The organism is Mesorhizobium sp. LNHC252B00, assembly GCF_000502955.1.
Lineage (GTDB): Bacteria > Pseudomonadota > Alphaproteobacteria > Rhizobiales > Rhizobiaceae > Mesorhizobium.
In genome coordinates, this window is record NZ_AYWO01000007.1 from 113,348 (window position 1) to 225,315 (window position 111,968).

Sequence of the window (111,968 nt, forward strand, 5' to 3'; positions counted from 1 at the left end):
GATGACGCGGGCGCCAGAGCGGCCGGCGGCCAATGCCGCGGCCAGACCGGCCGGACCTGAGCCGGCGATCAGCACATCGCAGTGTGCCCAAGCCTTGTCGTAGTGGTCGGGATCGGCGACGCCGGCGGCGCGGCCAAGGCCGGCGGCACGGCGGATCGCCGGCTCATAGATCGCTTCCCAAAACTTCGCCGGCCACATGAAGGTCTTGTAGTAGAAGCCGGCGACGAAGATCGGCGCGAACAGCTGGTTCACAGACATTACATCGTGGCGCAGCGACGGCCAGCGGTTCTGGCTCGCGGCTTCCAGCCCGTCATAGAGTTCGGCCGTGGTCGCCTTGGTGTTCGGCTCGCGCCGAGCGCCTGTGCGCAGTTCGACCAGCGCGTTGGGCTCTTCCGAGCCGGTGGTGAGGATACCGCGCGGGCGATGGTATTTGAACGAGCGGCCGACCAGCTTGACGCCATTGGCGATCAGCGCCGAGGCCAGCGTGTCGCCCTGGAAGCCGGAGAAAGCCTTGCCGTCGAAGCGGAAGGTGAGCCGCGCCGAGCGGTCGATGAGACCGCCGGATGTGAGGCGATGGGATTGGGACGACGTCACGACTGCCGGCCTTCCGTGAGTTCGATGAAATGCGAGACGGTTGCGCCGCCTCTTACCCTCCCCCTTGTGGGGAGGGTCGCTGCGCAGCAGCGCGGTGGGGGTGCGGCACCGCCCCCCACCCGGACCTGCGGTCCGACCTCCCCACAAGGGGGAGGTGGAGCGCTGGCGCTTTTCGCGACGGCTATGGTCTCGACAGGAAAACTCATTTCGCGACCTGCCTCGCCCCAGCGCCGGTCGCCGGCTCTACCGCCGAAATTTCGTGCGTCAGCGTGTTGCGGGTGACATTCAGCCAGGCCCGGCAGCCGTCGCCATGGTACCAGTATTCGCTGGTTTGCCCGGCGACGTTGTCGCGCAGATAGACGTAGTCGAAGACCTCGTCTTGTGAGGCGCCGGCTTCGGGCCGCACCGGCTTGGCGTCGCCGAGATAGGTGAACTCGCCGAGTTCACGTTCGCCGCAGAAGGGACAGACAATGCGCATGCTGTTCTAGACCGCCTTCAATGCAGGTTCGGTTGGGCGCCCTGGCCCTTTTCGTCGATCATCGCACCAGTCCGGAACCGGTCGAGGCGGAACCTTGCAGCTTCTCCGTGCGATTCATCGCGGGCCAGAAGGTGGGCGAACACGAAGCCCGAGCCCGGCGTCGCCTTGAAGCCGCCATAGCACCAGCCGGCGTTGATGTAGAGCCCGTCCACCGGGCTCTTGTCGATGATCGGCGAGCCGTCCATCGACATGTCCATGATGCCGCCCCACTGGCGCAAAAGACGCACACGGCCGATCATCGGCATCAGCGCCATACCGCCCTCGCAGACGTCCTCCATCACAGGCATGTTGCCGCGCTGGGCGTAGGAATTGTAGCCGTCTATGTCGCCGCCGAAGACCAGGCCGCCCTTGTCGGATTGGCTGACATAGAAATGGCCGGCGCCGAAGGTCATGACGCCGGGGATAAGCGGCTTGATCGCCTCGGAGACGAAAGCTTGCAGCACATGGCTTTCGATCGGCAGGCGCAGGCCGGCCATCGCCGCGACGCGCGACGAACTGCCGGCGACGGCCATGCCGACCTTACCGGCACCGATTTTGCCACGCGATGTCTCGACGCCGGTCACCTTGCCGTTGGCATCACGGGTGAAGCCCGTCACTTCGCAATTCTGGATGACGTCGACGCCGAGCGCACTTGCCGCATGTGCATAACCCCAGACCACCGCATCGTGGCGCGCCGTGCCGCCGCGCCGCTGCAGGAGCCCGCCTTGCACGGGAAAGCGCGCATTATCGAAGTTCAGGAACGGTATCATCTTCCTGACCGCGGCGAGGTCGAGCAGTTCGGCATCGATGCCGTTGATGCGCATCGTGTTGCCGCGCCGTGCATAGGCGTCGCGCTGCGCGTCGGAGTGGTAGAGGTTAATGACGCCGCGCTGGCTGACCATCGTGTTGTAGTTGAGGTCCTGCTCCATCCGCTCCCACAGCTTCATCGACAGTTCGTAGAAGCCGGTGTTGCCGGGCAGGCCGTAATTGGAGCGGATGATGGTGGTGTTGCGGCCGGCATTGCCGGAGCCGATCCAGCCTTTCTCGAGCACGGCGACGTTTCTGATGCCGTACTCGCTGGCCAGGAACCAGGCGGTTGCCAGCCCGTGGCCACCGCCGCCGATGATCACCACGTCGTAGTGATCCTTCGGCGTGGCGTCGCGCCATGTGCGTTGCCAGTTCTTGTGGCCGGAAAGGGCGGCGCGGACGAGCGAGAAGATAGAATATTTCATCAATTCATTCCGAGGCCGCTCGCACCACGCAGGTTGTTAAATATCCAGCGTGTGGTCGCGCTCCCATTGCGTGAAGTGCGAAGCATAGGAATTCCATTCCTGGTGCTTCAGCTTTAGGTAGGCCGACGAAAATTCCTCACCCAGCGCCGCCTTGAGCGATTTGTCGTTGTCGAACTCGCGCAACGCATCGAGCAGGTTAAGCGGCAGCTTCGGCGCGCCCTCCACCGTATGGCCGTGCTGGTACATGTCGATGTCGTAGCGCCTGCCCGGATCGGCTTTCGAGCGGATGCCGTCGAGGCCGGCCGCGATGATGACCGCCTGCAGCAGATAAGGGTTGGCGGCACCATCCGGCAGGCGCAGTTCGAAGCGGCCGGGACCGGGCACGCGCACCATGTGGGTGCGGTTGTTGCCGGTCCAGGTCACCGTGTTCGGTGCCCAGGTGGCACCCGAAATGGTGCGCGGCGCGTTGATACGCTTGTAGGAATTGACTGTCGGGTTGGTGATGGCGGCCAGCGCGGAGGCATGCTTCATGATGCCGCCGAGGAAATTCCTGCCCTTCGCCGACAGGCCGAGTTCCATCGCATTGTCGGCGAAGACGTTGGTCTTGCCGGCCTTGTCCCACACCGAGATATGGGCATGGCAGCCATTGCCGGTCAGTCCCTGGAAGGGTTTGGGCATGAAGGTGGCGCGCAGGCCATGCTTTTCCGCGATCGACTTGACCATGAATTTGAAGAAGGAGTGCTTGTCGGCGGTCGCCAACGCATCGTCGAAGGCCCAGTTCATTTCGAACTGGCCGTTGGCGTCCTCGTGGTCGTTCTGGTAGGCGCCCCAGCCGAGCGCGAGCATGTGGTCGCAGATTTCCGCGATGACATCGTAGCGGCGCATCACCGCCTGCTGGTCGTAGCAAGGTTTCGACGCCGTATCGTATTCGTCGGAGATCGTCTTGCCGTCCGGGGAAATCAGGAAGAACTCGGCCTCGACGCCGGTCTTGACATGCATGCCATCACTGGCGGCTTCCGCGACCAGCCGCTTCAGCGTGTTGCGCGGCGCCTGGTCGACCTCCTTGTCGTCCATGATGCAGTTGGCTGCGACCCAGGCCACCTCAGGCTTCCACGGCAGCTGGATGACCGAAGTCGGGTCCGGCACCGCCAGCATGTCGGGATGCGCCGGCGTCAGATCGAGCCAAGTGGCGAAGCCGGCAAAGCCGGCGCCATCCTTCTGCATGTCGGCGATCGCCTGCGCCGGCACCAGCTTGGCACGCTGGCCACTGAACAGGTCGGTGTAGGAAATCATGAAGTATTTGACGTTTTTCGCCCTTGCGAATTCAGCAAGATCAAGTGTCACCGCAGTTCCCCATTTTTTGTCGATTGTTGGCTCCAGAGCATGTGGGCTTCGGCCCTTCGTTGATCAGAAGCCGTTCTTCCCCGGTATCCAGTTGGTGCCGGCCAGCGGCACGCCGGCCATGGCGGCTGCCTCGATCGTCAGCGCGACAAGGTCCTCGGGCTCGAGATTGTGCAGGCTGTTCTTGCCGCAGGCGCGCGCAATGGTCTGCGCCTCGAGCGTCATCACCTTGAGGTAATTCGCCAGCCTGCGTCCGGCGGCGATGGGATCGACCCGCTTCATCAGTTCCGGGTCCTGCGTGGTGATGCCGGCCGGGTCGCGCCCCTCGTGCCAATCGTCATAGGCGCCGGCCGTGGTGCCGAGTTCGTTATACTCCGCCTCCCAGTGGGGATCGTTGTCGCCGAGCGCGACAAGGGCAGCCGTGCCGATCGAGACCGCATCGACGCCGAGGGCCAGCGCCTTGGCGACATCGGCGCCGTTGCGGATGCCGCCGGAGACGATCAGCTGCACCTTGCGGTGCATGCCGAGATCCTGCAGCGCCTGCACGGCCGGCCTGATGCAGGCAAGTGTCGGCTGGCCGACATTTTCGATGAACACTTCCTGCGTCGCGGCGGTACCGCCCTGCATGCCGTCGACGACGACGACATCGGCGCCGGCCTTCACGGCAAGCGCAGTGTCGTAATAGGGCCGCGCGCCGCCGACCTTGACGTAGATCGGCTTCTCCCAGTCGGTGATTTCACGCAGTTCGAGAATCTTGATCTCGAGATCGTCGGGTCCGGTCCAGTCCGGGTGGCGCGAGGCGGAGCGCTGGTCGATGCCTTTCGGCAGCGTGCGCATTTCCGCGACGCGATCCGAGATCTTCTGGCCAAGCAGCATGCCGCCGCCGCCGGGCTTGGCGCCTTGGCCGACGACCACCTCGATGGCATCGGCCCGGCGCAAATCGCGCGGGTTCATGCCGTAGCGGGAGGGCAGATATTGATAGACCAACTGCTTGGAATGGCCGCGCTCCTCCTCGGTCATGCCGCCATCGCCCGTGGTGGTCGAGGTGCCGGCCAGCGTCGCGCCGCGCCCAAGTGCTTCCTTAGCAGGCCCCGACAGCGAACCAAAGCTCATGCCGGCGATGGTGATCGGGATCTTCAGCTCGATAGGCTTCGTGGCGTGGCGCGAACCCAGCACCACGCTGGTGTCGCAGCGTTCGCGATAGCCTTCGAGCGGGTAACGCGAGATCGAGGCGCCGAGGAACAGGAGGTCGTCGAAATGCGGCAGCTTGCGTTTGGCACCGCCACCACGGATGTCATAGATGCCGGTCGCCGCGGCACGGCGAATTTCGGAAAGCGTATAGTCGTCGAAGGTCGCGGATTTGCGCGGCGTCGTCGGCGGGTTCCTGTAGGTCATGCTGCCTCAATACGCGTCGGCGTTGTCGATATTGAAATTGTAGAGCGTGCGCGCCGAGCCGTAGCGCTTGAATTCCGAGGGATTGACGCCGGTGACACCGGCGCGGTCGAGCAGGCCCTGCAGCAATTCCAGATGCTCGGTCCGCATCTCCTTGGCAATGCAGTCGGCACCCAGGCTGTCGACCTTGCCGCGCACGAACAGCCGCGCCTCGTAGATGGAATCGCCCAGCGCGTCGCCGGCGTCGCCAAGCACCACCAGATTTCCGGACTGCGCCATGAACGCAGACATGTGGCCGATATTGCCGTGAACGACGATGTCGATCCCCTTCATCGAGATGCCGCAGCGCGACGAGGCGTTGCCCTCGATGACCAGCAGGCCGCCCCTGCCGGTGGCGCCGGCATACTGGCTGGCGTCACCCTTGATGGTGATCGACCCCGACATCATGTTCTCGCCGACGCCGGGACCCGCCGAGCCATGCACGGTAATCGTGCTGCCGGAATTCATGCCGCCGCAGTAATAGCCGACGCTGCCGCGCACATCGATGGCGACAGGCTGGTCGACGCCAACGGCGACCGAATGACTGCCTTTCGGATGGAGCACCTCCCAGGCTGTTTCATTCGAGCCGGGAGCCAGATTGTGAAGTGCCTGGTTGAGTTCGCGCAGCGACAGCTGATCGAGATCGAAGACCCGAGGGTCGTGCGCCGTCATCTTTGAAAGGTTGATTGCCGGCATGAACTCAGTGCTCCCAGAAATAGACGGTTGCGGGCTCGGGTTCCCAGACCCTCGCATTGTCTATGCCGGGCAGTTTGGTCAGCGCGCGATATTCCGAGCCGAAGGCGACATACTGGTCGGTCTCGGCCATCACGGCGGGCTTGCAGGCGATCGGGTCGCGCACCACGCCAAAGCCGTTCTTGGTGCCGACGACAAAGGTGAAGAAGCCGTCGAGATCGGAGAGCGTGCCTTCCAGCGCCTCGCCGAGATTCTTGCCATGCGCCATCTGCGACGAGAGATAGGCGGCGGCGACCTCGGTGTCATTCTCGGTCTCGAAAGTCATGCCTTCGCGGATCAGCTCGCGGCGGACATTGTTGTGGTTGGAAAGCGAACCATTGTGCACCAGGCACTGGTCGGCGCCGGTCGAGAACGGATGCGCGCCCATCGTCGTCACTGCCGATTCCGTCGCCATGCGGGTGTGGCCGATGCCATGCGTGCCGGTCATCTTGCGAACATCGAAGCGATCGACGACGGCCTCGGGCAGGCCGACTTCCTTGTAGATCTCGACAACGTCGCCGGCGCCCATGATGCGGATGTCGGGGCGTAGCGCCTGGATGGTTTCGCGCGCTTCGTCGATCTTGGCAGGCGTGGTCCTGACGACCGCATGGGTGGATTTCACCGCGATCGTCACCGGTGTGCCGATGGCCCTGGCGAGTTCCGCCTCGAGGCCGCGGAAATCGCGCTCCGGCTTGGCTGACTGGATGGTGATCTTGGCCTCGTTTTTGGAAGGCGCGCCATAGATGGCGATGCCGGCGCTGTCCGGGCCGCGATCGCTGAGCGAGATCAGCATCTGCGACAGCATCGCCCCAAGCTGGGGTTCCAGCGCCTTGTCTTTCAAAAACAGTCCGACAATCCCACACATGTCAGCCTCCCAACGTTTGTAACTATGAGATGATGTATCGAATGCGTTGGCAAAATTCAATGCTATGAAAAAAATTTTCCTCTGATTACGTGCGTGGCGTAATGCCGCCATGCGAATTATCGCTGCCCGTCCGCGCATTGTGAACCCATTTGGCGGTGCGGATGCGGGCGATCTTGTAGGCGTCGAGGATCGACAGGGCATAGATCAGGAAGCCGCCGGCATGGCGGCCGACGAAGCTGGCATCAGGCGGCGCGATCTTGGCCGTGACCCATGCCAGGATCACCATGAAGAAGAGGAACTGCAGGCCGCGCACCGGCACGCCGAGAATGACATGTCCGCTTGCCGGCAGCATGATTGCGGCGCCGAGGACCAGATAGGGATTGGTGGGTGCGGGGATGGAACTGGTCATGCGGCCTGCCGTTCGGTTTTGTTGATGGCGTCGCGCAGCGCCGACACCGATACCAGCAATCTTTCGATCAATGCTGGATCGAGTGTGGTGCCGCCAAATTCGGCTTGCCGGAAAACGCCGTAGCGTGCCCGTTCGGCCTCGGCCAGCAGCCAGACGATACGCACTCCGTTCGGGGTGATCAGCAGTTCCTTGGCGCGGCCCTCGGCAAAGATCTCGATATGGCTGGCGATGAGGCCCTGGGGAAAGCGCGCCGCCCTGCGGTCGGTGCGCAGCACCGCCTCGGCAGGAAATCCCGGGGCCTTCGGCAGCGTATGCTCAAGGTGATCGAAATTGGAGAAGGTCGTCGGCGAGCCCGGCCGCATCATCATGTCGAACGTAGCTGGCACCGCCACCGCTTCGGTGACCGAAACACTGAGCCAGCGCGCCGGCAGTTTCCGCGTCGCCAGCGTATCGACGATGGTGCGTACCTGCACGCGCCGGCCTCTCCATGATCCTTGCCAGGTGATGACGCCGGCGGTGCCGTCCGAAACATCGGCTGCGTCGGCGATGACTGTGCGGACACGGCCCTGCTCGACGGCGAGCGCAGCCGAGGCCCTTTTGCGGCCGATGCGCGCCAGCCAGGCAAGGTGGAGGACGAGAGCCAGGACAATGGCCCCGGCAAGCAGTGCTGGTGTCACCTCGGACATTTTCTCATGCCGGGCCCGCCCGGAGTCCGGACAGGCCTGCTCCCATCAATACCCCTGCGGCTTCGGCCACGGCATGGTGAACTGATCGCCGCGCCGCACGAATCTGTACCGGTAGAAATGGAACCACAGCGAGATCAAGAAGTAGAAGGCGACCATGGCGATCAGCTGCGAACCGAAGCCGAGGAAGATGGCGAAGAAGGTCACCACGCAAAGGCAAAACAGCACGACGGCCGGGATCGGATGGAACGGGTGCGTGTAGCCGCGGCGGATAGAGCCCAGCGGCCACTTCTTGCGGAACATGACGATGTTGATGCTCATGAACGTGTATTGCAGCACGCCTGACAGGATCGAGAAAGTGATCGCCTGGTTGAGGTCGGCGATGAAGGCGAAGGCCAGCGCGATCGGCAGCAGGAACAGGATCGAGCGGTAGGGCGTGCGATATTTCGGGTGCACGGCCGAGAACCAGGTCGGCAGATAGCGGTCACGGCCGAGCGAGAACCAGGCGCGCGCCGCATCGTTGATGCAGCCATTGGCCGAGGCCAGCGCGGCAAGCAGCGTGGCGACGAACAGCAGGTTCTCGAGCAGCGGACTGCCGGTCAGCTTGCCCGCGTCCCACAACGGGTAATAGGTGATGCCCAGATATTCCCACGGCATCATCGAGGCGCAGACATACCAGGTCATGGCGGCGGCGATCAAAAGCGTGATCATGCCGGCCATGGTGCCGTAAGGCAGCGAGCGGGCCGGCGAGCGCACTTCTTCGGCGGCCTGCGTGGTGCCCTCGATGCCGAGATAATACCAGATGCCGAACTGGAAGGCGGCGATGACACCGATCCAGCCATAGGGCAGGGCATTGCCGGGGGTGACCAGTTCGTTGAGCTTCAGCACGGCGCCCTGCGTCCACGGGCTGACCGAGAAGAACAGGATGACGATCGAGATATAGGCGATTGCGGTGATGACGAAGTTGACGTTGAGCGTCATCAGCACGCCACGATAGTTCAGCCACGCCAGCACGACGATGGTCGCGGCGATGAAGGAATTGTGGGTCAGCCCTTCGACCCCTGCCTTGGCGACGATGGTGTCGCCGAGCAGGATGGCGTCGGACACTTCGAGCATGGTGTAGGCAAAGACCAGGAACAGCGCGACATTGAACGCCATCAGCGGTCCGACAATGTGCTTGGCCTGCGCATATTGGCCGCCGGCGGCGGCGACGGTCGATGTCACCTCGGAATCGATCATCGCGACCGAGGTGTAGAGCAAACCGACAACCCAGCAGACGATCAGTGCTGCCAGCGCGCCGCCCTTGTCGGCGGCAAAGTTCCAGCCTGTGAATTCGCCGACGAGAACGATGCCGACGCCAAGCGCCCAGACATGGGCCGGGCCAAGCACGCGCAGCAGGGAAACCCTGTCTCCGTGGATTGCCGGTTCAAGTGTAACCGTCATTGTTCAATCCCCACTCAGATCCGGTGTTTTTCGGAAACGGCTTCCAGTTCACCTTCGCGCGACGAGGTCAGCACCTCTTCGGAGAAGGTCGTGTCGACCTTGAACCAGTCGTAGAGCATCCACAGGGCAAGCACGATCGAGATGCCCCAGCATGCGTAAGAGAGTACCGTCCACATGGTGCGTGCCCCAATTTTGTCGTCGAAGCTTTTACTTGTCGTCGAATTTTTCGTTGATGACGTCGCGATATTCGCGGTCGGATGCGCGAAACAGGAAGACGAAATAGCCGATCAGCACCGCGGCCATGATAATCAGCGTCGGCCAGTCGATGACATAGTGGAAGCGGTTCTGGATGATGTCATGCGCGGTCTCGGGCGTGTAGCCGAGCTTTTCCCAGATCGAGGCCATGGTCGGGTTCTGGCCAAGCGCTTCCCACGTCTTGGCGTCGAGCGCGTCGATCGATTTTGCCGCACCGGCAAGGCCCAGCTTGAGCGGCAGCCACAGTGCCACGAAAATGGCGACCACGACGACGGCGATGTCGAAAACCTGCCCGGCCTTGCTCTGCTCCGGTGGCGTGTAGCGCGGCATCTCTTCTACCCCTCAGGACTTGCGGTTGCGGAACGCGTCGGCGTTCTTGATATCGAGCCCGTAGATGAATTCCTTGTCTTCCTTGTAGTGCTTGACCATCGCCAGGATGGCGGCCGTGTTGAAGATCAGCACGGCAGCGGCGGCGGCGGCGACGACCGCCTTGATCCCCGTGTTCGGGACGTACGGCCACGTCATGAAGAGGACGAAGAGGATCGTCGCCCACAGGCACACGATCAGGAGCGCGGACCCGCGCACGTCGGAACGGTACAGCGCTTCGATGCGCCGGTGCATGTCTGACATCGGTTTTCCCCTTTTCCCAACGTTCGACCCCGAATTGGCCGCTCGCCGCCCTCTTTCAAGAGAGTGAAATTTTTTTCATAATTCCGTCCGAATCCCGCAATTGTCAAGCGCGATTTACGCCGGGTTAACCGTTTGCTTCGCGCAACGGATTTTGCCTCACAATGAAATTAATTGCTTATGGGTATTGCGGCGCCCTGACGTTTGCGGTCAATATTCGGCCAAAGCTCCCGCCGCTGCGCAGGGAGCGGGGAACGGCAAAAGATTTTTCGAAGCGGAGGACGTGCGGATGACGGCATCCTGGAGATTTTCGGCCCTGGCGGATCGCCATCGCGCGCTCGGCTCGAAGCTCGAAGACTGGAGCGGCATGGGAACCGCCTGGAGCTACGACAAGAATGCCGACGAGGAGTACATCGCCATCCGCACCAAGGCTGGCCTGATGGACGTCTCCGGCCTCAAGAAGGTCCACATCACCGGGCCGCATGCCTCGCACCTGATCGACCTGGCGACGACGCGCGATGTCGAAAAGATCTATCCCGGCAAGTCGGCCTATGCCTGCATGCTGAACGAAGCCGGAAAATTCACCGACGATTGCATCCTCTACCGCACCGGCCCCAATGCCTGGATGGTCGTGCACGGATCGGGCACCGGCCACGAGGAATTGCAGCGCGCTTCGGTAGGACGCGACGTCTCGCTGCGCTTCGACGACAATCTGCACGATCTGTCGCTGCAGGGCCCGACATCGGTCGACTATCTGGCCAAGCATGTGCCGGGCATCCGCGACCTCAACTATTTCCACCACATGCAGACGCAGCTGTTCGGCTTTCCGGTGATGATTTCGCGCACCGGTTACACCGGCGAGCGCGGCTACGAGATCTTCTGCCGCGGCCAGGATGCCGGCACGATCTGGGACAGGATCCTCGACGAAGGCAAGAGCGCCGGCATCATTCCGTGCCGCTTCACCACGCTCGACATGCTGCGCGTCGAAAGTTACCTGCTCTTTTATCCCTACGACAATTCCCAAAAGTATCCGTTCGACAATGAAGGCCCCGGCGACACGCTGTGGGAACTCGGCCTCGATTTCACCGTCAGCCCTGGCAAGACGGGCTTTCGCGGCGCCGAGGAGCACTACCGCCTGAAGGGCAAGGAGCGCTTCAAGATCTATGGCGTTCTGCTTGACGGCAAGGAGCCCGCCGATGAAGGCGCGCCGGTCTATCGCGACGGAAAGAAGGTCGGCTTGGTGACCTGCGCCATGTATTCGCCGCTGGTCGAGAAATCGATGGGCATCGCCCGGCTCGACGTCGATTGCGCGGTCAAGGACACCAGGCTCGAAATCCGCAACAAGAGCGGTGCCATCAAGGCGACTGCGCAGCCGCTCCCTTTCGATGATCCCAAGAAGACAAAGCGCACGGCGAAAGGTTGAGGCATAGTCAACGGCGAGGGGTTCGAGGCACGAAGACTTAAATGGCAGCCAAAAGCATCATCAGCCGGCCGGTTTACGGAACCTTGGGTCCGCAACCGGGCAAGCATCATCTATTTATCGCGGATGCGGAAGGGGCGCTGGCGATAAGGGACATGGCCGGCAGCGCGCCGGCCGGGTTCTTCGACGGGGCCGAAATCGTCTTTATTCCTGGCTCTGACGGTAAACACATCGCCGCGCTCGAAATGCTGAAACCGGCACAGTTTCATCAGGCCCCGTCCTTCGCCAGCCTGCTGCCACGGCTCAGGCAGACACTCGCCAACGCGCATATGGGGCTGCGCCTCTATCTCGCCGGCACAGAAGGCCTGATCGGCCAGGCGATGCAGGTGGCGCTTGAAGCCGGCATCGACCACACCTCGATCCAGACCGAGCACCGCGGCTCGCTGGCGCGGCGCATGCAGTGCGTTCACTGCAAGGGCATCACCGAGAATGTGACGACGCAGCCGGCGACCTGCGCGCATTGCGGGCTGCTGCTTCTGGTGCGCGATCACTATTCCCGGCGCATCGCCGCCTTCCAGGGCGTCTGCATCAATGCGGAAGATCGCTCGGAGATTCCTCCGATGGAGGAGGTCTTCCGATGAGCATCGGAACAACAAAACTCGACGTCGTCGTCAGCGATGTCGTCCCGGTCAACGACCTGGTCACCCGCTTCCATTTCCGTCGCCGCGACGGCGAGCTTTTGCCGATCTTTTCCGGTGGCGCCCATGTCGTGGTCGAGATGCGCGACGGCGAGCGCACCAGGCTCAATCCTTATTCGCTGATGGGCTCGCCGCTCGACACCCGCGAATATACGATCTCGGTGCGCCGCGACGATGTCGGCCGCGGCGGCTCGCTGTTCATGCACAGGCATGTTCGCCCCGGCATGGAGATGGTGGTCAGCTACCCCGTCAACCTATTCTCGCTTGACCTGCGCGCCAGGAAGCACCTGATGCTGGCCGGCGGCATCGGCATCACGCCGTTCATGGCGCAGACCGCGCAACTGGCGGCCGAAGGCGGCAATTTCGAGCTGCACTACACCTGCCGCACCGCATCGCTCGGCACCTATGCCGATGTGCTGCGCGAGCGCTACGGCCGTCGCATCAGGCTCTATCACGACGATCGCGAGGAACGCATCGAGCTCGACCGCTTGCTGTCGACGCAGCCGCTCGGCACGCATCTCTATGTCTGCGGCCCGGCCGGCATGATCAATTGGGTGCGTGACCGCGCGGCAAGCCTCGGCTGGCCGACGGAGACCGTGCATTTCGAGCATTTCGCGGCCCCCCAGCCCGGGCTGCCGTTCGACGTGACGCTTGCCGTCAGCGCCAAGACGATCCGTGTCGATGAGCAGCAGAGCCTTCTCGAGGCGATCGAGGCGGCCGGCGTCGATCCACCCTATCTCTGCCGCGGCGGCGTCTGTGGCCAGTGTGAAACCAACGTCATCTCTTCGGACGGCAGGTTCATCCACAACGACCACTGGCTGAGCGAGGAAGAGCACCGTTCGGGCAAGAAGATCATGCCGTGCGTGTCGCGCTTCGAGGGCCGGTCGCTGGTCCTGGAGCGCTAGGAGAAAATCATGGGCATCACCTTTCGCAAGGAAACGTTCCGCGACGACTTCACCTTCAGGAACAGCCCGGAGCACATCAGGCGGTTTCCGTTCCCGTTCCACGAAGATGCCTACATGTATGCCGTCAACATCGAGCCGCATGTCGTCGGGTCGAGGGGCAGCGTGCTGGAAAATCTGATCGACGTCGACGAGCACTATGTCGCCGAGATGCAGGACCGCGCGCTGGTGCTCGCCGAGGACCCGTTGCGGTGCCAGTCGCTGCCGCACATGACGTTGGCCGGCTGGGACCTGCTCGAGCTTTTGATGGAGCAGCAGGCACTTGGCTATCCCGAGCACTTCACGCTGACCCGTGACGGCGATCGTTGGCGCTGGATCAACCGGCCGCTCGGCATCGACGACACCTTCACCTTCGGCGACACCTCGACGCTGCCTTACGGGCCGATGGAGTACATCACCCGGCAGAGCCAGGGCGATTTCTGCATCCTCGACCAGCGCGACGGCAATCTGTGGATGGATGCCGGCATGGTCACCACCCAGGCCGACTGGTCGCTCGATTTCGACATCGGCATGAATTTCTTCGAATGGCACGCGCCGGTGCCGCTGGCGCATGAGAAGGGGATTTTCGTCAGGGCGCTGAAATTCCTCACCAACATCCAGCAAGGCAAGCCGGCGCGGCGCCTGAACTGGACGATGACCATCAATCCACGCCTCGATACGAGCCCGGAGAACTATCACAAATGGGGTCCGGACCGGGCGACGGTGACGCCCGAAAATGTCGGCGACAAGGTGCATCTGCGCGTCGAACTGCAGAGCTTCTGGCGCCTGCCGCGCTCGAACGGCATCGTCTTTCCAATTCGCTGCTACCTGATCAAGATGGATGAACTGGTGACGCAGCCGAAATGGGCACGGCGCCTGCACCGCGTCATCCGCGATCTTCCCGACGAACTCGCCAATTACAAGGGCCTGACGCGCTACCGTCCGGCGCTCGTCGAGTGGTTGTCGAAGCTCGATGATGGGAGTGCGACGAGCCCGGGGTTCGGGCCGGACTGAAGCTGCCGCCCGCAAATCTGCCGATCTCCCCCTCGAGGGGGGAGATCGGCTAACCTAACCCGCGCTCTGCGGATAGCAGATGATCGAGAGATAGCGCATCGGCAGTTTGGTCAGCTGCTCCGGCCCGTGCGGCGCATCCGCGTCGAAGAACAGGCTGTCGCCGGGCTTCATCGGGTAGAGGTTGCTGCCGTGCCGGTAAACGACCTCGCCCTCGAGCATGTAGAGGAACTCCATGCCTTCGTGCTGGAAGGTCGGGAACACATCCGAATCCTCCGTCAGCGTGATCAGATAGGGTTCGACGACGACGCCGCTGGTGTTGGAACCGATATGACCGAGCAGATTGTACTGGTGGCCGGCTCGCGTACCGCGGCGCTCGACATCGAGGCCTTCGCCCGCCTTGACGAAGACGGCACTGCGCTCTTCCTCGAAGCGGCGGAAGAAGGCGGTCACCGGAACGCCCAGCGCCCGCGACAGTGCCTGCAAAGTGGTCAGCGACGGCGAGGTGATGCCGTTCTCGATTTTCGACAGCATGCCCAGCGAAATGTCGGTGGCGACCGCGAGGTCTGCGACGGTGATGCCGAGCTTCTTGCGGAAGGCGCGCACCTCGCGGCCGATCGCGACCTCCAGCACTTTTTCACGGGTATCGCGAATGGCATGCGGGTTCTGCGTCAGCGGCGCGCGGATGGTTTTCCCGTCGGCCGAGACCTTTGGCAGCGGCTTGGCCTTCGCACCGGCGGAACCAGCCTTGGAATCGGAAACTGTCTTCGCCATGTCGCCCCGGCACTCCTGGGATTTATTTCACTCTAGGTGAACATGTCAGCTGCCGATACAGCAGCGCAACTGCGACGGCAAGTCGCCTGAAGGCGCATGCGCGTGATCCCGCGTTTGGCCGCACCAGTTTTTTTTCGGAAATCCATCACGGTGCAACCTTGTTTCAGCACCGGCCGGTTGACAGCACGAAAGGGCCAATTATTGTCCTGTGAGTGAAATTTGTTTCGTAAGAGCAATTCCATGAAAAACGTAAAGCGGTTTTCCCGGGAAAAGCCGGTTGCGCTTTCCCTTGGGGATTGCGTCAAGACAAAAGCCGAAATCGGATCGGGAGGCCTGCCATGAACAGTCGCGTTGCCGTCATCGGAGCCGGTCCATCCGGCCTGGCACAGCTCAGGGCTTTCAAGTCGGCGGCCGACAAGGGCGCCGACATCCCCGAGATCGTCTGCTTCGAAAAGCAGTCGGACTGGGGCGGCCTATGGAATTACACCTGGCGCACCGGCCTCGACGAGCACGGCGATCCTGTGCATGGCTCGATGTACCGCTACCTATGGTCCAACGGCCCGAAGGAATGCCTGGAATTCGCCGACTACACTTTCGAGGAGCATTTCGGCCGGCCGATCGGCTCCTATCCGCCGCGCGCCGTGCTGTGGGATTACATCAAGGGCCGTGTCGAGAAGTCGGGCGTGCGCAAATGGGTGCGCTTCAACAGCCCGGTGCGCATGGTCACCTTCTCGAACGAGACGAAGAAATTTACCGTCACCGCGCATGACCGCACCAATGACGTCACCTACTCGGAAGAGTTCGACAATGTCGTCGTCGCTTCGGGGCATTTCTCGGTGCCCAACGTGCCCTATTTCGAGGGTTTCTCCACCTTCAACGGCCGCATCTTGCACAGCCATGATTTCCGCGACGCGATGGAATTCAAGGGCAAGGATATCCTGATCATCGGCCGTTCCTATTCAGCCGAGGACATCGGTTCGCAATGTTACAAGTACGGCGCCAAATCGATCACCACCAGCTACCGCTCGAAGCCGATGGGCTTCAAATGGCCGGAGAATTGGAAAGAGGTGCCGCTGCTGCAGAAGGTTGTCGGCAAGACGGCGCATTTCAAGGATGGCACTACTAGGGATGTCGACGCTATCATCCTGTGCACCGGCTACCTGCATTCTTTCCCGTTCCTGACCGACGATTTGAAGCTCAAGACCGCCAACCGCATGTGGCCGCTCGATCTCTACGAAGGCGTCGTCTGGGAGAAGAACCCGCAGCTTTCCTATATCGGCATGCAGGACCAGTTCTACACCTTCAACATGTTCGACGCGCAGGCCTGGTTCGCGCGAGACGTGATCATGGGCCGCATCAAGCTGCCGTCGGCCGAGGCGATGGCCGCGCACGGCGCGAAATGGCGGGCGCGTGAGGAAACGCTCGAAGACGCCGAGCAGATGATCTGGTTCCAGGGCGACTACACCAAGGAATTGATGGATCAGACCGACTATCCCGGTTTCGATGTCGAGGCGGTCAACCAGACCTTCATGGAGTGGGAGCACCACAAAGGCGAAGACATCATGAGCTTCCGCGACCACGCCTATCGCTCGCTGATGACCGGCACCATGGCGCCGTTGCATCATACGCCCTGGCTGCAGGCGCTGGACGATTCGATGGAGAGCTATCTGGAGGTAAAGGGGGTAGCGGCTGAGTAGCTCCGGCCTCCGAACCGAAGGGTCGCATCAGCGAAAAGTGGATACCGGTTTTTGCTTCGCTGACCTCCGTTCGGAAAAGATCATGGTCAAATAAGAAAACGAAAATAGAGTCCGCGGCTTAGGGTCAAAATCCAATCATTCTGAACGATCGAGTCCCGGCCCTTCTCGGCCATTTGACGCCGAGAGCCTGGACGACGCAAGTTGACCCGATCACGACGCTCACTCCGGTCAGTGGTAACGTCCGGATTTGGCGCGCGATTCCGACCTCAGCGAACGAAGTTACGACACGCCATTCCAGTGTATGATTGCTTCGCCAAATTAGGTGTGCGCTGCAATAGCAGCCGGATTCAGTCGCGCTTGCCGAAGGGGCTGTCGGCTCTGGCGGGATTGGCGTAAGCTACAGCTAAGGGGGTGCACACATGCACCGCATCATCGCCATAGCGATCTTAGTTCTCGCGGCCGTGTTCAGCTCCGCGCGGGCGGAGGTGCTGATCGGCGTCTCGGCTGCGATGACGGGACGGCTCGCCTGGATCGGCGAGCAGGGACAGCGCGGCGCGGAGATGGCAGTGGCCGACGTCAACACGGCGGGCGGCGTGCTCGGCCAGAAGGTGAGGCTCATCTCGGTCGACGACTTCTGCGATCCCGAGCAAGCTGTGGCGGCCGCCAAGAAGCTGGTGGCTGACGGGGTCGTGCTCGTCGTCGGGCATTATTGCTCCGGGGCCTCGATCCCCGCATCAAAAGTGTACGAGGAGGCGGGCGTCGTTGAGATATCCCCAGGCTCGACCAATCCGCAGCTGACCGAACAGGGCCGTGCCAATGTCTTTCGCACCATTGGCCGCGACGACGCGCAAGGGTTCATCGCCGGCAACTACCTTGCCGATCGCTGGGGCAACAAGAAGATTGCGATCCTCCACGACAACTCGACCTATGGGAAGGGTCTCGCCGACGAGACCAGGAAGCAGCTGAACAAGCGGGGCGTGACTGAGGCCGTTTACGACGCATACATTCCCGGGAAGGACGACTATTCGGCCGAGGTCGCTGCGTTGCAGACCGCCGGCGTCTCGGCCTTGTATGTGGGTGGGTATCATGCCGAGGTTGCGCTGATTGCTCGCGCTGCACACGACAGTGGCTATACGCTTCAGCTCATATCCGGAGATGCTTTGGCGACCGAGGAATTTGCCCTGATCGCCGGCCCCGCGGCGGAGGGGACCCTCTTCACGTTCCCGGCGGACCCGAGGCGAAGCTCCGAAGCGGCCGCGGTCGTTGAGCAGTTCCGTGCGGAGAACTTCGAACCCGCGGGCTATACGCTGTTGAGCTACTGCGCGGTCCAGGTCTGGGCCCAGGCCGTCTCGAAGGCAGGTTCGCTGGAGCCGAAGGCCGTCATTGCGGCACTGCACGAACAGGAATTCGACACCGTCATCGGCCGGGTCGATTTCGACGACAAGGGCGACCTCACGAAGCAGAGCTGGGTTTGGTACGTCTGGCGCGGCGGAGAGTACGTGCCGGTTGAATAGGATTCGCTGATCGCCGGCGCGCCGGCTGAGACGTCTAGTCTGATGAAGACCAGTGTGGCCGGACTGTTCCGACTCGCCGAGATGCTTGAACGCCTCGGCATACGCGGCCGGCTGTTGCTCGCCTTTTTCGGGATCAGCGCCCTTGCGGTGCTAGCAACCGCTGCGGCGCTTTATGCCTTCCTCCAGGTTGGCGACGTCGTCGACCGAATTACCACGGATCGAGTGCCGTCGGCGCTCGCCTCCCTCCAGCTGTCGCGCCAGGCCGAACGGGTCGCTGCTGCCGCGCCATCGGTGCTGGCAGCGACAAGCAGGGCTCAGCACAGCGAGGTCTCGGCTGCCGTCGCGCTCGAGATGTCCCGCCTCGAGGCCCTGCGCACGGACCTCCGGGATGCCACGTCGGGCACAGTGCCTTTGGCCGAGATCGAGGAAGCCGCGATTGTTCTGAGGCGCAACCTGAAGGAGCTCGACTCTCTTGTTGTCGCCCGGCTCGACGTGGTAGCCCGTAAGGAGGAACTCCTGAACCGCCTCGCCGCGACGACGACCGGCAGCCAGCGCCTTGTCGCCACCGGCATCCTAGTGATGGATTCCAGGCTCCCGCAATGGCGGGCGGTCGCGGCCGACACGTCGCTGTCGGCTGATCGACGCGCAGCGGCGATGGCCGACCTGGTCCAGGCGATTGCGGCCTACATCCCCCAGCAGAAGGCGCAGCTGGAGATCTCGGCGGTCAACGACGCGCTGGTGAAGGTCGCGAACGCGCCGACGCCGGGCGACCTGGCGTTGATCCTTTTTCCGCTACGCCGTTCGCTCACTGCTCTTGAAAAGGTTGCCACGGAGATCGACGAAAAGCTGCGGATCCGCTTCCGGCAGCGTGTCGACGAATTCAAGGGTTTGACCGACGGCGAGGACAGCATCCCCAAGGCGCGGGAGGACGAGTTTGGTGTCCTGGCACAGGGCGAAAGGCTTCTGGCCGAGAACAATCGACTGTCGCGCAATCTCACCGCTGGCGTCGATCGCCTGGTCGCCACGGCAGACCAGGAGATCGCTGCGTCCGGTCGCGAAGCCGCGCTCGTCCAGCGCTACGGCACCGCGGTTGTGCTCGGCTCCGCCTTCCTCAGCCTCCTGAGTTCGGTTCTGGTTGTCTGGCTCTATGTCGACCGCAGCCTCCTTGCCCGACTGGGGGCCGTGAGCCAGGGCATGCTCGCGATTGCGGGGGGCAACCTTCGTGCGCCGCTGCCCGCAGCTGGCAGCGACGAAATCGGGCGCATGGCCGAAGCGCTGAGACTCTTCCGGGATACTGCTGTCGAGATCGAGGAAAAGAATCTGCGCGACGTTGCGGAAGCTCGTCAGCGGCTCATCGATGCCATCGAAAGCATCTCCGAAGGATTCGCCCTGTACGACTGGGAGGACCGGCTCGTCCTCAGCAACAGCCGCTACCGCGAATTGCTCTACACCGGTCTGGAGACCGAACTGACGCCCGGCACGACATTCGAGCAAATCATTCGCCGATCCGCTGAGCGCGGCTACATCAGGGACGCCGAGGGGCGGGTCGAGGAGTGGGTCGCCGAGCGCCTCTCGCGGCACCGCAACCCTGGCGAACCTTGGGTGCAGCGGCGAGGCGATGGGCGATGGGTCATGATCAGCGAGCGGCGGATCAGCGCCGGCGGCACGGTCGCCGTCTATTCGGACATCACTGAGCTGAAGCAAAGGGAGGAGAACCTCGCCGAGAAATCCGTGGTTCTGGAGGCGCTTTCCAGCAAGCTGGCGAAGTATCTGGCGCCCCAAGTGTATCGCTCGATATTCACCGGCCGCCAGGAGGTCAGGATCGCCAGCCAGCGGAAGAAACTGACAATATGCTTCTCCGATATCGCCGGCTTTACCGAGACCACTGACAAAATGGAATCCGAGGATCTCACCCAACTCCTCAATCACTATCTGACGGAAATGTCGAAAATTGCTTCGGATCACGGCGCGACAATCGACAAATATGTCGGCGACGCGATCCTGATGTTTTTCGGCGATCCCGAGACTCGCGGCGTCAAGGAGGACGCGCTGGCTTGCGCGCAGATGGCACTTGCAATGCAAAAGCGGATTATCGAGCTTGCCGAAGTCTGGCGGGACATGGGGATCGAAACACCGCTGCGCTGTCGCATCGGCATCCATACCGACTACTGCACCGTCGGTAACTTCGGCAGCGAGGACCGGATGGACTACACGATAATCGGCGGCGCCGTGAATCTCGCCTCGCGCCTGGAGCAGGAGGCGCCGCCGGGGGCCATCCTCATTTCCTACGAGACGTTTGCGCAAGTGAAGGACTCAATCGACTGTGAGGAGCTGGGGCACGTCCAGGTCAAGGGGATCGCCTATCCCGTCGCCACCTACCGCGTCATCGATCTGAAGGCCAATCTGGCGGCCGCTCGTTGTGCTGTTCGAACCGAGCTGCCGCACTTCAGGCTGGAACTTGAACCGGAGCTGATGTCCCCTGACGAGCGTGGCGATGCCGCCACTGCACTTCGAGACGCGCTGGATCGGCTTTGTCACAAGCCCGGGTAGTAGGGCTTGGTCCACAACGACCCCTCCCAATGGACGCAAGGAGTGGGATGTGAGACGCCACTCATTGGCAGAACGGTCGCTCTCAGTCTTCGAACTCGGGCGGAACGTCCGCATCGGAGCCGAGACTTAACATTCACGGCATCGCCGGCAAGGTCCGGATATGGCGCGAGGCAGACGCCTAGTACGGCGAATGTCGCATTGGATCGGATTCCGACCTTACCGGGTCATTCGGCCACGACCGGAAATGAAGCTCTGTGTTCGTTCGCTGACGAATCCTACCCCAGCCTCGCCCGTGCCTTCGCCGTCCAGGCGCTGAACAGCCGGTCGGCGACGATGCCGATGAAGGCTATTGCCAGGCCGGCGACGATGCCGCGGCCGGAATCGGCCTTGGACAACGCGATGAACACTTCCTGGCCGAGATCGCGCGTGCCGACCATGGCGCAGATGATGATCATTGCCAGCGCCATCAGGATCGTCTGGTTGACGCCGAGCATGATCTCCGGCAGCGCCAGCGGCAGTTGCACGCGAAAGAAGGTCTGGCGCGGCGTGCAGCCGGACACCTTGGCCGCCTCGATCAGCGCCGGCGGCACCTGCCTGATGCCGTGATTGGTGTAGCGGATCGCCGGCACCACCGCGAAGGCTATCGTTGCGATCATCGCGGTGACATCACCGACCCGAAACAGCATCACCACCGGGATTATGAAGCAGAAGGAAGGCAGCACCTGCAGCGTGTCGATGACCGGGGTGACGATCTTCTCGAAGCGGTCGCTGCGCGAGGCCATCAGCCCGATCGGGATGCCGATCAGACAAGCGACGAAGGCCGAGATGCCGCAGAGATAGACGGTCGCCATGGTTTTTTCCCACAGGCCTGTGATGGCACAGAAGGCGGTCAGAGCGGCAACCAATACGGCCAGGCGGAAACCGCTAAGCTGATAGCCGGCGAGGCCGAGCAGGAAGACGGCACCCAGCCAGGGAAAGCCTTCGCAAAAGGCGCGCAGCGGATTCAGCAAATTGAGGATCAGCGCCACGCGAAACGCCTCGATCGCATCGAAGAAATTGATCGTGACCCAGTTCACCGCCGCCTTCCACAGCGGCGCGGTGGTGAAGGTGATCGCCTTCGGCACCGCCGCGAAGGCCGGCACGAACAGGCCGAGCAGCGTTGTCACGGCAAGGATGGCGATGGCCAGCGTCAGATTGGGGTAGCGTCGCCAGAGGCTCGCGCCGATCGCCTTATGGACATGACCCTTGGCCTGCTTGTGCGCGATGGCCTGGCTCAGTCGGTCGAGCGCGATGGCGAGCGCCACGATGGCGAGACCGGCTTCCATCGCTTCGCCGACCTTCAGCGCGCGCAGTGCCAGGAGCACGTCGTAGCCGAGGCCACCGGCACCGATCATCGAGGCGATGATGACCATATTCAGCGCCAGCATGATCACCTGGTTGACGCCGACCATCAGTGTCGGCCGCGCCGAAGGCAGCAGCACCCGCCACAATTTCTGGCGGGCCGTGCAGCCGGCCATTTCGCTGAAATCGTCGATCTCGGAGGGCACCCGCGACAGCCCCAGCATCGTCGCCCGCACCATCGGCGGCGTGGCGAAAATGGCGGTCGCGATCATCGCCGAGACCGGGCTGTTGCCGAACAGCAGCAGCATCGGGATGAGGTAGGCAAAGGTCGGGATCGTCTGCATCAGGTCAAGGGCAGGGGAGACGATGAGCCTTTCGGCCCAAGGCTTGCGCCATGCCCATATGCCGGCGAACAGGCCGGTGACGATGCAGAACGGCACCGCGATCGAGATCAGCGCCAGCGTCAGCATGGCACTGGTCCATTGGCCGAACAGCGCGATATAGAGGAAGCAGCCGCCAACCAGCAGGCTGAGTTTCCGGCCGCCAACGGCATGTCCGGCGAGGAAGGCGGCAGCGCAGACGCCGACCCAGGACAGGCGCGGCAGGACATAGGCATCAATGCCATGACCGATCTTGAAATTCTTGGCCAGCAGGTTGAGCGCGAAATCGAGCGGCACGCCGAGCACAGCGGTGATCGAGCGGGTCAGCCACGACAGGTTCGACTTGATCCAGCGCATCAGCGCGCTGACCCAGTCGGCGACCGGCACGACGGCGCTTGCCGGATAGTTGACGGCCCAGGGCAGGCGGTCCTGCAGCAGGAAAACGACAAGCACGGCGGCAAGCGCGAACGCCCAGATCAGCAGCCAGATCTGAAGCGGTCGCGCCCTTGCTTCACTGGCACTTGCCGTCACCGTCATGCGCCGGCCCTCGAGCGATCGATACCGGCCAGCAGATCGATCACCGCTTGCGGCGTCACCTCGCCGATCGGCTTGCCGGTGCCGTTGACCACCGCGAACGGCTTGTCGGCGGCAACGATACCGGCCGAGAAGCTGGCGATCTTGGCATCGGGCGAAACCGTGCCGCCATGCTCCGAGCCGTCGCAGGCGCGCATCAGGCTGCGAGCCGAAATCACCTTGGCGCGGTCAACGTCGCGGGTGAATTCGGCGACATAGTCGGTCGCCGGATTGACCACCAACTCCTCCGGCGTGCCGATCTGGATGACCTCGCCGTCCTTCATGATGGCGATGCGGTCGGCCAGCCGGATCGCCTCGTCGAAATCATGGGTGATGAAGACGATGGTCTTGTGCAGCATGGTCTGCAGCCGCATCAGCTCATCCTGCATCTCGCGGCGGATCAGCGGATCGAGCGCGGAGAACGGTTCGTCGAGAAACCAGATTTCCGGTTTGGTCGCCAGGCTGCGGGCGATGCCGACACGTTGCTGCTGGCCGCCGGAAAGCTCGCGCGGATAGAAATGCTCCCGACCGCTTAAGCCGACGAGTTCGATAACCTCGCGGGACCGTGCCTCGCGCGTCGGCCGGTCCTGTCCCTGGATGCTGAGCGGAAAGGCGATGTTCTCCAGCACGTTGAGATGCGGCAGAAGCGCAAAATTCTGGAACACCATCCCCATGCGATGCCGCCGCAATTCGATCAGTGCTGCATCCGAGATTTTCAGGAGGTCCTTGCCCTCGAATTCGACCTTGCCGTGGGTCGGCTCGACCAGCCTCGACATGCAGCGCACCAGCGTCGATTTGCCGGAGCCCGACAGACCCATAATGATGAAGATCTCACCCTGGCGGATTTCAAGATCGACGGCGCGCACCGCGCCGACAAGTCCGGCAGCAGCGACTTCAGCCATGCTGGCCTTGCCGTCGCGTTCTCGGATGAAGTTGGCCGCATTCGATCCGAACAGCTTCCAGACATTGCGGCAGGCAAGTTTTATCGGGCGGGCATCCTTTGGCGTGCCCGCCACGTTTGGCTCCTGTTCAATCTTGTCCGTCATTCAAACGTCCTTCTGGAACATCAATAATTGAGACCCGGCCGATCAAGCAGCCGGGTCTCATTGTTCCAGTTGGAACGATCACTGCGCCCAGGCTTTCCAGTCGGCCTCGTGGGCGGCGATCCAGGCTGCGGCGACATCTTCCGGCGTCTTGCCGCCGAGATCGATCTCGCCGCTCATCTTGTTGAGTTCGTCGGTGTCGACCGTGTAGGCCTTCGTCACCTTGTAGGCGACCGGCCATTTGTCCTTCATGCCGGCCCAGGAGTATTTCCAGATCTCGCCATGCGGCTTGCCGCAATCATACTTGGCGTCGGGGTTCACGCCCCATTTCGGGTCGTTGTAGCACTCGGGCGTGTATTCGGGGAATTCAATCCACTCGCCCTTGTACTTGGCCGGCGCCCAGTGCGGCGAATAGATCCACAGCATGATCGGCGCCTTGCGCTGGTAGGCGGAATCGAGTTCCGCGAACATCGCCGCGTCGGTGCCGGCATGGATGACGGTGAAGGGCAGCTTCAGTGCCTCGACGCGCTCGTCATCAAAGCCTTCCCATGTCACCGGCCCGCCGAGATAACGCCCTTTCGGTGTGGTTTCCGCCGTCGAGAAGGCCTCGGCGCATTTCGGGTCTTTCAGCGCTTCCCAATTGGGCAGGCCGGGGCACTTCTCCTTCATGTATTCGGGAAACCACCACTCTTCCTTGGCCTTTGGTCCGAGCTTGCCTAGCCGTTCGGTCTGTCCGGTCGCGTCGGAGGCCTTCATGGCCTCGCCTGCGGTCGTGTCCCAGAATTCCAGGCCGACATCGAGATCGCCATTGGTGAGACCGGTGGTCAGGCTGGAGAGGTAGTCGGCGGTCGGATATTCGACGGTATAGCCGAGCTTTTCCAGGATGCCGCCGAGGATCTTGGCGTTCAGATTGACGCTGGTCCAGTCGAACAGCGCGATCTTGATCGGATCGTTGGATTCCGGTGCGGCGGCTTGGGCGGACGGCGTCAGCAGGCCTAAGGTCGCGAGCGCGACGGCGCCCATCGAGAGTTTCGAGATGTGACTGCGAAATGACATGCTTGTTCTCCTTCAAGCTGTGACAGTTTTATCGGTCGTTCCCTTCTTGCGGCTTTTCTTGATTGTGTTGGAAAGGCGGTTCGTTGCGCAAGGCCGTCGGCGCCAAATTGTTGCCCTGTCCTGGCCAACGCAGGCAAGATGGTGCTCAATTCTGGTGATGGTGGAAAATGCTGGGAGTCTCAGCGTCATAGCTGCCGACGGATCGCTGCGGGAGCGATCATCTGCGGATCAATTGCCAGTCCTGCGGCGCCCTGCAAGGTGTTCCCATGATCCAGAGCATTTCCGGCGAAACACGATCGCCTCCATGCTCTATCCGTTTGTTTTTTACGCAATTCCGGCCGCAAAACCGCTTCGCACTTTTGCTGCAATTGCTCTCGGCTATCGACCCGGCAAGCCCCGTCTCGCCAAGGTCGTTTCATAGGATGAAATTATATATACCAAGGTTCATGTCGCGCAACGACTAACGCTTCGCGAAACGCATAAATTCAGACTGCAGGCGAAGTCGAAGCCTACCAGCAGACGTAGCCGCCATCGACAATCAAGTCGAGGCCGGTCACGAAGCTTGAGGCGCGGCTGGCCAGGAACACTGTCGGCCCGACCATTTCCTCCGGCGCCGCCATGCGCCCCATCGGTGTGTCGCGCTTGAAGATCTTGACCTCTTCCGCCACCTCCGGCCGCTTGTTCATCGGCGTCAGCGTGTAGCCGGGGCTGACGACATTGACGCGCAGTCCGCGGTCGGCCCACTCCATGGCGAGACTCCTGGACATGTGGATGACGGCGGCTTTCGAGGAATTGTAGTGCGCCTGCGTCAGGCCCCGGTTGACGATGGTGCCGGACATCGAGGCGATGTTGATGATCGAGCCCTTGCGTCGCGCCAGCATCTTGCGGGCTTCGGCTTGGCAGGAAAGGAACACGCCGGCGACATTCACCTCGTGCACCTTCTGCCATGTCTCCAGCGACAGCGTCTCGGCGGGCTCGGAGCCGGCAATGCCGGCATTGTTGACGGCGACGGTCAGCGCACCGAGTTCGGCCTCGACGCGATCGATCGCCGCCGCGAGATCGCTCTCAGACGTCACCGTGCCGGTGAGCACAAGCGCCTTGCGGCCGAGTGCGGTGATCCGGTGCGCGGTTTCGTCCAGTCCACCTTTCGACGCATGGCCGAAACAGGCGACGTCGGCACCCGCCTCGGCCAGCCCGATCGCGATCGCCTGGCCGATGCCGCTGCCGGCGCCCGTGACCAGCGCGACATCGCCGTCAAGTTTGAAAAGATCCATCGATAGCCCTCCCTGCTTTCGGGAAGGTACGCGCTGCGCTACGTCCCGATCAAGCGCCCATCCTCGACCTCGACAATGGTCGGCGAAAACCCGTCGAGCTCGCCGAGCGCCCAGGCATAAGGCGCAAATTGATCGGCGCGGCTTTGATGCCGCGGATTTTCATCTCAGCGCCCGACCTCGAAGAAAGGCTTCCCGAGCAGGTCGGGAACGACGTCGATGCCAAGGCCCGGTCCGTCCGGGATGCCCATGCGGCTGCCGGCGACCGGCGGCATGTTCGACGCCGTGCGCACCGTCACCCATTCATGGAAAGCGATGGCGTGCAGCCGGCGCTCTTCAGGCGTCGACAGCGACAGATGCGCCATGGCAGCGGTGTCGATCTCGGCGCCGCCAGTATCCTCGACGGTGATCATGAAGCCGAGGTCGACGGCAAGGTCGCGGATCTGCCGTGTCCTGCTCACGCCGCCGAGCCGCGAAATCTTCAGCGTCAGCCCGTCGGCAGCACCCTTGCGGTGGATGTCGAGCATGTCGTCCAGCGAGGCGACGGACTCGTCGAGCACCATCGGCTTGTCGAGCGAGCGGCGCACCGACATGCATTCGTCGATCGTCGTGCAGGGCTGCTCGAATGTATAGTCGATGGCCCGTGTGGCGTCGGCAAACTGGCGCGCCTGGTAGGGCGTCCAGCCGGCATTGGCGTCGCAGAAGATAACCGTGCCTTTCGGCACCGAGGCGGCGACCGCTGTGACGCGCTCGATGTCGTCGTGGACATTGCCGCCGACCTTGACCTGCAGCCGGTGGAAGCCGTCCTTGACGATGCGCTTGGCCAGCGTGGCCATGGCCTCGACCCTGCCATGCGTGACGACCTTGTAGAGTTCGGCCGTCTCGCTCTCCTGGCCGCCGAGCAGCGTCACCAGCGGCACGTCGGCGGCGCGCGCCGCGAGATCCCAGCACGCCATGTCCAGCGCCGACTTGATGTAGGGATGACCCTTGAACACCGTGTCCATCAGCCGCCCGACGCTGGCAAGCCCGCGTGGATCGTGGCCGATCAGATGCGGGGCGATCTCCACCACGCCGGCGCGGACGCCGGCCGCGAAGGCAGGCGAATAGAAATTGCCGAGCGGCGCCATTTCGCCCCAGCCGGTGAGGCCGCTATCCGAGGTAATGGACACGATCACCGCGTCGAAGGCATCGGCAACGCGCCCCTTCGACATGCGGTAGGGCCCGTCCACGAAAGGCTGCACGACATGGTAGGCTTTGATGGTTTGGATCTGCACGTGTCTTTTCCGTTGGCTGCGATGGTGGGGACGGGTCAAACGCCTTTCGAAGGGCGCTGTTCGAGACCGCGCGCGTAGGAGAGACAGCAAGCCAATCAGGTTGTCGACAATCGAACAAGAGCCATTATGACTTCTTCGAAGGCGCCAGCCTGGCGATCATCTCGGCGAGACCGGGCCCCGCCGTTGGTCACCGCGTCACGGCGCCGGGCCGATCGCGCTGTCACCCGTGTCGGTGCGCCTCGGCCACCCCTGACTGGGGGACTGCTCACGAAAGCGGCGCCCGCGACCTGTGGGAAGGTCGGGGCGCCGCGCTGAAGCCGGTCCTGACGGGGGAGTTCAGGTGGCCGGCTTTTCCGGCGTTGGAGATACAGGCATTCCGGGTCCGATCTTCTGCAGATTGCCCGTGATGACCTGATCGCCCTCGGCGACGCCGCTTAAGATGGCGACCTGATCGCCGCTCGTCGGGCCGAGCGAAACCAGCCGCTGGTCGACCGTGTTGCCCTTGCCGACGACATAGAGATATTTGCCGAGCTGGCTCGAGCCCAGCGCCGTCTGCGGTACCATGAGCGCATCGGGCTGCTGCTTCACATGCAGCCGGACACGAACATATTGCCCCGGCAACAGGGTGAACTTGCCGTTGCCGATCGTCGCTCGCGCAGTGATGGTGCCGGTCGAACGGTCGACCGAATTGTCGATGAAGGTCAGTTCGCCCTTCTGGCTCGCCTCGGTCTGGCCGGGAAGCAGGACCTCGACCTCGATCGGGCCGTTGGCGCGAGCCTGCTCGATCTCGGCCAGATCCGTCTCGCTCGGATTGAAGGTGACGTAGATCGGATCGAGCTGCACCAGCGTGTTGAGCACCGTGCCGGCGACGCTGACCAGCGTTCCGACAGAGGCCTGGTTGCGGCCGAGGCGCCCACCGAACGGCGCACGGATTTCGGAATAGCTCAGATTGAGCTCGGCCGTGCGGACCGCCGCCTGGTTGAGCGCCAAAGACGCTTGCGCTTCGCGCAAGGTGCTGGTGCGCTGGTCGAAGCCGTCCTTGGCGAGGTACCCGCTCTTGGCAAGCTCGGTGCCGCGACCAAGATTGGAGCGGGCATAGTCGAGCGTCGCCATGTCGCGCTGCACCTGCGCCTTCGCCTGGTCAAGAGCGGCCTGGAAGTCGTCAGGCGAGATCTTGTAGAGAAGATCGCCTTGCCGGACGTCAACGCCGTCAGCAGCGTTCTGTTCCTGCAGATAGCCTGGAATCCTGGCTTGCAACGTTATGCTGCGGATCGGTTCCGTCCGCGCGGCGTAGTCGAGGTAGATCGGGATCGTCTTCCTGACGACGCTGACCACCGGCACCGGCATGACGAACGCCGCCGGGGCGGGCGCGGCACCGGCCGTGCCGGCATTGAGGCTGAGATTGCCCATGTCGAGCAGGTGGACGCTGGCCACCGAGATCGCACCCAGCGCGACAGCCGTTCCCAAAGCGATTTTCCATTTACGCATGATCAGTCTCCAATCTTATTCGGCCGCTTCCGCCAGGGGCGGGAAGGCGTGCTCAGTCGTTGGCTCATTGTCTTGAGTAGCGGGCTCGTCATTGCCGCGGCGCTCGCGCAGCTGTTCGATGACCGCGTAGAAAACCGGCACGAACACCAGCGACAGAATGGTCGCGGCGACCATGCCGCCGAACACGGTGGTGCCGATCGACTGACGGCTTGCTGCACCGGCACCGGTCGCAAACATCAGCGGTAGCACGCCGAGGATGAAGGCGAAGGCCGTCATCAGGATCGGCCGCAGCCTGAGCCGGGCGGCTTCCATCGCCGCCTCCACAATGCTCAAGCCTTCCTCGCGCCGTCGCCGGGCGAACTCGACGATCAGGATCGCGTTCTTCGCCGCCAGCCCGATCAGCATGACGAAGCCGATCTGCGAGTAGACGTCGATCTGCATGCCGCGCATCCACAGCGCCACGAACGCGCCGAACAGAGCGAGCGGCACCGCCAGCAGCACCATGAACGGCATCGCCCAACTCTCATACTGCGCCGCCAGGATCAGGAAGACGAAGACGATGGCGAGGCCGAAGACGACGGACGCGATCGATCCTGCCTTGAGCTCCTGGAAGGTGATGCCGGTCCATTCGAAACCGAAATCCCTGGGCAGCGCGGTGGCAGCGGCCCGTTCCATCGCGGCGACCGCCTGGCCCGAGGAGAAGCCGGGTGCGGCGCCGCCATTGATCGAGGCCGAGGCGTTGTTGTTGTAGTGCGGCACGGTTTCCGGGCCGACGAACGGCACGAGCTTGCCCAGCGTGCTGAGCGGCACCATGCCGCCGGAGGCATTGCGCACGTAGAGCCGCGAAATGTCGGCAGCACCCGCACGTGCATCCTTGTCGGCCTGGATGGTCACCCGGAAGGTTCGGCCGAACAGGTTGAAATCGTTCACGTAAAGCGAGCCGAGATAGATCTGCAGCGTGCTGAACACATCCGGCAGGTTGAGGCCGAGCAGTTTCGCCTTGCTGCGGTCGAGGTCGTAGTTGAACTGCGGCGTCGAGGTCGAGAACGGCGAGAACAGCTGCTGCGGATTGATCTCCGGCTGCTTGCGCGCCTCGGCGATCACGGCTTGCGTGGCGTCGTTGAGAGCTGAACTGCCGCGACCGGTGAGGTCCTCGACGACGAATTCGAAGCCGCCCGTCGTGCCTATGCCGGGGATCGACGGCGGATCGAAGCTCAGCGCAAAGGCTTCCGGAATCTGCATCAGCTTGCCGCGCACGTCGGCGACGAGCTTGGAGGCGCTCTGGTCGGGACCGCGTTCCTCCCATGGCTTCAGGATGGCGAACTCGACCGCCGAATTCGACTGCGCGGCACTGGTCAGGAAGTTCAGGCCGCTGATCGAGCCGACGATTTCGACGCCGGGCGTTGCCTGCAGGATGTCGCGCGCCTTCTTGGCCACTGCGTCGGTGCGTTCCAGCGAAGCGCCGTCGGGCAACTGGATGACGACGAAGAAATAGCCCTGGTCCTCGACCGGAAGGAAGGTCGAGGGCAGGCGTTGCCAGACGAAGTAGGTGGCGACCAGTCCGGCCGCGAACAAGCCGAGCATGATCCAGCGCAGGCGGATGAGAATGCGCACGCCGTGCGCATAAGCATGCGACAGCCTGTCGAAGCCTGTGTTGAACCAGCGGAACGGGGCGAACTGCGTCTCGCCGCGATGCCGCAGGAAGGCCGCGCTGAGCGCGGGACTGAGCGTCAGCGAGTTGAAGGCGGAGATGCCGACGGAAATCGCGACCGTCAGCGCGAACTGATTGTAAAGCCTGCCGGAGACACCCGGAATGAAGGCAACCGGGACGAACACGGCCATCAGCACCGCCGTCGTGGCGATGATAGGACCGGTGACTTCGGCCATCGCGGCCTTGGTGGCCGCCAGCGGTTTGAGCCCGGCCTCCAGCTGTCGTTCGACATTCTCGACCACGACGATGGCATCGTCGACGACGAGGCCGATCGCCAGCACCATGCCGAGCAGGGAGAGCATGTTGAGCGAGAAGCCGAGCATCTCCATGACGACCAGCGTCGCCACCAGCGAAACCGGTATGGCGATGGTCGGGATGATCGTCGTGCGCCAGCTTTGCAGGAAGATGAACACCACGGCGACGACCAGCACCAGCGCTTCGCCGAGCGTGATCAGCACGTCATGCATCGATGCCGAGACGAAGCGGGTCGTGTCGTAGTGCATCGCATAGGAGACGCCCTTCGGGAAACGGCCGGACAGCTCCTGCATCTTGTCCTTGACGCGCTGCTGCAGATCGAGCGCGTTGGAACCCGGCATCTGGTAGACGGCGAGCACGACGGTCGGATCCTTGCCGAAGAAGGCGGACGACGAATATTGCAGCGCTCCGAGTTCGATGCGGGCGACGTCGCGCAGCCGAACCAGCGAGCCGGTGCCGGTATTGGCGCGCACGACGATGTCCCCAAATTCCTTGGGATCGCTCAGGCGACCGACGGCATTGACCTGCATCTCGAAAGCGGTGCCAGCCGGGGCCGGGGACTGGCCGATCTTGCCGGCCGCCACCTGGACATTCTGTTCGGCGATGGCGTTTTGCACGTCGACCGCGGTGATGCCGAGATTGGCAAGCTTGTCGGGATCGAGCCAGACGCGCATCGAATAGCGGCGCTCGCCGAAGATCTGCACGTCGCCGACGCCGGGCAACCGCTTCAGCGGATCGACCACCTGCAGATAGGCAAGGTTACTCAGCGCCACCGGATCGACGGAACTGTCCGGCGAGGTCAGGTTGACGATGAGGACGAAGTTCGGGTTCTGCTTCTTGATCGTCACGCCGCCCTGGTTGACGATCGCCGGCAGCGACGAGGCCGCCTGCGAGACGCGGTTCTGGACGTCGACCGCGGCGGTGCTCAGCGAATAGCCGACATCGAAGGTGATGGTGATGGTCGAGGAGCCGTCATTGGAGCTCGTCGACGACATATAGGTCATGCCTTGCACGCCGTTGATCTGCTGCTCGAGCGGCGTCGTCACCGTGTCTGCCACCACTTGCGCGCTGGCGCCTGGATAATGGGCGCTGACCACGACCTGCGGCGGTGTGATGTCGGGGAACTGGGAGACGGGCAGCAGGAAATAACAAATCGTCCCGGCGAGCACCATTATGATGGCGATCGCCGAGGCGAAGATCGGACGATGGATGAAAAAGTTTACCACGACACACACGCCTCCCCGGCCGCCGTTGCCCTGCCGAAGGCACTGGCAACCCTGGACAACCTTTGAGCGCGCCCGACACCGAACTCATCCTGCGAACGGAATAACGGCACCTCGCGCTGCTGCGCATCGGCGAGTGAGCGCAGCATGTTTTCGAAGGCGCGCGGATCAACGCCATCGGCTTTCATGACCAGCCGGATCATCGGATCCCGGACGGCTTCCTCTATGGTAAGATCGCGGCGCTGTGGCATTGGCCGGCTCCTTGTCTGTCGGTTCGCAGCCCATGCTCGCGAACCGTTTTTCATCTCTTCACCGGCCGAGGCCGCATGATTGGCAGTTTTTCATCCGCCTTCGCCTGGCAGGGCCAGTTCACGGCCTTGTTATTGACGACGGACGATAGAGGTGTTACCAGTAAGTAACATTCTGGAAGTTACAGACCGGTAACACCCTAGTCAAGAGGTGGCCGAGGGTTTTTTGGAAACGAAAGGAGATCATGATGACAGAAGGCGTCGTGGAGCGCTCTCGTCCCCGGGAGCGGATCCTGGAGACGGCACGCGACATGTTCCACAAGCATGGCATCAAGGGCGTCGGCGTCGACGCCATCACCGAAGCTGCCGGCACGAACAAGATGACGCTCTATCGTCACTTCGAATCCAAGGACGAACTGATCGTCGAATGCCTGCGCGCCAATGCGGCCAAGGCCGGCGCTATGTGGGATGTATTTGAAGCCGAATTTCCTGGTGACAAGCTTGCCCAGCTGCATGCCTGGGTTCGCAAGGCGGCTGCCATGCTCAATGCTGACGGTCGTGGCTGCGACATGGCCAATGCCGCCGCTGAACTGACCGAGCCGGACCATCCGGCCAGGCTGGTGATCAAGGAGCTCAAGGAAGCCCAGCGTGAGCGCCTTGTAACGCTATGCAGGGATGCGGGTATCGGTCAGGCCGAACTGCTCGCCGATACGCTGTCGCTGCTGTTCGAGGGCGCGCGTGTCAGCGTGCAGACCGTGGGAAACGAAGGTCCTAGCATGCAGTTCGTGCGCATGGCCGAAGGGTTGATCGTTTCCTTCCGGGGCACCGCCGCCGGTTGATCTCCACCGCGACTGTTGGCGTCTTACCCGTCGTGTGACCGAGGTGATCATCGCCGCCCCAACGCAGGCTGCACCGGAAATTTCCAAGGACCAAACAAAAAAAGCCCGCTGCCGGGAGGAGGTGGCAGCGGGCTCGATTTCGAATGTGGTGCGGGAGGAGGTGCACCCCATTCAGCGTCGGCATCGCATCTGGGAGGAGTAGATGGCCGACAACCAGAAACTACGATTTGCCCAATGATTCGGCAATAATGAATCCTGCATAGCTCCTGTGCAGATTTGCCGTGTCAATTGTCGTACAAATCCGGATTGTGCCTTGCCAAGTCGCCCACCTCACTGCACCGGAATGTTTTCCCTGAAGATCAACCGCGGTTCGATGAACTTCCTGGTAAGGTAGGGCGCCGAGGAGGCAATCGAGCCGAGCAGGCGAATGACCGACTGTTCCGCGATCAGCCTGGCATTCTGGTCGATGACGACATCGAGCAGATCGTCGACCAGATGGCCGCGTGTGTCCTTGGTGAGGTCGTGACAGATGAACACCGGTTTGCGGTTCGGCCTCGCTTCCCGAATCGCCCTTGCAACGCCCGAATGTCCGGCTCCGACGCAATAGATGCCCAGCAGTTCCGGTTCGTTGCGCAGTGCCTTCATGGTTTCGGCATAGCTAATCTCAGGCTCGTCGTTGATCTCGACTGCGCTGCTCACCGTCAGGTTGGGAAACTCTTCATTGAGCACCGATCGGAAACCCATCTCGCGTTCCTCGTGGCCGCGATAAGAGCGGGAGCCGACGACCATCGCCAGATGGCCGGTGCGGCCGCCAAGGAAGCGTCCCATCAACAGCGCCGCCGTTCGTCCCGCCACCCGGTTGTCGATGCCGACATAGGCCGAGCGCGGTGCCGCCGGAACATCGGACACCAGCGTCACCAGGCGCATGCCGGCGTCGACGATGTCGCGCAGGATGTTGCGCGTACGCGGATGATCGACGGCGATGACACCGACGCCATTGGCCTTGAGCGAGAGATTTTCGACGGCACTCTGCAGCGCGTTCGGCGAGATGCCTGCGAGGTTGTGGATCCGGCACGAGGCGACGAGCGGCAGGCGCGCGGCGTAATCCTCGATATGGCCGGCAAGATCGCGCATGAAGGCATTGCTGCCGATCGGCAGCAGGAATTCGAGGTGCGCGGGCCGCGAGGGCAGCGTCACCTGATCCGCGACCGGCAGATAGCCGAGCTGCTTGGCCGCCTCCATGACGCGCTGCCGGTTGGCGGCGCTCGCACCCGGCCGGCTATTGAGCACCCTGTCGACCGTTGCGGTAGACAGCCCGCAATTGCGGGCGATATCCGAGACGGTGGCTTTCATGCCGCAACCCCCGGCCCGCAATTGCGGGCGTGATCCGAAACGGTGGCTTTCATGCCGCAACCCACGGCCCGCAATTGCGGGCGAAATACGAGACGGTGGCTTTCATGCCGCAACCTATGCGCCGATGCGAGGCCGCGCCAGATGAACGATGCGACCTGAGTGACGGATGATTGCCGTCCATCACAGATAGTCAGTGCGATGGCTTGCCATCGGCAATGGCATCACGGATTTCCTTGTCCGACATGCCGGTGATGATCCGCTCGACTTCCAACACGCTGGTCTTCTTGGGGTCGATGTCGTCGGCGACCACCTTGCCCCGGCGCATGACGACGATGCGGTCGACCACTTGGAAGACATGGTGGATGTTATGCGCGATGAAGATGCAGGAATGACCGGAATCGCGGGCGTTGCGAACGAAGCTGAGCACGCCCTGTGTTTCGGCGACGCCGAGATTATTGGTCGGCTCGTCGAGGATAATCAGGTCGCTGTCGAAATGCATGGCGCGAGCGATCGCCACCGCCTGGCGCTCGCCGCCCGACAGCGAGCCGATCGGCGTCGTCGGCGGTATGTTCTTGGAGATGCCGACCTGCTTGAGCAGATCGCGGGCGACCGTGTTCATGGCGTCCTGGTCCATCCGGTTGAGGAAGCGCGGTGGTTTTAGCGGCTCGCGCCCGAGGAACAGATTGCGGGCGATCGACAATTGCGTGACCAGTGCCGAGTCCTGGTAGATCGTTTCGATGCCCTGGGCGATGGCGTCGCTGGTGCTGCGCAGGCTCACCTTCTGGCCGCGGATGAAGATATCGCCACTGGTCAATGGAACGGCGCCCGAAAGCACCTTGATCAGCGTCGACTTGCCGGCGCCATTGTCGCCGAGCAGGCCGACGATCTCCCGTTCGTTGACATGGAAGTTGGCATCCTCCAATGCCTGGACGCGGCCATAGGACTTGCGGATGTTCTGCATGCGGATCAGTGGCTCGGCCATGATTCAAGTCCCTGCCTGATGCCGGCGTTCCAGCCATGAGTGGAGCGCCATCATGCCAAGGATGATCGCGCCGATGAAGATGTTGTAGGCAAGGCCTGGCACGCCGATCAGCACGATGCCGTTGCGCATCACGCGCAGGATCAGGATGCCGAGCACGGTGCCGATGATCGTGCCGCGCCCGCCGGTGAGTGCTGTACCGCCGATCACCACCATGGCGATGACTTCCAGCTCGTAGCCGGTGCCGCTGTTGGGGTTGGCAGCCGAGGTGCGCAGCGAGGAGATGACGCCGGCAAGCGAAGCCATGACCGACGACAGCACGAACAGGCCGATCTTGACGCCGCTGACATTGACGCCGCGGGCGCGCGCCGCATTGGGATTGCCGCCGGCCGCCTGGATCCAATTGCCGGTCCGGCTCTGCGTCAGCACATAGCCGAGCGCGATGGCCGCGGCGATGAACCAGAACAGCGACATGTAGATGCGGAACGGCCCGATGAAGAAATCGCCGACCAGCGCTTCCGCCAGCCAGCTGCCTTCCGCGCTCCAGGTGCGCTGCGGAAAGCCATCGGTGACGAAAAGGGCGGTGCCGCGTACCACCAAAAGCATGCCGAGTGTCACCAGGAAGGACGGGATCTTGAGCTGCGTCACGAACCAGCCGTTGACCAGCCCGATGAAGCCGGCAACCAGCAGCGCGGCGACAAAGCCGACCTCCAGCGATGTCAGGCCGCTGTTGAACAGCGTCCACATCAGCACCGGCGAGAAACCGAACAACGAACCGACCGAGAGGTCGAATTCGCCCGACGTCATCAACAGCGTCATCGCCAGCGCGATCAGGCCGAGCTCGACCGTGAAGGCAAGCGTGTTGGAGATGTTCTGCGGCGACAGGAAGTCGTGGTTGATGCCCCAGAAAACGGCGATCTCGACGACGAGCAGCACGAAGGGGCCGAATTCTGGCCGTGCGACGAAGTGTTGGATGAGCGAACGATTTTCCACGAGCAACCCGCGACATAGGTGGAAAGGCTGAGCCTTGCATATCCGTGCGTGAACGGCTCGGCGAAAATAGGAAGCCAGTCGCGATCACCGAGGCGATCGCGACTGTTTGGGCACGGGATGTTACTTGCCGGACAGGATGTTGTCGTAGACCTGCGCGGTGTCCTTCTCGTAGAGCGCGCCGGTGATGACGTTGAAGCCCGGAGGAATGCCACTCGCGGCCATATTGGCGAGCGAGAGTGCGACATAGCTGGTCGCCTGCGGATCCTGCCACTGGCCGGCATTGACGTAGCCGTTCAGCACTTCCTGGGTGGTGTCGAGCGAGTTGCCCCAGCCGACGACCGGGATTTCGCCCGGCTTGATGCCGACCTGGTCGAACACCCGCTTGATCGAGCCAGTGACGAGATCGCCGAGGCCGATGATCGCCTTGACCTTGGCTTTGTTGGCTGTGAGGTAGTCGACCATGCGGTTGATCACTTCAGCCTGGTCGAGCGTGGCTTCGGTGATTTCATAGGTGATGCCGAGCGGCCCGAATACGCTCTTGATGCCTTCTTCTTCCTGGACGCCATAGGTGGCGCCGGGGACCTCAACCGGCATCCAGACGAAGTCGCCCTTCTTCACCAGGCCCTTGTCGACCAGATATTGCGCCCAGTGCTTGCCGAAGGTGACGTTGTCGCCGCCGACATAAGCGTTGAAGTCCGCTTTCGGGTCCGGCGTATTGAAATTGATGATCGGCACTTTCGCCGCACGCGCTTCCTTGACGATCTCTACCAGGCTGCCCGGATCGGGGCTCGTGGTGACGATGCCATCGGCCTTGGCGGAGAGGGCGGCGCGAACCGCTTCCTGCTGCGAGGCGACATCGCCATTGTGGAACGAGGTGTTGACGGTGTTGCCGGTGTCCTTGGCCCATTGCTTGGCGCCGGCCAGGAAGTAGGTCCAGACCGGATCGGCCGGGCCGCCATGCGAAATCCAGTAGAATGTCTTGGCCTGTGCCGCTGCCGGAACAATCGTCAGCGCCACCAATAGGCCGTATAGGACGAGTCTTAGCCGTGTCAGCATTTGATTTCCTCCCGTTTGTCGATGGTCAGTTCTCAATCCGTCCCTTGTTCCGGCGACCGCCGGATTGCGTCTTTGCCAGCGCCGTCAGAGCATTCCCTTTTTCGGCGATTGGCAAGCCTCCGTCTGCAGATGTAGTTGGCGCCTGACGGGGCGCCATCAGCGCTCCCATCAGATCGCATCAGTTGATGTGATTTTTCAGACTGTCGGATAACTGGCGTCGAACTGAGCCGAACGGGTCGTCCTGTTTGCCCGACCTGCGATAGCGCAACCAGCACTGACGAGGATGACGCCGGCGGCCACTCCTCGGACCAGCGTCAACAACCGAACCCACGGCTGCGTGTCGAAAGGTGCTAGATCAGATCGGCCTTCGCCAGTTCCCGCATCAGACGGCTGGCGCCGTAGGTCCAGTGCGGGCAATCGGGCGATAGCCGCACCCTGTTGACCAGCGCGCCGAATTTTTCCGACGAGATGGTGACGATGTCGCCGACCTTGTGGGTAAAACCCTTGCCCTTTTCGCCGCGATCCTTCGACGGCACGAACATGGTGCCGAGATAGAGCGCCAGCCCGTCCGGATACTGGTGGTGCGGACCCATGGCGGCGGCAATCAGCTCTTCCGGCGAGCGGCTGATCTCGGCCATCGAGCTCGCGCCCTCCAGCGAAAACCCATCCTCGCCCTCGACCTTGAGGCGCACGACCGCGCGCTTGACGTCATCGATCGAGAAGGTGTCGTCGAACAGGCGGATGAAGGGACCGAGTGCGGCCGAGGCATTGTTGTCCTTGGCCTTGCCGAGCAGCAGCGCCGAACGCCCCTCGACGTCACGCAGATTGACGTCGTTGCCGATGGTGGCGCCGACGATCCTGCCGCTGCTGGCGGCGATCATGGCGATCTCGGGCTCCGGATTGTTCCAGGTCGACACGGGATGCAGGCCGACATCGGCCCCGAAGCCGACCGAGGCCATCGGCTGGCATTTGGTGAAGATCTCGGCATCGGGGCCGATGCCGACCTCCAGATATTGCGACCAGGCGCCACGCGCGATGAGCTTGGCCTTGATCTCCATCGCTTCGGGCGAACCGGGCTTCAGTTTCGACAGATCGTGGCCGATCAGTCCGGCGATGTCGGCGCGGATGGCGTCCGCCTTCTCCGCCGAGCCGCGCGCCTGTTCCTCGATCACCCGTTCCAGCAGGCTGACGACAAAGGTGACGCCCGAGGCTTTTACTGCCTGCAGGTCGACTGGGGAGAGCAAATACGGCTTTGCCGGATCGCGCCTGGTTTCAAAACTGTTGGCGGCGACGTCATCGAGCGACCCGATCGGTTTGCCCTTGGCCGAGCGGACGTGCCCTGCCGGATCGGCCATCTCGCAAAGGTCGCGCATGGTTGGCGCTGTGCGCGACGTGATGTCGAAGACCGTGCCGTCGCGCACCGTGACCACCAGCGGATGCGAGGCGCTGCTGGCGCGGCCGACAAAGAGCCCCTCAGTGGGCAGGTGCATCTGGTTCGTCATGGCGTTTGGTCCTCTGAAATGATCGACAAATGCGGCTGGCTGGATCGGCGCGGCACTTTCACCGGATTCCCTTGAAAGGTCTATCCCGTCGCTGGCGATCGAGATTCCGGCTTCTGATCATCTGTCGGGTTCACAGACGACAACTGAAGTGCTCTTTCAAAAATATGAAATCGTCACTACAATTTTCACTGATCCACAACGCATCCAGGTGACCCTTTGTCCGCACCATTCTCCGATCCCATCTGGCGCAAGCCGCAGTCAGATTCCAGGTTTCGATCGCTTTTTCCAAGCGGTGATCGTGTCGATATCGTGGTTGTCGGCGGTGGGATCATGGGGCTGTCGACTGCCTTGCATGCTGCCCGCCTTGGCCTGTCCGTGCAGGTGCTGGAGGCCGGCGAAATCGGCCAGGGTGCATCAGGACTGAATGGCGGCCAGGTCATTCCCGGCCTGAAATATGATCCGGAATGGCTACTGGCGCATTTTGGCCCGGAGCGCGGCGAAACTCTCGTCGATTTCGCCGCCTCGACCGCCGATGCCGTCTTCGAGTTGATCCGCGGCGAAAAATTGGCGGTGCCGTTCGTTCGCAATGGCTGGATCCAGGCGGCGCACACCGAGGTCGCGCTGAAGGCCGCGGCAAACCGTGACCGGCAGTGGCGGGCGCGCGGTGCCGATGTCAGGCTTTTGGGCGCGACGGAGATTACGGCGATGACCGGCGCGCAGGGCTATCTCGGCGGCTGGCTCGATCGCCGCGCAGGTGTCGTCGATCCGCTTGCTTACACATCGGAACTGGCACGAATTGCCGCGGCAGCGGGCGCGAAAATCGCCGAACACCAGAAGGTGGTCCGGTTGGAGAAGAGCGCCGGCGTTTGGCGGATCTCAACCGAGAACGGGGTGCAATTGCAGGCAAAAGCGGTCGTGCTGGCGACCAATGCCTATACGGATGGTCTGGTCCCCGGCCTCGCCGAGACGATCGTGCCGTTGCATTCGTTCCAGATCGCGACAGCGCCATTGCCGCCCGACTTTTCAGCCACGATCCTGCCTGAGGGGCAGGCGGTGTCGGACTCCAGGCGCATTCTCGTCTACTACCGCAAGAGCGCCGACGGACGGCTGGTGCTTGGCGGGCGTGGCCGCATGGCCTTGCCGACGAGCACCAGTGACTGGGCACATCTTGAGCGGGCGCTGCGGCGGCTCTACCCCATGCTGTCCGAAATCGCTATCGAGAAGCGCTGGTTCGGCCGGGTGGCGATGACGCCGGACCACCTGCCGCACATCCACGAGCCGGAGCAGGGCCTGCTTGCCGTGGTCGGCTGCCAGGGCCGCGGTGTCGGACTGATGACAGCGCTTGGCGGGCGTATCGCTGGCTATCTCCAAAGTGGCGATGCGAGGCAATTGCCGTTCCCGCTTTCGCCGATCCGGCCGATCCCATTCCACGCCTTCCGGCAGGTCGGCGTCGCCGCGACCATCGCCTGGTATCGCCTGCTCGACGCGCTGGAGCGCTGACCACGGCAATTCATTCCAGCGGGGTTCGGTTGGGATTCCGCTTGACAGTTTCATGAATATGAAAAACTCTAAGCCAATTTCAAAATTTCGGTAGGCAGGTCGATGTCGACCATCGTTGCAGCACCAGCGCCAGAGGCCCGGTCGTCATCGGGCTTCCGGGTCGCCATGCTGCTGCCGGGCGCGCTAGTCACCTTCCTGCTGATCCTGTTTGCCCTCGGCCTGGTGCTTTTCCTCGCCTTCCGCGGCAATGACGGGTCGCTGCTCGGCGCCGGTTTCACCGTGGCGAATTTTGCAGCTGTCGTATCCGATCCGTTGTACTGGACGGTGACACTGCGCTCGCTGGTCATAGCCGCGCTTGTCACGCTGGCCACCGTCGTCACCGCCTATCCCGTCGCCTACTATCTCGCCTTCCATGCCGGCCGGCGGCGCGGCCTGCTGCTGTTCCTGGTGACGCTGCCGTTCTGGACCAGCTATCTCTTGCGCGTCTTCGCCTGGAAGATCGTGCTCGCCTATAATGGCGTGCTGAACTCGGCGCTGATCGAAAGCGGCATCTGGTCCGAGCCGACATTGGCCTTTCTCAACACGCCGGCCGCCGTCGTCGTCACGCTGGCGCACGCCTATGCGCCCTTCGCCATCCTGCCGATCTATGTGGCGCTGGACACGATCCCGAAATCGCTGATCGAGGCCGCTTCCGATCTCGGCGCGCGGCCCTTCACCTCTTTCCGCCGTGTCGTGCTGCCCAATTCGATGCCGGGCGTGCTGGCGGCAGCCCTTGTCGTCTTCGTGCCGACGGTTGGCGATTATGTCACGCCGGCCCTCGTCGGCGGTCCGGCCAGCACCATGATCGGCACGCTGATCCAGGCGCAATTCGGCAAGGCCAATGACTGGCCGTTTGGCGCCGCACTCTCCGTCGCCGTCATGCTGGTCATCCTCTGGGTGGTGCTGGTCGCGCGCTTCGCCGACCGCAGATTTGGCAGCCGCACATGAAAACCACGCGCACGCAGCGAGACGGCCGCTGGCTTGGCGCCTACGTCATCGCCTACCTGGTCTTTCTCTATCTGCCGGTGTTGCTGATCCCGCTGTTTTCCTTCAACAACTCGATCCAGGCGGCGTTTCCGCTGCAAGGCTTGACCTTGCAATGGTACGCGACTTTGTTCGGCAATTCGGCACTGACCAGTGCGCTCCTGAACAGCCTCGTCATCGGCGTCATTGCCGCCACGGGGGCTACGCTGTGCGGCATCACCGTATCCTATATGGACCTCTATGGCCGCTCGCCGCTGGCCGTCACCATTAGCGGCATTGCCCGACTGCCGATCCTGATCCCCGGCGTCATCGTCGGCATATCGCTGCTCATCCTCATCAACCTCATCGGCCTCGGGCCATCGCGCGTTGCCATCGTTCTCGGCCACATCCTGGTGGCGCTGCCAACGACGGTGGTGATCATGCGCAGCCGCTTCGCAGCCATCCCGAAAACCATTCGCGAGGCGGCTCTCGATCTCGGCGCTTCAGACTGGACGACGTTCCGGCGAGTCATGCTGCCGCTCAGCCTGCCGGCCATCGTCTCGGCCTTCATGCTGGCCTTCCTGATCTCCTTCGACGAATTCATCGTCGTCTTCTTCCTGGCCGGCACCGAGCCGACGCTGCCGCTCTACATCTGGAGCCAGCTCAGGTTCCCCAAATCGCTGCCGACGGTCATGGCGCTGGGCACGTCGATCCTGGCGGTGTCCTTCGTCATCGCGGCAGCAGCCGAAATCCTACGCCATCGCGGCCTGGCCGCAGCGGCGCCCGCCGTTCCACTGCAACCAAAACAAACCAAGAGAGGAGAACTGCAATGGCATTCGACCTGAAATCTAGCGACCTGAAATCTGGCGACCTGATATCTGGCGACCTGATATCTGGAAAGACTGTCCGGGCCGGTCTTGCCGCCCTGGCATTGGCGCTGTCGTCCACGGTCGCTTTCGCTGGCGACAAGCTGCAATATTTCACCTGGTCGGGCTACGAGCTGCCCGATTTCAACAAGAGCTTCCTGGTTGCGCACCCCGACGGCGTCGAGGCCTCGATCTTCGGCGACGACGACGACGCGTTCACCAAGGTCAAGGCCGGCTTCCGCCCCGATATTGCGCACCCTTGCTATGACAAGGTGGCGCGCTGGAACAAGGAAGGCCTGCTGCAGCCGATCGACACCAAGCGCATCAAGAACTGGGATTCGATCTTCCCGGTGTTCAAGAACCTGCCCGACCTGCAGGCCGGTGACGGCAAGGTCTGGATGGTGCCGTGGGACTGGGGCAACACCTCGATCCTCTACCGCACCGATCTGGTGAAGAATCCGGAGGCGAGCTGGAACCTCCTGTGGGACAAGCAGTATGCCGGCCGCATGGCGACCATCGACGCGGTGCACGACACGCCGATCGTTGCCGCACTTCTGGCCGGCGTCAATCCGTTCGACATGACGCCTGCCGAGATGGACAAGGTCGCCGAGAAGCTGCGCGAGCAACGCCCGCTGCTTTCCAGCTACACAACCGACATGACCTCGGTCGAACAGGCGCTGGCCAGCGGTCAGCTGGTCGCCGCCATGACCTGGAACGCGTCGGCCACCTCGCTGAAGAAGCAGGGCGTGCCGGTCGAGTTCATGAAGCCGAAGGAGGGCATGCTGACCTGGGCCTGCGGTTTCGTCATGCTCAAGGACGCCAAGAATGTCGATCTCGCCTATGATTTCATCAACAGCCGGCTGGACGCCGATTCCGGCAAATATCTGATCGAGTCCTATGGCTATGGCAGCTCGCTGGGTTCCGCCTTCGCCACCGTGCCGAAGGAGGAACTGGAAAAATTGCAACTGCCATCCGACCCGGAAGTGATGCTGAAGACCACCATCTTCACCGGCCCGATGAAACAGAATGACGAGCTGGCCAAGATGTTCGAGAAGGTGAAGGCCGGCGGCTGAGTTGAGGCCCGCCTTCTCCCCTTGTGGGGTGAGCAGCCGGTTCGCGTAGGCGAATTCATCGTGCCAGTGGCACGATGAAAGGCCGGCGAACGCCGGGACGCTGCGAAGCAGCGGGGACCCGGCAGGGTGGATCGACTAGCCACGCCCGGCCCTTCGCAGGCTCAGGGCGTTCGAAGCTCGAAAAGCCAAGCAATTGGCTTTTCGTTCGCTGCGCGAACCGCTTCTCACCCCACAAGGGGAGAAGGGGGAGCTTATCGGCGCTGCGCCGCACTCCGATAGAGAGACTGCAAACGAGGACGGATGAATGGACATGCTGGACGAAGCGGCTGAGAAGCCGAAGGACGATGCCGATGTGCGGGTCGGCCGGCGGGTGCGGGCGCTGCGGCTCGAGCGCAAGCTGTCGCTGGCCGATCTTGCCGCCAGGGCAGGCGTGTCGATCGGGGCACTGAGCCAGATCGAGCGCGGCATGTCCTCGCTGCGCGTCAAGGTGATCTGGCCGCTCGCTGCCGCCCTCGACATCGAGCCGTCGGCGCTGATCGCCGACGGCAACGATGCCGCCAACGATCTCTATTGTGTGCGGGCCGGCAGCCGGCGGCAAATCCCGGTCAAGTCGGAAGGCATTGCCAAGGCGCTGCTGTCGCCGCCTGGCGCGACGCTGACCGGCATGCTGGTGACGGTGGAAGCCGGCGGCGGCACAGCCGAGGCCTATGCCCATGCCGGCCATGAGTTCGGCTTCGTCCTGTCGGGCGAGGTCGAACTGGTGGTGGATGCGACAAGATACGTGCTGAAGGCGGGCGACAGTTTTGCCTTCAAGAGCACGCTTTTGCACGCTTTCCGCAATCCGGGCGCCGAGCGCTGCCAAATCCTCTGGGTCAACACCACGAAGCCGTCCGAGGTTCGCGATGGCGCCTGATTCTCTCGTCCGGCTGCAAGCGGTCTCAAAGATCTTTCCCGGCGGCATCGTCGGGCTTGACGCCGTCGACCTCGACATTGTCAGCGGCGAGTTCATCACGCTGCTCGGCCCGTCCGGCTGTGGCAAGACCACCAGCCTGCGCGTCATCGCCGGCTTCGAAAGCCCGTCGAGCGGCAAGGTGGTGCTCGATGGCCGCGACATCACGGCGCTGCGGCCCTACGACCGGCCGGTCAACACCGTGTTCCAGGATTATGCGCTGTTTCCGCACATGAACGTTGAAGAAAATGTCGGCTTCGGCCTGTCGCTGCGCAAGCTTTCAGGCAGCCAACAGGCAAGACGCGTCGGCGAAGCGCTCGACATGGTCGGCCTCGCCGACAAGATCGGCGCCCGCGTCTCCGAACTGTCGGGCGGCCAGCGCCAGCGCGTCGCGCTCGCCCGCGCCATCGTCTGCGAGCCGCGCGTGCTGTTGCTCGACGAGCCGCTGTCGGCGCTTGACGCGCATCTGCGTGAGCAGATGCAGGTCGAACTGAAGCGGTTGCAGTCGCGGCTCGGCACCACCTTCGTCATGGTCACCCACGACCAGACGGAAGCGCTGTCGATCTCGGACCGCATCGTCGTCATGAACAAGGGCCGCATCGAGCAGATCGCACCGCCGGCCACACTCTACGACCGGCCAGCCACCAAATTCGTCGCCAGCTTCATCGGCACGATGAACCTGCTGCAGTCGCGTTTCATTGGTCGCGACGGCGATCGCCTGCATTTCGCCGCCGGCGCTCTGCCGCTGGAGGCCATGTCCGAGGCCGGCGAGGCTCCCACTGAAGGGGCCATGCGCACCGTCGGCGTGCGGCCAGAGGATCTGCTGGCGGCCACCGAGGCCGCGGCCGGCACGGCGCCGGCGCGCGTCAACAGCATCGTCTTTCACGGCCGCACGCTGCGCCTGCATGCCGAACTCGGGCAGGGCGCACCTGTTGTCATCGACGCGCCGCGCCAGGCCGAGGGTTTTCAGTTCAGCGTCGGCGACGTTGCGCATATCAGCCTGCGCCGTGGCGCCAACTGCCCCGTGCTGCCGGGCTAGGCTCATCGACGTAACAACTGGAGCAACACGTTCGCGCCGTTCGGCGGCCACAAGCAGTCCACGGCCGCATGAAATTAAGTATGATTTGACTGCCATGGAATATATTCCTAAATCTGGTCGATGCCGGAACCTAGCAGCCGACCGCGCCGAAATGTGCAAACCCTGTGCCTGGCGCACGACGTCGGGCAACTCGTTCGCGTCCGATGCCGGAACTGCAACATCACTCGGCACTACCTGCCCGGCGACCTCGCAAAGCTGGTCGGTGACATCCCCTTTTGGGATGTGGAACGGCATATGCGGTGCGAACGCTGCAAACTACGCGAGCTTGACGCCGATATCATCCTTCCGAGTGCTGCTGAACGATTGAAAATCCGTGTCAGACGCCTTGTCGAAGTCCGCATGGTTCGCCGGGTGATGTGGCGAGACGAGGATTGAGGAAGGGGCTGACACGGCGATTCTGCAACTTAGAAAAGTGATCCCTGGGCTGGCACGTGCTGCGGGAACTTGATCTGTGTGGCTGGTTTCTCGACGATCACCAACGCGTCGTCGAGCGCAGTCCGCTGCAAATGCCGTGCTTCTGACCATGGCGCTGTCAGCCAGGCCTCGGTCTCTTCCGACGTCGTCAGGATCACCGGCATGGCCTTCTCATGGATCGGCGCGATGAGCGCATTAGGCCTGGTTGTCATGAAGGCATACAACTCGAAGTCACCAGGACCATCCTTGACTTTCCGCACGCCATGCCAACTGGTCCAAAAACCGGCGAAGAAAAACAAAGGTCGGCTTTCGTCTCGGGCAAACCAATAATTGCGCTGGATTCCTGTTTCCGGGTCCTTGTCGTTCGGTGTGGGGCTGGGTTCTGCAAAGCTGGTCACGGGCACGACGCATCGATGCTCGACGCCGACAAACTGTTGCCAGTGCGAATATTGCGGATTGCGAACGTTCGTGGTGCCGTAGTCGGCCCTAGCTTTCATGCGCTCTGGCGGCGTTGGCAAACCCCAAAGCAGTTTCGCCAGCTCACGCGTCCCGTCTGGCGTATTGCGAACAACCGGGCCGGCCTGATTTGGATAGATGTCGACCGAAGGTTCAAGGTTGCCGATGACGTCGCGCAGTGTGCGTGTCCATTGGCGGACCGCCTCTTGCGTTGTGGTGATGTTGTAGAGGTTGCACATTTACCTAGGATCGCGGAAATGGCTCGTGTCCGCAACCGAATGTGCGGGGATCCGGTCCCGCGATATCATCCTGACATGACGTGTCAGCTACGACCGGCCAGACGATGGCAAGCCAGCAACCTGTCCCCTATTTGCAATGCGTCGGAACAGGAGGAACACAAATGACCATCGCGGAAATTGCCAAGGATTTCACCGAACTGCTCAAGCAGGGCGAACACGAAGCGGCCGCCGAAAAATACAATGCCGACGATATCGTCAGCCTCGAAGCCATGGAGGGGCCGATGGCCATCGCCCGTGGCAAGGAGGCTCTCAGGCAGAAGGGCCAGTGGTGGCAGGAGAACAATGAAGTGCATGGCGGCTCGGTCGAGGGGCCCTATGTCAACGGCGACCAGTTCGCGGTGCGCTTCAAGTTCGACATAACGCCCAAGGCTACCGGCGAGCGTGTCACCATGGACGAAGTTGGCCTGTACACGGTCAAGAACGGCAAGATTGCCGAAGAGCGCTTCTACTATTGAGGCCGGAGCGGCTTTAGGGAGCTTGCTCCCTTCGCAGTTGGGTGGAGATCAGGGTGGCGGCCAAGACGATGTCTTGGCCGCCACGTGCGAGGTTCAGATCGTCTTCACATACGCCAAACCAGCCGCTCGTTCGGCACGATTTCGAGAAAGCAGCAATGGCGGTCGTTGACCTCATTGCGGTCTCGCGACTGCATGCGCGTCCGGAACAGTCCGCCGGGGCACCGATGCGGCCGCTGGCAAAGTGCGCTGAGCGTCCTTAGTCTGCGATCAGATTCGAATCCGAAGGGCGGCCACTGTTTTGACGATCACCATCTACGGCATCACCACCTGCGACACCGTCAAGAAGGCGCGCGTCTGGCTGGAGGGCCATGACGTTGCCTACCGGTTTCACGATTTCAGGGCAGAGGGGCTGGACGCCAAGCGGCTCGACGGCTGGGTTGGCAAGGTCGGCTGGGAAAAGCTGCTCAACAAGGCAAGCACGACGTTCCGCGAACTGGCTGACAAGGACAAGCAGGGTCTGGATGAAAAGAAGGCCAAGGCGTTGATGCTGGCCAAGCCGACCATGATCAAGCGGCCGGTGCTGGAGGTCGGCGAGCGCGTTCTGGTGGGGTTCAAGGCTGATGATTATGAGCAAGCGGTGGGTGGGAAGTAGAGCCAACGGAACGGCGAAGCTGCCAATCTCCCCCGCAAGGAGGGAGATTGGCCAATGGTCAAGCGGTGACCCTCAGCCTTCGCGCAGATACGCCGCCAGCGCCAACGCATTGTTGTGGGCCTCGTCATGCGCGCCATAGAGCAGCGTCACCTTGCCGTGGCGAAGCAGGCCGCGCAATTTGTCCACTGCCTCGCCGTTTCCATCCAGCTCAGCGCGATACCGCTTCCGAAACTCAGCCCAGCGCGACGCCTCATGGCCGAACCATTTGCGCAAATCATCGCTCGGCGCGATCTCCTTCAGCCACAGCGTCAGCGCCGCGTCTTGCTTGCTGACGCCACGTGGCCAGATTCGGTCGACCAGAACCCGCTGCCCATCGTCGGGCGCGGGTGGCTCGTAGATCCGCTTGACCGCCAGATCGAAGGCCAACGGACCCTCCGTAAATGGGTCAGGCCCACTCGCCCTTGCGCATGACGGGCACGCGGGCGCCGTCCTTGTGGACGCCATCGATATCGATCTTGTCCGAACCGATCATCCAGTCGATGTGGATGAAACTCTTGTTGCCGCCACGTGCGGCGATCTCGTCCTGGCTGAGCGAGGCGCCGTTGACGAAGCACTTCGAATAGCACTGGCCGAGCGCGATGTGGCAGGCGGCGTTCTCGTCGAACAGCGTGTTGAAGAACAACAGGCCGCTCGCCGAGATCGGCGAGGAATGGGGCACCAGCGCCACCTCGCCGAGACGGCGCGCGCCCTCATCGGTGTCGAGCACCTTCTTCAGCACGTCCTCGCCCTTCGAAGCCTTGGCCTCGACGATCCTGCCCTCTTCGAAGCGCACTGAGATATCGTCGATCAGCGTGCCCTGGTAGGACAGGGGCTTGGTCGACCTAACATGGCCCTCGACGCGCCTTGCATGCGGCGTGGTGAAGACCTCTTCGGTCGGGATGTTGGGATTGCAGGTGATGCCGTTCTTGGCGGTCGAAGCGCCGCCCATCCATTCATGGCCGTCCGCCAGCCCGACGGTCAGGTCGGTACCCGGCCCGGTGAAGTGCAGCGCATGGAAATTATGGCCGTTGAGCCATTCGGTCCGGCTGCGCAGCGCTGCGTTATGCGCCTTCCAGTTGCCGATCGGATCCTCCACATCGACCCGCGAAGCGGCGAAGATGGCATCGGCGAGCTTCACCACCGCAACATCGTCGGCATCGCCGGGGAACACCTGCCTGGCCCAGGCGAGGTCCGGATAGGCGACGATGTTCCAGTTGATGTCGAAGCCGGTGATCTTTTCCAGTGCCGGCTGATAGGCCATCGAATTGGCCTTGTTGGCGCGCGCCACTTTCGCCGGGTCCTGTGCCGACAAAAGCGACGGATCCTCGCCGCGCACGGCAAGCCTGGCCGCATTGTCGGCAAAGGCTTTCGCCATGCCTTCGTAGAGCCAGCCGGCGGCGCGGTCGAAGCTCGCATCGGCGCCAAAGCGATAGCGCGCCAGCGTCATCTCGTCGTCGTTGAAGATCGGCGTCACCAGTCCGGCGCCGGCCTTGTACGCATGCTCGACGATCCGCCTGGTCAGCGGCAGTGCCGCGATCGACGATGTCACCACCAGATCCTGTCCCGGCTGCAATTGCAGCCCGACCTTGATGGCGACCTCCGCCAGCCTGTCGAGCTTCACTGGGTCGATCGATGCGGAAACGCCGCGCGAATGTGTGGTCATGATCCTGCCTGCCGTAGTTTGATATCCGACTTTACATAGACCGGTGCCGCGGTGCTTTCCACCGCGATCGCGCCGGCAGCGCCCGTGGTCGCAGACCCGAACTGCGCCATGGTCGCCTCGATCTCTTCCTTGATCCAGGCCTTGAAGTCCCGGACCTTGCGGCTTTCGGTCTTGGCGGAGGAGGTCACCAGCCAATAGCCGAGGCCGCTCTGGGCACGGATTCCGAAAGGCGCCACCAGTCGGCCATCAGCGAGCGCATCGGCGGTGAGCAACTGCCAGCCAAGCATCACGCCATGGCCGGCAATCGCCGATTCCAGGCACAGCATCGGGTCGGTAAAGCGCGCGCCTTTCAGGAAGGTGACCGGCGGGACACCGGCCGTCTCGAACCAGCTGTCCCAACTGATCATCGCCCGCTCGTCGGTGATTGCGCAGGTCTGGGCAAGGTCCTCGATCGACCTCAGTTTTTTGGCGATCGCCGGCGCGCAGACCGGGAAGACTTCCTGCGCCAGGAGCAGTTCCTTGCGTCCGCCCGGCCACTTGCCGTCGCCAAGCCGGATGGCGATGTCGATGTCGGAATGATCGAGATCGGCCAGCCGCACCGAAGCGTCGATGCGCAACAGCACGTTGGGATGCCGGGCGAAGTGACGCGACAGTCGCGGCAGCAGCCATTTTGACGCAAAGGCCGGCGCCACCGAAACCACCAGGGTGCATTGCGTGGCCTCGTCGGCCAGCGCCACGGCCTGGGCAAGCTCGCGAAATCCAGCACCAAGGCGGGGCGCGAAGAGGGCGCCGAATTCGGTCAGCACGAGACCGCTCGCCGTTCGCTCGAACAGCGTCTGGCCGAGTTGCTTCTCGGTACGGCTTATCTGTTGGCTGACGGCGCTGACGGACACGTTGAGTTCACTGGCGGCAGCCGCCAGAGATCCGAGACGGGCAACGGTTTCGACGGCGCGCAGGCCGTTGAGATGGACGCGGTTGAGCATGGTCATTTGAGATTTTCTAAACCGGCCCGGCCGAAATCTCAATTGAAAGACCCGTCGAAACGGCAGATTTTATGCAAGGGAAGACAGACCCGCGGAGCCAAAAAATGCTAAGGATCTTGTCGTCGTCGCTGAAGGTTTTTTTCGCTGCAGGTTCGGCATATGGGTCCCGTCGCGAGAGCGAGACGCAGAGATGGCTGACCGATCCGCTTTCGCATCCCGTGCTGAACACCATGTCGGAGCGCGAACTCGGCGACGTGCCGTTCAGGCTGACGGCGCGGCGAACCGTGCATGAAACCGCTTCATTGCGAACCGGTTTCGGTGGGCGCTGCTGAGCGGGAGCCAGGCGGTCCGGCTTGAGGAAAGTCGAGGCGAGGATCGCACTGGCCTAACGGATGGCGGATTGTTTCAGCGATCGCTGCAATTATTGTGCGCTGCAATGACATCAGCCACCTCGACAGCGCTCCGTTTTACCTTCGCCGGCATGATTGCCATGGCGGTTGCCATGGGCATCGGCCGCTTCGTCTACACGCCGATCCTGCCCGGCATGATGCAGGAACTGCATCTGTCGCCGGCCGATGCCGGATGGATCGCCTCCGCCAACTACCTCGGCTATCTCATTGGCGCATTGGCGGCGGCGGGCGGCTGGGCGCATGGGCGCGAACGCCTGCTGATGCTGGTGGGGCTCGGCGCCAGTGTGGTCCTGGCCGCGCCGATGGGGCTGACCGATATGATGGCCGCCTTTCTCGTTGTCCGCTTTCTGGCCGGCCTGGCCAGCGCCTTCGTCATGGTGTTCATGGCCAGCATCGTTTTCAGCCATATCGCGGCTGCCGGCCGCGGCGACCTGCAGGCGTGGCACTTCGGCGGCGTTGGCCTCGGCATCGCAATCTCCGCAGCGATGATGGCGGTGCTGGTCACCGAACATGCCGGCTGGGCGGCGGGCTGGTTGTGGTCGGCGGCAATTTCGGCTTGCGGTTTCGTACTCGTGGCGCTGATGGTCGACGAGGGTCCGCTCACCAATGGCGAAGTCGCCCGCGAGCCGGCATTGCGGATGGACCGATCGTTGATCAAGGTCATCATTGCCTACGGCCTGTTCGGCTTCGGCTACGTTGTGACGGCGACTTTCCTGGTCGCCATCGTCCGGCAAGGCGGCGGCAGCCGCGTCTTCGAGGCCATGGTCTGGATGGTCGCCGGTCTTGCCGGCTTTCCCTCGACCTGGCTCTGGCAGAAGATCGCCGCTCGGACCGGCCTCTATCCCGCCTATGCGCTGGCATGCTTCATTGAAGTTGTCGGCGTCACCGCCAGCGTCGCCATCGGCGGACGTACCGGGCCGTTGCTCGGCGGCGTGCTGCTCGGCGGCACCTTCATAGCCATCACCGCATTTGGCCTCCAGGCAGCCAGACAGCTTGCACCGCGGGCGCCGCGGCGGATCTTTGCCCTGATGACGGCTGTGTTCGGCGTAGGCCAGATCATCGGCCCCATCGCCGCCGGGCTGCTGGCGCAAATGTCCGGCGATTTCTTCCTCGCCTCGATCGCCGCCGCCATCATGCTGGTCGTCTCCGGCGGCCTCACATGGTCGGCTGCGCCAAAATCGCCATGATTGTGGGGTTGCTCGGTGTGGGCATCGGGCACGGGCATTTTCTTTCCAGCTAATGTGTGACTTTATGCCCGCCATAGTCAGCTGATTTGCGCCTAGATCGAGGAATTCGTCACAGTGTTCGTATCATTTTTCCCGCAGCCGAAGCTCTTCTTCACTTCGGCCGCCGTCTGGAGCCTTGCGGCGATCCTGTTCTGGTTTTTCGGTGGTGAACAATTGGGCGCGGTTTTCGGACTGCCGCCGGCTGCCGCTGACGCGCCACCCATTATCGGCATCGCCATTCTCATGTCGCCGCCGTTTCTATGGTTTTATCTCTATTTCGCGTTTTGCGTGGCCGTCTTCTATGCGTTTTGGAGCTGGTATTCGCCACATCCCTGGCAGCGCTGGTCGATCCTGATGACCGCAGTCATCCTGTTCTTCATCTATTTCAATGTGCAGGTCAGTGTCGCCGTCAATGCCTGGTACGGGCCTTTCTTCGACTATGTGCAGGGATTGATGTCGGGGACAGGAAAGTCGACGAACAGTGAATTTTATATCGGATTGGCAGATTTTTCGTGGCTCGCGTTGGTCGGCATGAATGTGCAGGTGGTCAATGCTTTCATCGTCAGCCACTGGATCTTCCGCTGGCGCACGGCGATGAATAACTATTTTGTCGAGAACTGGGGTAGGCTTCGACATATCGAGGGAGCTTCGCAGCGTATCCAGGAAGACACGATGCGGTTCTCGCAGATCATGGAGGATCTCGGCTCCAGCTTCGTCCAGTCGATCATGACCCTGATCGCATTCCTGCCGGTCATGATCCAGTTGCAGGCTCACATCAGCGAGTTGCCGATTGTCGGCGCGATCCCGCAGCCATTAGTGGTCGCAGCCCTTGCCTGGTGTCTGTTCGGAACGATCTCGGTCATGATTGCCGGCCTGAAGCTTCCGGGACTGCAGTTCCGCAACCAGCGCGTCGAGGCCGCCTATCGCAAGGAACTCGTCTACGGCGAGGATCACGCAGACAGGGCTCAGCCAGCCACCACTGCCGAGCTGTTCGCGAACGTTCGTCACAATTATTTCAGGCTCTATTTCCACTACATTTATTTCAACGTCGTCCGTTACACATACCTGCAGGCCGACAACATTTTCTCGCTGCTGATCCTGGGTCCGTCGCTGGTTGCGCACAAGATAACGTTCGGCGCGCTGAACCAGATTTCGAATGCATTCGGTAAAGTGACGGGGTCGCTGCAGTTTCTGCTCACCTCCTGGTCGACCATCGTCGAGCTTCAATCGGTCCACAAACGCCTGCGCGCCTTCGAGGCGACCCTGCTCGGCGAGCCGCTGCCGGACATCGACCAGCGCTATCTGGCAAAACAGGGCGTTGAAGATCCGGCCTAAAGGCCGAGGTTGGAAATCGAACCGGGTTGGCGGCTCAGCCGCCGACCGAAGCCTGCTTCGGGGCAGCGTCTTGCCGCGAGACATAGTCGCGAAAACTGATGCATTCGACATCGGCTTTGACGCAGACCTCGCCGGCAAAGCGCTCCAGCGCATTCCAATAGGCGCCGTCATTCATCAGCGCGAAATGGAAGCCGAGCTCCAGCGGAATGCGCTTGCCCGCATACTGCTTGTCGAAGGCGGCGCGGAAGGCATCATAGGTGCGGTTCGCGAACTCGTTCGACTTGCCTGGCTGCTCGAACCCGCCGGAATGCCTGACATAGAGATTGTAATCCATGGCGATCACCAGCCTTGACTTCGGTCCTTCCGGAATCTGCGGCAACGAAAACTGCATGATGCCGTTGCCGGCCACCGGCCTGGTGGGCCCCTGCGAGACGCCGCTCGCGTCGAACTGATAGCCGGCCGCCGCCAGCGCCTCGTAGAGAGCCTTGTTCGCCGACAGATACGGCGCGCGGAAGCCGACCACCGCATGCCGCGCGAAGTTGCGCCAGCCCTGGGGTTCGGGCGCAACGCCGTTGATCGCATAGGCGTTCTCAAGAATGCGTTCGAACGAACTGAACTCTTTCAGCCAGTCGGCCTTGCTCCAGTCCTTGCCGTCGAAATGGCCGCAGCCATGCCCGGCGATGTCGTGACCCTCGGAGGCGGCAAGGCCGATCTGTTCGAGCCGCTCGGTAACTTCCTGTTTCGAGGCGGCAAAGCCGATATTGGATTTGCCGGCGCTTTTGCCGGGTGCGTTGTACTGCATGCGTGTTTCTGGCGACAGCAGGAAGACGCAGGAGAGAAAATAGGTGAAGTGCGCGCCGGTGCGCTCTGCCAGTGCCCGGCTACGCTTCCACTGCGAAATGTCGCGGGCGCTGTCGAACGAGATGATGACGGCCTGCTTGGGCTTTGCCGGCATTGGCGGCGCGGGCGGATCGGCCAGAGCCTGCCCGGCAGTGGCGAGCGCAGCGAGGGAAAAAGCAGCAACACGGAACGGAAGGTACATCGGCAATCTGATCTGCGCTTTTCTGAGCTGCACTTTGGGGGGAGACGTCTGGAAGCCGGCTATCCCCGAAATGTGGCGCTGGTGCGATTGGCCTTTTCGGCTGCTTGCCCGGGGCAAACATCCGTTTGCCCTAGGGAATGGGCGATTTTCCGGTTGAACCCCTTCCATGCCGACAAAATTTCGCTAAAACGCGGGCTGACAAAGGCCCGACCGGGCAGGAATGGTTTTGATCGATGTCTGACGACAGTTTTATCCGTGAAGTCAACGACGAGATGCGTCGCGACCAGGCGCACGCGCTGTGGGACCGCTTCGGTCCCGCCTTGCTTGTCCTCGCGATCCTCGTGGTGCTCGGCACCGCCGCCTTCGTCGGCTATCGCTATTGGGACGAGACGCGCGCCAACCGCTCCGGCGATGCCTTCTCGCAGGCGCTGAAGCTTGCCAATGATGGCAAGAACGATGAAGCGCTGACCGCGCTCGATCAGTTGGAGAAGGATGGCTACGGCGCCTATCCGTTGCTCGCCCGCATGCGCGGCGCAACCGTCAAGGCCGACAAGGGCGATGTCGCCGCCGCCGTCAAGGATTTCGACGATGTCGCCGCCGACACCGCCATTCCCCAGGGCATTCGCGACATGGCACGTCTCAGGGCAGCGCTCCTGCTTGTCGACCACGGTTCCTTCGCCGACGTCTCCAGCCGTGTCGAGGCGCTTACATCGGACACCAACACCTTGCGCCATACGGCGCGCGAGGCCCTCGGCCTTTCTGCCTGGAAGGAAGGCAAGACCCAGGATGCGCTAAAGCTGTTCGACCAGATCGCCGCCGATGACGGCGCCCCGCGCAACACCCGCGAGCGCGCAACGTTGATGTCCGAGCTGATCCGTGGGTCGGGCAGTGCGTCGTGACCTTCAAAGCCGCCATCATCGGCAGACCTAACGTCGGCAAATCGACCCTTTTCAATCGGCTGGTGGGAAGGAAGCTGGCGCTTGTCGACGACACGCCGGGTGTCACCCGCGACCGCCGTGTCCATGCCGCCAAGCTATACGACCTGCATTTCGACGTCATCGACACCGCCGGCTTCGAGGATGCGGCTGCCTCGACCTTGCCGGGCCGCATGCGCGCGCAGACCGAGATCGCCATCCGCGAGGCGGACCTGATCTTCTTCACCATCGACGCCAAGTCCGGCCTGCTGCCCGACGACCGGACGTTCGCCGAGATCGTTCGCAAGTCCGGCAAGCCCGTGGTGCTGGTCGCCAACAAGGCTGAGGCGAAAGGTGCCCAGGGCGGCATGCTGGAGGCCTGGGAACTCGGCCTTGGCGAGCCGATCCCGGTCTCGGCCGAGCATGGCCAGGGCATGCCCGATTTGCGCGATGCCGTGATCGAAGCGCTCGGCGAAGCGCGTGCTTTCGGCGAAGATGAAGATGGCGAAGACGAAGAAGTCGCTGCCGGCGAGGTTCTGATCGGCGAGGATATCGCCGATCCGGATGCCGAGCACAGCTATGACGATACCAAGCCGATGCGCATCGCCGTCGTCGGTCGTCCCAATGCCGGCAAGTCGACGCTGATCAACGCGCTGATCGGCGAAGAACGGCTGCTGACCGGACCGGAAGCCGGCATCACCCGCGATTCCATCTCCGTCGACTGGGATTGGCATGGCCGCCGCCTGAAACTGTTCGATACGGCCGGCATGCGCCGCAAGGCCAGGATCCACGAAAAGCTGGAAGTGATGTCGGTGCAGGATGGCCTGCGCGCCATCCGCTTCGCCGAGATTGTCATCATCGTGCTCGACGCCACCATCCCCTTCGAGAAGCAGGATCTGCAGATCGCCGACCTGATCATCCGCGAAGGCCGCGCGCCGGTGATCGCCTTCAACAAATGGGACCTGATCGACCATCCCCAGGAGCTTCTGGCCGAATTGCGCGAGAAGACGGAACGGCTGCTGCCGCAGGCGCGCGGCCTCCAGGCCGTGCCCGTATCGGCCGAGACCGGCCGCGGCCTCGACAAGCTGATGGATGCCGTCATCAGGACCCATAAGGTGTGGAACAGCCGCGTTTCCACCGGCAAGCTCAACCGCTGGCTGGAAGGCATCCTGGCGCACCACCCGCCGCCCGCCGTGGCCGGGCGCCGGCTGAAGGTCAAATACGTCACCCAGGCCAAGACCCGGCCGCCGGGTTTCATCGTTCAGTGCTCGCGTCCCGATGCGATGCCGCAATCCTATGTCCGCTATCTCTCCAACAGCCTGCGCGAAGCCTTCGACATGCCCGGCGTGCCGATCCGCATTGCGCTGCGCACCTCGGACAACCCATTCGCCGGCAGGTCCAAGAAACGCAGTTAAGCGTCGGCGCCCGTCTGGCGATCACGCCACGTCGCGCAAGCCGCTGTCGCTGGCCTGCGCATTTTTAGGCAATGCCTGCCGCGCTCCATCCAGCAATATGTCGGCGAGGCGGGCCGTCACTGGCTCGGCTTCAGCGTCCTTGCGATACAGGAATAGCGCCAGCTTAGGCAGCGCCGGCAATCCGGCGATCTCCGGCGTCATCGCGCTGACGCTGGCTGGCAGGCCGATATCGGTGCGGATCGTCAGCCCCAGCCCCGCCGCAACGGCCGCCCAGATGCCGCCAAGGCTCGGGCTGGAAAACGACATTCGCCAGGACAGGCCGGCGCGGTCGAGCGTTTCGGTTGCAACCGTGCGCAAAAGGCATGGCGCTTCGAGCGCCACCAGCGGCAGTGGCTCAGCGTGGCGCAGGCTGGTCTCGATGCGCTTTGCCGGGCCGATCCAGCGCATCTGCACATCGGCGACATGTTCGGTGTAGGGCAGCGTCTCTCCGCTGTGCCAGGCAAGCGCGATGTCGAGATTGCCTGATAGGATCCGTTCGGCAAGCTCGTGGCTGCGCGCGATCCTGGCTTCGATCTTGACCTTGGGATGGGCGCGGGCGAAGCGACCGAGCACGTCAGGCAGCACCGCCTCGCCGAAATCCTCCTGCAGGCCAAGCCTTACCCAGCCTTCCAGTTCGACATCGTGGATGGCGGATGCCGCTTCGTCATTGAGCTCGATCAGCCGGCGCGCATAGCCGAGCATGGTCTCGCCGGCCTCGGTCAAGGCGAGGCCGCGCCCCGACTTGCGGAAGATCGGCGTCGCCGCCTGTTCTTCCAGTTTCTTCAATTGCGCACTGACCGCCGACGTCGACCGGCCAAGCCGATCGGCCGCCTTGGCGAAGCTGCCCAGCTCCATGCCGGTGACGAAACTGCGGAGGACGTCGAGGTCGAATGTCACGCGTCGCATAGATAATCCCGATTTTCAGGATAGTTTGTTTAAAACTTCCTGATTTTAAGGATGAAACTACGGCGCTAGAGACAGACCGTCAAGGCCCAGGCCGCTGGCCAAGCACGGGAAACAAATCATGTCCGCTATCGTCAATTGCACCGATCGACAGTCGCCGGGACTTTTGAAAGACACGGCTGCCGGCTCCGCCGGGAAGGCATTCAAGCCCGGCCATCGCTGGAAAGTTCTCGGCATGGGCGTTGCCGCCAATGCCAGCTTCTCTGCCACCTTCGCCGGCATACCGGCAACGGCGGTCGTGCTGCGCCAGGGGTATCATTTGGCCAACGCCGAACTCGGTCTGGCACTCGGCCTTCTCGGGCTGGGGGTTGCACTCAGCGAACTGCCATGGGGCCTGCTCACCGATCGCTGGGGCGATCGCCGCGTGCTTCTGACCGGGCTTGGCGCCACGGCTGCGTGGCTCTTCGTCATGGCGATGCTGGTTGTGCCGACAAAGGCCGGGATTCCCGATGTCACGCTGCTCTGCGCGAGCCTGCTTATCACAGGACTGCTCGGCGGCAGCGTCAACGGTTCGAGCGGCCGTGCCATCATGGGCTGGTTCCGGGAAAACGAGCGCGGCTTTGCCATGAGCATCAGGCAGACGGCGGTGCCGCTCGGCGGCGGTCTTGGCGCGCTCATTTTGCCCTCGCTTGCCCTGGCTTTCGGCTTTGCCGCGGTTTTCGGCGTCCTGGCGGGTGCATCCGCCCTCTCTGCCCTGTTCGCTTGGCGCTGGCTGCACGAGCCGCCGACGACGGACGAGGGCCATCGCGCTGCGGCGGCTGTGCCCGGACCGGCGCCGCTGCGCAATCGCGACGTTTGGCGTATCGCGACCGCCATCGGCCTGCTCTGCTTTCCGCAGGTGGCGGTGCTCACCTTCGCCTCCGTGTTCCTGCACGACTTCGTCGGTCTGGGAACGGCAGCGATCAGTGCGAGCCTCGCCGCCGTGCAGATCGGTGCCATGGTCATGCGCATCTGGAGCGGCCGCTTCACCGACCGCCACGGCAACCGCCGCCAGTTCCTTCGCCTGTGCAGTGCGCTGAGCGCACTTGCCTTCGCCGTGCTTTGGCTGCTGGTCTTGGTCAGTTCCGCCATGTCAGGCGGACAATTCTTGCTGATGGCGGCCCTTCCCGCTGTGCTTATTGTCGCAGGAGTCTCGGTCTCCGCCTGGCACGGCGTCGCCTATACCGAGCTTGCCACGCTTGCCGGTGCCGGCCATGTCGGAACCGCGCTCAGCCTTGCCAACAGCTTCGTTTTCGTCGGCTTCTTCCTGGTGCCGGTGGCCATTCCGGGCCTCTTGCACCTCTGGTCATGGTCCGGCGTCTGGCTGTCTGCCGCCATTTGCGCGCTGATCGCCTGGCCGATCTTCCTGCGGCCGGCCTGAAGGCTCGCCGCAAAACCGCCCGAGTTCGGAACCACGACCTCGGGCAGACCGGGAAAACCCGATCGAACCCGTTAACGTCCCATCAAGGTTAATGCATCATTTTGCTCTCCAGTGGGGTCTGTAGCGTTCCTGGAGAGAGTTCCGTGCATCGACGTGTGTTGACGCGGCTTGTTGCCGCCGCCGGTGAGAGACGTGGCTTTTTGGCTCCGTTCGTCGTCGGCCTCGGCATCTGGATCGGCTTTCCGACCGTCGCCGCCTACCAGGACATGACGAGCCTCGTTTCCGGCCTCGAAGCATCGAGCACCCGCTGGAATTCCTATGTCGAGAAATCCGTCGCCGGCTCGACCCACGCGGCCGAAATGCCCTTTGTCGATTCCGATGTCACCGACTCCATCTCCGGATCGGGTGTCCACCTGGCCGGCGTCGGCAACGTCTCTTTTCGCGGCAAGGGCGGCAAGGTAAGCGCCACGCCCGACGAGGATCGCGTCACGCGCGCCGACAAAAAGGGCCGCATCGTTATGGTGTCGCCCGTCGCACCGCCGAAGAACTTCAATGCCGGCTCGATCTTCGAGCGCACCTCCTCCTTGCTGCGGCCCAGCATGGACAGCGGCCTGAAGATGGCCTTCGCCAAGCCGCAGATCAAAGGCAAGGAAATCCAGATCGCCGCGGCATTCCATGCGCGCGAGGACAAAAAGCCCGATCCCGGCGTGCCGGCGATGCTTGCCGCACTGGTCAACAACGACCATCCGGACGTGCTGGCGACCGCCTATGCGCAGTCCGAGCCCGATTATGCCAAGGCATCGCCGTTCGAAGCGCTGCTTCAGGACGAGCAGCCCAATGAGGGCCGCTTCATTCCGCCGATGGTCAAGGGCGATCATTCGTGGATCCAGAACCCGCTGCCCGCCAGTGTCTTCTCCAAACCGGAACAGGCATGCCTGGCGAATGGCATCTATTTCGAGGCGAGGAGCGAATCCGTACGTGGTCAGGCCGCCGTCGCCCAGGTCATACTCAACCGCGTCCGCAACCCGACCTATCCGAATTCGATCTGCGGCGTCGTCTACCAGAACGACAGCTGGTTCAACCGTTGCCAGTTCTCCTTTGCCTGCGACGGCAGGAAGAAGCGCATCGACAGTCCTGCGGCCTACAAGACCGCCCAGGATATCGCCATGGCCGTCACCGCCGGCAAGATATTCATCCCTGAGGTCGGATCGTCGACCCACTATTACGCCCAATATGTCCATCCCGGCTGGGCGCGCACGATGGAGAAGATGACCAAGATCGGCCTGCATATCTTCTATCGGACCTATGGCGGCGGCTGGAGCTGAGCGCGCAACAGATCGCTGATCTTTGGCACGGCGCGCTGTCGATCGAAGAGCCATTGCTCGGGGGATTCGCGCAACGCATCCCCGTCATCGTGGCGGGCACGATGTCGCACCTTTCTAATCCATTGATTTTGCTGCCTAAAATACATGGCAATGAACTTCCGCCCGTGGCTTGACGGGCGCAAACCCTCTAACTATGTTGCCGGCGACTTTAGAAGCGGACGGATGGTGACGGTCTGACCGGGCAGGGGGGTTGCGATGGCCGACAAGAATGGGCCAGGCGGAACCGGAGAAACCGGCCGCGGCAAGCAGCATGAACCCGACATCCGCGACGACGATCTTGAGCGCCGCCGGCGTGACCTTGAAGCATCGCTCGCGACAAGGCGGCCGGACCGGCTCGAGGGGAAAGACGACGCGAAAGCGGGCAGTGTGGCCGGTTATGGCCAGGCGCTCAAACTCTCTAGCGAGTTTATCGCCGGGGTGGTGGTGGGTGCCGGCATCGGCTGGATCATCGACCGTCTGGCGGGAACATCGCCATGGGGTCTGATCGTGTTTCTGCTGCTTGGTTTTGGCGCCGGCGTGCTCAATGTGATGCGTTCCGCGGGCGTTGTGGCAGAATTCGGACAGGGCGACAGATCGCGCCGTGACCAGGACGACAAGAAATGACCGCGCTTCATGGCGGTAATGGTAACGAGGCCGTACGCGGCATTGACGGGGTTTGAACGTGGCAGCTGACAAGGTCGATCCGATCCACCAGTTCCATATCAACAAGCTGATTCCGATCGACATCGGCGGCTACGATCTGTCATTCACCAATTCGGCATTGTTCATGGTCGCGACAGTTGTCGTCGCGGCAGCGTTTCTGTTTCTCACGACGTCGAGCCGCAGCCTGGTTCCGGGCCGCCTTCAGTCGGTCTCCGAGATGGCATACGAGTTCGTTGGCAACATGTTGCGCGATGCCGCCGGCACGCAGGGCATGAAGTTCTTCCCTCTTGTGTTTTCGCTGTTCATGTTCGTGCTGGTCGCCAACCTGCTTGGCCTGTTCCCGTATTTCTTCACCGTCACCAGCCACATNTCGCTGTTCATGTTCGTGCTGGTCGCCAACCTGCTTGGCCTGTTCCCGTATTTCTTCACCGTCACCAGCCACATCATCGTCACTTTCGGTCTGGCCATCCTGGTGATTGCGACCGTGGTCGTCTACGGCTTCATGAAGCATGGTTTTGGCTTCCTCAAGCTGTTCGTGCCGCATGGCGTGCCGGTGTTCCTGCTGCCGCTGGTGGTGCTGATCGAGGTGATCTCCTTCGTGTCGCGCCCGGTCAGCCTCTCGGTTCGTCTGTTCGCCAACATGCTCGCCGGCCACATCACGCTGAAGGTGTTCTCCGGGTTCGTCGTCAGCCTGAGCGCGCTCGGCGCGGTTGGCGTCGCCGGTTCGATCCTGCCGCTGGCAATGGCGGTGGCGCTGACGGCACTGGAACTGCTGGTCGCCTTCCTGCAGGCCTACGTCTTTGCCGTGTTGACCTGCATGTATCTCAACGACGCCCTGCACCCCGGGCACTGAGAAAAATTTCCGGCCCAAGAGTTTCCAGCATTGGCGCCGGATGAAATCGCAACGGAATTTTTAGATCCAAAGGAGTTGAACAAATGGACGCAGAAGCAGCAAAGTACATCGGCGCCGGCATCGCTTGCCTGGGCATGGGTGGCGCGGGCATTGGCCTCGGCAACATCTTCGGCAGCTACCTGGCGGGCGCGCTGCGCAACCCGTCGGCTGCTGATGGCCAGTTCGGCCGTCTGATCTTCGGCTTCGCGGTGACCGAAGCTCTGGGCATCTTCTCGCTTCTGATCGCGCTTCTGGCCCTGTTCGGCTGAGCCCCTCTTTGGCTAAGCCATGAGAAGATTGGACGGGTCGGCCGCGCAAGCGGCGGGCCCGAATTTCGGGGATAGTCCATGTTCGTGACATCTGCCTTCGCGCAAGAGTCCGCGCCTGCCGATACCAGCCACGCTGCGACGGAAGGCGAGACGCAATCCGGCACCAGCGTGCCTGCAGAAGCGCACGGCACGTTTCCGCCATTCGATCCTGCGACGTTCCCGTCGCAGCTTCTGTGGCTGGCGATTACTTTCGGGCTGTTTTATCTCTTCCTGAAGCGGGTGGTGATGCCGCGCGTCGGGGGCATCATCGATGTCCGCAACGACCGCATCAGCCAGGATCTCGACCAGGCAGCCAAGTTGAAGGGCGAGGCCGACGCCGCTGTTGCTGCCTACGAGCAGGAATTGGCGGAAGCCAAGACCAAGGCCAACGCGATCGGCCAGCAGGCCAACGATGCGGCCAAGGCCGAGGCCGAGACCGCACGCAAGAAGGTCGAGGCCGCGCTCGATGCGAAGCTTGGCGAGGCCGAGGCCCGCATTTCTTCCATCAAGGCCAATGCGATGAAGGAAGTCGGCAGCATCGCCGAGGATACCGCTTCGGCGATCGTCGAGGCCCTGGTCGGCGGCAAGGCCAGCAAGGCCGAGATCGCGGCCGCGGTCAAATCCGTGGCCCGGTGAGGAGCGCATCATGGACTACACCTCTCTCGCAACGCTCTGGGCCACGGTAGCTCTGGTTATCTTCCTCGGCGTTGCAATCTACATCAAGGTACCTGGCCTGATCGCCAAGGCGCTCGACGCGCGCGCCGACAGGATCAGCAACGAGCTGGACGAAGCGCGCCGGCTGCGCGAGGAGGCCCAGCAATTGCTTGGCCAATACCAGCGCAAGCGCAAGGAAGCCGAGCAGGAGGCCGCCGCCATCGTCGCCGCCGCCAAGCGCGAAGCCGACATGCTTGCCGCGGACGCGCACAAGAAGACCGAGGACTATGTCGTCAGGCGCACCGCGCTTGCCGAACAGAAGATCGGCCAGGCCGAGCGTGACGCCATCAGTGAAGTCCGCGCCAGCGCCGTCGATATCGCCGTCGAGGCCGCACGCACGCTGCTCGCCGGCAAGATCGACGCCAAGGCGGGTGCCGAGCTGTTCAAGGCCTCGCTCGTGGACGTGAAGTCGAAACTGAACTAGACGATCCGTCTAGCCAATCATTGAAGCCGCCCGGGAAACCTGGCGGCTTTTTTGCTGTGGAAAACCAGATTGGCGGGGCGGCCGAGCGCGTAATCTCCCTCCTTGAGGGGGAGATGGCCGGCAGGCCAGAGGGGGTCGCCGCGCATGAAGCGCTGGCCTGATCTTTGCTGAAAAATGGCGTCGTGCCCAGTCGAGCCGACCCCCTCTGTCGCCTTCGGCGACATCTCCCCCTCGAGGGGGGAGATCGGCTGACATCGCCGTGGCTCACTCCAATCCGACCAGGCTCTCGTCTTCCACCACTTCCACCCCGCCCAATCTGAACGGCGCGAATGACACGCGGTGCAGCCGCGGCACGGGACCATGAGCCTCGATCGCGGTGCGATGGCGGACCGTGGCGTAGCCCATGTGGGACTCGAAGCCATAGCGGTCGTGATGGTTGCCGCAGCCGCACATCATGCGGTCGCGCATCACCTTGGCGACGATCGAGGCGGCGGCGATCGATTGCGAACGCTGGTCGCCCTTGATCAGCGCGCGCCCCGCGCAGGGCAGGCCCGGGGGCACGTCGCGCCCGTCGGCGAGGGCGAGCTTCGGTTGAACCGACAGCCCGACCAGGGCACGGCGCATCGCCTCCAGGCTTGCCTTTAGGATGTTGCTGCCGTCGATGCCCTCGGCGCTGATCGAGGCCATTGAGACCGCCTGCGCGGAGCCGAGAATGAGCAGGAACAGGGCCTCGCGCTGCAAATGGGTGAGGCGCTTGGAATCGTCCAGCCCGTCAGGAATGTTGGCGGGATCGAGCACCACCGCCGCGGCCACCACCGGTCCGGCCAAGGGACCGCGGCCGGCCTCATCCATGCCCGCAACCGGCCACAGACCGTCAGCCATCGCCTTCGTCTCGAAGGAGAAGTCGGGCTTCTCGATGATCTCAAAGAGAGGCGGAGAATCAGAACGCGCGCGAGCCATGTTGCGGCGAGGTTCGCATCGGCTCCGATTCTCCGCAAGTCCCTCCGGGTCGGGTGGGGCGCCGGACCGGGAGGGCACCGTCTGCAGGCCGGGGCGGGCCGGACGGGATTCCTGTGCTGCGGCAGATCAAGCCGCCGCAGTGAATTGCATTCTCAAAGCAGCGTCAGCTGCAATTGGTCTTTGGCAGCAGCAACGAACTGGTCGGTCCGCAACGTGCGCCGTTCGGCATTGAGGCCGAGCCGCTTGGCTGCGATCTCGAAGCGCCGGCCGATCTGCCAGGCATAGGGACCGGCGCCCTTCATGCGCTTGCCCCATTCCGAATCGTAGTCCTTGCCGTCACGCATCGATCGGATCAGCGACATCACGTGGCGGTAGCGATCGGGGTAGTGGCGCAGCAGCCAATCCTTGAAGATCGGGCTGACCTCCAGCGGCAGGCGCAGCACGACATAACCCGCCTCGCGCGCACCGGCGGCGCGTGCCGAATCGAGGATGCGTTCCATCTCCGGATCGGTCAATCCGGGAATGATCGGCGCCACCATGACCGACGCTGGAATGCCGGCATCCGAAAGCTGCCGGATCGCCTCCAGCCGCCTGGTGGGCGTCGACGCGCGCGGCTCCATGGTGCGCGCCAGCATGCGATCGAGCGTCGTCACCGACAGCGCCACCTTGGCCAGCCCCCGCTCAGCCATGCGCGACAGGATATCGATGTCGCGCGTCACCAAAGCGGATTTGGTGACGATGCCGACCGGATGACCGCGCGCCTCCAGCACTTCGAGGATCTCGCGCATGATCCGGTATTGCTTCTCGATTGGCTGGTAGGGGTCGGTGTTGGTGCCGATAGCGATGGTTCGTGGCTGGTAACCGTCCTTCGACAGCTCCTTGTCGAGCAAGCGCGCCGCATCTGGCTTGGCGAACAACTTGGATTCGAAATCCAGACCCGGCGACAGACCCATGAACGAGTGCGTCGGCCGGGCAAAACAATAGACACAGCCGTGCTCGCAACCGCGATAAGGGTTGATCGAACGATCGAAGGAGATATCGGGCGATTCGTTGCGGGTGATGATGGTGCGCGGCTTCTCGACCTGCACTTCGGTCTTGAAGGGCGGCAGTTCTTCCAGCGAATTCCAGCCATCGTCGAAAACATGCCGGCTGACCGGCTCGAACCGACCGGACGGATTGATGCCTGCCGACCTGCCGCGGTTGCGGTCCGGCCGGACACGCACGCCACTCTGCTCGATCATCGCATTGGCCATCTCGGCCCGTCCAGCTCCGAAAGCTGCAATGTCGGCGCGCACGATCTGTTCCATCTTCGCCCGCTCCCAAGGACTGTCCGTGTTGTGTCGAATCGCTCTGTTCATGAAATTATTCCTATTCTGTTGATGAGAACAAAGCAAGAACTTTTTATGGCTCGCTGGATAACTGGCGCTATGCCGCGCTTTCCGCTATCGGCTAACGATGCTTAGTGTTCTCATCGAAACCTGCAATGACGAGGAAGGGCTTACCCGCACGCTCGCCTCGCTGATTGGCGGCGCGGTTGAGGGCGTGGTGCGTGACGTCATCGTCTGTGACACGGGCTCTACCGACCAGACGCATCGTGTGGCCGAGCATGCCGGCTGTCACTACGTGACGGGCGGCATCGCCACGGGGATCCGGCAAGCCAAGGGGGACTGGTTGCTGCTCCTGGAGCCGGGCGCACGATTGATGGAGGGCTGGATCGACGCGGTCGTCGACCATACGGCCAGGCAAACCATGGCGGCACGGTTTTCGCGGGCGCGCGGCAGCCGCAAGCCGTTCCTGGCTCGCGTCTTTTCCGCAAACCGTGCCTTGGCCGACGGATTGCTGATCAGCAAGCGTCAGGCCTCGGCCAGGAGTGCCGTCAGCGCCGAGGCCATCGCCCGCGGCCTCGCGACAAAGCGGCTCGACGCCGAGATTTGGATGGCGCCGGCGAAGCGGGAACGCCGCTCTCCGCGCTGAGTTTTTTGCACCTGCTCTGGTCATTGTGCATTGCACAAAATCTGACACGCGGTTAGCTTCCGGACAAAGCGGGTGAGTTGGGTTTGGGTCATGCCGAGTGGTGAACACCGATGCAGCATTGGTGGTGCCCTTATATCGAGGACCCGATGAACCTTCCAACGCCCGACAAATCCGGCACGGCCAGCCTAGAGGCCATTGCGCGCAACGGCAGTCTGCTGCGGCGTATCGCCGTGCGCATTCCAACCTATCTGACGGACCTGCGGGAAAACCCTGCCTGGCTGCCGATGTTTGTGCTGGCGCGCACTATGCCCGGGCGCCGCATGCATTGGCTGGGCGCAAAACGCGCCCGTCCGGTCGCGGATACGGGGGATACGATGTTCGCCGGTGTCGAACGTGAGGCAGTAGTCGAAGCGCTGCGGACCGACGGGCTGTTTTCGGGCCTCGTCCTGCCGTCTGATATCCATGAGGAGATCGCCGATTTCGCCCAGCGCACGCCTTGCTTCGGCAATTTCGACCGCCGTCTCGAATTCATGCCGGATGAACATGCGGAAGCTGAGAAGCGCTTTGGCCGCTCGCTGCTCAGCGGGCACTTTTTCGAGCGAATCCTTGATTGCGAGGCGGCGCTCGCCATCCAGCGCGACCCGCTGCTTCTAGACATTGCCGCGCACTATCTCGGCGGTCAGGCAAAACTGATCACGACGCGGGTCTGGTGGAGTTTTCCGACGGGTGCCGCTTCGGACGCCGACAAGAACCTCGCCTCGCTCGGCAAGTATCATTTCGACCTCGACGATTGGCGCATGCTGAAATTCTTTTTCTACCTCAAGCCGGTCGATGCCGAGACCGGTCCACACGTCTATGTGCGAGGCAGCCACAAGCGACGCAGCCTCAAGCATCAACTCACCCTCCTCGTCGGCCATTCCGCGCGAGAGGTCCTGGATGTCTATGGCGAGCAGAGCCCGGTGACATTGACTGGAGAAGCAGGACTAGGTTTCGTCGAGGACCCCTTCGGCTTCCACATGGGCACCGTGCCGTCGCGCAGGCCGAGGTTGATGATGGAAGTCGGCTTCGGCGTATCGCCGCCGTCGCGCCGCCGCTTTCATGGCGAGCCGGTCATCCGCTGAGAGCTGACGACCCGAAGTTCATCTCGACAGGCATCCGGTGAGCACGGCGCCGGGCTTTGCGCAGCGCCCGTGGAGCCGCCGCTTGGCCTCGGCTTTTAGGGAGCCGATTTGCCGCGCCGCAGATGCTCGTCCAGACGCGGCATGATCTCTACGAAGTTGCACGGCATGTGCCGGTAGTCGAGCTGCGCCTTCAGGATGCCGTCCCAGGCGTCCCTGCAGGCGCCGGGTGAGCCCGGCAGCACGAAGACGAAAGTGGCGTTGACGACGCCGCCGGTCGCCCGGCTCTGGACCGTCGAGGTGCCGATCTTGTCGTAGGAGATGCGGTGGAACACTTCCGAAAAGCCGTCCATGCGCTTTTCGAAGATTGGCTCCAGCGCTTCCGGCGTCACGTCGCGCCCGGTGAAGCCGGTGCCGCCGGTGGTGATGACGACATCGATATCCTTGTCCCGCGACCACGCCAGAACCGTGTCGCGGATTTTCTCGCGGTCGTCGGTGACGATATCGCGGGCAGCCAGTATGTGGCCGGCCTCGGCGATGCGGTCGGCCAGCGTCTGGCCGGATTTGTCGTCGGCAAGGCTGCGCGTGTCGGAAACGGTCAGCACCGCGATGCGTATGGGGATGAAGGAACGGCTCTCGTCAATTCTGGCCATCAGCTCCCTCCGAGGCGATGCTACGCGTCGCGGCGACGAACCAGTCGGGCTGGCGACCACGGATCTCGGCGGCGGCGCGCTTGGCGACATTGCCGGTTTCGAACAAGCCGAAGCACGTGGCGCCCGACCCGGACATGCGTGAAAAACCCGATCCAGCCTTGTTAAGCCAGGAAAGCGCCCTGCCGATAGCGGGTTGCATCGCTACGGCTGCCGGCTCGAGATCGTTGCGGGTGATCTCCAGCCAGTTGCGCAGGCTGTGGAAGTCGATGCTGCGCGGCAGCGGCGGTAGCGCTTCATTGTCGCGACGGGCAAGCGCTGCGAAGATGTCGGCCGTCAAGACCGACCTGCCCGGATTGACCAGCACCAGCCCCAGCGTCGAAAAATCCGGCACCATCGAAAGCTCGTCACCAATGCCGCGCGCTACCAACGGCTTAGCCGCCAGGCACATTGGCACGTCGGCGCCAAGCGAGAGGCCGATCCGCGCCAGCTCGATGCCGTCGATGTCCAGGGCCCATATCTCAACCAGCCCGCGCAGCACGGCTGCCGCGTCGCTCGAACCGCCGCCGACGCCGGAGGCAACCGGCAGGTTCTTTTCGAGCTTTATCGAGACAGGCGGGGTTTTGTCTTGCCCGACCGCCTGTCGCAGGGCATCGCGCGCCCTAAGCACCAGATTGCTGGCGTCGACAGGGATGGCCAGCGCGTAGCGGCCTGACACGACAAAATCATCATTTTCAGCCGCCGCGATTTCGACCCTATCGCCAAAACGGGTGAACACCGCCAGGCTCTCGATCAGATGATAGCCGTCAGGGCGCCTGCCGGTGACATGCAGCGCAAGATTGATCTTGGCGTGCGCATGCCAGGTGCGTGAACCGGTGTCGATGTCCACCGCGTCAGTCACATGTGAAATGATGCTCAGTCCTTGGCCAGCCGGTATTCGCCGGTCTTCGGATCCTTGACCAGCGTCCCCATCGCGCCATTGGCCGCCTGCTTTTCGGTGCGCCGCACCTTGGCGGTCACGCGCTCGGCCTCGCGGACGAAAGTGCGGTAGCCGAAATAGGCGGCGACGCCAACGACGGTGAAGAAAATGATCTGCGGCATGCCAAAACTCCTCCCACGCTGGGCCGGCGAAGGCGGCCGGTAGGTCGGTTGATACATGTCGCCCAAAGGTGGATCGGGTTTTGGGAAAACGACATGCATAAGATTTCAAGCTTCTTATGCTAGACGGTTTCGCCGGGTTTTCAAAGCCCGAAGCGCGCCCATAATGCGCGCTCTTCCGCCGCATCGATCACCCCGCTGGCGGCCGCGGCGGCGATGTCGGGCACCGAAAAGCCCATTCTCGAGCCGAATAGGCCGAAGCGGCCGAGGAGACCGCGCGGTGCCGTGATCAGCCGGAGCTGCGTCTTCTCCCCGAAGCGGGTCTTCAGCACCGTCCGCATGTCGCCGAGCGCATCGACCAGGCCGAGCTCAAGGCCCTTGATGCCCGTCCAGAACAGGCCGGTGAACAGGTCCGGATCGTCCTTCAGCTTGGTGCCGCGCCGCTCCTTGACGAGGTCGATGAACGTGCCGTGCACCTCGAGTTGCAACGCCTTCAGCCGTTCGACGTCTTCCTTCTTCTCCGGCTTGAACGGATCGAGCACTGCCTTGTTCTGGCCGGCAGTGTGGACACGGCGCTCGATGCCGATCTTCTTCATCAATTCCGGGAAGCCGAACGAGGCCGACACCACGCCGATCGAACCGACGATGGAGGACGGATCGGCGAAGATCTCGTCGCCGGCGACCGCGATCATGTAGCCGCCCGATGCCGCAACGTCCTCGACGAAGACCAGCACCTTTTTGTCCTTTTCGGTTGCCAGATCACGGATGCGCTTGAAGATCAGCCGCGACTGCACCGGCGAGCCGCCGGGCGAATTTATCGAGATGGCGACCGCCGGCGCGTCGTAGGAAAACGCTTTCTCGATGAGGCCGGCGGTGGAGGCCAGGGACAGGGTCGGCCGCAACTGGCCGCCACCGGCCATGATGGTACCGTGCAGCCGGATGACCGGAATGGTGACGACGGTGGAGCGCCAGGATTTCGGCAGCAGGCGGTTGATAAGTCGTTTCACGAGGGCACGGTCTCCGGTCGATGGGTTGCTGGCATGTAGGGATTCCCCGGCCAACAGCAATGTGGGCCCCAAGATAGCTCAATCTCCGAACAAAGAGGCAAGCCCGTTGGTGATCATTTCACTGCGCTCATCAGGACCGTTGCCCGACTGCGCGTGCAGCATCAGCGGCGGCCGGATGGCAAGTCTTCCCCGTGCGCCGAGCGCCGCCCGCACAATGATGCGGATCGCCGCCGCGTCTGGGCGCGGGTGGACGGCAAGCATCTCGGCATCGCCGAAGCGGCCGGCGATTGCATCGAGAATCGAGCCGAGCTGTTCGGGTCGGGCGATGACGGCAAGCCGGCCACGCGGCCTGACCACCGCCGCGGCGCTCCGGATCCAGCTCTCGAACGCTCCATCCTCCATGACATGCGCTTCCTTTCGCAGGCGATCGGACGTGGCGCGGTCCCGCGCGGCATTGAAAGGCGGGTTCATGATGACGAAGTCGAAGTCGTTGTCGGCGAGGCCGGCGGACGCCCGCGCCCGGCCCGATACGGTGACATCAGCGACGACCACGGAGGCGCGATCGCTGAGATGGGCATTGCCGGGATGGGCAAGGGTGGCCGCAGCGAAGGCCGCCATTTCCGGCGCGCGTTCGACAAGCACGGCCTCGGCTGCCAGGCAGCGCGACAGCACCGCCAGGCCCGCAGCCCCGGCTCCGGCGCCGAAATCGGCCAGACGCCCGCCAAAGGAAGATGGCACGGACGCGGCCAGCATCATCGCATCCATACCGGCGCGATGGCCGCCTTGCTTGGGCTGCACGAGCCAGAACCGGCCGCGATGGAAAGCATCGACCGTATGGGCCGGTGTGTCTGGGATAAGGGTGGCCGGCGCGGCGGGCATTACTTTCCACGGATCTCGTTGGCGATGCCGGCATCCGTCAGGATGCGCCGTGCCGCGTCGGCCTTGTCGGCGTCGACCATGACGCGCCGCGGCAGGATGCCGAGCGAGCCGTCGAGCACGCTCATGTTCTGGTCGGCGACGAAGCAGCCGATGCCGGCATCGCGCATCAGCGATTCGACAAAGGAGATGATGACGGCGTCGTTGGTGCGAATGAGCTCTATCATCGGGCGAAACTCTCAGTTTGCAGCGCTGATGTAAACGGCTAGGTGGATTGCCCCGGCAAAGCAGAACTTCCTTCGCCGCCAGTTGACAGCCTGTCATCGCCGCCGCGCCAATTCGCCTCTTGCCGTGGATGTGCCTGCCGCCCTAGAGTCCAAGCAGGGATTAAGGGTGCCGTCGCACGCGTTATACCAAGACGGGAGTGATTGTCGTGGGTGTCGTTCTCAACATCGAAAACGGGAAGCGGGAGCCCGCCTCCATCAAGGAGATGATCGATCTGACTGCGGCCGATATGGGGCGCGTCAACGAATTGATCCTGTCCAAGGCCGGCTCCGACGTCGAGATGATCCCCGAAATTGCCAACCATCTGATCTCGTCCGGCGGCAAACGATTGCGGCCGATGCTGACGCTCGCCGCCGCGCAGATGTTCGGCTATGCCGGCGAGGGCCACGTCAAGCTCGCCACGGCGGTTGAATTCATGCACACGGCGACGCTTCTCCATGACGATGTCGTCGACGAGAGCGGCATGCGCCGCGGCAAGAAGACCGCCCGCATGATCTGGGGCAACCAGGCGAGCGTGCTGGTTGGTGACTTCCTCCTCGGCCAGGCCTTCCGCATGATGGTCGATGTCGGGTCGCTGGAGGCGCTCGACATCCTGTCGAGCGCGGCTTCGATCATCGCCGAGGGCGAGGTGATGCAGCTTGCCGCCGCCAAGAACCTGGAGACCACTGAGGACGAACATTTCGCCGTGATCAAGGCCAAGACCGCGGCACTGTTTTCTGCGGCTGCGGAAGTCGGTCCGGTCATTGCCTTGGCGACGCGTAACGACCGTGCGGCGCTGCGCTCCTACGGCATGAACCTCGGCCTTGCCTTCCAACTGATCGACGACGCGCTGGACTATGGCGGCACCAGCAAGGATCTGGGCAAGAATGTCGGCGACGATTTCCGCGAGGGCAAGGTGACCCTGCCAGTCATCCTCGCCTACCGGCGCGGCACCAAGGCTGAGCGCACCTTCTGGAAGCGTTCCATCGAGGACAATGCCACCGATGACGCCGGCCTGGAAAAAGCGATCGGCCTGATGACACGGCACGGCGCCATCGCCGACACGATCGGGCGCGCCCGCCATTTCGGCGAGATCGCCCGCGATGCGCTGGCGCCGCTGGAAGCGACGCCGCAGAAATCGGCGCTGATCGACGTCATCGATTTCTGCATAAGCCGGGTGAACTGAAGGCTGGACTTTAGCGACGCTTCCTCTGGCTTACGCTGGAAGTTTGCGAATTCGGTCCCGCCGTCTCGACAAGCTGCCTCGCCGCAAATTATCTATAAAAGATGGCAAAGGGCACAGACGACACCATCGCGGTCCGCATCAGCAAGGTACTGGCGGACCGCATCATCTCCGGCGCGATCGAGCCGGGGGCCAGGCTTCGGCAGGATCATATCGCCGAGGAATTCCAGACAAGCCATGTTCCCGTACGCGAAGCGTTTCGCCGTCTCGAGGCGCAAGGGCTGGCCGTCGGTGAGCCGCGCCGCGGCGTACGTGTCGCGGCTTTCGACCTGAGCGAGGTCAAGGAGGTCGCCGAAATGCGCGCCGCGCTCGAAGTGCTGGCGCTGCGCCACGCCGCGCCGCATCTGACATCGGCCATTCTCGACCTTGCCGAGGAAGCGACCAGGGCCGGCGACAAATCCCGCGATGTCAGGTCCTGGGAAGAAGCCAACCGCGCCTTCCACCGGTTGATCCTGTCGCCGTGCGGCATGCCGCGTCTGCTCGCCACCATCGACGACCTGCACGCGGCAAGTGCCCGCTTCCTGTTCGCGGCCTGGCGCTCGGAGTGGGAGACACGCACCGACCAGGATCATCGCGCGATACTCACCGCCTTGCGGCAGGGTAACACCGAATCGGCAGCCGCGACACTGGGGCGGCATGTCCAGTGGATCGGCCGCAAGCCGGTCAGGACGGCCTCTGGCACGACACGCGAGGCCTTTGCCATCGTGGGCTAGGATGACGCCTTGCACAGGCAGGGCTTGCTATCTTGGGGGATTTGTGGATTCGATAATAGATCGAAAACAGAAATTATCTATAATTTGCAATCGATCAAAGGAATCCCATGACAGACGTTGCATTCTCGTCCGGCAAGCCCTCGTTCAGTCCGCTCCGGCTTCAGGGCCGCCCTCTTGCCTGGCAGGTTGGAGCCGTCGTGCTCGGCACGCTGTTCCTGGCGCTGTCGTCCTACATCGAAGTACCGATGTTGCCGGTTCCGGTGACCATGCAGACCTTCGCCGTGACGTTGATCGGCGCGCTCTATGGCTGGCGGCTTGGCGCCGTTACCATCGCCGCTTGGCTGGTCGAAGGCGCGGTCGGCTTTCCGGTGCTGGCCGGAGGCGCCGCCGGCGTCCAGCATTTCGTCGGACCAACGGGTGGCTATCTCTTCGCTTTCCCAATCGTCGGCGCCTTGGTCGGCTGGCTGGCCGAACGCGGCTGGAACGGCAACCGGGTGATGCTTGCCTTCGCCGCCATGCTGCTCGGCAACCTTGCCTGCCTGGTTCTCGGCACCATGTGGCTCGCCATCATGATCGGCGCCGAACAGGCCATCACCTTCGGCTTCCTGCCATTCATCGTCGGCGGTCTGCTGAAGTCGGCGCTCGGTGCCGCGACACTCATGGCTCTCCCCGGCAGAGCGAAGCCGGCCAATCCGTGACGATCAGGCTGCGCGCCCATCACCTCCTTTGCCTGCTCACCTATGTGGGCAAGGGATACAGTCCCGCCTTCACCGCCAACTATGACGGGATCGCGGAGCGCCTGAGCCGGGGCGAGGACATCCTCCTCGTTTCCGGCGCGGACGATGTCTGCGGCCCGTTGCTCGACGAGCCGGAGCCGCATTGTCTCAACGAGAGCGTCTTCGAGCGCGATCGGCTAGCGGCACAGGATTTGGAGGAATTGCTGGCGCGCCCAATCCGCGTCGGCGCCAGCCTCGATCTCGATCCGTCGATGCTGGCCCGGATGCGGCAGGCGTTTTCCGCTGGCCGCGTGCGCAAGGCCTGCGGCGGCTGCGAATGGAGCGGGCTGTGCAGCACGATTGCGGCTGGCGGATATGGTGACACGCTGGTGCGGCGGTCTGCCTCGCCAGGCGAACACTGACATTGGCGTCGAGCCCCGCGGTCGAATCTGTGATATGCTCCGATCCGCGCGACACCATGGCCGAAATTCAAGATCGGAAAACTGTGGCCCGTCGCCATGATTTGTTAATCGGGTGCCCGGATTGTAAATTCGAGGCGGATTGAAGCGCGACCCCAAAAAGGCCATGCTTTATCATGAAGATGAAGTCTATGCCGATCCCGCTGATGCGGAGATGGGCCTGGCTGAAAGGAATACGATGCGGCAAGGACGTGCGCGCTGGCTGACAAGGCTGGCAATTGTGACCGGCATGGCGATCTCGGCTCTTCCGGCCTATGCCAAGCAAACCACCGAACCGGTCAAGATCACGTCGTTCTCGGGCGCTTATCTGGCGGCCCGGATCGCCGAAGGCGACAACGACCTCGACAGCGCCATCGGCTATTACAAGCAGGCATTGGCCTTCGACCCGAGCGACACCGGCCTGCAGCAAAGCTTGATGCTGTCGCTGATCGCGCAAGGCCGCTTCGACGAGTCCCTGGTCTATGCTGACAAGCTCAAGGAAGTTCCCGATGTCGAGCGCTTCTCGCGCCTGGCGCTGGCCGTCGATTCCTTCCACAAGAAGGATTTCACCAAGGTACAATACTGGCTCAAGCTGTCGGTGGAATCCGATCTCGACCGGCTGCTCTCCGGGGTCATGTCCGGCTGGGCGCAGCAAGGCGCCGGTGAGGCCGCCGATGCGATGGCCTCCATCGACAAGTTGCAGGGGCCGGATTGGTTCGGTCTGTTCAAGTCGTTCCATCGCGCATTGATTGCCGATGCTTCCGGCATGCCCGAAAAGGCTGATGCGATCTACGCCGCGACCATGCAGGATACGGCCGCCGGTGGTGCGGCTCCCGAAACCTGGATGCGCAATGCGCAGGCCTATGCCTCGTTTCTGGCTCGCAAGGGTGACAAGACCAAGGCAATGTCGGTGCTCGATCAGGCCGAGGCGTTTTCGCCCGGCAAGCTGGAAATCGTCGCCATGCGCGACAAGATCGCCAGGGGCGACAAGATCGCGCCTTTCGCTGCCGGTCCGTCGGACGGCGCCTCCGAGATTCTGCTTGATCTCGCCACCGCGCTCAACCGTGGCGGCGGAGAGCCGTTCGTCCGTCTCTATCTGCAGTATGCTCTGGCGTTGAAGCCCGACAGCGATGCAGCACTGGTGCAACTCGCTGCAGTGTCCGAGCAGTTGAAGGACGGCGAGGGCGCCATCGCGCTCTATCGGCGGATCCCCGCTACTTCGCCGCTGAAGGAGCTTTCGGAGCTGCAGCTCGGCCTCAACCTTGCCGATCTCGACCGTCATGAGGAGGCGATCACCCATCTGAAGGCCTTCGTCGACGCCCACCCCGACGACATGCGCGCCTATCTGGCGCTCGGGGGTGTCTATTCCTCGAAGGAGGATTTCCGCTCGGCCGCCAATCTCTACGACAAGGCTGTCGAGGCGCTGAAGACGCCGACCGCGGCCAACTGGAACATCTTCTACCAGCGTGGCATCGCCTATGAGCGGCTGAAGGAATGGCCCAAGGCCGAGCCGAACTTCCGCAAGGCGTTGGAATTGGTCCCCGACCAGCCGCAGGTGCTGAACTATCTCGGCTATTCCTGGGTCGACATGAACATGAACCTCAAGGAAGGCCTGGCGATGATCCAGAAGGCCGTCGACCTCAGGCCAAGCGACGGTTACATCGTCGATTCGCTCGGGTGGGCCTATTTCCGCCTTGGCCGATTCGACGATGCCGTGCGCGAAATGGAACGCGCCGTGTCGCTGAAGCCGGAAGATCCGGTTCTCAACGACCACCTTGGCGATGCTTACTGGCGCGTCGGCCGCAAACTGGAAGCCACCTTCCAGTGGAACCAGGCCCGCGACCTGAAGCCCGATCCCGATGTGCTGGCCAACTTGCAACAGAAGCTGATGAAGGGCCTGCCGCCGATCGAATCCAACACGGCGCAGGAAACCCCGAAGGTCAAGCCAGAGCCGGTGCCCGCCCCGAAGGGGTGAAATCGGTTTTTTTGAATGCAACGGGGCTCTTCGGAGCCCCGTTTCGTTTGTGGATGGCTGTCACGCCCCGATAGGCGCCGATAGGTTCGGAATTGCCTCAGAATAGCTTTCGGTAGACGACGAAGCCGGAACGTTCGCCGATCTTGTCATAGAGCTTCATCGCGGTCTGGTTGGTCTCGTGCGTCAACCAGTAGACCCGGCCTGAGCCGGCGGCTTGGGTTCGCTCGTAGACGCCCTCGATCAGCGCACGGCCAATGCCTTTGCCACGGGAGGCCTGTGTGGTGAAGAGGTCCTGCAGGTAGCAATTCGGCGCGATCGCCGTGGTGCTGCGATGGAAGAGATAGTGCACGAGGCCGAGAAGCTGTCCCTCGCTCTCGGCGACCAGCGCATGAACCGGCTCATAGGCATCGAAGAAACGGGACCACGTCATCGCCGTGATCTCGCCCGGCAGGGCTGTTTCAGCCGAGCGGCCATAAAATGCGTTATAGCCGTCCCACAGCGGCAGCCACTGGTCGAAGTCCTGACGCGTGACGGGACGGATGACGATCGGGCTGGGCATGGTTGACCTGTTGTCATTGAGGTGGACGCATCGAACAGACCTCAGGTGCCCAAGGCTGGCAATGGACCAGCCGCTAGCAAAGCTTTCAACTGTACGCTCGCACCGGCGGGCGCCTTGCTTGACGCTTCGCCGCCGGGTCTCTAGGACGTGCCGGCAAGCTAGCCTGTGCTGCCGAGGCCCCCGTGACGATTGAAATCCCTGCCCATATGCATCCCAGTCGCTCGTTCCAGGGGCTGATCCTGACCTTGCACAATTACTGGGCGGCCTATGGCTGCGTCATCTTGCAGCCTTACGACATGGAAGTCGGCGCCGGCACCTTTCACCCGGCAACGACGCTGCGCGCGCTCGGACCGAAGCGCTGGAACGCCGCCTACGTCCAGCCCTCGCGCCGGCCCAAGGACGGGCGTTACGGCGAGAACCCAAACCGGCTGCAGCATTATTACCAGTATCAGGTGATCTTGAAGCCGAACCCGCCCAACCTACAGGAGCTCTATCTCGGCTCGCTGGCGGCGATCGGCGTCGACCCGCTGCTGCACGACATCCGCTTTGTCGAGGACGATTGGGAAAGCCCGACGCTGGGCGCCTGGGGCCTCGGCTGGGAATGCTGGTGCGATGGCATGGAGGTGTCGCAGTTCACCTACTTCCAGCAGGTCTGCGGCATCGAATGCGCGCCAGTGGCCGGCGAACTCACCTACGGGCTGGAGCGGCTGGCCATGTATGTTCAGGGCGTCGACAATGTCTACGACCTCAACTTCAACGGCCGCGAAGGCGCCGACAAGGTCACCTATGGCGATGTCTTCCTGCAGGCCGAGCAGGAATATTCGCGCCACAATTTCGAATACGCCAACACGGCGATGCTGTTGCGCCACTTCGAGGATGCCGAGGCCGAGTGCAAGGCGCTGCTCGATTCCGGTGCGCCGGCATCGAACGACAATGCGCTGATGCATCGCATGGTTTTCCCGGCCTACGACCAGTGCATCAAGGCCAGCCATGTCTTCAATCTGCTCGATGCACGCGGCGTGATTTCCGTCACCGAACGGCAGAGCTATATCCTGCGGGTGCGCAATCTGGCGAAGGCCTGCGGGGAGGCATTTTTGAAAACGCAGGCAGGCGGCTTGGCGGCCTGAGCTTCAGGCCAGATTCATCATCGCGAGCGAAGCGTGCATCGGCATCGCGTTCTGAGTGCCGGTACCGTCGATCGTGCGCAATGCCTGCCGCACGCCCGGCATCGAGAAGGCGCCGTGGACCTGTCCGGTGAAGCAGGCGCCGAGCGCGAGGATCTGCAGAAGTCTGGATGCCGTTTTCATGGTCGTTGAGCCAATGGTTTCCTGCCTGAGCGTGTGTCGCTTCAGCGCTGCGTTCGGTTCATGGAAATCTTTGATCCGAGGACGAGCGGGATTGTCTCGTCCCGACAGGGGCGCCAAAATTTGTGGAAAGGGTGACAGCGGCCAGCCGAGTTGCTATGCCCCGCCCGGACCTCTCTCCCGCATGAGCTGACCCTGATGCCTGACCTGCTTCTAGAACTTCGCTCCGAGGAAATCCCCGCCCGCATGCAGCGCAAGGCGGCGGGTGACCTCAAGAAGATGCTGACCGACGGTCTGGTCGAGGCGGGGCTGACCTATGAGGCGGCACGCGAGTACTGGACGCCGCGGCGCCTTACGCTCGATATCAGGGGGCTGACTGCACGCTCGAAAGATATAAGCGAGGAGATCAAGGGGCCTTCGACTTCAGCGCCCGAACAGGCGGTGCAAGGCTTTCTGCGCAAGGCAGGTCTGGCATCCGTCGCCGAGGCGCATGTCCATTCCGACCCAAAGAAGGGCGACTTCTACATCGCCCATATTTCGAAGCCGGGCAGGGCGGCGGAAGACATTATCGCCGAGCTGGTGCCTGATATCATCCGCAGTTTTCCATGGCCGAAATCGATGCGTTGGGGCCCAGCCTCGGCCAAGCCCGGCTCGCTGCGTTGGGTGCGGCCGTTGCAATCGATCCTGTGCACCTTCGGCCCGGAGACCGAGGAGCCGGTGGTGGTCGATTTCGAGATCGACGGCATCCGCTCCGGCAACATCACCTATGGCCACCGCTTCCATGCGCCCGATGCCATCACGGTGCGCCGCTTCGACGACTATGTTTCCAAGCTGGAAGCGGCGAAGGTCGTGCTCGATGCCGACCGGCGCAAGGAGATCATCCTTGCCGATGCCCGCAATCTCGCTTTCGCCAACGGGCTCGACCTGGTCGAGGACGACGGGCTGCTGGAAGAAGTGTCCGGGCTGGTCGAATGGCCGGTCGTGCTGATGGGCGAGTTCGAGCAGGCTTTCCTGGCCATTCCGGCCGAGGTGATCCGGCTGACCATCCGCGCCAACCAGAAGTGCTTTGTGACATCGCGCCCGATCTCCCCCCTTGAGGGGGAGATGTCGGCGAAGCCGACAGAGGGGGTCGCCTCGCGTGAAGCGCTGGTGCCATCTGTGCCGAGCCCGGTCGAACCGACCCCCTCTGGCCTGCCGGCCATCTCCCCCTCAAGGGGGGAGATCAGCCAGCTTTCCAATCGCTTCATCCTCACCGCCAACATCGAGGCCAAGGATGGCGGCAAGGAGATCGCCCACGGCAACGGCAAGGTGGTGCGCGCGCGCCTGTCCGACGCGCTCTATTTCTGGACGACCGACCAGGGTGATTTGCCGGATCTCGGTGAGCTCGAGGCATCTGCGGAAAAGTTCGAGCTCGATCTGAAAAAACCGCTCGACCAGCGCATGGCGCGCCTCGACCATCTCGGGGTGACTTTCCACGCCAAGCTCGGCACACAGGGCGAGCGGGTGGAGCGGATCAAGCATCTGGCCGAAGAACTGGCGCCCATCGTGGCGCAGTCGATCTCCCCCCTTGAGGGGGAGATGGCCGGCAGGCCAGAGGGGGTCGCCTCGCGTGAAGCGCCGGCATCCTCTGACCGCGATAGGGCGTCGCGCCCCGTCGTGCCGCCCCCCTCTGTCGCCTTCGGCGACATCTCCCCCTCGAGGGGGGAGATTAGTGCGCTTGCCGCCCGCGCCGCTGTCTTGGCTAAGGCCGATCTCACCACTGAAGTCGTCGGCGAGTTTCCGGAACTGCAGGGCGCCATGGGTCGCAAATACGCTTTGCTGCAGGGCGAACACCCATCCGTGGCCGCGGCCATCGAGGAACATTACAAGCCGCAGGGCCCTTCCGACCGCGTACCGAGCGATCCGGTTTCGATCACCGTGGCGCTCGCCGACAAGCTCGACACGCTGGCTGGCTTCTGGGCCATCGACGAGAAGCCCACAGGGTCGAAGGACCCCTATGCGTTGCGTAGAGCGGCGCTGGGTGTGGTGAGGATCATACTGGAAAACAGGATCAGGATTTCGCTGGATGTCGCCATCGCAGCGACGGTGGCCTCGGCCCTCACCGCATATGAACGATCGGGAGAGGGGGTTGAGTGCCGTGGTCTGGTGGCGATGCTCGATTCCCGCATACGCGACTACAAGGGAGCAAGCCAGTTGTTGTCGGAAGCTGGCTTGATCTCCAACTTGTTGAAGGGTGGATTGGCCAAAGCAAATTCGGAAACCATCGGCGCCGCCGATCAGGAACGAGAGTTCTTCGACGGCCAGCGAATGATGGAATTGGAAGCATCACTTTCGCCATTCATCGCCGATCTCCTCGCCTTCTTCCACGACCGCCTCAAAGTCCACCTCCGCGACCAGGGTGCACGCCACGACCTGATCGATGCGGTGCTGGCGACAAGTTCGCGCCCGATCTCCCCCCTTGAGGGGGAGATGTCGGCGAAGCCGACAGAGAGGGGCGCTGTCCCGCCGTCCTCTCAGCGCCAAGCGCCCCCCTTTGCCCTGCCGGGCATCTCCCCCTCAAGGGGGGAGATCGGCCAATCGTCCAATGCCGACCTGCTGCAGATCGTCCGCAGGGTCGAAGCGCTGGGCTCCTTCCTCGACTCGGAGGACGGCAGGAACCTGCTCGCCGGAACCAAGCGCGCGGCCAACATTCTGGCTGCCGAGGAGAAGAAGAAAACGGTGATTGCCGAAACCGTTGAGCCGGCATTGTTGCGCGAGGTTGCCGAGAAATCGCTGTTTGCGGCGGTGAATCAGGCCGAGAAGCAAGCCGGAGAAGCTGTTCAAAACGATGACTTTTCCGCCGCTCTGCTGGCGCTTAGCGTGTTGCGTGAACCGGTTGATTCATTCTTTGAGCACGTTCTCGTGAATGATGAAGACCAGGCCGTGCGTGCCAACCGCCTGGCGCTGCTCGCCCGCATTCGCGCGGCCACTGGTCAGGTCGCGGATTTCTCGAAGATTGCCGGTTAAGGGAAGAAATATTCTTTGCCCCCGGCCGTTCGAGCCGGCTTACAGTCATATGGCGATGATCTCTCCGTGGCAAAAGGGACATGTTCCCCAACCCCACGGAGGCTTCCATGAATTCCGATCACGACATCGAAGTGACAGAAGAAACCCGGGCTCCTGCCGAATCGCTCGAATCCATTTCCGAACACATCCTCGATCATGCCGCGGCCGCCGCGGTCGAAGCCGCTGACCTCTCGGATGACGACGAAGACGAAGACGTTGAAGATGAGGAAGAAGGCGACGACGGCGTGAAGGCCGAAGGCGACGAAGAGTCCGAAGAGGACGACGACAACGAAGAAGCGGCCTGATTTTCGGCCGCCGTTTCTGTGGATGGATGGCGGGGCGGCGCTGAAGCGCCGCCCCGTCTGTCAGTCGTTCCGCATCCTTCAGTTTTCCAGGACGCTGACGCGCACGCTGTTTTCGTAGACGTCGACCTGGATCAGCGGTTCGCCATTGACGATTGCGCGCTTGGTCGATGAACTCATCGCCCCGCCACGCTCNACGTGTGCTCTTCCGATCTGACGTCGACCTGGATCAGCGGTTCGCCATTGACGATTGCGCGCTTGGTCGATGAACTCATCGCCCCGCCACGCTCCAGCATGCGTTGCAGATCGGCGCGCTGGTCGTTGGTCCTGAACCAGCCATCACCCTCGTCGTCGCTGTCGCGGCGGTGGAACTTGTGCCAGTTGGCGCGGTCCTGCCGTACCATTTGCGCGGCATTGTCCAGCGCATAGCCGTCACTCGCCTGATGGTCCCGATCGGAAATGCGAGCGACATAGGATCCCAGCATCTCATCGGCATGAGCCGTGCCGCCAAGCAATGAAGCCAGCAGAAGCCCTGCCGCGGTAACGGCTTTGAATTTTCTCATGATCTAACCCCCTTGCCCCTAACGATGAAATCCCGTCTCCCGGGGCCGCTCGACGCGATAGCGTCCAGCGGCTGACATAAAACTGAAACGGCCTGGCAATGGTGCGCCGGGCGCCAGACGGCAGTCAAGCCACGCATCAATGCCAGGCGATCGTGAGCCGAAGCTATTTGGAATAGCCATTGGGAGGCATCCGCTGACCGGGCGCCGGCGCCGGGGCGTTCGGCGGGGCGGATTGGTTCTCGGCATTGCCCGACGGGGCTGCGGAGGCGGTGGCCGTTGCCGGCACAGTGCCTGCCGCTGGCTCGGTGCCTGTGGCTGGCGCAGCAGCTGCGGCGGGTTCGGCGGTTGGCGTCGGAGCCGAGAAGGCAGGACCGGCAATGCCGCCGCGAATGACCATCGGGCTTGGCTGGAAGCCATGCCTGGCCTCCGGCTTGTCCGGGATCGCCGCCACCTTTTCATCGGTGACGCCGGGCTGGGCATCACCGACCGCCACCACCGACTTTGCATCACTGGCCATAGGTGCGCCCAGCTTGATGATCGACGGTGTCGAGGATGACGCGCCCGGGAAAACGAGAGACGAGGCCTGGGCCCCGCCGGTTGCCACCGCAAGAAATATACCCAGCAGGATACGCACAGACACGATGACCTCTCCCCTTTGCCCAGAGGCTGCACAATAGCAGGCTGGAATTGATACCGGCTTTCGTGGAAGCATAGCATTTTAGGAATTGATAAATCGCCAAAGCCCAGCTTGTCCGACAATGCCTTGTCCGACAACCCTTGCCCTAACACCCGACTTGCCCAACGGCCGCCATCGTACTACGCACCCCACATCTGTGAGGTGACGAGAGTGGCTGAAATTCTTGCCGTCGGCGAGGCCATGGAGCAGGCGCTGGCGCTGCTCAGGGGTGGCGATGTCGTCGCCATCCCGACGGAAACCGTCTACGGGCTGGCCGGCGATGCCACCAACGGCATCGGTGTGGCGCGCATCTTCGAAGCCAAGGGACGGCCGCGCTTCAACCCGCTTATCGCCCATGTCGGCGATATGGCGATGGCAGAACGCCACGCGCTGTTCGATCCGCTGTCGAAGAAACTGGCGCTGACATTCTGGCCCGGTCCGCTGACGCTGGTGCTGCCGCAACGGCCCGGCAACGGCATCCATCCGCTGGTCACTGCCGGGCTCGATACGATTGCCTTGCGCATGCCGAGGGGTTTTGGCGCTGACCTGATCGCCAGGCTCGGCCACCCGCTTGCCGCGCCCAGCGCTAATTCATCCGGCAAGATCAGCGCAACGACCGCGCAGGCGGTGGCGGCGGATCTCGGCGCGCGGATCAAGCTGGTCGTCGATGGCGGCGCGACCCCGGTCGGGCTGGAATCGACCATTATCAAGGTCGAGGGCGCAGCATTGCGGCTGCTGAGGCCCGGTGGCATCGCCGCCGAGGAGATCGAGGCGGCCGTCGGCATGGAGCTGTTGCGCGGCGGTGCCACCGACATCGAGGCGCCAGGGATGCTTGGCTCGCACTATGCGCCGGGCGCTGCGATGCGGCTCAACGCCGGGACGGTCGGTGCGGGCGAAGCCCTGCTCGGCTTCGGCGGCCAACGGGCGGCAGGCTGGCGAAACGCCGCCGCTTTCCTCAATTTATCCGAAGCCGGAGACCTGCGCGAGGCGGCGAGCAACCTGTTCGCTTTTATGCAAGAGCTTGACCGCAGCGGCGCGCTGACCATCGCCGTCGAGCCGGTTCCGTTCGACGGGCTGGGCGAGGCGATCAACGATCGGCTTTCGCGTGCCGCCGCCCCTCGTGACAACATGCTGCCCACGACATAGTTTTCCGCATGACCGAAAATTCAGCCAAACTGGATCCCGCTCTCATTGATCGCTTCGCGGCGATCGTCGGCGACAAATATGCGCTGCGTGACGAGCAGGATATCGCGCCTTACCTCATTGAGCGGCGCGGGCTCTGGCACGGCGTGACATCGCTGGTGCTGCGGCCGGGCAGCGTCGACGAGGTCAGCCTGATCATGCGGCTGGCGACCGAGACAGCAACGCCGGTCGTGCCGCAAAGCGGCAACACCGGGCTGGTCGGCGCCCAGGTGCCGGACAGGTCCGGCCGCGAGATCATCCTGTCGCTTTCGCGGCTGAACCGCATCCGCGAGATCGATGTCCTGTCCAACACGGTGACGGTCGAGGCCGGCGTCATCCTGCAGACGCTGCAGGAGGCGGCCGATGCCGCCGACCGGCTGTTTCCGCTGTCGCTGGCCGCGCAAGGCTCCTGCCAGATCGGCGGCAACCTGTCATCCAATGCGGGCGGCACCGGCGTGCTTGCCTATGGCAATGCGCGCGAACTCTGCCTCGGTGTCGAGGTGGTGCTGCCTACCGGCGAGGTGTTCGACGATCTACGCAAGCTGAAGAAGGACAACACCGGCTACGATTTGAAGAACCTGTTCGTCGGCGCCGAAGGCACCCTCGGCGTCATCACCGCCGCCGTGCTCAAGCTGTTTCCGAAGCCGAAGGGGCGCGAGGTGGCCTTCGTCGGCCTGTCGTCGCCCGACGCCGCACTTTCCCTGCTCAGCCTGGCGATGGACCGCGCGGGGGCTGCACTGACCGCTTTCGAACTGATCGGCAAGCGGCCATATGATTTCACGCTCGCGCATGCCCAGGGCGTGACGCGGCCGCTGATCGAGGATTGGCCATGGTATGTGCTGATGCAGATTTCGTCGGGTCGTTCATCGGAAGATTCGAGAGCCTTGATCGAGGAGGTGCTCTCGGCCGGCCTTGAACAGAAATTCGTCGGCGACGCCGTCATCGCGGCCAGTCTCGGGCAGGGGGATGCGTTCTGGAATTTCCGTGAGGTGTTGCCCGAGGCGCAGAAACCGGAGGGTGCTTCGATCAAGCACGACATTTCGGTGCCTATCGCATCGATCCCGCACTTCATCGAAGAAGCAGCCACCGCGGTGGCGTCGGTGAGCGCCGGGGCCCGCGTCGTCTGCTTCGGCCATATGGGTGACGGCAATCTCCACTATAACATCTCGCGGCCTGTCGACGGCGACGACGCGGCGTTTCTTGCCCTCTATCACCCCATGAACAGGGCGGTGCACGACGTGGTGCGCAGCCTGCACGGTTCGATCTCCGCCGAGCACGGCATCGGCCAGTTGAAGCGCGACGAACTGATCGCGACCGCGCCACCGATAGCGATCGATCTGATGCGCAGGGTGAAGGCTGCCTTCGACCCGGCCGGCATCATGAATCCCGGTAAGGTTATCTGATCCTTTCAACGTCTTGTGGCTGGTGGCATTCCGATAACCATCCCTGAGATCAGCAAAATTTAACCGACTTTCTTAAGCGGGGCGGTAAGGAGCCCGCGCTACTGTCTCCATACAAACGAGGCTGGAAAAACCGGCCCGGAGAGAACCGGACACCGGCTCTCAGGAGACAGACAGGAAGGGCATCCATGAACACCGGACTGAAGCCAGTCTGGGCGGGACGCAACATGCGTCTCGACCCATTTCGCCTGCCGCAAGTGGTGAGCTACGCGACCCGCGACGACTACGGCGACGTGACCTTCACCATCGACCAGCGCGGTGCCGTGATCCGCCGCATGCTCGAGATGAGCGGCCTGCCCGCGATCGTCGTTTTGCCCGCCAATGCGTTCCGCGGCGTTGCCGCCCGCGCCATGGAGGACCCGGACGGCAATGTCACGGTGACCCTGGAACTCCTGCACAACGATCCGATGCTATCGGTGCCGCTGCTGGTGGCCGACGATCTCGACGATGTCGCCGCCGACTGGCGCGCCTGGGCCGACGCCTACCGTCTGCCGATGCTGCTGATCGAATCGGACGGCGTTGCCCGTACACTGGAAGAATCGCTTGGCGCCGCCATCAAGACGCTGCCGCCGCAGGATCGCCGCAAGGGCCGCGTTTCCAACACGCGCCGCCCGCGCTTCCTCGCTCGCCGCAGGGCTGGCGCCCTCGGTCTCAGGCTGGTCATCGACGGCCAGGAAATCATTTCGCGGGAGTGAGATGGGATCTTCCTTCTCCCCCTTGTGGGAGAAGGTGGCCGAGCGAAGCTCGGTCGGATGAGGGGTGCTCCAGCTTGGCACGGACGGCACTCCCTCCAGCACCCCTCAACCGTCTTGGCGCTACGCGCCAATCCACCTTCTCCCGCAAGGGGAACGGAAAAGGTAAGAAGCCGCTACACCAGCGGCTTCAGCGCCACCCACACAGCGCCGCCGATCAGGCCGAGGAAGATCAGCCAGCCGACCTGGTTGTTCGACCTGAACAGCCGCAGGCATTGGTCCGGATTGTCGATATCCAGAACCGCGATCTGCCGGGCCATATGTGCACCGGCGGCGATCAGTCCAGCCAGCGCCACCACCGGAGCCTGCGCCGACGCGAAGGCGATGGCAAAGCAGATCAGCGCGCCGCCATAGAGTCCTGCCAGCCACGATTTGGTGTTGTCGCCGAACAAGCGTGCCGTCGAGCGCACGCCGACAATGGCGTCATCTTCCTTGTCTTGATGCGCGTAGATCGTGTCGTAGCCGATCACCCACAGGATCGAGCCGATATAGAGCATGATTGCAGGCCCATCGAGATCGCCGAACTCGACCGCCCACCCCATAAGCGCGCCCCAGGAAAAGGCAAGGCCGAGTACAAGTTGCGGCCAATTGGTTATCCGCTTCATGAATGGATAGATGGCGATGATTGCCAGTGAGAAGATGCCGAGCAGGATGGCGAAGCTGTTGAACTGTATGAGCACCGCGAGGCCGACCAGCGCCTGCAGCGCAACAAACAGCCACGCCCGCCGGCGCGTCGCCTTGCCCGACGGCAGCGGCCGCGAGCGCGTGCGTTCGACCTGGTTGTCGATGTCCTGATCGACGAGATCGTTGTAGGTGCAGCCGGCGCCGCGCATAGCGATGGCGCCGACCAGGAACAGCACGAGATACCAAGGTGCCGGCAGCAGCGACAGCAGCGGGTCGCCGGGACGCGGATAGGCGCTCGCCGCAAGGGCCGCAGACCACCAGCACGGCCACAGCAGCAACTGCCAGCCGATCGGCCTGTCCCACCGGGCAAGTTGCGCATAGGGCCATAACGAGCGTGGCAGCACGCGATAGACCCAATGGCCGTTCGGCGCATCGGCGACACGGCCCTGGGCCGCTTTCGACTGGATAGGTTCCATGTCCATGGAGTGGCAGCAGCGGCGGAAACCGTCAAGCGGCAAGCGCGGGAGCGGGGTCCGTCAGCCTTTCACGAGGCAAAGATGTCGCGGCTGGCGAACCACCCCTTCGCCACGTCGATGAAGGACAGCGCCGCATTCGACACGCGCTGATGCGAGTCATAGGTGAGCAGGATCCGCTGCATCGGCAGCGGATCGGACAGCGGCTTGCGGACAAGCGGCAGCCCGTCATAGCTGCGGTCGCCGTACGGACGGGTATAGCTGACCGCAACGCCGAAGCCGTTGGCGACCATGCTGCGCTGCAGTTCGAACGAGCTCGTCGTCATGTCGGCCGCTGGCGAAAGGCCGCGGCTGCGGAACAGGTCGAGCATGTGCTGCCAGCTGTGCGGCTGGTCCGTCGTGATCAGCGGATAGGCGGCAAGATCCGCAAGGCTGACTGACGGGCGATCCGCCAGGGCATGGCCCGCCGGCAACAGCGCATGCGGGTGAAGTTCGCGCAGCAGGATGCGGGCGAAATGCGTCGGCAGGCTGAGATCATAGGTGAGACCGAGATCGATGGCCGCATCGCCGAGCCGTCGTCCCAGCGTTTCGAAGGTTTCGTCGCGAACGACGACCTTAACGGCTGGATGGCGTTCGGAGAAGGCGCGGAGCAGGGCCGGCGCGAAGAACGGCGCCAGGTCCTCGAAGCACCCCAGCACCAGCTCACCGCTGACAGCCGATTTGGTTGAACCCAGGCCGATGAGTTCGTCCGTCTCGGTGAGAACCTGTCTTGCCTTGACCACGACGGCGCGGCCAAACGATGTCGGCGAAACACCGCTTCCGCGCTGGCGGACGAACAGTTTCTGGCCGAAATTCTTTTCGACGGCGTCGATAGCCACCGAGATCGACGGCTGAGATAAGTTCAGCACCTTTGCCGCGCCGGTGACGCTGCCGTGACGAGCCACGGCGACAAGGTAACGCAATTGGGTGAGGGTCACGTTCATAGGACTGTCCTATGTATCAGATGGAAAGTTATTATTTTACTGAATGAATGCTGCTTGCGATAGTCGGTGTGCTGCCAAGAGGAGAACGCCATGGCTTCCGCAACCGACACCCAAGCAATCGATGCAAAGACAATCGCCGACTATCACCGTGACGGAGCGGTCTGCATCCGAGGCGCCTTCAAGGGCTGGGTCGACACGATTGCCGCCGGCATCGAGCGCAACATGCAGAACCGCAGCGCCGCCGCGTCTGATATCGCCAACGGTCGCGGCAGTTTCTTCGACGACTATTGCAACTGGGAGCGCATTCCCGAATTCGTCAGTGTGGTGCGGGAATCGCCCGCCGCCGAATTGGCGGCGGCGGTCATGCAGTCGCGCACCGCGCAGTTCTTCCACGACCATGTGCTGGTCAAGGAACCCGGCACGCAGAAGCCGACGCCCTGGCATCAGGACATTCCTTACTACTTTGTCGATGGCCAGCAGACGGTAAGCTTCTGGATTCCCATCGATCCGGTGAAGGAGGCGACGCTGCGGCTGATCGCCGGTTCGCACAAATGGGACAAGATGATCCTGCCGGTGCGCTGGCTCGACGACAGCAATTTTTATGCCGGCGAGGGTGACTACCTGCCGGTGCCCGATCCCGACAAGGATCCGTCGTTGAAGGTGCTCGAATGGGAAATGGAGCCGGGCGACGCCATCCTGTTCGACTTCAGGACCGCGCATGGCGCGCGCGGCAATCTGACGACGGCGCGACGTCGGGCGCTGTCGCTGCGCTGGGTCGGTGACGATGCGCGCTACGTCGAACGGCCGGGTCGCACCTCGCCGCCCTATCATGGCCATGGCATGCGGCCGGGGCAGAAATTGCGCGAGGACTGGTTCCCGGTCGTCTACGAGGGCTGAGCAGCGCCGGAACTTGTTCGGCGGATACCGCCGCCGAAGTTCGGCATGTGGTACCGTTCCCGTGCGCAAATTCCGATCAAAGCACCCTGATGCCTTGACCCGTCGTCCAGAGAGCAATAGCGGGTGCTCAAAGAGATCGGCATCAAGAGGTGGCCATGAACGTTCTTCTTCTCGGCTCCGGTGGCCGCGAACATGCGCTCGCCTGGAAGATCGCCGCGTCACCGCTACTGACCAGGCTCTACGCCGCTCCCGGCAATCCGGGTATCGGCGGCGAGGCCGAATTGGTGAAGCTGGATATAGCCGACCATGCCGCTGTAACCGTCTTCTGCAAGGAGAAAAAAATCGACCTCGTCGTCGTCGGCCCGGAAGGGCCGCTGGTCGCCGGCATTGCCGATTATTTGCGCGCGCAAGCCATTCGTGTCTTCGGCCCATCCAAGGCGGCCGCGCAGCTGGAAGGTTCGAAGGGTTTTACCAAGGATCTCTGTGCCCAATACAACATCCCGACCGCTGCCTATGGCCGCTTCGGCGATCTCGCGACCGCCAAGGCCTATGTCGAGAAGATGGGCGCGCCGATCGTCATCAAGGCCGATGGGCTCGCCGCCGGCAAGGGCGTCACGGTCGCCATGACGCTGGATGAGGCGCGGGCCGCACTCGATGCCTGTTTCGACGGTTCCTTTGGTGCCGCCGGCGCGGAGGTGGTGGTCGAGGAGTTCATGACCGGCGAAGAGGCAAGCTTCTTCTGCCTCTGCGACGGTAACACCGCGCTGCCCTTCGGCACCGCGCAGGATCACAAGCGCGTTGGCGATGGCGACACCGGTCCCAACACCGGTGGCATGGGCGCCTACTCGCCAGCTCCGGTGATGACGCCGCAGATGGTCGAACGCACCATGCGCGAGATCGTCGAGCCGACCATGCGCGGCATGGCCGAACTGGGTGCGCCCTTCGCCGGCGTACTGTTCGCCGGGCTGATGATATCAGATAAGGGGCCGAAGCTGATCGAATACAACACCCGGTTCGGCGATCCGGAATGCCAGGTGCTGATGATGCGGCTGAAGGACGATCTGTTGGTTCTGCTCAACGCGGCAACCGACGGGCAGCTTGCCCATACTTCGGTGCGTTGGCGCGACGAGGCCGCACTTACCGTGGTGATGGCGGCCCGGGGCTATCCGGGCACGCCGGAAAAGGGGTCGGTCATCCGCGGCGTCGAAGACGCGGCGGGCGACGGTGTCGAGATCTTCCACGCCGGTACCGCCATCAATGGCGGCGCGCTGGTCGCCAATGGCGGCCGCGTCCTCAATGTCACGGCGACGGGAAGCACCGTCGGCGAGGCGCAGAGACGAGCCTACGCCGCGCTCGACCGCATCGACTGGCCGGATGGCTTCTGCCGCCGCGACATTGGCTGGCAGGCCGTTGCGCGCGAGCAGTCAAACTGAAGGTCTCTTTGGAGAGACGGCAGTCTACCGCTGGCCGCGATCGATCTCGGTCGAAGCGGTGCTGAGTGGATCGGCGGCGGCAAAGGCGGCGTCGAGTTGCGCCGGAAAACGCTGTTCCGTCCGCTTCCAGGCGACATATTGGACAATGCCGAAGTCAGGCCGTCGCGGCACCGTCTTCACGACAGGCATGCGGAAACCGTCGCGAAATTTCGTCCAGCGCGTGCCCAACGCCACAACCATGTCCTCGAAGGTCGGCGGCGCCGCCACCGAGGCGTAGGTGATGGTGACATTGCCGGCAAGGCCGGCTTCGCGTGAGACGGGAAGTGGTATCGAGGCGAGATAGTCGGGCGGCACGTCGATGAGCCCACCGAACGGCCATTGCGCGCGCAGCGTGGCGGCATCCGTCGGCGCGACATTGACGTCGATGTCCTTGGGTGTACCGGCGACCCTGTAAGGGCAGCGGAACCTGCCGCAATTGGCTCGCGCCGAAAACTGCCACAGTGCGTAGCCCTGCCAGTTGCCCATCGGAAAATGCACGTCGATGTCGTTGATGTAGCGGGCATACCAGAGTGGCAACCGCGACAGGAGCCGGTATCTGTAGCTGTTGTCGGCAATGTACTGGGCTGTCTTGCCGTTGGTGTAGATGACCGGGAAGCGGCCGACGCGCCGATGCACCTGGCGGACGAACTCCTCGGCATCGTCCAGTGACATCCATTGTGAAGGATCGTTGCCCTCGATGTCGAGGGCCATGAGATCGTCCGGTGCGGGCTCGGCGAAATCGAGGAAGCTGTTGGCCTGCTCGACCGGATTGCCGGGGCGGGCGAGATGGTAGGCGCCCCATTTCAGGCCGAGTGCCTTGGCGACAACCCGGCGGGTCTGGAAGAGTTCGCGCGTCACTGCGTGGCGTTTCCACAATGCCTTGCAGAGCTTCACCTCGGTGTCATCACCCAAACAGTAATAGGGCGGCGGCATACCGTCGGACGCCTTGTTGATGAACCCGACCACCCGCTTGTCGGTGGCGAGCTGGGCCCAGTCGATGGAATTATACTCGTAGGCGTCGACGACTAGGGCGCGATCGGCGTTCTTCCAGGGCTCGGAAAAATCCGAAGCCCTTGCCGCCATCGACAGCGCCATCGTCGCCGCGAAAGCGAGGAGCGCTGTGCGGCGAAGGAGGTGCGCCGTCCTTTTCAAACAGGGGATCCCCGTTGACCGAATTCAAATCCTGGACCGCTATGGTTAAGGAAGTGCTTTCAAGGCAATGCGGTGCGTCAGTCGAACAGCTTCAACGCCGTCGCTACCGAGAGGAACATCGACAACGGGCGGTCGTGAAATGGCGTGAAACCATGTTTGCGATAAAAAGCCGCGGCCTTGTCGTCCTTGGCGTCGACGATCAGCGCGAAGCAGGCAGGAGCAGCTTGGGCGCAGCGCCGGAGCGCATCCACGATCAGTATCGATCCAACTCGTTGTCCCTGATATCGGGTATCGACTGCCAACCTTCCGATCAATATGGCGGGCAGGACTGGATAACGCGGCAGGCGTTTTGTCAGGTCTTGTGGCAGCGAAGCTATGGGCACGCTTGACGCTGCAAGAGTGTAATATCCGGCAATGAGATCGACATCACGATCTGCGGCGACAAAGCAGTTGCTGACTCGGCGTTTGACGTCCTGGCTCGCCTGCTCGCGTAGATAGTGGTCGAGTGCCAGCACGCCACAACTGAATGCCTTACGATCATACGATCCGCCCAGCGGCTCGATGATCAGATCTAGACTCACCGGGATTCGACGACAAGTCGCTTGTAGGCGTCGGCAGCTTTGCGCAGCGCTTCATTGGGTTCGGGTGGATTGAGAATGGCTTCTACCAGAGCGCGCTGGTCCTCAATGGACAGGCGGATGATAGCAGTCTCCTCAATGGTGCGTTGTGCAGCTTCCTGCGCTGCGGAGACCACGAAGTCGCTGACGCTGCGGCCCTGGATTTCGGCGGCACGTTTCACCACACTCAGCATATCCGGTGAGATCCGAGCTTCGAGACGGGTGGTACGGGTCTGTTGGTTTGGCATCACGATCACCTCTAGCACGATATGTACGGGTTTTGACCGTACATATCAAGCACCGCGTTCAGCGCGGCTCCGGTCGGCTAGTTCTGATCTGTCGCCGGTTGATTTCATCCGGCATTGCTTGAATCTAATACGCGCCGCCGTGACTGCAAATCCGCGTGACAAAATTTGACGTTTACGTAAAAAGGAGATGGGAGACTCGCCCAAGAGCGGATGGTTTTGGGGCAGCACTGGCTGTAGGGTTCGCGCATAAGGAGAACGAGCGGCATGTATCGGGCACCGGTCGAGGACATCGCGTTCACCCTGAAGCACGTGGCGGGCATGAAATCCGCCCTTGAGGCCGGCACCTTCGGCGATCTCGGCGAGGATCTGGTCGATGCCGTCCTTGCCGAGGCTGGCCGTTTCGCCACCGAGGAGGTGGCACCGCTCTACAAGATCGGCGACCAACAAGGTGCGCTGCTGAAGGGTGCCGCCGTCACCACACCGCCCGGCTGGAAGGAGCTCTATCGCCGCTGGATCGACGGCGGCTGGAACGCGCTCTCCGGACCTGAAGCCTACGGCGGCCAAGCGCTGCCGACCATGCTTGGCGTTGCGGCGCTCGAAATGTGGAACTCCGCCGCCATGGCTTTCGGCATCGGTCCGACGCTGACCATGGGCGCGGTCGAAGCGCTCGACAAACACGCCTCCGAAGACCTCAAGGCAAAATATCTCGAAAAGCTTGTGTCCGGCGAATGGATGGGCACGATGAACCTGACCGAGCCGCAGGCGGGTTCGGACCTCGCCGCCTTGCGCGCCCGTGCCGAGCCGGCCGGTGACGGCAGCTACCGCATCTTCGGCCAGAAAATCTTCATCACCTATGGCGAGCACGATTTCACCGACAACATCATCCACCTGGTGTTGGCGCGGTTGCCCGACGCACCGGCCGGCACGCGCGGCATCTCGCTGTTCCTGGTGCCGAAATTCCTGGTCGGCGACGATGGCTCGCTCGGTGCCCGCAACGACGTCTTCTGTTCCGGCCTGGAGCACAAGCTCGGCATCCATGCTTCGCCGACCTGCACCATGATCTATGGTGATGGCTTCCAGGGCGCCAAGCCGGGCGCCATCGGCTGGCTGATCGGCGAGGAGAACAAGGGCCTCGCCTGCATGTTCACCATGATGAACAATGCGCGGCTGTGCGTCGGCATGCAGGGCGTCGCTGTCGCCGAGGCCGCAACGCAGAAGGCGATTGCCTATGCCAATGAGCGCCGACAAGGCAAGGCGGCAAGCTACGCTGGCGCCGGCATGGCACCGATTGTCCATCACCCCGACGTGCAGCGCAATCTCTTGACCATGAAGGCGCTGACGCAGATCGCACGCGCGATCAGCTATTCATGTGCCTATGCCATCGACCTGGCACGCGTCTCGGACGGCGACGAGGCGGCGCATTGGCGCGACCGGGCCAACCTGCTGACGCCGCTGGCCAAGGCTTTCTCGACCGACGTCGGTGTCGAAGTTGCCTCGCTCGGCGTCCAGGTGCATGGCGGCATGGGCTTCATCGAGGAAACGGGCGCGGCTGCCCTCTACCGCGATGCTCGCATCGCACCGATCTATGAGGGCACCAACGGCATCCAGGCGATCGATCTGGTGATGCGCAAGCTGCCGCTCGGCGGTGGCGACCATGTGCATGGCTTCATCGCCGAACTGGCTGCGGTGGCAGGAGCGGTGCGAACCTCGAACCTGCAGGGTTTCGGCCGCACCGCCGATGCTCTCGACGCAGCACTTGCCGATCTGACGCAAGCGACGCGCTTTCTGCAAAAACTGTCGGCCGATGGCCGACCGGAAGAGGCGCTGGCAGGTGCTACGCCCTATCTCAGGCTGATCTCGCTTGCCGCCGGCGGCGCCTATCTGGCGCAGGGCGCTCTTGCCGATCAGGGCCGCATCGCACTTTGCCGCTTCTTCGCCGAAAACCTGATCGGCGAGGTCGGTGCCTTGAAGGATCGCGTTGTCGAAGGCGCCGAGAGCCTTGCCGCCGCCGGCAAGACGCTGGTTTCTGCCTGACGTTCACAAGGAAAAGACCGTGACAGACCACATCCTCGTCGAGCGCCAGGGCGCCATCCAGATCATCCGCATGAACCGGCCTGACAAGAAGAACGCGCTGACGCGCGCCATGTATGCGAAAATGTCAAAAACCCTGGCCGAAGGCGACGCCGATCCTGCGGTCCGCGTCCATGTGTTCCTGGGCGTGCCCGGCGCCTTCTCCTCCGGCAACGATCTCGCCGATTTCATGGTCGTCGCCACCGGCGGCGATGGCGGCACCGAGGTCTGGGACTTCCTGATGGCGCTGGCCAGGGTCGAGAAGCCCATCGTCTCCGGCGTCGACGGCATCGCGGTCGGCATCGGCACGACGCTCAACCTGCATTGCGATCTGACTTTCGCCACACCGCGCACCGTGTTCAGGACGCCTTTCGTTGACCTTGGTCTGGTGCCCGAGGCGGGATCCAGCCTTTTGGTGCCGCGAATCCTGGGACAGCAAGGCGCGTTTGCGCTACTCGGCCTCGGCGAGGGCCTTTCGGCCGAACGGGCGAAGGTCGCCGGCTTGATCTACGAGGTGGTCGAGGAAGCAGCACTTGAAGCCGCGGTGCTGGCGGCGGCCGGCCAGATCGCGGCCAAGCCACCGCAGGCGCTGAAGATCGCGCGCGACCTGATGCGCGGCTCGCGCGACGATCTCGTCGCCCGCATCGGCGAGGAAAGCGAGCATTTTCGCGAGCGGCTGAAATCGGATGAGGCGCGCGCCGCGCTGACGGCATTCATGACCAGGAAGAAGGCCTGAGCCGCTCTTTCAGGGGTAAAGCCTCGTCTTGCCCCAGCCGCCTTTCGCGTCACGGCTGAAGACAACACGGTCGTGTAGCCGGAATGGCCTGTCGTGCCAGAATTCGATCGTCTGAGGGACAATGCGAAAGCCCGACCAGTGCTTTGGCCTAGGGATCTCGCCGATTGCATGGCGCGCCGTGTATTCGGCCACCGCCTTCTCCAGGGCGAAACGGCTTTCCAGCGGTCGCGACTGTTTCGAGGCCCAGGCGCCGATGCGGCTGCCGCGCGGCCGCGTTGCGTAATAGGCGTCGGCCTCGGCGTCGCTGACGATCTCCACCGGTCCGCGAATACGCACCTGCCGGCGCAGCGATTTCCAATGGAAGCACATCGCCGCCTTCATGCTGCCAAGAATTTCCTGGCCCTTGGCGCTCTCGAAATTCGTATAGAAGACAAACCCGCTCTCATCGAACCCCTTGAGCAGAACCATGCGCACATTCGGCATGCCGTCGGCATCGACGGTCGCCAGCGCCACGCCGTTGGGATCGTTCATTTCGCTCTTCGTGGCGTCCTCAAGCCATGCGGCAAAGAGGCGAAAGGGCTCCGCAGCCTCGGTAAAGTCACCGCTTGTTAACTCTGTGTCACTCATAGTTTTTCTCAATTTGTCACGTAGCCCAAATTATCACGAAGCCAGGGGGAGGTTGCCGATTGTCGCGTATTGCGCGAGCTTTTGACAGCAGGCAATGGGGCGTTATCGCTTCGGCCAGCGCGAAAGTCGCGATCGTGGCAGTCGCGTTGCCGCTTGCCGCCTGTGGCGCCGGTGGCTTCAGCCTGGAAAAGGCCGAAGTCGACCGCTCCATCCTGACCAACAGCACATCTGTCTCGGCCGTGCCTGCCAATTTGGATCGCGATTCCGACCAGACGACGATCGGCAACGCGGTGTCCTCGGCCGACATCGAACAGCTCGGCGGACAGGCAGTGCCGTGGGCCAATGCCGGCACCGGGTCACGCGGTTCCATCACCGGACTGGCGGAGTTGAAGGACAAGGGCCAGACATGCCGCCGTTTCAAGGTCTCACGCGAAAGCTTTGACGGCGTCGCCATGTTCGAAGGCGAACTGTGCCTGGCCAGCGCCGGCGGCTGGCGCATGCAGGACTTCAGGGCGCTCTGAGCGTGTTCTGAAAGTCGATTGGATCGGGCTCGGCGAATCTTTTTCGTCGCCCGGCGCGTTGCCAATCTTGCCGATATCCCGATATCGGCTGCGATCGGTTCCTTCCGGATCGACAAAAAACCCTCGCCAATCCTCAACCGCCGACTTTTGGAACAAGCTATGATCTTCCGCTTTTGATATGCTGCTCGAGCACTGGAATTTCTTCCTATGCGAGCGCATATAGGGAGCAACCAGAGACTCAACTCTTCTCCAGGGCAGTAAGCATGCGCGACCCCTATGAGGTGCTGGGCGTTGCCAAGAACGCATCGGCCAAGGACATAAAATCGGCGTATCGGAAACTCGCCAAGAAGTATCATCCGGATCAGAATCCGAATGATCCCAAGGCGAAGGACCGATTTGCCGCGGCCAACCAGGCCTACGAGATCGTCGGCGACGAGAAGAATCGTGTCGCTTTCGATCGCGGCGAGATCGACGCCGACGGCAAGCCGCGATTCCAGGGCTTCGAGGGCGCTGCCGGTGGTGGCGATCCCTTCGGCGGATTTCGCCGGCAGCAAGGGCCTGGCGGTTCGCGATTCGAATTCCGCTCCGGCCGCCCGGGCGGCGATCCGTTCGACGGCAACAGCGACATCTTCAGCCAGATTTTCGGCGATGCTTTTTCTGGCGTACGTGGCGCCGGGATGGGAGATCGCCGCCAGCCCGCGACCGCTGCCGATCTGAACGTGACGCTCGACGTTACCATCGAGGAGGCGGCGACCGCCGAAAAAGTGACGGCGATATTCCCCGACGGCCGCAAGGTGGCCGTCAAATTGCCGGCCTATGTCGAGGATGGCCAGACCATCCGGCTGAAGGGGCAGGGCGAGCAAGGGCCAGGCCTGCCGGGCGACGCGCTGGTCAAGATCCATCTTCGCCGGCATCCGCGCTACCGCATCGAGGGCCGCGACCTGCACGCCGATCTGCCGGTGACGCTGGCGGATGCCGTGCTCGGCGCCAAGGTTCCCGTCGATACACCGACCGGCCGGCTCGCGGTCAACATCCCCGCCTGGTCGAGCTCCGACAAGGTCCTGCGGCTGAAGGGCAGGGGCCTGCCGGAAAAGGCCGGCGGCCACGGCGATCTCTACGCCCATGTCCGGATCATGCTGCCGGAGGGCGGCGATAGCGCACTCGAAGCGCTGTTGCGCAGTCAAAAAGGCTGATCGGCGGCTCTTGTCCCCCGAACTGTCCAGTTTGAGCGCTTGAAGGGGCTCTGTGCCTGTGCGATAGGGCACTCCACAAAGCAGAAATCTTGCGGAGAGCGCTCACATGGCGGGTGGACAGGGCCTAATGGCCGGCAAGCGCGGCCTTATTCTTGGCGTCGCCAACAACAGGTCGATCGCCTATGGCATCGCCAAGGCCTGTGTCGACCACGGCGCCGAGATCGCGCTGACCTATCAGGGCGAGGCATTCAAAAAGCGTGTCGAGCCGCTGGCGGCGGAACTGGGCGCCTTTGTCGCCGGCCATTGCGACGTGACCGATCCGGCGAGCCTGGACGAGGTTTTCGCCAATGTCGCCAGGCACTGGGGCAAGCTTGATTTCCTCGTCCACGCCATTGCCTTCTCCGACAAGGACGAACTGACCGGCCGTTATGTCGAAACGACGCGCGACAATTTCCTGCGCACCATGGACATTTCGGTCTATTCCTTCACCACCATTGCCAAGCGCGCCGAGGCGCTGATGGCCAATGGCGGCTCGCTGCTGACCCTGACCTACTACGGCGCCGAAAAGGTGATGCCGCATTACAACGTCATGGGTGTCGCCAAGGCGGCGCTCGAGGCCAGCGTGCGCTACCTGGCCGTCGACCTCGGCGCAAAGAAGATCCGCGTCAACGCCATCTCGGCTGGCCCGATCAAGACGCTTGCCGCTTCCGGCATCGGCGATTTCCGCTACATTCTGAAGTGGAACGAGTATAATTCGCCGCTGAAGCAAACGGTGACGCAGGAGGAAGTCGGCGATTCCGGCGTTTATTTCCTGTCCGATCTGTCGCGCGGCGTCACCGGTGAAGTGCATCACGTCGATTCGGGCTACCACGTCGTCGGCATGAAGGCGGTCGATGCGCCTGATATCTCGACGGTCAAGGACTAACCCACCAACCGTCATCCGTCCCGATCCCGCACCGGAAGACTTGATGTACCCGCTGGTTTATATCGTGCGCCACGGCCAGACCGCGTGGAACGCCGAGTTCCGGCTTCAAGGCCAGGCCGATACCGATCTCAATGCTCTTGGCCGCGAGCAGGCGACCCGAAACGGTCGTCGGCTAGCCGAACTGGTCCAAAATCCCGAAGATTTCGATTTCGTCGCCAGCCCCATGAAACGGACGCGCGAAACGATGCAGCGCATCCGCGTCGCGATGGAGCTTGATCCAGGCGCCTATCGAACGGATCCACGCCTCGTCGAAGTCAATTTCGGTGATTGGCAGGGATTTACCTTCCCCGAGCTCGAGGCGCGATATCCCGGAGCGGGCAGGACGCGCGCTCTGGACAAATGGAACTTTCGGCCACCCGGCGACGGCGCGGAGAGTTACCAGATGCTGCTCGAACGCGTGAGGCCATATTTCGACGCGATCGAACGCCAGACGATCTGCGTTACCCATGGCGGCGTCATGCGCGCCTTGTTTCGCTTCGTGCTCGATGTGGCAGAGGACGAGGCGGCGAACCTGGAAATACGGCACGATCGTTTGCTCAAGCTCGAAGGCAAGAGCCTGGAGTGGCTTTAGGGCACCAATTCCCTAGTTCGTGTCGCTGTCCGGTAACTGCATATCGGTGACGACATTCTCGCCATTGTTCACGTCATAAGCGATGACGATGTCCATGCCCGGCTTCAGCGCGTCGAGATCGGTCTCGGCATTCAGCTTGTAGGACTTGCCGTCATCCAACGTCAGCGTCAGCGCGTCCTTGTCGACCTTCTTGATCAAACCTTCGGTCTGGCCAGCGAAAGCAGCGGTTGAAAGCAGCAGTGTGGCGGCAATGGCGCCAATCAGGGTACGCATAGTCGTTCCTCTTTGTCATTGCACCGGCATGGCGGCGGGCGTTCAACGGCGGATGGAGCAGAGCAGAAACCAACCGAATGTGTCAAAACTAAATCCGCCAGATCACAGTTTGACCCCTGTGAAAAACGCCAATAGAAGCAGACTACAGCGCCGCGCGGCCTCATGGACGCGCAAAGGACGCTGTAGCACTTTTGATTGCGCATGATCCTTTCCGAACATCGCTTCGATTTCGGGGTCATGCGTCAAGCCGGCTCCGCTGCCGGGCAGGGTCATTCTATGTCTCACAACACGTTCGGTCACCTTTTCCGCGTCACCACCTGGGGTGAAAGCCATGGCCCGTCGCTCGGCTGCGTCGTCGATGGTTGTCCGCCCGGCATCCGCTTCACCCAAGCCGAGATTCAGGCTGAACTCGACAAGCGTCGGCCGGGACAGTCACGTTTCGTGACGCAACGTCGCGAACCAGATGAGGTGAAGGTGCTGTCCGGCTTCATCCTCGACGAGGACGGCGAGACCATGATCACCACCGGCACGCCGGTGTCGATGCTGATCGAGAATGTCGACCAGCGCTCGAAGGATTATGGCGAGATAGCCCGCCAATATCGGCCCGGCCATGCCGATTACACTTATGACGTCAAATACGGCGTGCGCGATTATCGTGGCGGCGGCCGCTCCTCGGCCCGCGAGACGGCCGCGCGGGTGGCAGCCGGTGCCTTGGCGCGCAAGGTTGTGCCCGGCGTGGTGGTGCGCGGCGCGCTGGTGTCGATGGGCGAAAAATCCATCGACCGCGCCAACTGGAACTGGAATTTCATCGGCGACGCGGAAAATCCGTTCTTCACCCCTGATCCGGCTTCCGTTTCGGTCTTCACTAGATATCTCGACGGCATCCGCAAGGCGGGGTCCTCGGTCGGCGCGGTGATCGAGATCGTCGCCGACGGCGTTCCGGCAGGCCTCGGCGCGCCGATCTACGCCAAGCTCGACCAGGACATCGCGTCTGGCCTGATGTCGATCAACGCCGTCAAGGGCGTCGAGATTGGCAACGGCTTTGAGGCCGCCCGCATCACCGGCGAGCAGAATGCCGACGAGATGCGCATGGGCAATGACGGCAAGCCGGTGTTCCTGTCCAACAATGCCGGCGGTATCCTCGGCGGCATCTCGACCGGCCAGGCGATCGTCGCCCGTTTCGCCGTCAAGCCGACCTCCTCGATCCTGACGCCGCGAAGATCGATCGACAAGGACGGCCACGACGTCGAGATCATGACCAAGGGCCGCCACGATCCATGCGTCGGCATCCGTGCCGTGCCGATCGGCGAGGCGATGGTTGCCTGCGCCCTTGCCGATCATTATCTGCGTCATCGAGGACAGACGGGAAGGGGAATAGGGGAATAGGGGACTATGTTGCGCTCTTAGCCCGGCCAGCCAAATCTTTTTGCATTTCCCTACTCCCGTACTGCCCTACTCCCTTATTCCCTGCGAGCGAAGCGAGCATTTATGCCTTACGACCAGAAGAAAATCGTCGAAGCCCTGCGCGCTTTCGAACGGGGCGAGATCGTCGTCGTCATGGACGATGACGGGCGCGAGAACGAGGGCGACCTGATCGTCGCCGCCGTCCACTGCACGCCTGAAAAGATGGCGTTCATCGTTCGCCACACCTCGGGCATCGTCTGCACGCCGATGCCGCGCGAGGAAGCCAAGCGGCTGAACCTTGCGCCGATGGTCGCCGACAATGATTCGGCCCACACCACCGCTTTCACGGTCAGCGTCGATTTCAAGCATGGCACCACCACGGGCATTTCGGCCGACGACCGCACGCTGACCGTGCGCAACCTCGCCAACGGCAATGTCGGCGCCTCCGATTTCGTCCGCCCAGGCCACATCTTTCCGCTGATCGCGCGCGAGGGCGGCGTGCTGATGCGTTCGGGTCATACCGAAGCGGCGGTCGATTTGTGCAAGCTCGCCGGCCTGCCGCCGATCGGTGTCATTTCCGAACTGGTCAATGACGACGGCACCGTCAAGCGCGGCCCGCAGGTCGCGGCCTTTGCCGAGGAGCATGGCCTGAAGCAGGTTTCGGTCGCCGACCTCATNCACGCTGCCCTGGGACTCCATGCATCACGTTGCCATCGTCTTCGGCGACATCCGTGACGGCGAGGACGTGCCGGTGCGTCTGCATTCCGAGGATGTGGTGACGGATGTCTTCGGCACCAGCCATCGGCTCGACGCCATCATGAAGGCGATGGGCGAGCGCAGGCGCGGCGTTATCGTCTATCTGCGCGAAGGCTCTGTCGGCGTCGCCCATCAGGAGCGCAAGCGGCCGGCGAGCGGCGACCGCGAGGATCACGAAGAGGCCCGCCGCCGCGAAAACGAGTGGCGCGAGATCGGGCTCGGCGCGCAGATCCTTAAGGATCTCGGCATTTCCTCGATCAACCTGATCGCCTCGCGCGAACGCCACTATGTCGGCCTCGAAGGTTTTGGCATCCATATCGCCAAGACCGAGATTCTCTGAGCGCTGGCCGGTAGCTCCCGGCCTTAACCCAGGCCCGTCGATCATTCCGCAGGAATGGCGGCGGTTTCGCACCCGTCCATGTCACATTCTCGCGTAGCAAGGCTGCGCTGGCCAAGCAGCACCGTGGCCAGCGCGATTGTGCCTGAAGCAACCGAGACCCAGAACCCGTTCTGAGCGCCGAATGCGTCCACCACCGCACCGGCGGCGAAGGAACCAAGAGCCATGCCGATGCCGATCCCGGTCATCACCCAGGTGATGCCTTCGGTCAGCATTGCTTCCGGCACGTGTCGTTCAATCAGGCCGAAGGCGGTTATGAAGGTCGGCGAGATCGCCACGCCGCTGATGAACACGGTCAATGCCAGCAGAGGCACCGTGTCGGCGGTGAGCGGCAGCAGCGTGCCGAGCGCGACGAGGGCGACTGCGATGGCCAGCTGGCGTTGCAGCGGTGCTTGCAGGTTGAGTGCGCCGACGATGATGCCCAGCACGAACGACCCGAGCGCATAGACGCCGATGACCAAGCTCGCGGCCGCCAGTTGCCCAAGCTCTTTGGTGATCGCGACGGTGCTCACTTCCGTCGTCGCGAAGGTTGCGCCGACGAAGATCAGGGCGAAGGTGATGATCTGAACCGGTCGCAGGCGGATTGCGGAGCCGCCAGAGCCCTGTTCCACCGGTCGCACTTGCGGCTCGGTCGAGCGTTGCAGGATGAAGGCTATTGATCCCAATGCGAGAAATAACGTGCTCGCCACCATGCCCGCTTCCGGGAACAGCGCGGCACTCAGGCCCACCGACAGCGATGCACCCGCTATGTAGACCAGTTCGTCGGCCGCCGACTCGAAGGCGAACGCGGTGTTCATCTGAGGCCGCCCGCGAAAAATCTCGGTCCAGCGCGCGCGCACCATTGCCGGTATGCTGGGCATCGCCGCCGCCAGCAGTGCCGACACGAACAGCATCCACACCGGCCAGTCTTGATTGGCGGCCGCAACCAATACGACGAAAGCCAGCACCGAAATGATGGTGGTGGGCACTACGATCCGCGTCTGGCCAAGGCGATCCACCAGTCTCGATATCTGCGGCGCCAGGAAAGCGTTGGCGAGCGCGAATGTCGCGGCGACGGCGCCGGCCAGCCAATATTCTCCGCGCGTCTGCGACAGCATTGCCACGATGCCGATTGGCGCCATGGCGATCGGCAGGCGCGCTATGAAGCCCGCGGCGGCAAAGCCCTTGGTTCCGGGGGCACGAAAGATCTCCACATAGGGATTTTGCATGGGTTGGTTCCTCGACAAAGCACGATTCGACATTTACATACGGTGCGTATGAATATCAAATAGCGCATACGCGACGTATGTCAATTGGCATACGATGCGTATGTGAATAGGGCCGGTAGCCATGCACAAGCCTCGCAAGGAGATGATCGCCGAGACACGCGCCAAATTGATCGCGGCCGCCCGCCATGCCTTCGGCACGATCGGCTATTCGGAGGCCTCGATGGATGACTTCACCGCCTCAGCCGGACTGACGCGCGGCGCGCTTTATCATCACTTCGGCGACAAGAAGGGCCTGCTGCAGGCGGTTATCGCCGAAATCGATGGGGAGATGGCGGCGCGCATCAATGAGGTCGCGTCGAGAGCGCCGACCCGTTGGCAGCAGTTCGTCGACGAATGTTCGACCTATATCGAGATGGCGCTGGAGCCGGAAATCCAGCGCATCATGTTCCGGGATGGCCCGGCCGTTCTGGGCGATCCGGCACAATGGCCGAACGCCAATGCGTGCATCGCTTCAATGACCGGCCATCTGACGGCGCTTCAGGAGGAGGGGGTCGTCGTCTCCAGCCTCGACCCCGAAACTGCCTCGCGGCTGATCAACGGCGCGAGCAGTCAGGCGGCGCAGCGGATCGCCAATTCGAACGACCCCGAAGCGACCTCGAAGAAGGTGGTCACGGCGTTCAAGCAACTGCTCGAAGGCCTGCTCAAAAGGCCGGGTCAACCGAGTTGAAATCCCATTGGTGGCTTGGCGCCACGGTAGGGCTCCGAACTCAGGTTAGCAAAAGACCTGACGACAGCCAGTTCGGCAGTGTCGGCAGCTTTTGTGCCGGCAGCTTTTCACGATAGGAATTTTTTCTTGACTCCGTGACCTCAGCTATGGTACATATTCGCTCATGGTGCTGATTTGCGCCAGTGACCCGCCGCGCAGGCGGGTTTTTCGTTTCCGCCAGCCTACGCGCCGGCGAAGGCTCCCAAGGAACCTGTTAACCCGAGTTCGTTGCCCTGTGGGCGCCACGGCCGGCAATTGACAATCGCCGGGTTGGGTTCATCCTTTCTCACCATCTCTGAGGGGAGATTCGGGACATGTGGGATTTCGATATCGGCAGGTCGGTGTCCATCATGATGCGGACCTGGCCGTTCATTGTCTTTCGCATGATCGTCTATTTTGGCATCACGCTGGCCTACATCATGGCGACCGGCACGGGCGCCTCTGTCGGCTATGGCGTCGGTCATATCTCCACCGATCCCGACGGGCCGCTGTCGTTTGCCCTGTGGGGCGGCGTGGTCGGCTTCGGCATCGTCTCGATCGCCGTCTACTAGATTCGCGAATACATCCTCTATGTCGTCAAGGCCGGTCACATCGCCGTCATGGTCCATCTGATCGACGGTCGCGACATTCCGGGTGGCCAAGGCCAGGTCGCCTACGCCAAGGATATCGTTACCCAGCGTTTCGCGGAGGCCAACATCCTTTTCGTCGTCGACCAGCTGGTCAAGGGCGCCATCCGCGCCATCACCGGCCTGCTTGGCGGCATCGCCGCTTTCCTGCCGATCCCGGGCCTGAGCGGCCTCGTCTCCTTCATCAACACGGTGATCCGCCTGTCGCTGACCTATGTCGATGAGATCATCCTCGGCTACAACATTCGCATTAATTCATCCTCGCCGTTCGAGACGGCGCGCCAGGGCGTCGTGCTCTATGCCCAGAATGGCAAGGTCATGGTCAAGAATGCCGTCTGGCTGGCGGTCATCATGTGGGGCGTATCATTCCTCATTTTCTTGCTCATGCTGGCCCCGGCCGCCGCCATTCTTTTCCTGATGCCCGGCCAGCTCGCCGACTGGGCCTTCGTGCTCGCCATCGTCTTCGCCTGGGCCTTCAAGGCGGCGTTCATCGAGCCCTTCGCCATCGCTTGCCTGATGCAGGTCTATTTCAAGACCATCGCGGGCCAGGTGCCAGATCCGGCCTGGGACACCCGGCTGGCGGAGGCGTCGTCGAAGTTCAGGGAACTCAAGGACAAGGCGCTGGCCTCCTTTGGCGGCTCGCCCTGGGGACCGGCCGGCGCGACACCCTGATCAGCGAGGGCGCGACGGCGCGGCAGAAACGGTGTTGAGGCGCGCCACGGTCGATTTGAGCAGCACTTCACCTTGCCCGGAAAACGTCTCGCTCATGATCAGTTCCGGCAGCGGCAGCCGCCGTCCCCAGCCATGCGTTTCAAGGTCAGGTTTTGGCGCGAACTCCGAGACGCGGCCGACGCAGAGATAGGCGACCGGGGTCACATGCTCCGGAATAGAAAGCAGGCCTTTCAGCGCTTGCGCCTCGATGATGCTGACCCAGCCGACACCGACGCCTTCGGCGCGCGCCGCCAGCCAGAAATTCTGCACCGCGCAGACCGTGCTATAGAGGTCCATCTCCGGATTGTGCGAGCGTCCCAGTGGCGAACCCTTCGAACGCTCGCGATCGCAGGTGATGCAGATGTTGAGCGCGCTTTCGCAAATGCCTTCCAGCTTGAGTTTGCGGTAGAGCGCCTGCCGCTCTTCCGCAATGGCCGGCAGTTCCTGCTGGCGCGCCGCCAGGAACAGGTCGCGCACCTTTTCCCGTCGCTCGGCATCGCGAATGACGATGAAGTTCCAAGGCTGCATGAAGCCGACCGACGGCGCGTGATGGGCGGCAAGCAGCAGCCGCGCCAGCACCTCATCGTCGAGCCCGGTGGGCAGGAAATGGCTGCGGACGTCGCGCCGCGTGAACATGGCGCGATACACCGCATCGCGCGCATTCTGCTCAAATCCATCGCCAACAGCAGCGGTCATGTGTTCCGGCATCGCTTGTCCCCTTGCGATTGCAATCGATGCCAACCGCCTGACCATGCGGATGACGATGCCTGCCAGGCCGGTCTTCTGGCTCGGGATCAACCCGCGTCCGGTGCCTTCCCGTCATCGACAGTGGCATATACCGGCGCGGTCCCCCTTACAGCGTTGGGCACGCCACGGAATTCAACCGTGTTCCCGATTCTCCCGCTTGCGGCGGGCACCAGGCAGTGTCACGGACCTTACGCCGAAGCGCGGACGACGCCAATGCCTGCAGCGACGCGAATGGACGCAGGCGCGATTTTCCCCAGTCATCGGCCGCCGGTGCATGGCCTTTGCCGATCCGGGTCACTAGATTAGGACGATGGCTACCCGTCTCTATACCCATCCGATCTTCCTTGAGCACCTCACGCCGCCCGGCCATCCCGAGCGGCCGGACCGCTTGCGCGCCATCGAGCGCGTGCTGGACGACGAGGCTTTTGCCGCGCTCGATCGTATCCAGGCGCCGGAAGGCGACGAGGCCACCATCCTCTATGCTCATCCCGCCGATTTCGTCGCCCGCGTGCGCGCCGCCATTCCCGACGAGGGAATCGCCCGCATCGACGCTGACACCACCGCCAGCCCGAAGAGCTGGCAGGCGGCGATCACCGCAATCGGTGCGGCCAACGCCGCCGTCGACGACGTCTTTGCAGGCCGCGCCGACAATGTCTTCGTCGCGGCGCGGCCGCCCGGCCACCATGCCGAAAAAACCACGGCGATGGGTTTTTGTCTGTTCAATACGGCGGCGATCGCGGCGCGTTATGCGCAGAAGAAGCATGGTATCGAGCGTGTTGCCGTCGTCGACTGGGACGTGCATCACGGCAACGGCACGCAGGATATTTTCTGGGACGATCCGTCGGTGCTCTATTGTTCGACGCACCAGATGCCGCTCTACCCCGGCACCGGCGCGAGGAACGAAACCGGTGCCGGCAACATCGTCAACGTACCGCTGGCGCCGCAGACCGGCAGCGAGGTGTTTCGCGATGCCTTCCTGTCGCGCGTGCTGCCGGCGCTCGACAATTTCGCGCCCGACCTGATCATCATTTCGGCCGGGTTCGACGCACATCACCGCGATCCGCTGGCCGAGATCAACCTGACCGAGGACGATTTCGACTGGGCGACCGGCCAGCTGATGCAGCGCGCCGCGCGTCACAGCGGCGACCGGCTCGTCAGCCTGCTCGAGGGTGGCTACGATCTGCAGGGATTGGCATTTTCGGTCGCCGCCCATGTCGGGCGACTGATGAAAGGATGAATGATGGCTGGTGAGATCAACGAAGATGTCAAGGAGATGAGCTTCGAACAGGCCCTCGACGCGCTGGAAAAGATCGTCGATGATCTTGAGCGTGGCGACGTGCCGCTCGATCAGTCGATCAAGATCTATGAGCGCGGCGAAGCGCTGAAGGCGCATTGCGACCGGCTGCTAAAGGCAGCCGAGGACAAGGTCGAGAAGATCAGGCTGTCGCGTGACGGCAAGCCGGTTGGAACGGAGCCGCTCGACGCGGACTGAGGCACGCAGCCGTCTCACCGACTTTTGGACACGATCATGATTGAGCATAGAGTTCGTCTTGATTGAAACGGCTCAGGACAAGAGGAGATACGGAAACGATGTGCAGAAACATCAAGACCCTGTTCAATTTTGATCCGCCCGCGACCAACGACGAAGTCCGCGACGCGGCACTTCAGTTTGTCCGCAAGCTGAGCGGAACGACGCGGCCTTCGAAGCAGAATCAGCATGCCTTCGACCACGCGGTCGAAGCCATCGCGGCATCGGCGCGCGAACTGCTCGATTCACTCGAAACTCATCAGCATCCTCGCAATCGCGAGGAAGTGGCGGCCAAACTAAGGGCGAAATCGGCGATCCGGTTTGCCTGAAGCGTCCAGGCTGCCTCTGGCGCTGACAAGGAGAGTGCATGAGCTTCTTCCCGGGGAAAGACCCAGAGGCCGGCGACGCCTTCGCCAGCGACCAGATCGAACTGATGGTCATCCCCAACGCCAAGGATATTGGCGGTTTCCAGGTGCGCCGCGCCCTGCCGACCGCCAAGAGGCGGTTGGTCGGCCCGTTCATCTTCTTCGACCGCATGGGCCCGGCTATCCTGCGCGCCGGCCAGGCGCTCGACGTACGCCCGCATCCGCATATCGGTCTGTCGACGGTCACCTATCTGTTCGACGGCAATATAAGGCATCGCGATTCACTCGGCACCGAAATGGTCATCCAGCCCGGTGACGTAAACCTGATGACCGCCGGCCGCGGCATCGTCCATTCTGAGCGCACCCCTGAAGAAATGCGCGGCGCGCCGATGTCGATTTCGGGCTTGCAGACCTGGTTGGCGCTGCCGGACGGCAAGGAAGACGTAGCCCCAGTTTTCGAGAACACCACAGCACTCCGGTTGCCCGAGATCGACGCCGAGGGCGTTAGCGGCCGCATTGCCATTGGTGATTTCCAAGGGCTGCGATCCCCGGTCAGGGCCGACACAGAGACACTCTATGCCGATCTGCGCCTGGCGCCAGGCGCCAGCGTGAAGATCCCCGCCGATGCGGAAGAACGAGCCATCTACACACTGGAAGGCGAGGTCTCGATCTCGGGCGACGCTTTCCCGGCCGAACGGCTGCTGGTGTTTCGGCCCGGTGACGAGATCGTCGTATCGTCGCAGACCGGCGCGCATTTCATGCTGTTCGGCGGCGCTTCGCTCGGCTCGCAGCGCTACATCTGGTGGAATTTCGTCTCATCGTCGAAGGAACGCATCGAGCAGGCCAAGCACGAATGGAAGACGGGACGTTTCGATATTGTTCCCGGAGACGAGGAAGAGTTCATTCCGCTGCCGGAAAGCTGATGCATTCGCCCGAAAGTGACCCGGTTCTGGGAGAACGGCATGCATCAAACCAAGGACCGCAGCCCGATCCGCGTCACTGACGTGCATTTACATTCTCCGGCCGGCGGCCTATTTCGCCAATGAACAGAAAGCCTGAGCACCCGTGAACGCAACGCCGCATACGCCGCTTCTCGACAAAGTCCGCATCCCAGCCGACCTGCGCACGCTTGCCGAAAGCGAGCTGCCGCAATTGGCAGCCGAGCTTCGCGCCGAGCTGATCGATGCCGTCTCCCACACCGGCGGCCATCTTGGCGCCGGCCTTGGCGTGGTCGAGTTGACGGTGGCGCTGCACTATGTCTTCAACACCCCCGATGACCGGCTTATCTGGGACGTCGGCCATCAGGCCTATCCGCACAAGATCCTGACCGGCCGCCGTGACCGCATCCGCACATTGCGCCAGGAAGGGGGCCTGTCGGGCTTCACCCGCCGCGCCGAGAGCGAGTACGATCCCTTCGGCGCCGCCCACTCCTCGACATCGATTTCGGCCGGCCTCGGCATGGCTGCCGCTCGCGATCTCTCCGGCGGCCGCAACAATGTCATCGCTGTCATCGGCGACGGTGCGATGTCTGCCGGCATGGCCTACGAGGCGATGAACAATGCCGGCGCGCTCGATGCGCGGCTGATCGTCATCCTCAACGACAACGACATGTCGATCGCGCCGCCGACCGGCGCGATGAGTGCCTATCTGGCGCGTCTGGCTTCGGGCAAGGCCTATATCGGCCTGCGCGATTTCGGCAAGAAACTGACGTCCTATCTCGGCAAACGCGCCGACCGCGCGATCACAAGGGCGGTCGAGCACGCACGCGGCTACGTTACCGGCGGCACGCTGTTCGAGGAGCTCGGTTTCTATCACATCGGCCCGATCGACGGTCACAATCTGGAGCATCTGATCCCGGTCCTGAAAAATGTCCGCGACAATGGCGAAGGCCCCGTGCTGATCCATGTCGTCACTCAGAAGGGCAAGGGCTACGCGCCGGCGGAAGCCGCCGCCGACAAATATCACGGCGTCAACAAATTCGATGTCATCACCGGCGCGCAGGCCAAGGCGCCCGCCAACGCGCCTGCCTACACCAAGGTGTTCGCCGAAAGCCTGGTAAGGGAAGGCCGCGAGGATGACCGTATCGTTGCCGTCACCGCTGCCATGCCGAGCGGCACCGGCCTCGACCTGTTCGGCGAGGCATTCCCGTCGCGGACCTTCGATGTCGGCATCGCCGAACAGCACGCGGTGACCTTCGCAGCCGGCCTTGCCACCGAAGGCTATAAGCCGTTCGCGGCGATCTATTCGACCTTCCTGCAGCGTGCCTACGACCAGGTCGTCCACGACGTCGCCATCCAGAAATTGCCGGTGCGGTTTCCCATCGACCGGGCTGGTTTCGTCGGAGCCGACGGCGCCACCCATTGCGGCGCTTTCGACACCACCTTCCTGGCAACCTTGCCGGGGTTTGTCGTCATGGCCGCTGCCGACGAGGCGGAGCTGCGCCATATGGTGCGCACCGCGGCGAGCTATGATGACGGCCCGATCGCCTTCCGCTATCCGCGCGGCAACGGCGTCGGCGTGGACCTGCCGGAGCGCGGCTCGGTTCTCGAAATCGGCAAGGGCCGCATCCTCAAGGAGGGCACCAAGGTAGCACTGCTGTCCTTCGGCACGCGACTGCAGGATTGTCTGATCGCCGCCGAGGAGCTGGGTGCGGCGGGGCTTTCCACCACGGTCGCCGATGCCCGTTTCGCCAAGCCGCTCGACGAGGATCTGATCCGCCGGCTGGCCCGCTCCCATGAGGTGCTGGTGACGGTGGAGGAGGGCGCCGTCGGCGGCTTTGCCAGCCACGTGCTGCAGTTCCTCGCCCACGAAGGCCTCCTGGAAAGCGGCTTGAAGGTGCGTCCGCTGGTGCTGCCCGACGTGTTCACTGACCACGCCAAGCCGGAAAAGATGTACGCCGATGCCGGGCTCGACGCGGCCGGCATCGTGCGCACCGTGTTCGTCGCGCTCGGGCATATGGTTCGCGCTCAACGCGCCTGAATTAAAGTCTCAACGACTTGAATCAGTTGGCCGGCCCACGACCTTAACGCGTTGTTTACGCTGCCGTTTGGCCTTTCGCTTACCGTCTCTCTTGGTCGTTTTTCAACGGCGCCCTGCTAAACCGTTGACCAGGCAGGGAGACAACAACAATGAAAACGCTTCTGTGCGGCGTAGTGCTTTGCATCGTCATCGTCGCGCCGGCCGCCGCCGAAACGCGCTACGATCGCAGCCTCGAAAAGGCGGCCATGAGCATCATCGCCGGCAAGATGGGCGATATCCGCGGCGGCTTTTCCTACAAGCAGGTGC

General features: G+C 62.9%; 114 protein-coding genes, 2 pseudogenes and 1 riboswitch (2 of these 117 running past the window's edge). Of the genes and pseudogenes, 60 read left to right on the forward strand and 56 right to left on the reverse strand.

Annotation, left to right across the window (positions count from 1 at the left end):
• From X744_RS158090 to X744_RS158030, 13 genes are all read right to left on the reverse strand, one after another.
• Positions 1-594: the 5' portion of a sarcosine oxidase subunit alpha gene (locus X744_RS158090; protein WP_023759004.1), read on the reverse strand. 2,463 nt of this gene lie to the left of the window's left edge; only the first 594 of its 3,057 coding nucleotides appear in the window; its start codon is at positions 592-594; the stop codon falls past the left edge of the window.
• 202 nt (positions 595-796) lie between these two features.
• On the reverse strand, positions 797-1,072 hold the full coding sequence (locus tag X744_RS158085) for a sarcosine oxidase subunit delta (RefSeq protein WP_023759005.1): 276 nt from the start codon (positions 1,070-1,072) through the stop codon (positions 797-799).
• Positions 1,073-1,089: 17 nt separating this feature from the next.
• Positions 1,090-2,343: a sarcosine oxidase subunit beta family protein gene (locus tag X744_RS158080; RefSeq protein WP_023759006.1), complete on the reverse strand. Its 1,254-nt coding sequence runs from the start codon at positions 2,341-2,343 to the stop codon at positions 1,090-1,092.
• 36 nt (positions 2,344-2,379) lie between these two features.
• A complete protein-coding gene (glnT, locus tag X744_RS158075; protein WP_023759007.1) occupies positions 2,380-3,687 on the reverse strand; it encodes a type III glutamate--ammonia ligase in 1,308 nt (435 codons plus the stop codon).
• A 63-nt stretch (positions 3,688-3,750) separates the two neighbouring features.
• On the reverse strand, positions 3,751-5,079 hold the full coding sequence (locus X744_RS158070; protein WP_023759008.1) for an FMN-binding glutamate synthase family protein: 1,329 nt from the start codon (positions 5,077-5,079) through the stop codon (positions 3,751-3,753).
• 6 nt (positions 5,080-5,085) lie between these two features.
• Complete coding sequence (locus tag X744_RS158065) at positions 5,086-5,811, reverse strand: GXGXG domain-containing protein (protein WP_023759009.1); 726 nt, start codon at positions 5,809-5,811, stop codon at positions 5,086-5,088.
• 4 nt (positions 5,812-5,815) lie between these two features.
• The gene (locus tag X744_RS158060) at positions 5,816-6,712 is read right to left on the reverse strand and encodes a glutamine amidotransferase family protein (protein WP_023759010.1); all 897 of its coding nucleotides are present in this window, start codon (positions 6,710-6,712) and stop codon (positions 5,816-5,818) included.
• Between the two features lie 85 nt (positions 6,713-6,797).
• Entirely contained in the window at positions 6,798-7,121 is a 324-nt protein-coding gene (locus X744_RS158055) for a hypothetical protein (RefSeq protein ID WP_023759011.1), read from the reverse strand.
• A complete protein-coding gene (locus X744_RS158050) occupies positions 7,118-7,807 on the reverse strand; it encodes a hypothetical protein (protein ID WP_023759012.1) in 690 nt (229 codons plus the stop codon). The genes X744_RS158055 and X744_RS158050 overlap by 4 nt, the downstream gene beginning before the upstream one ends.
• A 45-nt stretch (positions 7,808-7,852) precedes the next feature.
• On the reverse strand, positions 7,853-9,247 hold the full coding sequence (locus X744_RS158045; RefSeq protein ID WP_023759013.1) for an amino acid permease: 1,395 nt from the start codon (positions 9,245-9,247) through the stop codon (positions 7,853-7,855).
• Between the two features lie 14 nt (positions 9,248-9,261).
• On the reverse strand, positions 9,262-9,423 hold the full coding sequence (locus X744_RS1000000171975; RefSeq protein ID WP_023759014.1) for a hypothetical protein: 162 nt from the start codon (positions 9,421-9,423) through the stop codon (positions 9,262-9,264).
• A gap of 31 nt (positions 9,424-9,454) precedes the next feature.
• Positions 9,455-9,832, reverse strand: coding sequence for a hypothetical protein (locus X744_RS158035; RefSeq protein WP_023759015.1), 378 nt, complete (start codon positions 9,830-9,832; stop codon positions 9,455-9,457).
• A 12-nt stretch (positions 9,833-9,844) separates the two neighbouring features.
• Complete coding sequence (locus X744_RS158030) at positions 9,845-10,132, reverse strand: hypothetical protein (protein WP_023759016.1); 288 nt, start codon at positions 10,130-10,132, stop codon at positions 9,845-9,847.
• Positions 10,133-10,418: 286 nt separating this feature from the next.
• On the opposite strand from X744_RS158030, the gene X744_RS158025 reads away from it, so the two are divergent.
• Genes X744_RS158025 through X744_RS158015 form a run of 4 tightly spaced genes read left to right on the forward strand, consistent with a single transcriptional unit; the run spans position 10,419 to position 14,202 of the window.
• A complete protein-coding gene (locus tag X744_RS158025; RefSeq protein WP_023759017.1) occupies positions 10,419-11,552 on the forward strand; it encodes an aminomethyltransferase family protein in 1,134 nt (377 codons plus the stop codon).
• Positions 11,553-11,593: 41 nt separating this feature from the next.
• Positions 11,594-12,190 carry a dimethylamine monooxygenase subunit DmmA family protein gene (locus X744_RS158020; RefSeq protein ID WP_023759018.1) on the forward strand — a complete coding sequence of 199 codons (597 nt, stop codon included), beginning with the start codon at positions 11,594-11,596 and terminating at the stop codon, positions 12,188-12,190.
• Positions 12,187-13,152: a PDR/VanB family oxidoreductase gene (locus X744_RS0136730; RefSeq protein WP_031260149.1), complete on the forward strand. Its 966-nt coding sequence runs from the start codon at positions 12,187-12,189 to the stop codon at positions 13,150-13,152. Before X744_RS158020 ends, X744_RS0136730 begins: the two co-directional genes overlap by 4 nt.
• Positions 13,153-13,161: 9 nt before the next feature.
• Positions 13,162-14,202, forward strand: a complete 1,041-nt coding sequence (locus X744_RS158015) for a DUF3445 domain-containing protein (RefSeq protein ID WP_023759020.1) — start codon at positions 13,162-13,164, stop codon at positions 14,200-14,202.
• A gap of 54 nt (positions 14,203-14,256) precedes the next feature.
• Here X744_RS158015 and X744_RS158010 read toward each other — a convergent pair whose 3' ends face one another.
• On the reverse strand, positions 14,257-14,973 hold the full coding sequence (locus X744_RS158010) for an XRE family transcriptional regulator (RefSeq protein ID WP_023759021.1): 717 nt from the start codon (positions 14,971-14,973) through the stop codon (positions 14,257-14,259).
• Positions 14,974-15,311: 338 nt separating this feature from the next.
• On the opposite strand from X744_RS158010, the gene X744_RS158005 reads away from it, so the two are divergent.
• The 3 genes from X744_RS158005 to X744_RS157995 all read left to right on the forward strand — a co-directional run bounded on the left by X744_RS158005 (position 15,312) and on the right by X744_RS157995 (position 20,734).
• Positions 15,312-16,670, forward strand: a complete 1,359-nt coding sequence (locus tag X744_RS158005) for an NAD(P)/FAD-dependent oxidoreductase (RefSeq protein WP_023759022.1) — start codon at positions 15,312-15,314, stop codon at positions 16,668-16,670.
• Positions 16,671-17,089: 419 nt separating this feature from the next.
• Positions 17,090-18,184: a branched-chain amino acid ABC transporter substrate-binding protein gene (locus X744_RS158000; RefSeq protein ID WP_023759023.1), complete on the forward strand. Its 1,095-nt coding sequence runs from the start codon at positions 17,090-17,092 to the stop codon at positions 18,182-18,184.
• Positions 18,185-18,265: 81 nt separating this feature from the next.
• Positions 18,266-20,734: an adenylate/guanylate cyclase domain-containing protein gene (locus tag X744_RS157995; protein WP_023759024.1), complete on the forward strand. Its 2,469-nt coding sequence runs from the start codon at positions 18,266-18,268 to the stop codon at positions 20,732-20,734.
• 275 nt (positions 20,735-21,009) lie between these two features.
• On the opposite strand, the gene X744_RS157990 is transcribed toward X744_RS157995, so the two are convergent.
• From X744_RS157990 to X744_RS157980, 3 genes are all read right to left on the reverse strand, one after another.
• Positions 21,010-22,992, reverse strand: coding sequence for an ABC transporter permease subunit (locus X744_RS157990; RefSeq protein WP_023759025.1), 1,983 nt, complete (start codon positions 22,990-22,992; stop codon positions 21,010-21,012).
• Complete coding sequence (locus tag X744_RS157985) at positions 22,989-24,074, reverse strand: glycine betaine/L-proline ABC transporter ATP-binding protein (protein WP_023759026.1); 1,086 nt, start codon at positions 24,072-24,074, stop codon at positions 22,989-22,991. Before X744_RS157985 ends, X744_RS157990 begins: the two co-directional genes overlap by 4 nt.
• A gap of 78 nt (positions 24,075-24,152) precedes the next feature.
• Positions 24,153-25,127, reverse strand: a complete 975-nt coding sequence (locus tag X744_RS157980; protein ID WP_023759027.1) for an ABC transporter substrate-binding protein — start codon at positions 25,125-25,127, stop codon at positions 24,153-24,155.
• Between X744_RS157980 and X744_RS1000000173630 the strand changes: the two genes are divergently transcribed.
• Positions 25,126-25,548, forward strand: coding sequence for a hypothetical protein (locus X744_RS1000000173630; RefSeq protein WP_156938533.1), 423 nt, complete (start codon positions 25,126-25,128; stop codon positions 25,546-25,548). The two genes, X744_RS157980 and X744_RS1000000173630, sit on opposite strands and share 2 nt — an antisense overlap.
• Positions 25,549-25,636: 88 nt before the next feature.
• Here the strand turns inward: X744_RS1000000173630 and X744_RS157975 are convergent, their stop codons facing one another.
• The 5 genes from X744_RS157975 to X744_RS157955 all read right to left on the reverse strand — a co-directional run bounded on the left by X744_RS157975 (position 25,637) and on the right by X744_RS157955 (position 32,600).
• Positions 25,637-26,401, reverse strand: a complete 765-nt coding sequence (locus X744_RS157975; protein WP_023759028.1) for an SDR family oxidoreductase — start codon at positions 26,399-26,401, stop codon at positions 25,637-25,639.
• Positions 26,402-26,565: 164 nt separating this feature from the next.
• Positions 26,566-27,672 (reverse strand): mandelate racemase/muconate lactonizing enzyme family protein, encoded by a 1,107-nt coding sequence (locus tag X744_RS157970; protein ID WP_023759029.1) that lies wholly within the window; start codon positions 27,670-27,672, stop codon positions 26,566-26,568.
• A gap of 336 nt (positions 27,673-28,008) precedes the next feature.
• Positions 28,009-29,160 carry an efflux RND transporter periplasmic adaptor subunit gene (locus tag X744_RS157965; protein ID WP_023759030.1) on the reverse strand — a complete coding sequence of 384 codons (1,152 nt, stop codon included), beginning with the start codon at positions 29,158-29,160 and terminating at the stop codon, positions 28,009-28,011.
• A gap of 15 nt (positions 29,161-29,175) precedes the next feature.
• Positions 29,176-32,352: a multidrug efflux RND transporter permease subunit gene (locus tag X744_RS157960; RefSeq protein ID WP_023759031.1), complete on the reverse strand. Its 3,177-nt coding sequence runs from the start codon at positions 32,350-32,352 to the stop codon at positions 29,176-29,178.
• Complete coding sequence (locus tag X744_RS157955; protein WP_023759032.1) at positions 32,346-32,600, reverse strand: hypothetical protein; 255 nt, start codon at positions 32,598-32,600, stop codon at positions 32,346-32,348. Before X744_RS157955 ends, X744_RS157960 begins: the two co-directional genes overlap by 7 nt.
• A 245-nt stretch (positions 32,601-32,845) precedes the next feature.
• Here X744_RS157955 and X744_RS157950 point away from each other — a divergent pair, with 245 nt between their 5' ends.
• Entirely contained in the window at positions 32,846-33,436 is a 591-nt protein-coding gene (locus tag X744_RS157950) for a TetR/AcrR family transcriptional regulator (RefSeq protein ID WP_023759033.1), read from the forward strand.
• A gap of 330 nt (positions 33,437-33,766) precedes the next feature.
• Here X744_RS157950 and X744_RS157945 read toward each other — a convergent pair whose 3' ends face one another.
• The 5 genes from X744_RS157945 to X744_RS157925 form a co-directional block, all read right to left on the reverse strand.
• Positions 33,767-34,789, reverse strand: a complete 1,023-nt coding sequence (locus tag X744_RS157945) for a LacI family DNA-binding transcriptional regulator (RefSeq protein WP_023759035.1) — start codon at positions 34,787-34,789, stop codon at positions 33,767-33,769.
• A gap of 190 nt (positions 34,790-34,979) precedes the next feature.
• Positions 34,980-35,771 (reverse strand): ATP-binding cassette domain-containing protein, encoded by a 792-nt coding sequence (locus X744_RS157940; RefSeq protein WP_023759036.1) that lies wholly within the window; start codon positions 35,769-35,771, stop codon positions 34,980-34,982.
• Positions 35,772-35,774: 3 nt separating this feature from the next.
• Positions 35,775-36,761 carry an ABC transporter permease gene (locus X744_RS157935; protein WP_023759037.1) on the reverse strand — a complete coding sequence of 329 codons (987 nt, stop codon included), beginning with the start codon at positions 36,759-36,761 and terminating at the stop codon, positions 35,775-35,777.
• 120 nt (positions 36,762-36,881) lie between these two features.
• The gene (locus X744_RS157930) at positions 36,882-37,817 is read right to left on the reverse strand and encodes a substrate-binding domain-containing protein (RefSeq protein ID WP_023759038.1); all 936 of its coding nucleotides are present in this window, start codon (positions 37,815-37,817) and stop codon (positions 36,882-36,884) included.
• Between the two features lie 350 nt (positions 37,818-38,167).
• Positions 38,168-39,319 (reverse strand): fumarylacetoacetate hydrolase family protein, encoded by a 1,152-nt coding sequence (locus X744_RS157925; protein WP_023759039.1) that lies wholly within the window; start codon positions 39,317-39,319, stop codon positions 38,168-38,170.
• A gap of 309 nt (positions 39,320-39,628) precedes the next feature.
• Between X744_RS157925 and X744_RS157920 the strand changes: the two genes are divergently transcribed.
• The 6 genes from X744_RS157920 to X744_RS157895 all read left to right on the forward strand — a co-directional run bounded on the left by X744_RS157920 (position 39,629) and on the right by X744_RS157895 (position 45,748).
• Entirely contained in the window at positions 39,629-40,819 is a 1,191-nt protein-coding gene (locus X744_RS157920) for an FAD-dependent oxidoreductase (RefSeq protein ID WP_348626157.1), read from the forward strand.
• Positions 40,820-40,921: 102 nt separating this feature from the next.
• The gene (locus tag X744_RS157915; protein ID WP_023759041.1) at positions 40,922-41,806 is read left to right on the forward strand and encodes an ABC transporter permease; all 885 of its coding nucleotides are present in this window, start codon (positions 40,922-40,924) and stop codon (positions 41,804-41,806) included.
• On the forward strand, positions 41,803-42,666 hold the full coding sequence (locus X744_RS157910; protein WP_023759042.1) for an ABC transporter permease: 864 nt from the start codon (positions 41,803-41,805) through the stop codon (positions 42,664-42,666). Before X744_RS157915 ends, X744_RS157910 begins: the two co-directional genes overlap by 4 nt.
• The gene (locus X744_RS157905) at positions 42,651-43,760 is read left to right on the forward strand and encodes an ABC transporter substrate-binding protein (protein ID WP_023759043.1); all 1,110 of its coding nucleotides are present in this window, start codon (positions 42,651-42,653) and stop codon (positions 43,758-43,760) included. The genes X744_RS157910 and X744_RS157905 overlap by 16 nt, the downstream gene beginning before the upstream one ends.
• A 304-nt stretch (positions 43,761-44,064) precedes the next feature.
• Positions 44,065-44,673: a cupin domain-containing protein gene (locus tag X744_RS157900; RefSeq protein WP_023759044.1), complete on the forward strand. Its 609-nt coding sequence runs from the start codon at positions 44,065-44,067 to the stop codon at positions 44,671-44,673.
• On the forward strand, positions 44,663-45,748 hold the full coding sequence (locus X744_RS157895; RefSeq protein ID WP_023759045.1) for an ABC transporter ATP-binding protein: 1,086 nt from the start codon (positions 44,663-44,665) through the stop codon (positions 45,746-45,748). Before X744_RS157900 ends, X744_RS157895 begins: the two co-directional genes overlap by 11 nt.
• 464 nt (positions 45,749-46,212) lie before the next feature.
• Here X744_RS157895 and X744_RS157885 read toward each other — a convergent pair whose 3' ends face one another.
• Positions 46,213-46,917 (reverse strand): SOS response-associated peptidase, encoded by a 705-nt coding sequence (locus X744_RS157885; protein WP_023759047.1) that lies wholly within the window; start codon positions 46,915-46,917, stop codon positions 46,213-46,215.
• A 161-nt stretch (positions 46,918-47,078) separates the two neighbouring features.
• Here X744_RS157885 and X744_RS157880 point away from each other — a divergent pair, with 161 nt between their 5' ends.
• Positions 47,079-47,432 (forward strand): nuclear transport factor 2 family protein, encoded by a 354-nt coding sequence (locus tag X744_RS157880; RefSeq protein WP_023759048.1) that lies wholly within the window; start codon positions 47,079-47,081, stop codon positions 47,430-47,432.
• A 104-nt stretch (positions 47,433-47,536) separates the two neighbouring features.
• On the opposite strand, the gene X744_RS1000000171980 is transcribed toward X744_RS157880, so the two are convergent.
• Complete coding sequence (locus X744_RS1000000171980; protein ID WP_280948949.1) at positions 47,537-47,641, reverse strand: hypothetical protein; 105 nt, start codon at positions 47,639-47,641, stop codon at positions 47,537-47,539.
• An 89-nt stretch (positions 47,642-47,730) separates the two neighbouring features.
• Between X744_RS1000000171980 and X744_RS157875 the strand changes: the two genes are divergently transcribed.
• A complete protein-coding gene (locus X744_RS157875; RefSeq protein ID WP_023759049.1) occupies positions 47,731-48,084 on the forward strand; it encodes an ArsC family reductase in 354 nt (117 codons plus the stop codon).
• 72 nt (positions 48,085-48,156) lie between these two features.
• Here the strand turns inward: X744_RS157875 and X744_RS157870 are convergent, their stop codons facing one another.
• The 3 genes from X744_RS157870 to X744_RS157860 are packed head-to-tail and all read right to left on the reverse strand — an operon-like array spanning position 48,157 to position 50,775.
• Entirely contained in the window at positions 48,157-48,510 is a 354-nt protein-coding gene (locus tag X744_RS157870; protein ID WP_023759050.1) for a DUF488 domain-containing protein, read from the reverse strand.
• Between the two features lie 19 nt (positions 48,511-48,529).
• Positions 48,530-49,786 carry an aminopeptidase gene (locus X744_RS157865; protein ID WP_023759051.1) on the reverse strand — a complete coding sequence of 419 codons (1,257 nt, stop codon included), beginning with the start codon at positions 49,784-49,786 and terminating at the stop codon, positions 48,530-48,532.
• Positions 49,783-50,775, reverse strand: coding sequence for a LysR substrate-binding domain-containing protein (locus X744_RS157860; RefSeq protein ID WP_023759052.1), 993 nt, complete (start codon positions 50,773-50,775; stop codon positions 49,783-49,785). Before X744_RS157860 ends, X744_RS157865 begins: the two co-directional genes overlap by 4 nt.
• A 98-nt stretch (positions 50,776-50,873) precedes the next feature.
• Between X744_RS157860 and X744_RS157855 the strand changes: the two genes are divergently transcribed.
• From X744_RS157855 to sbmA, 3 genes are all read left to right on the forward strand, one after another.
• On the forward strand, positions 50,874-51,101 hold the full coding sequence (locus X744_RS157855) for a hypothetical protein (RefSeq protein ID WP_023759053.1): 228 nt from the start codon (positions 50,874-50,876) through the stop codon (positions 51,099-51,101).
• A 104-nt stretch (positions 51,102-51,205) separates the two neighbouring features.
• The gene (locus tag X744_RS157850) at positions 51,206-52,366 is read left to right on the forward strand and encodes a YbfB/YjiJ family MFS transporter (protein WP_023759054.1); all 1,161 of its coding nucleotides are present in this window, start codon (positions 51,206-51,208) and stop codon (positions 52,364-52,366) included.
• A gap of 114 nt (positions 52,367-52,480) precedes the next feature.
• On the forward strand, positions 52,481-53,740 hold the full coding sequence (gene sbmA / locus X744_RS157845) for a peptide antibiotic transporter SbmA (RefSeq protein ID WP_023759055.1): 1,260 nt from the start codon (positions 52,481-52,483) through the stop codon (positions 53,738-53,740).
• Between the two features lie 34 nt (positions 53,741-53,774).
• Here sbmA and X744_RS157840 read toward each other — a convergent pair whose 3' ends face one another.
• Positions 53,775-54,782 (reverse strand): polysaccharide deacetylase, encoded by a 1,008-nt coding sequence (locus tag X744_RS157840; RefSeq protein WP_023759056.1) that lies wholly within the window; start codon positions 54,780-54,782, stop codon positions 53,775-53,777.
• Positions 54,783-55,015: 233 nt separating this feature from the next.
• Between X744_RS157840 and X744_RS157835 the strand changes: the two genes are divergently transcribed.
• A complete protein-coding gene (locus X744_RS157835) occupies positions 55,016-55,681 on the forward strand; it encodes a tetratricopeptide repeat protein (protein WP_023759057.1) in 666 nt (221 codons plus the stop codon).
• A complete protein-coding gene (gene der, locus X744_RS157830; RefSeq protein ID WP_023759058.1) occupies positions 55,678-57,111 on the forward strand; it encodes a ribosome biogenesis GTPase Der in 1,434 nt (477 codons plus the stop codon). Before X744_RS157835 ends, der begins: the two co-directional genes overlap by 4 nt.
• A gap of 21 nt (positions 57,112-57,132) precedes the next feature.
• On the opposite strand, the gene X744_RS157825 is transcribed toward der, so the two are convergent.
• Positions 57,133-58,056: a LysR substrate-binding domain-containing protein gene (locus tag X744_RS157825; RefSeq protein ID WP_023759059.1), complete on the reverse strand. Its 924-nt coding sequence runs from the start codon at positions 58,054-58,056 to the stop codon at positions 57,133-57,135.
• A 118-nt stretch (positions 58,057-58,174) separates the two neighbouring features.
• Between X744_RS157825 and X744_RS157820 the strand changes: the two genes are divergently transcribed.
• The 7 genes from X744_RS157820 (at position 58,175) to X744_RS157790 (ending at position 63,838) form a co-directional block, all read left to right on the forward strand.
• Entirely contained in the window at positions 58,175-59,473 is a 1,299-nt protein-coding gene (locus X744_RS157820; RefSeq protein ID WP_023759060.1) for an MFS transporter, read from the forward strand.
• A gap of 143 nt (positions 59,474-59,616) precedes the next feature.
• Positions 59,617-60,798 (forward strand): cell wall hydrolase, encoded by a 1,182-nt coding sequence (locus X744_RS157815; RefSeq protein WP_023759061.1) that lies wholly within the window; start codon positions 59,617-59,619, stop codon positions 60,796-60,798.
• Positions 60,799-61,053: 255 nt separating this feature from the next.
• A complete protein-coding gene (locus X744_RS157810) occupies positions 61,054-61,461 on the forward strand; it encodes an AtpZ/AtpI family protein (protein ID WP_023759062.1) in 408 nt (135 codons plus the stop codon).
• A 58-nt stretch (positions 61,462-61,519) separates the two neighbouring features.
• Positions 61,520-62,353: a F0F1 ATP synthase subunit A gene (locus tag X744_RS157805; protein WP_023759063.1), complete on the forward strand. Its 834-nt coding sequence runs from the start codon at positions 61,520-61,522 to the stop codon at positions 62,351-62,353.
• Between the two features lie 83 nt (positions 62,354-62,436).
• A complete protein-coding gene (locus tag X744_RS157800) occupies positions 62,437-62,661 on the forward strand; it encodes a F0F1 ATP synthase subunit C (RefSeq protein WP_006206606.1) in 225 nt (74 codons plus the stop codon).
• 78 nt (positions 62,662-62,739) lie between these two features.
• Positions 62,740-63,336 (forward strand): F0F1 ATP synthase subunit B, encoded by a 597-nt coding sequence (locus X744_RS157795; RefSeq protein WP_023759064.1) that lies wholly within the window; start codon positions 62,740-62,742, stop codon positions 63,334-63,336.
• A 10-nt stretch (positions 63,337-63,346) separates the two neighbouring features.
• Positions 63,347-63,838, forward strand: a complete 492-nt coding sequence (locus X744_RS157790) for a F0F1 ATP synthase subunit B (protein WP_023759065.1) — start codon at positions 63,347-63,349, stop codon at positions 63,836-63,838.
• A 264-nt stretch (positions 63,839-64,102) separates the two neighbouring features.
• On the opposite strand, the gene X744_RS157780 is transcribed toward X744_RS157790, so the two are convergent.
• Together X744_RS157780 and X744_RS157775 are read right to left on the reverse strand one after the other, a co-directional pair.
• Entirely contained in the window at positions 64,103-64,798 is a 696-nt protein-coding gene (locus tag X744_RS157780; protein WP_023759067.1) for a ribonuclease HII, read from the reverse strand.
• Positions 64,799-64,950: 152 nt separating this feature from the next.
• Positions 64,951-66,105 (reverse strand): PA0069 family radical SAM protein, encoded by a 1,155-nt coding sequence (locus tag X744_RS157775; protein ID WP_023759068.1) that lies wholly within the window; start codon positions 66,103-66,105, stop codon positions 64,951-64,953.
• 148 nt (positions 66,106-66,253) lie between these two features.
• Between X744_RS157775 and X744_RS157770 the strand changes: the two genes are divergently transcribed.
• Both X744_RS157770 and X744_RS157765 read left to right on the forward strand, forming a co-directional pair.
• Entirely contained in the window at positions 66,254-66,772 is a 519-nt protein-coding gene (locus X744_RS157770; RefSeq protein WP_023759069.1) for a glycosyltransferase, read from the forward strand.
• 146 nt (positions 66,773-66,918) lie between these two features.
• Positions 66,919-67,893 carry a hypothetical protein gene (locus tag X744_RS157765; RefSeq protein ID WP_023759070.1) on the forward strand — a complete coding sequence of 325 codons (975 nt, stop codon included), beginning with the start codon at positions 66,919-66,921 and terminating at the stop codon, positions 67,891-67,893.
• A 95-nt stretch (positions 67,894-67,988) separates the two neighbouring features.
• Here X744_RS157765 and moaB read toward each other — a convergent pair whose 3' ends face one another.
• From moaB to X744_RS157735, 6 genes are all read right to left on the reverse strand, one after another.
• Positions 67,989-68,543, reverse strand: coding sequence for a molybdenum cofactor biosynthesis protein B (gene moaB / locus X744_RS157760; protein ID WP_023759071.1), 555 nt, complete (start codon positions 68,541-68,543; stop codon positions 67,989-67,991).
• Positions 68,530-69,429 carry a 4-(cytidine 5'-diphospho)-2-C-methyl-D-erythritol kinase gene (locus tag X744_RS157755; RefSeq protein WP_023759072.1) on the reverse strand — a complete coding sequence of 300 codons (900 nt, stop codon included), beginning with the start codon at positions 69,427-69,429 and terminating at the stop codon, positions 68,530-68,532. Before X744_RS157755 ends, moaB begins: the two co-directional genes overlap by 14 nt.
• A 26-nt stretch (positions 69,430-69,455) precedes the next feature.
• Positions 69,456-69,641: a membrane protein gene (locus X744_RS157750; protein WP_013896713.1), complete on the reverse strand. Its 186-nt coding sequence runs from the start codon at positions 69,639-69,641 to the stop codon at positions 69,456-69,458.
• 140 nt (positions 69,642-69,781) lie between these two features.
• Complete coding sequence (locus X744_RS157745; protein WP_023759073.1) at positions 69,782-70,645, reverse strand: S49 family peptidase; 864 nt, start codon at positions 70,643-70,645, stop codon at positions 69,782-69,784.
• A 78-nt stretch (positions 70,646-70,723) separates the two neighbouring features.
• Positions 70,724-71,524, reverse strand: coding sequence for a methyltransferase (locus X744_RS157740; RefSeq protein WP_023759074.1), 801 nt, complete (start codon positions 71,522-71,524; stop codon positions 70,724-70,726).
• Positions 71,524-71,748: a DUF2007 domain-containing protein gene (locus X744_RS157735; RefSeq protein WP_023759075.1), complete on the reverse strand. Its 225-nt coding sequence runs from the start codon at positions 71,746-71,748 to the stop codon at positions 71,524-71,526. Before X744_RS157735 ends, X744_RS157740 begins: the two co-directional genes overlap by 1 nt.
• A 206-nt stretch (positions 71,749-71,954) precedes the next feature.
• Here X744_RS157735 and X744_RS157730 point away from each other — a divergent pair, with 206 nt between their 5' ends.
• From X744_RS157730 to X744_RS157710, 5 genes are all read left to right on the forward strand, one after another.
• Entirely contained in the window at positions 71,955-72,971 is a 1,017-nt protein-coding gene (locus X744_RS157730) for a polyprenyl synthetase family protein (protein WP_023759076.1), read from the forward strand.
• Positions 72,972-73,072: 101 nt separating this feature from the next.
• Positions 73,073-73,741, forward strand: a complete 669-nt coding sequence (locus X744_RS157725) for a GntR family transcriptional regulator (protein WP_023759077.1) — start codon at positions 73,073-73,075, stop codon at positions 73,739-73,741.
• A 107-nt stretch (positions 73,742-73,848) separates the two neighbouring features.
• Positions 73,849-74,439 carry a biotin transporter BioY gene (locus X744_RS157720; RefSeq protein ID WP_023759078.1) on the forward strand — a complete coding sequence of 197 codons (591 nt, stop codon included), beginning with the start codon at positions 73,849-73,851 and terminating at the stop codon, positions 74,437-74,439.
• Positions 74,436-74,879 carry a DUF1284 domain-containing protein gene (locus X744_RS157715; protein ID WP_023759079.1) on the forward strand — a complete coding sequence of 148 codons (444 nt, stop codon included), beginning with the start codon at positions 74,436-74,438 and terminating at the stop codon, positions 74,877-74,879. The genes X744_RS157720 and X744_RS157715 overlap by 4 nt, the downstream gene beginning before the upstream one ends.
• Before the next feature lie 235 nt (positions 74,880-75,114).
• Positions 75,115-76,890, forward strand: coding sequence for a tetratricopeptide repeat protein (locus tag X744_RS157710; protein ID WP_023759080.1), 1,776 nt, complete (start codon positions 75,115-75,117; stop codon positions 76,888-76,890).
• A 97-nt stretch (positions 76,891-76,987) separates the two neighbouring features.
• On the opposite strand, the gene X744_RS157705 is transcribed toward X744_RS157710, so the two are convergent.
• Complete coding sequence (locus X744_RS157705; protein WP_023759081.1) at positions 76,988-77,449, reverse strand: GNAT family N-acetyltransferase; 462 nt, start codon at positions 77,447-77,449, stop codon at positions 76,988-76,990.
• A gap of 206 nt (positions 77,450-77,655) precedes the next feature.
• Between X744_RS157705 and X744_RS157700 the strand changes: the two genes are divergently transcribed.
• Positions 77,656-78,576 carry a glycine--tRNA ligase subunit alpha gene (locus tag X744_RS157700; RefSeq protein ID WP_031260155.1) on the forward strand — a complete coding sequence of 307 codons (921 nt, stop codon included), beginning with the start codon at positions 77,656-77,658 and terminating at the stop codon, positions 78,574-78,576.
• 3 nt (positions 78,577-78,579) lie between these two features.
• On the opposite strand, the gene X744_RS1000000174460 is transcribed toward X744_RS157700, so the two are convergent.
• Positions 78,580-78,756 (reverse strand): hypothetical protein, encoded by a 177-nt coding sequence (locus X744_RS1000000174460; RefSeq protein ID WP_023759083.1) that lies wholly within the window; start codon positions 78,754-78,756, stop codon positions 78,580-78,582.
• 195 nt (positions 78,757-78,951) lie between these two features.
• Here X744_RS1000000174460 and X744_RS1000000170975 point away from each other — a divergent pair, with 195 nt between their 5' ends.
• On the forward strand, positions 78,952-81,759 hold the full coding sequence (locus tag X744_RS1000000170975) for a glycine--tRNA ligase subunit beta (RefSeq protein ID WP_023759084.1): 2,808 nt from the start codon (positions 78,952-78,954) through the stop codon (positions 81,757-81,759).
• Between the two features lie 107 nt (positions 81,760-81,866).
• Positions 81,867-82,103, forward strand: coding sequence for a hypothetical protein (locus X744_RS157695; RefSeq protein WP_023759085.1), 237 nt, complete (start codon positions 81,867-81,869; stop codon positions 82,101-82,103).
• 173 nt (positions 82,104-82,276) lie between these two features.
• On the opposite strand, the gene X744_RS157690 is transcribed toward X744_RS157695, so the two are convergent.
• Positions 82,277-82,663 carry a hypothetical protein gene (locus tag X744_RS157690; RefSeq protein WP_023759087.1) on the reverse strand — a complete coding sequence of 129 codons (387 nt, stop codon included), beginning with the start codon at positions 82,661-82,663 and terminating at the stop codon, positions 82,277-82,279.
• Positions 82,664-82,826: 163 nt separating this feature from the next.
• On the reverse strand, positions 82,827-83,303 hold the full coding sequence (locus X744_RS157685; RefSeq protein ID WP_023759088.1) for a hypothetical protein: 477 nt from the start codon (positions 83,301-83,303) through the stop codon (positions 82,827-82,829).
• Between the two features lie 207 nt (positions 83,304-83,510).
• On the opposite strand from X744_RS157685, the gene X744_RS157680 reads away from it, so the two are divergent.
• The 3 genes from X744_RS157680 to X744_RS157670 all read left to right on the forward strand — a co-directional run bounded on the left by X744_RS157680 (position 83,511) and on the right by X744_RS157670 (position 86,676).
• Positions 83,511-84,485 carry an L-threonylcarbamoyladenylate synthase gene (locus tag X744_RS157680; RefSeq protein ID WP_023759089.1) on the forward strand — a complete coding sequence of 325 codons (975 nt, stop codon included), beginning with the start codon at positions 83,511-83,513 and terminating at the stop codon, positions 84,483-84,485.
• Positions 84,486-84,493: 8 nt separating this feature from the next.
• The gene (locus X744_RS157675; RefSeq protein ID WP_023759090.1) at positions 84,494-85,924 is read left to right on the forward strand and encodes an FAD-binding oxidoreductase; all 1,431 of its coding nucleotides are present in this window, start codon (positions 84,494-84,496) and stop codon (positions 85,922-85,924) included.
• Positions 85,925-86,109: 185 nt separating this feature from the next.
• Entirely contained in the window at positions 86,110-86,676 is a 567-nt protein-coding gene (locus X744_RS157670) for a DUF6101 family protein (RefSeq protein WP_023759091.1), read from the forward strand.
• A 173-nt stretch (positions 86,677-86,849) separates the two neighbouring features.
• Here X744_RS157670 and ubiA read toward each other — a convergent pair whose 3' ends face one another.
• Together ubiA and X744_RS157660 are read right to left on the reverse strand one after the other, a co-directional pair.
• Positions 86,850-87,833, reverse strand: a complete 984-nt coding sequence (gene ubiA / locus X744_RS157665; RefSeq protein ID WP_023759092.1) for a 4-hydroxybenzoate octaprenyltransferase — start codon at positions 87,831-87,833, stop codon at positions 86,850-86,852.
• A 68-nt stretch (positions 87,834-87,901) separates the two neighbouring features.
• Positions 87,902-88,813, reverse strand: coding sequence for a LysR family transcriptional regulator (locus X744_RS157660; RefSeq protein ID WP_023759093.1), 912 nt, complete (start codon positions 88,811-88,813; stop codon positions 87,902-87,904).
• Positions 88,814-88,903: 90 nt separating this feature from the next.
• Here X744_RS157660 and X744_RS157655 point away from each other — a divergent pair, with 90 nt between their 5' ends.
• Together X744_RS157655 and purD are read left to right on the forward strand one after the other, a co-directional pair.
• The gene (locus tag X744_RS157655) at positions 88,904-89,710 is read left to right on the forward strand and encodes a phytanoyl-CoA dioxygenase family protein (protein WP_023759094.1); all 807 of its coding nucleotides are present in this window, start codon (positions 88,904-88,906) and stop codon (positions 89,708-89,710) included.
• Between the two features lie 155 nt (positions 89,711-89,865).
• Positions 89,866-91,143: a phosphoribosylamine--glycine ligase gene (purD, locus tag X744_RS157650; RefSeq protein WP_023759095.1), complete on the forward strand. Its 1,278-nt coding sequence runs from the start codon at positions 89,866-89,868 to the stop codon at positions 91,141-91,143.
• A gap of 24 nt (positions 91,144-91,167) precedes the next feature.
• On the opposite strand, the gene X744_RS157645 is transcribed toward purD, so the two are convergent.
• The 3 genes from X744_RS157645 to X744_RS157635 form a co-directional block, all read right to left on the reverse strand.
• Positions 91,168-92,334: a glycoside hydrolase family 25 protein gene (locus X744_RS157645; RefSeq protein ID WP_023759096.1), complete on the reverse strand. Its 1,167-nt coding sequence runs from the start codon at positions 92,332-92,334 to the stop codon at positions 91,168-91,170.
• 77 nt (positions 92,335-92,411) lie between these two features.
• Entirely contained in the window at positions 92,412-92,915 is a 504-nt protein-coding gene (locus X744_RS157640) for a GNAT family N-acetyltransferase (RefSeq protein WP_023759097.1), read from the reverse strand.
• Positions 92,912-93,199, reverse strand: coding sequence for a DUF1778 domain-containing protein (locus X744_RS157635; protein ID WP_023759098.1), 288 nt, complete (start codon positions 93,197-93,199; stop codon positions 92,912-92,914). The genes X744_RS157640 and X744_RS157635 overlap by 4 nt, the downstream gene beginning before the upstream one ends.
• A gap of 264 nt (positions 93,200-93,463) precedes the next feature.
• Here X744_RS157635 and X744_RS157630 point away from each other — a divergent pair, with 264 nt between their 5' ends.
• Positions 93,464-95,233, forward strand: a complete 1,770-nt coding sequence (locus tag X744_RS157630; RefSeq protein ID WP_023759099.1) for an acyl-CoA dehydrogenase — start codon at positions 93,464-93,466, stop codon at positions 95,231-95,233.
• 19 nt (positions 95,234-95,252) lie between these two features.
• The gene (locus X744_RS157625; RefSeq protein ID WP_023759100.1) at positions 95,253-96,005 is read left to right on the forward strand and encodes a crotonase/enoyl-CoA hydratase family protein; all 753 of its coding nucleotides are present in this window, start codon (positions 95,253-95,255) and stop codon (positions 96,003-96,005) included.
• Positions 96,006-96,014: 9 nt separating this feature from the next.
• Here the strand turns inward: X744_RS157625 and pdxH are convergent, their stop codons facing one another.
• The gene (gene pdxH / locus X744_RS157620; protein ID WP_023759101.1) at positions 96,015-96,632 is read right to left on the reverse strand and encodes a pyridoxamine 5'-phosphate oxidase; all 618 of its coding nucleotides are present in this window, start codon (positions 96,630-96,632) and stop codon (positions 96,015-96,017) included.
• A 59-nt stretch (positions 96,633-96,691) separates the two neighbouring features.
• Between pdxH and X744_RS157615 the strand changes: the two genes are divergently transcribed.
• From X744_RS157615 to X744_RS157600, 4 genes are all read left to right on the forward strand, one after another.
• Positions 96,692-97,153: an RT0821/Lpp0805 family surface protein gene (locus X744_RS157615; RefSeq protein ID WP_023759102.1), complete on the forward strand. Its 462-nt coding sequence runs from the start codon at positions 96,692-96,694 to the stop codon at positions 97,151-97,153.
• A 263-nt stretch (positions 97,154-97,416) separates the two neighbouring features.
• Positions 97,417-98,346: a J domain-containing protein gene (locus tag X744_RS157610; RefSeq protein ID WP_023759104.1), complete on the forward strand. Its 930-nt coding sequence runs from the start codon at positions 97,417-97,419 to the stop codon at positions 98,344-98,346.
• A gap of 106 nt (positions 98,347-98,452) precedes the next feature.
• Entirely contained in the window at positions 98,453-99,271 is an 819-nt protein-coding gene (gene fabI / locus X744_RS157605; RefSeq protein WP_023759105.1) for an enoyl-ACP reductase FabI, read from the forward strand.
• A 43-nt stretch (positions 99,272-99,314) separates the two neighbouring features.
• Positions 99,315-99,902 (forward strand): histidine phosphatase family protein, encoded by a 588-nt coding sequence (locus X744_RS157600; RefSeq protein WP_023759106.1) that lies wholly within the window; start codon positions 99,315-99,317, stop codon positions 99,900-99,902.
• Positions 99,903-99,914: 12 nt separating this feature from the next.
• Here X744_RS157600 and X744_RS157595 read toward each other — a convergent pair whose 3' ends face one another.
• On the reverse strand, positions 99,915-100,175 hold the full coding sequence (locus tag X744_RS157595; RefSeq protein WP_023759107.1) for a DUF1344 domain-containing protein: 261 nt from the start codon (positions 100,173-100,175) through the stop codon (positions 99,915-99,917).
• Positions 100,176-100,277: 102 nt separating this feature from the next.
• Positions 100,278-100,448: a hypothetical protein gene (locus X744_RS1000000173640; protein ID WP_156938534.1), complete on the reverse strand. Its 171-nt coding sequence runs from the start codon at positions 100,446-100,448 to the stop codon at positions 100,278-100,280.
• 3 nt (positions 100,449-100,451) lie between these two features.
• On the opposite strand from X744_RS1000000173640, the gene aroC reads away from it, so the two are divergent.
• The gene (gene aroC / locus X744_RS157590; RefSeq protein ID WP_023759108.1) at positions 100,452-101,561 is read left to right on the forward strand and encodes a chorismate synthase; all 1,110 of its coding nucleotides are present in this window, start codon (positions 100,452-100,454) and stop codon (positions 101,559-101,561) included.
• Positions 101,562-101,663: 102 nt separating this feature from the next.
• A pseudogene (gene ribB / locus X744_RS01000000169590) lies at positions 101,664-102,675 on the forward strand (3,4-dihydroxy-2-butanone-4-phosphate synthase).
• A gap of 41 nt (positions 102,676-102,716) precedes the next feature.
• Here the strand turns inward: ribB and X744_RS157585 are convergent.
• A complete protein-coding gene (locus X744_RS157585; protein ID WP_023759109.1) occupies positions 102,717-103,940 on the reverse strand; it encodes an MFS transporter in 1,224 nt (407 codons plus the stop codon).
• Positions 103,941-104,061: 121 nt separating this feature from the next.
• Here X744_RS157585 and X744_RS157580 point away from each other — a divergent pair, with 121 nt between their 5' ends.
• The gene (locus X744_RS157580) at positions 104,062-104,667 is read left to right on the forward strand and encodes a TetR/AcrR family transcriptional regulator (RefSeq protein WP_023759110.1); all 606 of its coding nucleotides are present in this window, start codon (positions 104,062-104,064) and stop codon (positions 104,665-104,667) included.
• Between the two features lie 353 nt (positions 104,668-105,020).
• Positions 105,021-106,004 (forward strand): annotated as a pseudogene (locus tag X744_RS01000000169595) (hypothetical protein).
• On the opposite strand, the gene bluB reads toward X744_RS01000000169595, so the two are convergent.
• Positions 106,005-106,751 carry a 5,6-dimethylbenzimidazole synthase gene (gene bluB / locus X744_RS157575; protein ID WP_023759111.1) on the reverse strand — a complete coding sequence of 249 codons (747 nt, stop codon included), beginning with the start codon at positions 106,749-106,751 and terminating at the stop codon, positions 106,005-106,007.
• A gap of 47 nt (positions 106,752-106,798) precedes the next feature.
• Positions 106,799-106,979, reverse strand: a riboswitch (cobalamin riboswitch).
• Positions 106,980-107,100: 121 nt separating this feature from the next.
• Between bluB and X744_RS157570 the strand changes: the two genes are divergently transcribed.
• The 6 genes from X744_RS157570 to X744_RS157545 all read left to right on the forward strand — a co-directional run.
• On the forward strand, positions 107,101-108,027 hold the full coding sequence (locus X744_RS157570; protein ID WP_023759112.1) for a histone deacetylase family protein: 927 nt from the start codon (positions 107,101-107,103) through the stop codon (positions 108,025-108,027).
• Between the two features lie 3 nt (positions 108,028-108,030).
• Positions 108,031-108,282 carry an exodeoxyribonuclease VII small subunit gene (locus X744_RS157565; RefSeq protein ID WP_023759113.1) on the forward strand — a complete coding sequence of 84 codons (252 nt, stop codon included), beginning with the start codon at positions 108,031-108,033 and terminating at the stop codon, positions 108,280-108,282.
• A 98-nt stretch (positions 108,283-108,380) separates the two neighbouring features.
• Positions 108,381-108,647: a DUF2277 domain-containing protein gene (locus tag X744_RS157560; protein WP_023759114.1), complete on the forward strand. Its 267-nt coding sequence runs from the start codon at positions 108,381-108,383 to the stop codon at positions 108,645-108,647.
• A 38-nt stretch (positions 108,648-108,685) separates the two neighbouring features.
• Positions 108,686-109,606, forward strand: a complete 921-nt coding sequence (locus tag X744_RS157555) for a pirin family protein (RefSeq protein WP_023759115.1) — start codon at positions 108,686-108,688, stop codon at positions 109,604-109,606.
• Between the two features lie 142 nt (positions 109,607-109,748).
• The gene (dxs, locus tag X744_RS157550) at positions 109,749-111,662 is read left to right on the forward strand and encodes a 1-deoxy-D-xylulose-5-phosphate synthase (RefSeq protein WP_023759116.1); all 1,914 of its coding nucleotides are present in this window, start codon (positions 109,749-109,751) and stop codon (positions 111,660-111,662) included.
• Between the two features lie 149 nt (positions 111,663-111,811).
• Positions 111,812-111,968, forward strand: the 5' portion of a protein-coding gene (locus X744_RS157545; RefSeq protein ID WP_023759117.1) for a hypothetical protein. 128 nt of this gene lie beyond the right edge of the window; 157 of the gene's 285 nt are visible here — the first part of the coding sequence; the start codon lies at positions 111,812-111,814; its stop codon lies off the right edge, out of view.

Excerpts from the sequence above, each read along its gene's own strand:
- X744_RS158085 (WP_023759005.1), bottom strand. The coding sequence starts at position 1,072 with ATGCGCATTGTCTGTCCCTTCTGCGGCGAACGTGAACTCGGCGAGTTC.
- X744_RS158080 (WP_023759006.1), bottom strand. The coding sequence starts at position 2,343 with ATGAAATATTCTATCTTCTCGCTCGTCCGCGCCGCCCTTTCCGGCCAC.
- X744_RS158070 (WP_023759008.1), bottom strand. The coding sequence starts at position 5,079 with ATGACCTACAGGAACCCGCCGACGACGCCGCGCAAATCCGCGACCTTC.
- X744_RS158065 (WP_023759009.1), bottom strand. The coding sequence starts at position 5,811 with ATGCCGGCAATCAACCTTTCAAAGATGACGGCGCACGACCCTCGGGTC.
- X744_RS158060 (WP_023759010.1), bottom strand. The coding sequence starts at position 6,712 with ATGTGTGGGATTGTCGGACTGTTTTTGAAAGACAAGGCGCTGGAACCC.
- X744_RS158055 (WP_023759011.1), bottom strand. The coding sequence starts at position 7,121 with ATGACCAGTTCCATCCCCGCACCCACCAATCCCTATCTGGTCCTCGGC.
- X744_RS158050 (WP_023759012.1), bottom strand. The coding sequence starts at position 7,807 with ATGTCCGAGGTGACACCAGCACTGCTTGCCGGGGCCATTGTCCTGGCT.
- X744_RS158045 (WP_023759013.1), bottom strand. The coding sequence starts at position 9,247 with ATGACGGTTACACTTGAACCGGCAATCCACGGAGACAGGGTTTCCCTG.
- X744_RS1000000171975 (WP_023759014.1), bottom strand. The coding sequence starts at position 9,423 with ATGTGGACGGTACTCTCTTACGCATGCTGGGGCATCTCGATCGTGCTT.
- X744_RS158035 (WP_023759015.1), bottom strand. The coding sequence starts at position 9,832 with ATGCCGCGCTACACGCCACCGGAGCAGAGCAAGGCCGGGCAGGTTTTC.
- X744_RS158030 (WP_023759016.1), bottom strand. The coding sequence starts at position 10,132 with ATGTCAGACATGCACCGGCGCATCGAAGCGCTGTACCGTTCCGACGTG.
- X744_RS158025 (WP_023759017.1), top strand. The coding sequence starts at position 10,419 with ATGACGGCATCCTGGAGATTTTCGGCCCTGGCGGATCGCCATCGCGCG.
- X744_RS158020 (WP_023759018.1), top strand. The coding sequence starts at position 11,594 with ATGGCAGCCAAAAGCATCATCAGCCGGCCGGTTTACGGAACCTTGGGT.
- X744_RS0136730 (WP_031260149.1), top strand. The coding sequence starts at position 12,187 with ATGAGCATCGGAACAACAAAACTCGACGTCGTCGTCAGCGATGTCGTC.
- X744_RS158015 (WP_023759020.1), top strand. The coding sequence starts at position 13,162 with ATGGGCATCACCTTTCGCAAGGAAACGTTCCGCGACGACTTCACCTTC.
- X744_RS158010 (WP_023759021.1), bottom strand. The coding sequence starts at position 14,973 with ATGGCGAAGACAGTTTCCGATTCCAAGGCTGGTTCCGCCGGTGCGAAG.
- X744_RS158005 (WP_023759022.1), top strand. The coding sequence starts at position 15,312 with ATGAACAGTCGCGTTGCCGTCATCGGAGCCGGTCCATCCGGCCTGGCA.
- X744_RS158000 (WP_023759023.1), top strand. The coding sequence starts at position 17,090 with ATGCACCGCATCATCGCCATAGCGATCTTAGTTCTCGCGGCCGTGTTC.
- X744_RS157995 (WP_023759024.1), top strand. The coding sequence starts at position 18,266 with ATGCTTGAACGCCTCGGCATACGCGGCCGGCTGTTGCTCGCCTTTTTC.
- X744_RS157990 (WP_023759025.1), bottom strand. The coding sequence starts at position 22,992 with ATGACGGTGACGGCAAGTGCCAGTGAAGCAAGGGCGCGACCGCTTCAG.
- X744_RS157985 (WP_023759026.1), bottom strand. The coding sequence starts at position 24,074 with ATGACGGACAAGATTGAACAGGAGCCAAACGTGGCGGGCACGCCAAAG.
- X744_RS1000000173630 (WP_156938533.1), top strand. The coding sequence starts at position 25,126 with ATGCTTGTTCTCCTTCAAGCTGTGACAGTTTTATCGGTCGTTCCCTTC.
- X744_RS157980 (WP_023759027.1), bottom strand. The coding sequence starts at position 25,127 with ATGTCATTTCGCAGTCACATCTCGAAACTCTCGATGGGCGCCGTCGCG.
- X744_RS157975 (WP_023759028.1), bottom strand. The coding sequence starts at position 26,401 with ATGGATCTTTTCAAACTTGACGGCGATGTCGCGCTGGTCACGGGCGCC.
- X744_RS157965 (WP_023759030.1), bottom strand. The coding sequence starts at position 29,160 with ATGCGTAAATGGAAAATCGCTTTGGGAACGGCTGTCGCGCTGGGTGCG.
- X744_RS157955 (WP_023759032.1), bottom strand. The coding sequence starts at position 32,600 with ATGCCACAGCGCCGCGATCTTACCATAGAGGAAGCCGTCCGGGATCCG.
- X744_RS157950 (WP_023759033.1), top strand. The coding sequence starts at position 32,846 with ATGACAGAAGGCGTCGTGGAGCGCTCTCGTCCCCGGGAGCGGATCCTG.
- X744_RS157945 (WP_023759035.1), bottom strand. The coding sequence starts at position 34,789 with ATGAAAGCCACCGTCTCGGATATCGCCCGCAATTGCGGGCTGTCTACC.
- X744_RS157940 (WP_023759036.1), bottom strand. The coding sequence starts at position 35,771 with ATGGCCGAGCCACTGATCCGCATGCAGAACATCCGCAAGTCCTATGGC.
- X744_RS157930 (WP_023759038.1), bottom strand. The coding sequence starts at position 37,817 with ATGCTGACACGGCTAAGACTCGTCCTATACGGCCTATTGGTGGCGCTG.
- X744_RS157925 (WP_023759039.1), bottom strand. The coding sequence starts at position 39,319 with ATGACGAACCAGATGCACCTGCCCACTGAGGGGCTCTTTGTCGGCCGC.
- X744_RS157915 (WP_023759041.1), top strand. The coding sequence starts at position 40,922 with ATGTCGACCATCGTTGCAGCACCAGCGCCAGAGGCCCGGTCGTCATCG.
- X744_RS157910 (WP_023759042.1), top strand. The coding sequence starts at position 41,803 with ATGAAAACCACGCGCACGCAGCGAGACGGCCGCTGGCTTGGCGCCTAC.
- X744_RS157905 (WP_023759043.1), top strand. The coding sequence starts at position 42,651 with ATGGCATTCGACCTGAAATCTAGCGACCTGAAATCTGGCGACCTGATA.
- X744_RS157900 (WP_023759044.1), top strand. The coding sequence starts at position 44,065 with ATGGACATGCTGGACGAAGCGGCTGAGAAGCCGAAGGACGATGCCGAT.
- X744_RS157895 (WP_023759045.1), top strand. The coding sequence starts at position 44,663 with ATGGCGCCTGATTCTCTCGTCCGGCTGCAAGCGGTCTCAAAGATCTTT.
- X744_RS157885 (WP_023759047.1), bottom strand. The coding sequence starts at position 46,917 with ATGTGCAACCTCTACAACATCACCACAACGCAAGAGGCGGTCCGCCAA.
- X744_RS157880 (WP_023759048.1), top strand. The coding sequence starts at position 47,079 with ATGACCATCGCGGAAATTGCCAAGGATTTCACCGAACTGCTCAAGCAG.
- X744_RS157865 (WP_023759051.1), bottom strand. The coding sequence starts at position 49,786 with ATGACCACACATTCGCGCGGCGTTTCCGCATCGATCGACCCAGTGAAG.
- X744_RS157860 (WP_023759052.1), bottom strand. The coding sequence starts at position 50,775 with ATGACCATGCTCAACCGCGTCCATCTCAACGGCCTGCGCGCCGTCGAA.
- X744_RS157855 (WP_023759053.1), top strand. The coding sequence starts at position 50,874 with ATGCTAAGGATCTTGTCGTCGTCGCTGAAGGTTTTTTTCGCTGCAGGT.
- X744_RS157850 (WP_023759054.1), top strand. The coding sequence starts at position 51,206 with ATGACATCAGCCACCTCGACAGCGCTCCGTTTTACCTTCGCCGGCATG.
- X744_RS157840 (WP_023759056.1), bottom strand. The coding sequence starts at position 54,782 with ATGTACCTTCCGTTCCGTGTTGCTGCTTTTTCCCTCGCTGCGCTCGCC.
- X744_RS157835 (WP_023759057.1), top strand. The coding sequence starts at position 55,016 with ATGTCTGACGACAGTTTTATCCGTGAAGTCAACGACGAGATGCGTCGC.
- X744_RS157825 (WP_023759059.1), bottom strand. The coding sequence starts at position 58,056 with ATGCGACGCGTGACATTCGACCTCGACGTCCTCCGCAGTTTCGTCACC.
- X744_RS157820 (WP_023759060.1), top strand. The coding sequence starts at position 58,175 with ATGTCCGCTATCGTCAATTGCACCGATCGACAGTCGCCGGGACTTTTG.
- X744_RS157810 (WP_023759062.1), top strand. The coding sequence starts at position 61,054 with ATGGCCGACAAGAATGGGCCAGGCGGAACCGGAGAAACCGGCCGCGGC.
- X744_RS157800 (WP_006206606.1), top strand. The coding sequence starts at position 62,437 with ATGGACGCAGAAGCAGCAAAGTACATCGGCGCCGGCATCGCTTGCCTG.
- X744_RS157795 (WP_023759064.1), top strand. The coding sequence starts at position 62,740 with ATGTTCGTGACATCTGCCTTCGCGCAAGAGTCCGCGCCTGCCGATACC.
- X744_RS157790 (WP_023759065.1), top strand. The coding sequence starts at position 63,347 with ATGGACTACACCTCTCTCGCAACGCTCTGGGCCACGGTAGCTCTGGTT.
- X744_RS157780 (WP_023759067.1), bottom strand. The coding sequence starts at position 64,798 with ATGGCTCGCGCGCGTTCTGATTCTCCGCCTCTCTTTGAGATCATCGAG.
- X744_RS157775 (WP_023759068.1), bottom strand. The coding sequence starts at position 66,105 with ATGGAACAGATCGTGCGCGCCGACATTGCAGCTTTCGGAGCTGGACGG.
- X744_RS157770 (WP_023759069.1), top strand. The coding sequence starts at position 66,254 with ATGCTTAGTGTTCTCATCGAAACCTGCAATGACGAGGAAGGGCTTACC.
- X744_RS157765 (WP_023759070.1), top strand. The coding sequence starts at position 66,919 with ATGAACCTTCCAACGCCCGACAAATCCGGCACGGCCAGCCTAGAGGCC.
- moaB (WP_023759071.1), bottom strand. The coding sequence starts at position 68,543 with ATGGCCAGAATTGACGAGAGCCGTTCCTTCATCCCCATACGCATCGCG.
- X744_RS157750 (WP_013896713.1), bottom strand. The coding sequence starts at position 69,641 with ATGCCGCAGATCATTTTCTTCACCGTCGTTGGCGTCGCCGCCTATTTC.
- X744_RS157740 (WP_023759074.1), bottom strand. The coding sequence starts at position 71,524 with ATGCCCGCCGCGCCGGCCACCCTTATCCCAGACACACCGGCCCATACG.
- X744_RS157735 (WP_023759075.1), bottom strand. The coding sequence starts at position 71,748 with ATGATAGAGCTCATTCGCACCAACGACGCCGTCATCATCTCCTTTGTC.
- X744_RS157725 (WP_023759077.1), top strand. The coding sequence starts at position 73,073 with ATGGCAAAGGGCACAGACGACACCATCGCGGTCCGCATCAGCAAGGTA.
- X744_RS157720 (WP_023759078.1), top strand. The coding sequence starts at position 73,849 with ATGACAGACGTTGCATTCTCGTCCGGCAAGCCCTCGTTCAGTCCGCTC.
- X744_RS157710 (WP_023759080.1), top strand. The coding sequence starts at position 75,115 with ATGCGGCAAGGACGTGCGCGCTGGCTGACAAGGCTGGCAATTGTGACC.
- X744_RS157705 (WP_023759081.1), bottom strand. The coding sequence starts at position 77,449 with ATGCCCAGCCCGATCGTCATCCGTCCCGTCACGCGTCAGGACTTCGAC.
- X744_RS157700 (WP_031260155.1), top strand. The coding sequence starts at position 77,656 with ATGCATCCCAGTCGCTCGTTCCAGGGGCTGATCCTGACCTTGCACAAT.
- X744_RS1000000174460 (WP_023759083.1), bottom strand. The coding sequence starts at position 78,756 with ATGAAAACGGCATCCAGACTTCTGCAGATCCTCGCGCTCGGCGCCTGC.
- X744_RS1000000170975 (WP_023759084.1), top strand. The coding sequence starts at position 78,952 with ATGCCTGACCTGCTTCTAGAACTTCGCTCCGAGGAAATCCCCGCCCGC.
- X744_RS157695 (WP_023759085.1), top strand. The coding sequence starts at position 81,867 with ATGAATTCCGATCACGACATCGAAGTGACAGAAGAAACCCGGGCTCCT.
- X744_RS157675 (WP_023759090.1), top strand. The coding sequence starts at position 84,494 with ATGACCGAAAATTCAGCCAAACTGGATCCCGCTCTCATTGATCGCTTC.
- X744_RS157670 (WP_023759091.1), top strand. The coding sequence starts at position 86,110 with ATGAACACCGGACTGAAGCCAGTCTGGGCGGGACGCAACATGCGTCTC.
- ubiA (WP_023759092.1), bottom strand. The coding sequence starts at position 87,833 with ATGGAACCTATCCAGTCGAAAGCGGCCCAGGGCCGTGTCGCCGATGCG.
- X744_RS157660 (WP_023759093.1), bottom strand. The coding sequence starts at position 88,813 with ATGAACGTGACCCTCACCCAATTGCGTTACCTTGTCGCCGTGGCTCGT.
- X744_RS157655 (WP_023759094.1), top strand. The coding sequence starts at position 88,904 with ATGGCTTCCGCAACCGACACCCAAGCAATCGATGCAAAGACAATCGCC.
- purD (WP_023759095.1), top strand. The coding sequence starts at position 89,866 with ATGAACGTTCTTCTTCTCGGCTCCGGTGGCCGCGAACATGCGCTCGCC.
- X744_RS157635 (WP_023759098.1), bottom strand. The coding sequence starts at position 93,199 with ATGCCAAACCAACAGACCCGTACCACCCGTCTCGAAGCTCGGATCTCA.
- X744_RS157630 (WP_023759099.1), top strand. The coding sequence starts at position 93,464 with ATGTATCGGGCACCGGTCGAGGACATCGCGTTCACCCTGAAGCACGTG.
- pdxH (WP_023759101.1), bottom strand. The coding sequence starts at position 96,632 with ATGAGTGACACAGAGTTAACAAGCGGTGACTTTACCGAGGCTGCGGAG.
- X744_RS157610 (WP_023759104.1), top strand. The coding sequence starts at position 97,417 with ATGCGCGACCCCTATGAGGTGCTGGGCGTTGCCAAGAACGCATCGGCC.
- fabI (WP_023759105.1), top strand. The coding sequence starts at position 98,453 with ATGGCGGGTGGACAGGGCCTAATGGCCGGCAAGCGCGGCCTTATTCTT.
- X744_RS157600 (WP_023759106.1), top strand. The coding sequence starts at position 99,315 with ATGTACCCGCTGGTTTATATCGTGCGCCACGGCCAGACCGCGTGGAAC.
- X744_RS157595 (WP_023759107.1), bottom strand. The coding sequence starts at position 100,175 with ATGCGTACCCTGATTGGCGCCATTGCCGCCACACTGCTGCTTTCAACC.
- X744_RS1000000173640 (WP_156938534.1), bottom strand. The coding sequence starts at position 100,448 with ATGACCCTGCCCGGCAGCGGAGCCGGCTTGACGCATGACCCCGAAATC.
- aroC (WP_023759108.1), top strand. The coding sequence starts at position 100,452 with ATGTCTCACAACACGTTCGGTCACCTTTTCCGCGTCACCACCTGGGGT.
- X744_RS157585 (WP_023759109.1), bottom strand. The coding sequence starts at position 103,940 with ATGCAAAATCCCTATGTGGAGATCTTTCGTGCCCCCGGAACCAAGGGC.
- X744_RS157580 (WP_023759110.1), top strand. The coding sequence starts at position 104,062 with ATGCACAAGCCTCGCAAGGAGATGATCGCCGAGACACGCGCCAAATTG.
- bluB (WP_023759111.1), bottom strand. The coding sequence starts at position 106,751 with ATGCCGGAACACATGACCGCTGCTGTTGGCGATGGATTTGAGCAGAAT.
- X744_RS157570 (WP_023759112.1), top strand. The coding sequence starts at position 107,101 with ATGGCTACCCGTCTCTATACCCATCCGATCTTCCTTGAGCACCTCACG.
- X744_RS157565 (WP_023759113.1), top strand. The coding sequence starts at position 108,031 with ATGGCTGGTGAGATCAACGAAGATGTCAAGGAGATGAGCTTCGAACAG.
- X744_RS157560 (WP_023759114.1), top strand. The coding sequence starts at position 108,381 with ATGTGCAGAAACATCAAGACCCTGTTCAATTTTGATCCGCCCGCGACC.
- X744_RS157555 (WP_023759115.1), top strand. The coding sequence starts at position 108,686 with ATGAGCTTCTTCCCGGGGAAAGACCCAGAGGCCGGCGACGCCTTCGCC.